Consider the following 115,343-nt stretch of genomic DNA (forward strand, 5'->3'; position numbering starts at 1 on the left):
CCCATTGAAGCGTAACCTGCTAGTACACCACCAGCTACAGATGCTAGACCACCACACATTACCGCAAATAGCTCAGATTGAGTCATTTTTGGAACGAAAGGACGAACAACAAGAGGTGCTTCAGTTTGACCTACGAAAATGTTAGCTGCTGCAGACATTGATTCCGCACGAGAAGTGCCAAGCGCTTTTTGTAGTGCACCACCAAGAATCTTGATAACCCACTGCATTACGCCAATGTAGTAAAGAACTGAAATCAGTGCTGAGAAGAAGATCAGTGTAGGAAGAACGCGGAATGCGAAGATGAAGCCGCCGCCGCCGAATACTTCGAACATCTTGTCAGAAACAAGACCACCGAATAGGAATGATGAACCGTTGTTACCGTAGTTGATAACGTTAGAAACACCAGTAGAGAAACCGTTTAGTAGATCACGGCCCCAAGGTACGTAAAGAACGAATGCACCTAGGATGAATTGGATAGCAAATGCGCCACCCACAGTTCTTAGATTGATAGCTTTACGGTTATTGGAAAATGCAAATGCGATAGCAAGAAGCACTACCATACCGACTAGGCTCATAAACAGGCTCATAGTTTATGACTTCCTTATAAGTTATTTGTTGGCGTGTTACAAAATGGAGCTATAAAGCGGGGGCAATTATACTCATGCAGAATCAATTAAAGTAATGCCACCCTCACACTTTCTTATAAGATTCATCATTGATTCACTCTCGTTTGTGAGTCAACTCACAATAAGCAGGAAAACGTTTTCGCTTTTAAACAGCTTCTTTAGATTTTATTCACATATAAAGAAAGCAGAATTGCTATTTTCCCACAGCTGAGAAGCAATCGATTGCTTGCTTTTGCTATGTAAAGAAGCCAATTCATTGAGAATATGAATAAGTTGTAAGGGATGATTCGGCTCACCCTGATAGCCAAGTATAGGCATATCTGGGGCATCCGTTTCTAAGACGAGATGTTCAAGGGGTAATCTTTGAATTGCGTCGCGAGTTTTGTTAGCTCTCGGATACGTAATGGTGCCTCCGACGCCAATCGAAAAGCCTAATCGAACCCATTCCATCGCCTGTTGGTAGCTGCCTGAGAACGCATGCAACACCCCACCTTTTGGTAAATGTGCCGCTTTGACCATTTGAATAAGTCGATTGTGCGCTTTGCGGCTGTGCAGGATCACCGGTAAATCAAACCGCTTTGCTAGCTCAAATTGCAACTCAAGCGCGCGCTCTTGTCGCTCAACTGGCACTTCGATGGCGAAATCCAAACCGCACTCTCCTATTGCAACGCATTGCTGGTTGGACGAAGAAAGCAATGATTCCAACTCTGGAGCAAATTGCTCAAACTCTTGTTGGAGAAAATAGGGATGAAAACCCAGTGCATAATAGAGATGAGAATATTGATTGGCGAGGTCTTGAATGCGAGTCCAATTACTTGGCCCGACAGACGGAATAAGGATGCGCTCTACTCCTTGCTCACGCGCAAGCTCAACTTGATATGCAAAGTCATCTTGGAAGACATCAAAGTCAAAGTGGCAATGAGTATCAAACAGTTTCATTACTTGGCTTCTCTTGCTCTTCTTTCTTTGTTGAAGATGGCTCATTAGCTGGGTCTTGTTTGTACGGCACGCAACTGCGCTTTTGATCGGGTGTTAGTCCCATCTCTTTGCACCAATCATCGTAGCATTTAAGTCCTTTTTTAAACCAGTTCATTGCCCACCCTTTTTAGCTCATAGAGTTCTTTGTAAACCAAATAAAAAAACCGCCGTTAACTAAGTGTATAGCTAACGGCGGCTTATAATCTAGTACGCGATGTAAAGCGAGCTAGATTCGATTAGTGCTCACGTGTCGCACGGAAATCGATATCAGGGAAACGCTCTTGCGCTAGGTTTAGGTTAACCATGGTCGGTGCAATGTAAGTTAGGTTATCGCCACCGTCCAATGCTAGGTTCGTTTGGTTCTTACGCTGGAACTCATCCAGTTTCTTCGCATCGCCACACTCAACCCAACGAGCAGTTGCCACGTTCACGCCTTCATAGATCGCTTCAACGTTGTATTCTGACTTCAAACGAGCCACAACCACGTCAAACTGAAGTACACCAACCGCACCTACGATAAGGTCGTTGTTTTGCAATGGACGGAATACCTGTACCGCACCTTCTTCAGACAGCTGAACCAGACCTTTTAGTAGCTGCTTCTGCTTCAATGGATCTTTTAGACGAATACGACGGAACAATTCCGGAGCAAAGTTTGGAATACCAGAGAACTTCAGCGCTTCACCTTGAGTGAAAGTATCACCAATTTGGATAGTGCCGTGGTTGTGTAGACCAATGATGTCACCCGCGTAAGCGTGCTCTGCACGAGAACGGTCACCCGCCATAAAGGTTACCGCATCTGAAATACTCACTTGCTTGCCAAGACGAACGTGGTTCATCTTCATGCCTTGCGTGTAAGTACCCGATACGATACGCATGAAGGCAATACGGTCACGGTGTTTTGGATCCATGTTTGCTTGGATCTTAAATACGAAACCAGAGAACTTGTCTTCTGTTGCTTCAACATCACGCTCAACTGCTTGACGCGTTTTCGGTGCAGGAGCCCACTCCGTCAGACCATCTAGCATGTGGTCAACACCAAAGTTACCCAGTGCCGTACCAAAGTAAACTGGCGTTAGTTCACCCGTTAGGAATAACTCTAAGTCAAACTCAGGGCATGCGCCCATGACAAGTTCAAGCTCTTCACGAACGCTTTCTGCTAGGCTTTCACCTACTTTTTCGTCTAGCTCTGGGTTGTCTAGACCTTTGATGATGCGAACTTCTTGGATCTCATGACCATGACCTGATTCGTACAGAATCGTTTCGTCACGGTGAATGTGGTAAACACCTTTAAACTCTTTACCACAGCCGATTGGCCATGTGATTGGCGCACACATCATGCCCAATTCGTTTTCTACTTCATCCAATACTTCCATTGGATCACGAACGTCGCGGTCAAGTTTGTTCATGAAGGTTACGATTGGCGTGTCACGTAGACGTGTAACTTCCATTAGTTTACGAGTACGGTCCTCAACACCTTTCGCTGCATCGATAACCATCAGACATGAGTCAACTGCCGTTAGAGTACGGTAAGTATCTTCCGAGAAGTCTTCGTGTCCAGGAGTATCAAGTAGGTTTACCAGACAATCGTTGTAAGGGAACTGCATTACAGAAGTAGTAACCGAGATACCACGTTCCTTTTCCATTTCCATCCAGTCTGATTTTGCGTGCTGTGCGTTACCACGACCTTTAACCGTACCTGCTTTTTGGATCGCGTTTCCGAATAACAGTACTTTTTCAGTAATGGTGGTTTTACCCGCATCCGGGTGAGAAATAATAGCGAACGTTCTACGCTTAGAAACTTCGCCTAGAAAAGGTGTATTTGACATGAAACTGGTCTTCTTTGATGTCTGATGACTTGCTCGAAATTCAAACAAGCTTTATTCGATTCAATATTGCGCGGTATTCTCGCTTATTATTGCTTTAGGGGCAACTTTCCTCGTGAGTTTGTCCTCGCGAGTTTATAGATAACTACGTTGCTGAGCTTCGTCCTGCCAGTCCAGCAATTCGACTTCAGCAGCAATGGTAGAAGCCACTACAATTTGGTCCCGCCCATTTTGCTTTGCATTGTACAAAGCAATGTCAGCACGCTTTAGCCAAAGATCTGGTGTGTCATCATCGAGCAAGCACTCAGAAATGCCCACACTCAAAGACACTTTTGCATGGCGAGGATAATGTTTGGCGCGCACCTTATCGCTGATGCTACTCATCATAAATTGCGCGGTTTGATCGGAAAGTCCTTCAAACAAGATCAAGAACTCATCTCCCCCCAATCGAAACAGCAAATCGTACTCTCTTGAATAGTCATTGAGCGTTGTAACGATCTGACTGATCACCTCATCCCCAACATCATGACCGTACAAATCATTTACCTGTTTAAAATGGTCAATATCAATGACTGCTATTGAAGAGGTGGTACCGCTTCTTTTTTCATCTAAGGCTCGTAGAAGAAAAGCTTCTAACTGCCCTCGATTAAGAGCACCTGTCATCGAGTCTCTAGTAGAAAGAAACTTCAACCTATCCTGCAACTCAACAATTTTATGCACTGCCACATGCGCAACTATGGCGCAGCAAATTACCGCAACAACAAAACGTAAAGTGATGCTCCATTCAAGTTGATACCAAGCAGAGAATGTACAGCCAGCTATGATCCACCCATTGGTAACCAACGCATCTTTACTCGGGATGATAAATACCAAAGCCACAATGACCGGAAATACCCAATACGTCGCGATGATGCCAAAGATATGCACACTTAAAACCACTGATAACCAAAGCAAAAACAGTGGAATACGATATCCAATTTTACTTTCACCAAGGATAAACAATGCAGCAAACTCAATAATGAAACTCAGTTGGAAAGCCAGTAAAACACACCCAAGGAATGTCTCCCCAATCAGGAGATTTTTAATACCAAGTGGCACAAATGTCGCCAAGGTCACCAACATTAAGACTGTTAGAACAGTTCCCCTACTCTGCTCATCAAACAACTGAGCAACAGGAGTATCGAATTTTTGCAGATACGGCATCGTAAATTCTTCCTCCCGACAAGATCTTGTTTCATATAATTTATAAACTTATAACCTACATGGTAATAAAGCGAACAAAAATAAGCTTGGCAAATCGGTCAAAAGGATGAAGTAAAATGCCAGAAAGTAAAAAGCCTCGGGAATTCCGAGGCTTATTAATGTGACGATGAACTTAAGGTGTGTGCAATTTATTTGCTATCCACAGACCTTACTCATTAAAAAACAGGTAGCTCATGATGATGGCGTCTTCCTTACCATTACCGGTTTTTGCTGGGTAATAGTTGTAACGACGATCCACTTCATTGAAACCCGCTTGTTCATAAATATGGATAGCGGGGTGGTTGCTTTCACGCACTTCCAACCAAGCACTCTCAGCTTTGGCTTGCTCGCAGTATTCGATAAACGCATCTAGTAATTTTTGCCCAAGCCCTTTGCCTTGATGAGATGGCGCAACAGCAATATTCAATAACGTCACTTCCCCAACAATATTCTGCCCATAGAAGTAACCCACCACCTGAGTACCTTCCAGCATCACATGATGGCAAGCACCGCGACTGGATAAATCACGAACCAAAGATTCTGCCCAAGGGTGAGAATGCGCTTGCTGTTCGATTTGCCAAACTTGGTCAAGGTGCTCCGCACCCATCGGCGTAATTTCAATTGTCACGCGTTAGCTCCGTTAAGAGTACGAACAGATTTGTTGCCACAATGCACGGCGTTGTTCGTTGTTGCCATCAATATCTTGTAATAGCGGTGAAGTCAGTTGCTTGGCATTGATGCTGGCATCTGCCTCACAGCCTGCGAACCACACCCACTCTAGTTGATGCTCACCCAGCATGGATAAGCGTTCAGGCTCTAGGTGCAGTGCGTCGTCAAGCGTGAGCTTAATGCTTTTTAAAACACGCTCAAACATCAAAGCTGTCTCGTTTTCTGGACACGTTGGCGATACCAATAGGAGTTTACAAGAACTTTGCAAATCCAATAATGGCGATTGATAGCCTTCCAGCCTTTCTGGGTGACTCAGCTCCCAAGTGCTGATCCCCATTTCATGTAAATATTGTTTCTCGTTAATTGACATCTTTTGTCACCTATTTGAACGAGGCAATCCTATCAAAATTTCGCATTTAAAGTCAGAGGTGTTATGAAGCTTTTCCAATCAATCGCTATTACGTTACTTATCGCCACCACCAGCTTTACCGCATTCGCTAAGGATAGCAACGATGGTTGGGAGCTGATCGCAGAGAAAACCGTGAACTTCCAAACAGAAACCGACACAGTAGAGCCAAACGGTCTGTTTCAAAACCGTAAATTCAGCAAGATCAAAATTAAGTGCACTCAAGGCACCATGAGTATTAAAAACATGAAAGTGACCATGACCGATGGCAGCGAGAAAAAACTCAAAACCATGGTTGGCACTCTGACCAAAGGCATGTCGACGCGCGCTTGGACACTGCCGGGTTCTGAAGATGCGAAATTCAAACGTTTAGAGATGGAATACAAAAGCTGGGGTAACATGACATTGAATGCTGCTGGCATGAGTAAAAAGGCAAAAATCGAAGTTTGGGGTAAAAAACGCGTCCAAGAACAGGATTAAACCACTTTTACTCTGTACGACTCACTAAGAGTTCAAAAACAAAGCCCGCTTTTTACAGCGGGCTTTGTCATTCAATGTTGGCAATTATAGCTCAGAGAATTCTGGAGAATAATCGATGCGACCAGAACGTCCGTCACACTGACCTTCGACCAATTCTGCTACACGGAACGCACCTTGCGGTACTTCCCACGCACAGTCGAAGCCCATCTCTTCGCTGGCTGTAAAGCCTTGGCGCGCATAGTAACCCGGCTCGCCCAATACCACACACACTGGGTAACCAAAATCACGCAGTGAATCAAAGCCTTCTTTGATTAACTCAGCGGCAATGCCTTGGCGGCGGTAATCTTCATGTACAGCCAAAGGCGCAAGACCTTGCCATGACAAATCTTCACCATTCAACGTCACAGGGCTAAACAACGCGTGACCAACCACTTCACCTTCATCGGTACATGCCACCAAAGACAGAGTGAGCTTACCGTTTTCACGTAAACGCATCACTAGGTTGGCTTCCGCATCCGTTGGGAAAGCGTGTTTTAATAAGCGGTCAATGGTGAGAATGTCCGCAGGGGCTTCAGTTCGAATAAGCATTCGCTACTCCGGTTTCTTGTGCAGGTGCTTGAACCCCTTTCTGAACAAAGTCAGCCAATTGGTTCAGTGCTACTTGCATCGCTTTTGGTAACTGCTCTAAGTCGACACTGTCCATCAGGTTTTTCACTTCTAAGCCAAGCTCAGTGTCGCCCTCGATAGAAAGACGACGTTGGAAGAACAGCGTATCAGGGTCTTCTTTGCGACCAGCAATAAGTACTAGGTCGTTAAGGTTACCACTAAAGCTTACATCTTCCTGAACCGGTTTCTCTGCTACCACTAATTTTTCATCTTGGTAGCTGATGTACCATGCTAAGTTCAAGTCTTTAATCGCAACTTTTAACCACTTGTCTTCAAGGAACTCAAAATCGCCATCTTCTAGGGCTTCTTTGAACACCATTTTCAAACCTTCCAATAAGGCTTTTTTCTGAACAGTTTGTGGCAATAACTGGACTGGAGATCGCAAAATTGATGCTGCGTTCTTTACTAGTTGACTGCGAATCTTGTTTAACACGCTAATTATCCGTTACTTTGTCATAAGGTTGTCTATCTTACGCAATAGAGTAATACCAGTACCTGTTATGTATCAATAAATCTGTTTGTTTTAGAAATAGGCAGTTTTACTCACCCAAGCGTCGTTTTTTTGACCTTACGTGTATTATTGACGCGAAGACGTGGATAAACGCTTTAATAACGGTATGTTCAAAGTTATAGTTATCAAAATAGCGTTTTTATTACACGGACGAATAATCAGGCTCATTGGAGATCGGTAACACCTTAATGCCTTCCCAGCAATTACAACATTGGTTTGCAACGCTTACCTCAAATAGCCCATTCTTTTTTGCCATTCTTGATAAGAAACACAATTATCGAATGGTAAGTGATCGCTATTGTGACATTGCAGGCTTAGGACACGACGACATCGTTGGTCTGAACGACAGCCAAGTACTGGGAGAGCAGTTCTATAAGAAGCTCGCGCCCTACTACCAACGCGCGTTCAAAGGCGATCATGTTGAAGCGGAAATCACGCTTGACGAAACGGACCTTGAAACCAGCCTCCACTTTAGCCTTTCTCCAGTTCATGAAGAAAATGAAATCCGCTTCGTGGTCTTCCACGCCATCGATACGTCTGAGAAACAAATTCTGGTTCGTTCTTTAGAAGAGTCAGAAAGTAAGTTCGCCAAATTAACCCAATTACTGCCTGACGGTTTGTTATTGGTAGAAGATGACATCATCATCTCTGCCAACCCAGCCTCCGCACGTTTACTCGGGTTGAACTCGCCTCATGAGCTACTTGGTGAAGAGCTGACTCGCTTGTTTATCGATGAAAACAGCAAAAAAGTCTTCACCCATCGCATCAGCACATTACTCTCTGAAAAACCTTTTGTGTGTCTGACCAGTGCTCGTTGTGGCTTCGAACGTAAAGTTCAATTGCATGCCGATACCACAGCCATTCTCGGCAGTGAATCTCAAATCATTTTGATCCAAGACGCCGACGATGCGCCCAAGCTGCTTTCTTCCAATTCCAATGAAGATGCGCACATTGATTCACTGACCAAGCTGTATAACCGCTTTGGCTTTACGAAACGATTAGAGCAACTTATTAAGAGCCAGACACCGTTGCTGGTTTTCTACCTCGACATCGATAACTTTAAGAACATTAACGACTCACTTGGTCACCACATCGGTGACAAAGTGATTCAAGAAGTCTCCGCCCGCTTAAAACGATCTTTACCTAATCAAGCCATCATTGGGCACTTGGGCGGCGATGAGTTTGGCATCATTCTGCCTGAGCCAGAAAACACTCGCATGGCGGAGATTCTCTCTGAGCGCATTATTTCTCTGATTAACCAACCTTTCGATCTTCATCACTTCAGTAAACGCCTTGCATGCTCTATCGGTAGTGTGCGTTACCCAGAAGATGGGCAAGATGCACGTATTCTGCTGCAAAATGCTGACACTGCAATGTATGAAGCGAAAGATCGCGGTCGGAACCGTCTGATTAAATTCAACGATCAGATGAACAAAGAAGCGCGCATGCGTTTATGGCTAGAAATTGAACTGCAGAAAGCCTTGCAGCAAAACGGGTTGGAAGTCTGGTACCAGCCGAAGGTTAACGCGCGCGACTTCAGCATTAACGGAGCCGAAGCGCTTGTACGTTGGAAGCACCCAGTCGAAGGCTACATCAGCCCGGGCGCATTTATCCCTGTCGCCGAGCGTGCAGGCTTAATTGAACACCTTGGTCGCGTGGTCATGCGCGATGTGTTTAACACAGTAAAACGCTGGAAACTGCAAGGCATTCTACCGGGACGCGTGGCGATCAACCTTTCTCCAGAGCAGTTCGGTAACCCGCAACTGATTGACTATATGGAGAAGTTACTGCGCACTACTGAACTTGACCCAAGCTGCATTACCTTTGAGCTCACCGAAAGTGCGGTAATGAGCGATAGCGAACACACTTTGCAAATGCTTAATGCGATCAAGAAGCTTGGTTTTGCGCTGTCTATCGATGATTTCGGTACTGGTTACTCTTCCCTTTCCTACTTAGCACGCTTCCCTATCGATGAATTAAAAATCGACCGTGCGTTTATCAACGACATCGATACACTACCGAAACAGGTGACGGTGATTGAGAACATCATCAATCTTGGTAAATCATTAGATTTGACCGTTGTTGCCGAAGGTGTAGAAACCCACCAGCAAGCAACACTGCTATCGAACCTGCAATGTAACTCGATTCAGGGCTTCCATTTCTACCGTCCTCAACCTAAACACGAAGTGGAAGAGTTGTTTGCGCAAAACCGCCGTCATAAGAACTGATCTCAACTGCAACAAAATCTGAGTGTTACCCCTTACTCTCAAGGGGTAAATCTCAACTTTATTGAGCTAAACCTAACTTAGGTCAATTTCGCTATTCATAATTCTTCATAAAATGCGGGCACCTTTTTATTCTCTATGATTGTGAGCATATGGAACTCTTGTGTCCTGCGGGTAACCTGCCTGCGTTAAAAACTGCGATTGATTGCGGTGCAGATGCCGTATACATCGGCTTTAAAGACGATACCAACGCTCGTCACTTTGCTGGTCTGAACTTCAACGGCAAGAAGCTTGAAAAAGCGGTGCAATACGTTCATGACCGCAACAAAAAGATCCACGTTGCACTCAACACCTTTGCCCATCCAAATGGTTTCGAACGTTGGACAAACGCTGTCGACAATGCAGCAGCACTGGGTGTCGATGCACTGATCGTGGCTGACATTGCGGTACTTGAGTACGCTGCTCGCAAATACCCAGAGCTCGAGCTGCACCTTTCTGTGCAAGCTTCAGCAACCAACGTTGCAGCCGTTGATTTCTACAAACAAAACTTCAATGTAAAACGCGTAGTACTGCCTCGCGTACTGTCTATCCATCAGGTAAAACAGCTTTCTCGCAATATCACCAGTGATGTCGAGCTAGAAGTCTTTGCTTTTGGTAGCCTGTGTATTATGTCAGAAGGTCGTTGCTACCTATCGTCATACATGACAGGTGAATCACCAAACACCGTTGGTGCATGTTCTCCAGCAAAATACGTCCGCTGGCAAGAGACTGAGAATGGTCTGGAGTCTCGTCTTAACGACATTCTGATCGATCGCTACAGCGCAGGTGAAAACGCGGGCTACCCAACCTTATGTAAAGGTCGTTTTGAAGCTGAAATTGAAGGCGAGAAAAAACGTTATCACGCACTGGAAGAACCAACCAGTTTGAACACCCTTTCTATGTTGCCTGAGCTGTTTGCGGCAAATGTGGCTTCCGTAAAAATTGAAGGTCGCCAACGTAGCCCTGCTTACGTAGAACAAGTAACGCGCACGTGGCGTGCAGCGATTGATCGCTACCAAGCAAACCCAGAAGCTTACCAAGTAGAAGCTGCTTGGGATGCAGCGTTGGCAAACGTGTCTGAAGGCACGCAAACCACTCTTGGTGCTTACCACCGTAAATGGCAGTAGAGGTTAAGATGGATAACTCAATGAAATACGCGCTTGGTCCACTGTTGTACTTCTGGCCAAAGCAAGATGTTGAAGCGTTTTATGAACAAGCAAAATCAAGCTCTGCGGACATCATCTACCTTGGTGAAACCGTATGTTCGAAACGTCGTGAAATGAAGCCTGCACATTGGTTCGATATCGCGAAAGAACTCTCTGCATCTGGCAAACAAGTCGTGCTATCAACGATGGCACTATTAGAAGCGCCAAGTGAAGTGAACATCATGAAGAAGTACATCGACAACGGTGACTTCGCGATTGAAGCCAACGACGTGTCCGCGGTTCAACTGGCTTCTGAGCATAAAGTGCCTTTCGTCGTTGGTCCTGCGGTTAATACTTACAACGCTCACACGCTTAACTTGTTCCTAAAACAAGGTATGATCCGCTGGTGCATGCCAGTAGAACTATCGCGCGAATGGCTCAGCAACACTCTGGTTCAATGTGATGAACTTGGTATTCGTAATAAGTTTGAAGTAGAAGTCTTCAGCCATGGTTATCTGCCTCTGGCTTACTCGGCGCGCTGCTTTACAGCTCGTGCAGAAAACAAAGCCAAAGATGACTGCGAAACCTGCTGTATTAAGTACCCAACGGGCATTAAAGTAAGCAGCCAAGAGGGTCAGGAAGTATTTAACCTAAACGGCATCCAAACTCAGTCTGGTTACTGCTACAACCTGATCAACGATCTGCCAAGCATGGAAGGTCTGGTTGACGTGGTACGTTTGAGCCCACTTGGTCTTAGCACCTTCTCCGAACTGGATCAGTTCCGTTCCAATGAGAAAGGTACTAACCCAGGCAAGATCCAAGACCGCCAATGTAACGGTTATTGGCATCAACTTGCGGGTCTGGAAGTGAAGAACATCTAACTCTTTCTCACGGGCTTCAAAGCAATAAAAAAGCGAGGTTATAACCTCGCTTTTTTATTTTTATTCGTCGTTAAGACGCTTGAATACTTGCCTCTACAGAGCTCTCGTTCATTAGCTTCTTAATATCGCGCCACAGCATTGTCATCACCACTAAGCTCAAAGCTATGTTAGACAATGGGAACGCAATCCAGATACCAGTAACACCGAATAGCTTTGGCATAATGAATAAGAACGGCAATTGAATCACCATATTACCAATGGTCACGAACATCGCTTTGCTGCCTTTGTTCACCGATTGGTAGTACGCTGCGGCAACCACCAAGAAGCCATCTAAGAACAGCGCAAACATATGGAGACGAATCCCCACTACCGTCGCATCAATAAGATGTTGGTCGGCGTTGTTAAACACGGACACAAACTCGTATGGGAAAATGTTCATCAGAATAACAAACGCAACCCCACCTAGCACCGAAGTCCCCATTGCAACCTTCAACAGCTTACGAATATTGTCTTGATTACGCGCACCATGGTTGTAGCTCACTAGAGGTTGCATACCATTGGCAATGCCTTCCGCAATCAAATAGTAAACCGTCACTATGTAGCCCAAGATAGCGTAAGCGCCAATAAGCAATGCACTGCCGTATTGGGCAAATAGCGCATTGTGCAGTGCCACCATCATTGAGCCATAGGCATACATAAAGAAGCTCGATGTGCCGATCATGACAATCTTAGGGATTACATCAAACTGCATTTTCAGATCGCCAGTCGACAGGCGCATCTTCGCTCTTGCAGTAAAGAAGTAACCAACACCAAGAATCGTCACCACCATCTGCGCTAACGCAGTTGCGATTGCCGCTCCTTTAAGCTCCCAGCCAAGCCAAGCGATAAAGATATAATCGAGCACAATATTGATGACAGCACCAATCACCATCAAAATGGTGGCTAAATTCGGGCTATCGTCATTGCGCAACAAGAACGGCACCGCAATTGACCCAAGCGAGAACACACACGCGACGCTTAAGATGTGCAGATACTGCAAACCAAGTTCATAAACACGACCTTCCGCGCCTTGCCAGCGAATAAAATCATCGGCGAAGAAGAACAATGTTGTTGCTACAACTGGCATCAAAGCGACTAAAAGCAATAAACCAGTAGAAAGGATGCGTTTTGCGCCCTCACGGTCTTTTTCACCCTGCTTGATAGAGGCTAGAGCGCCCGTACCCACGCCCACCATCATACCGATGCCGAGTATCGAGCCAATGATCGGCCACGCAACGTTGATCCCCGCTAATCCATCAGCCCCTACATAACGACCAATAAAGATACCATCAACGACTTGGTATAAACCGTTGACCAGCATGGCTGCGACGGTTGGAATTGTGTATTTCCAAAACTGTTTATAAATAGAGTTTTGCATGACTACCACCAATAGTTAGCAAGGCTAACTAAATAGATAAAAGAATAAAAAATAGGTTTAGTTTCCGAGCGCTTTATCTAATAGCGCTTTCAATTGCTGTGCTTCTTTCGCATCCAACTTACACATAAGCTGCTGTGAAATGTCTTTATATACCACCTGTTCCAATGACATTTCTTCGATCACTTCTTCTGTTAGCAGCACGCGCTTAGAACGAGCATCTTCATTACAAGCAATACGCTTCACCAAGCCCTTTCTCTCCAAACGAACCACCATGTTTGAAGCCGAAGGCTTGGTAACTTGAAGCTCTTCCGCCAAGTCAGTAATGCGTATACCTTCTGGATGAAGCTGGATCACTCGCAAGTAATCAAACTCATTAAAGCTCAGATGCGAAAGCGGATCTTCTTTGGCATACACTCGCCACGCCTTGGCACAAAAGCGTTCTAAATCGATCAGGCTTTTTTCTAATGCCATTACGTTCCGCCCCTTTAGTTAGCAAGGCTAACTATTTTAGAGAAGCTCACCAAATTCTTCAAGCACAAAAAAGCCGCTCTAGTTGAGCGGCTAATGGCTATTTTTCTTCTTGCTTCTGTTGCTCAGCTTTGAGCTTAGCAAGTTGTTCTTGCTGCAACTGATCGTAGATTTGCGCCAGTTCCAAGAAGGAGTAACGGTGCTCTACGTATTCATAAACGTTGAAAGAGATTGCTAGCTTGTACAGTGAAATCGCATCAGCAATATCACCTTCTAGTTGGTAACGCTTACCAAGGTAGAAGTAAGTTTCTGTTAGACGCTCAGCAAGACGGTAGTTTTCACGCGTACCATCCATGATGGCTTTTAACGCTGCGTCATCAGATACATCACGCAACATGATGGCAACTAGAACCCAGCCCCACTCTTCACTGCGATCGCGTTGGTAACGCTTTTCTAGGTTCGCTTTCGCTTGCTCTGGATTTTGTTCTGCTTCGATAATGTACAACCATAACGCGCGGAATGGGTCGCTCGGCATTTCTTGGTAATGCTTGGTCATGTCTTCTAAAGCCAGATCGATACGACCACCATAGTAAAGCGCAATCGCGCGGTTACGCTCTGCGTATGAATTCTCTGGTGCAAGCTCTAATGTCGAATCAAATGCTTCGTAAGCCGCATCAAACTCACCAACTTGAGTAAAATACACCCCTAGTAGGTTAAAGATATCTGGTTGAGCAGGGTTAAGTTGCAAAGACTGATTAAAATCCAAACGGGCAAGATCACGCAAACCAACGCTGTCGTAGTAGTTACCGCGCTCGTAATGCATCTTAGCGCGAACTTCGTCACTCAAATCTGGACGTTGTAATAACTGAGAAAGACGAGCAATCTGGACTTCTTGTTGCACGCTTGGTTGTAGCGGTACCGCCATCGGAGGATAGATCCACTTTTGTGCCGATTGTTGAGAGGTGTTAGCACAACCGGTCAGCGCGATAGCGACACATAAACTTGCGGTTTGAAACCATTTCACTAATTGGTACTCCTGTTTGGACCGCTCTGGGTCTGTTTCTCTTTATGCACTATAGGATATTTAACTTCGCTTGAGGCTAAACTTGACGAAACAGGCCAAAAAAAAGGGGAGCGAAAATGCTCCCCTTTTATAGCATGCTTTCAGGCTCTTAAGCTAATAAAAGACCAAAAGTCGAATCTTAGATTACTCGCCTTTAGCTTCAGATGCGTCAGACGCTTCTTCTGCTGGCTTCTCTACTGCTTCTTTCATGCTTAGACGTACGCGACCTTGACGGTCGATTTCAAGAACTTTAACTTGAACTTCTTGACCTTCAGTTAGGTAGTCAGACACTTTCTCAACGCGTTTTTCAGCGATTTGAGAGATGTGTACTAGACCATCTTTACCAGGAAGAACCGTTACGAATGCACCAAAGTCAGCTAGACGTGCAACTTTACCAGTGTAGATACGGCCTACTTCAACTTCAGCAGTGATCTCTTCGATGCGGCGGATAGCTTCTTTCGCTGCTGCACCTTCAGTTGCAGCAATCTTGATCGTACCGTCGTCTTCGATTTCGATAGTAGTACCAGTCTCTTCAGTTAGAGCACGGATAACTGCACCACCTTTACCGATAACGTCTTTGATCTTCTCTGCGCTGATCTTCATTGTGTGAATGCGAGGAGCGAATTCAGAGATGTCTTCACGAGCACCAGAGATAGCTTCATCCATTACAGATAGGATGTGCTTACGTGCGCCTTGAGCTTGGTTAAGCGCAATTTGCATGATCTCTTTAGTGATACCTTCGATCTTGATGTCCATTTGAAGTGCAGTGATACCAGTGTTAGTACCCGCTACTTTAAAGTCCATGTCACCTAGGTGGTCTTCGTCACCAAGGATGTCTGAAAGAACAACGAAGTCGTCGCCTTCTTTAACAAGACCCATTGCGATACCCGCAACAGAAGACTTGATTGGCACACCTGCATCCATAAGAGCAAGAGAAGTACCACATACAGAAGCCATTGATGATGAACCGTTAGATTCAGTGATTTCCGATACAACACGTACTGTGTATGGGAACTCATCAACAGAAGGCATTACTGCTGCGATACCGCGTTTAGCCAGTTTACCGTGACCGATTTCACGACGCTTAGGAGAACCTACAAAACCAGTTTCGCCTACACAGTACGGAGGGAAGTTGTAGTGTAGTAGGAAGTGATCTTTACGCTCCCCCGTTAGTTCGTCGATGATTTGAGCATCACGCTGCGTGCCTAGAGTCGCAGTTACTAGCGCCTGAGTTTCACCACGAGTAAATAGTGAAGAACCGTGTGTACGTGGAAGAACACCAGTACGTACGTCTAGCGCACGAACCATGTCTTTTTCACGACCATCAATACGTGGGTTACCAGCGATGATGCTACGACGTACAACTGTCTTCTCTAGATCGTGGAAGATAGTGTGGATTTCTTTTGTGTTTGCTTCTGGATCTTCAGCAAGAAGAACTTCGTTAACTTCACCAGCAATCTCGTGGATGCGGTCGTAACGAGCCATTTTCTCAGTGATTTGGTAAGCTTCAACCAGTTTAGCTTCAGCAAGTTCAGCAATCTTAGTTACAAGCGCTGTGTTTTCTTCTGGTGCAACCCAATCCCAAGCAGGAGTAGCGACTTCAGCTTTGAATTCGTTGATTGCTTTGATTACCGCTTGCTGTTGATCGTGACCGAATACAACAGCAGATAGCATTTCTTCTTCAGTTAGGTTGTCAGCTTCTGATTCAACCATTAGTACTGCAGATTCAGTACCCGCAACAACTAGGTCTAGCTTAGATGCTTCTAGCTCAGTGTTGCTTGGGTTAAGTACTAGCTGACCGTCGATGTGACCAACACGTGCAGCACCGATAGGACCGTTGAACGGGATACCAGAGATAGCTAGCGCAGCAGACGTACCAATCATCGTTGGGATGTCTGGTTGAACGTCTGGGTTCACAGATACTACTGTCGCGATAACTTGAACTTCGTTTTTGAATGCATCTGGGAATAGAGGGCGGATTGGACGGTCGATTAGACGAGCCGTTAGCGTTTCGCCTTCAGAAGGACGACCTTCACGCTTGAAGAAACCACCAGGGATTTTACCTGCTGCGTAAGTACGCTCTTGGTAGTTAACTGTTAGAGGGAAGAAGTCTTGACCTTCAACCGCTTCTTTTTTACCAACTACAGAAACGAATACTGCTGTATCGTCCATAGTAACCATTACTGCAGCCGTAGCTTGACGTGCGATAACGCCAGTTTCTAGAGTAACTGTGTGGTTACCGTACTGGAACGTTTTAACAACTGGTTTTTCGAACATTGTTATTCCTTGTTTCCAAGCGCATCGATTGATTTGCTTAGAGAGTATTGATTGATACCCAAGGCATTACGAATCGCGACTAGTAAAAACAAACTAACTTAGTATTCAGTTCACTTTTAATAGTCGCGACCTTTTGGTCGACGAGGTTGACTGTAATGCAATGAGCTTAGTGAAAATCTCTAAACGAGATTAAGCCGCGTGTAGTATAACGGCATAAGTCTGATTTGGCTAAGCTATAGCAGTCAAAATAAGTAACAGGCAACAAAAAAGGGGCATAAAGCCCCTTTTAGACAAACTGCTATGCAGTCGCTTATTAGCGACGTAGGCCTAGACGCTTGATTAGGTCTTGGTAGCGAGCTAGATCTTTACCTTTTAGGTAATCTAGAAGCTTACGACGACGAGAAACCATACGTAGAAGACCACGACGGCTGTGGTGATCGCCTTTGTGTGCTTTGAAGTGACCTTGTAGGTGGTTGATAGAAGCTGTAAGTAGAGCTACTTGAACTTCTGGTGAACCAGTGTCGCCTTCGCCTTGTGCGTATTCTGCAACGATTGCTGCTTTAGTTTCTGCATTCAGAGACATAATTCTCTCCTAATAAGAGTAGGTTAATATTTGTGCCAGCCAATCTCTGATTCAGCCGACACGAGGAGCGCGAATTATAAGGAAGTTTCCTCACTCGCGCAATATAAAAATACCGGCAATGATGCCGGTATTTTTTAAGCTTTGCGAAGTTACTCTTCGTCGCGGAAAACCACTAAACGTTTTGGTGCTACTTTTCCATCGTCGTTAACTTCTGCTACACCGATAAACAGCTTCTCTTCACCAGAAGTCATACGAATTGGCGTACCCTCTGGCGCACCAAACACCTGCACGGGCATACCGTGTTGTACTAGGTTAGTCAGCTCTGCGTTTAGGTTTACCTCGGGTAAATCTTCAACGGCAGTGTCCATTGGCAGTAGCAGTGGATCAAGCAACTCTTTTGGCGCCACTTCATCACGATGCGCTTGCTCAAGCAGCTCATTAAGTTGCTCTAGCGTCACCATTTTTTCGTACGGGTATTTAGCAACACCAGTACGACGAAGCATAGTCACGTGTGCGCCACAACCAAGCATCTCACCTAGGTCATCAACAATTGTACGGATGTAAGTACCTTTTGAGCAGTGCACTTCCATCTCAACTTCATCACCTTCAAAACGGTGAAGCACGATTTCATATACCGTGATCTTGCGAGATTCACGTGGTACTTCAATGCCTTTGCGAGCGTACTCGTACAACGGCTTGCCTTGGTATTTCAATGCTGAGAACATTGAAGGTACTTGGTCTGATTCACCACGGAACGTATCAATGCACGCTTCTAGCTTCTCCAGATTCACATCAATAGGACGTGTCTCTACCACTTCGCCATCAGAGTCAGACGTATCAGTGCGCTCACCCAGTTTTGCGATTACACGATAGCGCTTGTCTGAATCCAACAAGAACTGAGAAAACTTGGTTGCTTCGCCTAAGCAGATTGGCAACATGCCCGTCGCTAATGGGTCCAATGCACCCGTATGACCCGCTTTCTCAGCAAAGTAGATACGCTTTACTTTTTGCAGTGCATCATTTGAAGAAATACCTGTTGGTTTATCCAACAAGATAACGCCATTAATTGGACGACCTTTACGACGACGAGCCATTACTCTTCCCCTGCCTGATCTTCTTCGCGACCAGAATCTTGTTGTTTGCGTTTATCTTCGCTCACAACTTCAGAAACTAGGTTCGACATGCGCATACCTTCTACTAGCGTGTTATCGTAGTAGAAACGGATTTCAGGCGTTAGACGTAGGCGAATACGCTTACCTAGCATCATTCGGATGTGCACTTCGTGCTCACGTAGCGCAGCTAGGCATGATTCTGGCGTCTGCTCACCCACGCATAGGAAAGTAACGAATACTTTTGCGTAAGCAAGATCTCGTGATACTTCTACATCTGAAATCGTAACCATGCCTAGGCGAGAGTCACGAACTTCGCGTTGAAGGATCATCGCTAGTTCTTTTTGCAGCTGCTGTGATACGCGCTGCGTGCGGCTAAATTCTTTTGACATATTCATTCTCTTAGATAGAAAGAATGGGGGGATGGTCAAGCCAGCCCCCCATGGTGTATTCAACAACCAATTACTATTTGTCTTTCAGACGGTTAGTAATTTTAGTCAATTAGTCTAGAGTACGTTTTACTTCAACGATTTCGAATACTTCGATCTGGTCGCCCACGCGAACGTCGTTGTAGTTCTTAACGCCGATACCACACTCGTAGCCATTCTTAACTTCTTGAACGTCATCTTTAAAGCGACGAAGTGATTCTAGCTCACCTTCGTAGATAACAACGTTGTCGCGTAGAACGCGGATTGGGTTGTTACGCTTAATTAGACCTTCAGTAACCATACAACCAGCGATTGCGCCCAGTTTCGGTGACTTAAATACGTCACGTACTTCAGCAAGACCAATGATTTCTTGCTTGAATTCTGGAGCAAGCATACCGCCCATTGCTTGTTTAACTTCGTCAATCAATTGGTAAATGATTGAGTAGTAACGTAGATCAACGCTTGCTGCTTCAATCGCACGACGAGCAGATGCGTCAGCACGTACGTTAAAGCCAAGGATAATTGCGTTAGAAGCTTCTGCAAGAACTGCATCAGTTTCTGTAATACCACCAACACCAGAACCAACGATGTTTACTTTCACTTCGTCAGTAGACAGTTTCAGTAGTGAGTCAGCAATCGCTTCCACAGAACCTTGTACGTCTGCTTTAAGAACTACGTTTAGCTCAGCAACTTCACCAGCAGTCATGTTAGAGAACATGTTCTCTAGTTTAGATTTCTGCTGACGAGCAAGTTTCACTTCACGGAACTTACCAGCACGGTAGTTCGCTACTTCACGTGCTTTACGCTCGTCACGTACTACTGTTGCTTCGTCACCTGAAGATGGTACGCCTGAAAGACCTAGGATCTCTACAGGGATAGATGGACCAGCTTCTGTGATTTCTTTACCTAGTTCGTCACGCATTGCACGAACACGGCCGTATTCTTGACCACAAAGAACGATGTCGCCTTTGTTTAGCGTACCTGATTGAACAAGTACTGTTGCTACTGGACCACGACCTTTATCTAGACGAGATTCAACAACAACACCAGACGCCATGCCTTCTGCTACAGCTGTAAGCTCTAGAACTTCAGACTGAAGAAGGATTGCTTCTAGAAGACCGTCGATATTTGTACCCTGTTTAGCAGAGATGTGAACGAACATGTTCTCACCACCCCATTCCTCAGGGATTACGTCGTATTGAGCTAGCTCATTCTTAACGTTGTCTGGGTTCGCGTCTTCTTTATCGATCTTGTTCACAGCAACAATCAAAGGAACGCCTGCCGCTTTCGCGTGCTGGATCGCTTCAACTGTTTGTGGCATTACACCATCGTCTGCTGCTACTACAAGAACAACGATATCTGTCGCTTGAGCACCACGAGCACGCATAGCGGTAAACGCCGCGTGTCCAGGAGTATCAAGGAACGTGATCATGCCGTTATCAGTTTCAACGTGGTAAGCACCGATGTGCTGCGTGATACCGCCCGCTTCGCCTGAAGCAACGTGAGTACGACGGATGTAGTCAAGTGTTGACGTTTTACCGTGGTCAACGTGACCCATGATTGTTACAACTGGAGCACGAGGTACTGCTTCTGCGTTTGTATCACGATCAGATAGTACTGCTTCTTCCAGTTCGTTCTCTTTACGAAGAACTACCTTGTGACCCATTTCTTCAGCAACAAGTTGTGCTGTTTCTTGGTCGATCACTTGGTTGATAGTCGCCATAGCGCCCATCTTCATCATTACTTTGATAACTTCTGTCGCTTTAACCGACATCTTGTTAGCAAGTTCAGAAAGAACGATTGTCTCACCAATTACTACATCTTGTTTCGCTACAGTCGCAGACTTGTCGAAACCGTGTTGCATAGAAGTTGGTTTAGCAAGTTTGCCTTTGTTACGGCCCTTGCCACCACGTTGGTTACGACCACCGCGTGATTGTTCTTCTTTGCCAGCTGGTTTCTTCTTCTTACGACGTGCACCGCCTTCTTGTTGACGGTCAGCTGCATCTTCAGCTTCACGTGCGTAACGAGAAGTAGTTACGTGGTAGTCAGAGTTCTCTAGCTCTTTCTTCTTAGTCTCTTCTTCAGACCAACGAGCTTCGTTCTCTTCTGCAAGCTTACGAGCTTCTTCAACGAGTTTTGCAGCTTCTTGCTCTGCTTTACGTTGAGCTTCTTGTTCCTGACGTGCTTTTAGCTCATCAGCTTCTTTCTTAGCTTGCGCATTAGCATCCGCATTTTTTGCATTCATTTCTTTCTTAGCCTTATCAGCTTGTGCGCGTTTTGCCTTTTCTTCAGCTTCACGTTTTGCATCCGCTTCACGTTTCGCTTTCTCATCGGCTTCGCGCTGTGCTTTCTCTGCAGCTTCACGTTTGGCTTGTTCTTCAGCCTCACGCTTCGCAAGCTCTTCAGCTTCACGTTTTGCTGCTTCCTCAGCCTCACGTTTTGCGTCGTCTTCGATAGTGCTGCGCTTCACATATGTGCGCTTCTTACGCACTTCTACTTGAACATCCTTACTTTTGCCGCCACCTGCTGCAACACTTAGCGTGCTACGAGTCTTACGTTGAAGCGTCAGTCTAGTAGGTTCAGATTCGCCCGACTTATCGCCGTGCTCTTTCTTCAGGTGAGAGAGAAGCTTCTGCTTCTCCTCATCCGATACATGGTCAGAACTCGCTTTGTTCATGCCAGCGTCAGCAAGTTGTTCCATTAAGCGGTCGACTGGAGTACCAATCTCTTCACTCAGAGCTTTAACTGTTAATTGTGTCATGCCGCTTCCTCCTTGCTGATATTATGCTTCTTCGCCGAACCAACAGATGTTACGTGCAGCCATGATAAGCTCGCCTGCACGCTCTTCTGTCAGGCCTTCAATACCTTCTAAATCGTCGATACCTTGGTCAGCTAGGTCTTCTAGTGTTGCCACGCCTTTAGCTGCCAGTTTAAACGCCATTTCGCGCTCTAGACCTTCAAGACCTAGCAGATCTTCAGCAGGCTCTAGACCTTCGAATGACTCTTCTTGTGCTAAAGCGATTGTCGTTAGTGCGTCTTTCGCACGACTACGAAGCTCTTCTACAAGCTCTTCGTTCAGACCATCAACTTCTAGTAGTTCGTTAACAGGAACGTACGCAACTTCTTCTAGTGTTGAGAAACCTTCTTCAACAAGCAATTGAGCGAAGTCTTCTTCAATGTCTAGGTACTTCATGAAGTTTTCGATAGACGCTTGAGACTCTTCAGCGTGTTTCTTCTGAAGATCTGCCACAGTCATTACGTTCAGTTCCCAACCAGTTAGTTGAGACGCTAGACGTACGTTCTGACCGTTACGACCGATAGCTTGCGCTAGGTTGTCCGCTTCAACAGCGATGTCCATTGAGTGAGCATCTTCATCAACGATGATAGAAGCAACGTCAGCAGGAGCCATTGCGTTGATAACGAATTGAGCTGGGTTATCGTCCCAAAGAACGATATCAATACGCTCACCACCAAGTTCGCCAGATACTGCTTGAACACGAGCACCACGCATACCAACACACGCACCTACAGGGTCGATACGTTTGTCGTTTGTTTTAACAGCGATCTTAGCGCGAGAACCTGGATCACGTGCAGCGCCTTTCAGTTCGATGATTTCTTCAGCGATTTCTGGCACTTCTACGCGGAATAGCTCAGCCAACATTTCTGGCTTAGAGCGAGTGATGAACAGTTGGAAACCACGTGCTTCAGGAGCAACTTTGTACAGAAGACCACGAACACGGTCACCTGGACGGAAGTTTTCACGAGGAAGTTGGTCATCACGTAGGATTACCGCTTCAGCGTTGTTACCTAGATCAAGTACAACTGTATCGCGGTTCACTTTTTTAACAACACCAGTGATCAGATCACCTTCGTTGTCGATGAACTGTTCTACGATTTGTGCACGCTCTGCTTCACGTACTTTTTGTACGATAACTTGCTTAGCAGTTTGAGTCGTAATACGGTCGAATGTAACTGACGGGATATCGTCTTCTACGAAATCACCTAGTTGAATGTCTGCATCTTCGTATTGTGCAGCTTCTAGAGAGATTTCTTTTGTTGGGTTTTCAACGTCTTCTACAACCAACCAACGGCGGAATGTTTCAAACTCACCTGTTTTACGGTCGATAGCTACACGTACATCGATTTCGATTTCGTATTTTTTCTTTGTAGAAGTCGCTAGAGCAATCTCAAGAGCTTCAAAGATACGCTCACGAGGTACCGCTTTTTCGTTCGATACCGCTTCTGCTACCGCTAAAATTTCTTTACTCATTGTATTTAGCCTCTAAGCTTCAAATTTTTTAGGGAACTAAAATTTAGGGATCAGGTTAGCTTTTGAAATATTACTTAGAGCAAACTCTTCTTGTTGCCCTTCACAAGTAACTGCGATTGTCTCACCATCTACGCTGTGGATAGTACCTTTCCACTTACGACGGTTTGCAACAGCCATTTTCAATACGATGCTGACCTCGTGACCAATAAATTGCTCGTAATGTGCTGCTTTGAAAAGTGGTCTTTCTAAGCCTGGAGAAGAAACTTCTAGGCTGTAAGCAACAGAAATTGGATCTTCAACGTCTAGTACTGCGCTAACCTGATGGCTTACTTCTGCACAAGCATCTACGTTGATACCATTTTCATGGTCGATGTAGATGCGTAACGTTGAGTGCGCACCCGCACGAATAAATTCTAATCCAACCAACTCGTAGCCTGATGCCTCTACTGGAGCTTCAAGCATTTCAGTAAGTTGTCTTTCTAAACCAGTCATTTGAACCACTCCAGAAACAAAAAAAGGGCTCAGAGCCCAATCAAAAAACCAAGCAGTATCTGAGTTCATTTACAAAAACTCAGATAACAAAAAACCCCGAAAGTCGGGGTTTTATGCTGCTGGACCCTGATACGTTAAGAATAGCCAAGAAATGCTTTTCTTAACTCACAGTGTGGTTAGCACTGTGCAAACTTGCCAATCGAATCATCCTTTCCAACTGAAAGAAGAGATTGGTTGCGGGGGCCGGATTTGAACCGACGACCTTCGGGTTATGAGCCCGACGAGCTACCAAGCTGCTCCACCCCGCGTCCGACTTGATGAGCATTATACGCTCACACAAGTGATTTACAAGTTTGTAAATTCATGGTGCCGAGAGAGGGACTCGAACCCTCACACCTAAGGCACTAGCACCTCATGCTAGCGTGTCTACCAATTTCACCATCTCGGCTACATAAACCTTTACAGCTTATTGTGGAATCTCATCACCTGCTGGTGCTGGAACTTCACTTGCTGCATCTTTAACTTGTTCTACAACTGGTTGACCTAGTGTTGGGTCTACCCATTGTGACTCAGTCTTGTGCGTAGACATACGACCAAGTAGCAAGCTAACGATAAAAAATACGGTTGCTAAAATAGCAGTTGTTCGGGTTAAGAAATTACCTGAGCCGCTTGCACCAAACACTGTGTTTGAAGCACCTGCACCGAACGAGGCTCCCATATCTGCGCCTTTACCTTGTTGAATCAACACAAGGCCAATCACACCAAGCGCCGCCAACAGGTAAATCACAAGTAGAACTGAAAACATTTTTTTCCACCTATGTTCCAAATTGTTGAGCCAGCGCCGTTCAAAAACAATCGTGTTTATTTATGAACAAGGCTAGCGACCTCCTAACGGGAGGCGGAGCAATACTAGCGAAAGCCAGTAACGCTGACAAGGGAAAATTAGTAAAAAGTCACCACTAACGCATTAAGCGCTCAAAAAAAGGGCAAAAGATGCCCTTTTCTCTCGCAAAACAGGTTAAAGCAATGATTAACAACTTGCTTTTACAGCTTCTGCAATCTTAAGCGCAGAGCTTTGTACAAGTTCAGCATCTTCACCTTCTACCATGACTCGGATTAGAGGCTCTGTACCAGATTTACGTAGTAATACGCGACCTTTGTCACCAAGCTCAGCTTCCACTTCCGCTACTGAGTCTAGTACAACCTGCGCTTCAAGTGGGTTACTTTGACCTGCAAAACGCACGTTTTCTAGTACCTGAGGATAAAGCGTCATGCCTTGTGACAAGTCGTGTAGTGTCATATCACTGCCAACTACAGAAGCAAGAACTTGCAGTGCAGCAACAATTGCATCACCCGTAGTGACTTTGTCTAGTAAGATAACGTGACCTGAGTTTTCAGCGCCAATCTTCCAGCCTTTAGCAAGTAGTTGCTCCATCACGTAACGGTCACCAACTGCGGCACGAACAAATGGGATACCCAGTTGTTTTAGACCATTTTCCATACCTAGGTTGGTCATTAGCGTACCAACAACACCGCCTTTTAGTTCGCCACGACGCAGAGCATCACGAGCGATAATGTAGGCAATTTGGTCGCCGTCAATCTTGTTGCCCAAATGGTCAACCATCATGATGCGGTCGCCATCACCATCGAATGCAAGACCAAGGTGAGCTTGCTCTTCCACAACACGCTTTTGTAGGGCACGAACGTCTGTCGCACCGACTTCTGCATTGATGTTAGTGCCGTTTGGCTCAACACCCATAGCAATCACTTCTGCACCTAACTCTTTGAATACGTTAGGAGCGATGTGGTAAGTCGCACCATGTGCACAGTCAACAACGATCTTAAGGTTTGCTAGGCTAAGTTCTGACGGGAAGGTGCTCTTACAAAATTCAATATAACGACCCGCGGCGTCATTAAGGCGAGTTGCTTTACCAAGTTCAGCAGACTCTACACATTCGATATCTTTATCTAGCTCAGCTTCAATAGCCAGTTCGATGTCATCAGGAAGTTTAGTACCCTCAGATGAGAAGAACTTAATGCCATTATCGTAGTATGGGTTATGTGACGCTGAAATAACGATACCTGCTTCCGCTCGGAAAGTTTGTGTTAGGTATGCAACTGCTGGCGTTGGCATCGGACCAGTAAAGGTAGCCTTTAGACCTGCCGCAGCAAGACCAGCTTCAAGTGCAGACTCAAGCATGTAACCTGAAATACGGGTATCTTTACCGATGATAACTTTCTTAGTGCCTTGTTTTGCTAGTACACGACCAGCCGCCCAGCCAAGCTTTAGTACAAAGTCCGGAGTAATTGGGTATTGTCCTACTTTCCCGCGTACACCGTCAGTACCAAAATAACGTCTTTTATCAGACATAAAATTTCCTTAATTCTTTTAGATATTATTGTTCGTCATCTCAACAACTTTCATTGCCTCAATGGTTTCTTCAAAGTCATGTACTCGAATGATCTGCGCACCTTTCATCGCAGCAATTGCCGCGCAGACAACGCTAGCATTTGCGCATTCTGCTGCTGGTTTTTCCAACAATTTAAAGATCATTGATTTACGTGACATACCGGCCAAAATTGGCAGACCGAATTCATGAAACTTATCGAGGTGTGCCAGCATATGATAATTGTGTTCAATGGTTTTGCCAAAGCCAAAACCTGGATCAAGAATAAGTTGAGACTTATCGATGCCCACAGACTCACAGGCAGCAATGCGTTCTTGAAGAAATGCAGAGACATCATCCATCAGATCATCGTATTGAGGATTAGTCTGCATAGTGCGCGGTTGACCTTTCATATGCATCAGGCAAATAGGAAGGTTTGCTTTCGCGGCAACTTCTAACGCCCCCGGCTCTTGGAGAGCACGCACATCGTTAATCAAGTCTGCCCCAGCTTCAATAGCTTGACGCATGACTTCCGCTTTACTGGTATCAATAGAAATCCACACATCATGTTTTGCGCGAATCGCTTTGATTACAGGGACCACACGCTGCAACTCATCTTCTAATGCAACATCTGGAGCCCCTGGACGCGTAGACTCCCCGCCAACATCAATAATGCTAACGCCAGCAGCAATCATTTTTTCGACTTGAGCAAGTGCACGCTCTAACGAGTTGAATTTACCACCATCAGAAAACGAGTCTGGAGTGACATTGAGGATCGCCATAACATGCGAGTGGGAAAGGTCGAGAGATTTGTTGTTTGCTTTAATAATCATAGCTTTAATAATCACAACAGAAACAAAAACCCCGAGCCTAACTCGGGGTTTTTTATTAACGCTACTCTTTATTCAGAGTCTTTCTTTTCTGGAGCTTCACTTGAAGTCGCTTCTTGAGACGTTGGTTGTTCTACCGGTTTAGTCGGTTCAACTGGTTTCTCTTCCGCTTTCACTTCAGGTTTAGCCTGAGGCTTATCGTTATCTTCTGGTTTGTTTGCAGGCTTATCACCCCAACCAGCAGGTTCACGAATCTCAGTCTTACGCTCCATCAGGTCATCAATCTGGCCAGCATCAATGGTTTCATACTTCATTAGCGCATCTTTCATCGCATGCATGATGTCCATGTTGTCTTCCAGAATTTGCTTCGCACGGTCGTAGTTGCGGTCGATGATCTTACGAACTTCATCATCGATTAGCTTCGCTGTGTCATCAGACATATGTTTAGTCTGTGTCACGCTACGTCCTAGGAACACCTCACCTTCTTCTTCCGCATATAGAAGCGGACCAAGTTTTTCAGAGAAGCCCCATTGCGTCACCATCTTACGAGCAATATCAGTTGCACGCTCGATATCGTTCGATGCACCTGTCGATACTTTATCAGCACCGTAGATTAGCTCTTCAGCAAGACGACCACCGTACAAACTAGAAACCATAGATTCTAGGTGTTGGCGAGACATGCTCACACGGTCTTGCTCTGGTAGGTACATAGTCACACCAAGCGCACGACCACGTGGAATGATAGAGACTTTGTACACAGGGTCATGTTCAGGTACTAGGCGACCAACAATCGCGTGACCTGCTTCGTGGTAAGCAGTTGACTCTTTTACTTCTTCAGACATCACCATTGAACGGCGCTCTGCACCCATCATGATTTTGTCTTTCGCTAGTTCAAATTCAACCATAGAAACGTTGCGCTTGTTACCACGCGCAGCGAATAGGGCTGCTTCGTTTACTAGGTTTGCTAAGTCAGCACCAGAGAAGCCAGGTGTACCACGTGCGATTAGAGAAGGCTCTACGTCACCTGCTAGAGGTACTTTGCGCATGTGTACTTTAAGAATCTGTTCACGACCACGTACGTCTGGAAGACCAACAACAACTTGACGGTCAAAGCGACCAGGACGCAGTAGTGCTGGGTCCAACACGTCTGGACGGTTAGTCGCTGCGATAACAATGATACCTTCGTTACCTTCGAAACCATCCATTTCAACGAGCATTTGGTTTAGGGTTTGTTCACGTTCATCGTGACCACCACCTACACCAGCACCACGCTGACGACCTACTGCATCAATCTCATCGATAAAGATGATACAAGGTGCCGCTTTCTTCGCTTGTTCGAACATATCACGCACACGAGACGCACCAACACCAACAAACATTTCTACGAAGTCAGAACCAGAGATAGTAAAGAAAGGCACTTTTGCTTCACCAGCAATGGCTTTCGCTAGAAGCGTTTTACCAGTACCTGGAGGACCAACCATAAGTACACCTGTCGGGATCTTACCGCCCAATTTTTGGAATCGGCTTGGATCGCGTAGGTAGTCAACCAGTTCTTTAACGTCTTCTTTTGCTTCATCACAACCTGCGACATCCGCAAAAGTCGTCTTGATCTGCTCTTCGCTCATCATACGAGCTTTGCTCTTACCGAAAGACATGGCGCCTTTACCGCCGCCGCCTTGCATTTGACGCATGAAGAAAATCCACACACCAATCAGTAAGATCATAGGGAACCAAGAAATGAAGATTGTGCCAAGTAAGCTTTGCTCTTCAGGAGGCGTACCTTGCACTTTCACGTTTTGGTTAATTAGGTCATCTAGAAGCTTTTGATCGTACACAGGCATGTAAGTGACCATTTTGGCACCGCCGCCACGACGAACAAAACTAATTTCACCGTCTTTAAAAGTTGCTTCTTGAATCTGGCCTTGGCCAACTTCCTGTACAAACGTGGTGTAATCCACGGTTCTGCCATTGCTCTCTCCAGGGCCAAAGCTCTGGAATACCGACATCAACACGACAGCGATAACAAGCCACAGAATTAAATTTTTTGCCATGTCACTCAAGGTGTCAGCCTCTCGATAACTAATTGTAATTAAAGGTAGGGTACTACAGTTTATTAGCTGTAGCTATAGTGTTAACCATGCTCTAAACGAGCGAAATAGTTAACCTTTGTAACCAGTGGCTACAACAAAGACTTCTCGTGAGCGAGCTCGCGATGAGTCTGGTTTTCTGATTTTTACGACTTTAAACATGTCTCGGACTTCTTTCACAAATTGATCGAAGCCTTCACCCTGGAAAACCTTTACGACAAAGCTACCATTAGGTGCTAGAACTTGTCGACACATATCTAAAGCCAATTCAACTAAATACATAGCTCGTGGCTGATCTACGGAATTGTTACCAGCGATGTTTGGAGCCATATCAGACATTACTACGTCCACCATCGAAGGTTGGATTCTTTCCAATAGAGCGTCTAAAACCGCCTCGTCACGAAAGTCACCTTGCAAAAAGCTTACACCAGCGATTGGATCCATAGGTAATAAGTCACATGCGATGATTTGACCTTCTTCACCTATTATCTTAGCAGCATATTGAGACCATCCACCTGGAGCGGCGCCTAAATCGACGACTGTCATCCCAGATTTCAACAATTTATCTTTTGTTTGGATCTCTTCAATTTTGAAGTAAGCACGAGAACGATAGCCTTTTTTACGAGCTTCGTTCGCATATTTATCGTCAAAGTGTTCTTTCAACCAACGACCAGAACTAGCCGAATGTTTTTGTTTACTCATCTTAATCCCAACAAGGCGTAATTAGGAGCTATTGTTTTAATAGGCTCAACCTATTACTCAATAAATTATAGTCTTCAGCAATAGATGGCGTTAAAATAGCTTTTTTCAACCCTTATTTTAAAGAAAATTGGCCGCGTAATGAACCTAAGCACCAAACAAAAGCAGCACCTAAAAGGCCTGGCTCACAGTTTAAAACCTGTTGTGCTAATGGGCGCAAATGGACTTACAGAAGCCGTGCTAGCAGAAATTGAAATCGCTCTTGACCACCACGAACTGATCAAAATTAAAGTTGCATCAGAAGACCGTGAGACAAAACAGCTGATCATCGACGCTATCGTACGTGAGACGGGCGCTGAAAAAGTTCAGACAATCGGTAAGGTACTTGTGCTATACCGCCAGTCTGAAGAGCGTAAAATCGAAATCCCACGTAAGTAATACCTACTTGCGCAGCGGAAGAAGAAAAGGTCGCCATAGGCGACCTTTTTTGCATCTAGAGTTTATTTCAACTAACCGTTAGAACACGAAGTTAGATGTACTCAACGCTGTCGATTTCGAAGTCTTTCGCTCCGCCAGGAGTTTGAATAACAACTTCGTCACCTTCCATTTTACCGATCAAGCCACGAGCAATTGGCGAGCTAATCGAAATACGACCCGCTTTAATATCTGCTTCGTCATCACCCACGATTTGGTAGGTTTTCTCTTCTTCTGTATCACAGTCAATCAGAGTAACGGTTGAACCAAAAATCACCTTACCAGTGTTGTCCATCGTTGTTACGTCAATGACTTGAGCAACAGATAGCTTGTATTCAATGTCACGAATTTGTGCTTCACAGATCCCCTGCTCTTCACGAGCAGCGTGGTATTCTGCGTTTTCCTTCAAGTCGCCTAGTTCACGCGCTTCTGCGATTGCTTCTGAAATTTGCGGGCGAAGCTTTAGTAGACGATCGAGTTCTGTACGTAGCAACTGTTCGCCACGTAGTGTCATTGGAACTTTTTCCATTATATAACCTCAAGGCCAAAGGTGTCTTTGGACAAAAAAATCCCACCCAATCATAGGGACTGGGTAGTACGTTCAAAGATTCTGTTTTGGTTAGTTTAAACAAACTAGGGTGTGAAATCACCTTAATTCGATTTCGCGACTCAGTTGTGTGGTTAATACCACGCCATCAATCGTTTTTAGATTTACGCATCATCGCAATTTATTGAAAAACAACACTGTTTATTACGCTAAAAACATCAAAAAAGATAAAAACAAATCAATGTCAGACCAATGTTAGACAAGATATAATCATTTAAAAACAACACTTTAAGATGAAATAACAACCAATTGAACAGTGTTCATTAGTTGGATTTATATCATTTTACTAACTCATAAGGAAACTTTAGCAGTAAAACATGTCCGGCAAGTTATTTCGTTATGGCTTTTTCGAGTGTGGGCATTTGCCGCGAATGAAACTATACGAACAACAATAGCTTGTGAGAGATAACCTCTCCCCCATAAAACAATGATTATGGACAGCTAACTAGGACAAATAAGATGAAAAAGACTCTAATTGCTCTTTCTGTATCTGCAGCAGCTATGGCAACTGGCGTTAACGCAGCTGAACTTTACAACCAAGACGGCACTTCTCTAGAAATGGGCGGTCGTGCTGAAGCACGTCTATCTATGAAAGATGGCGACGTAGCGGACAACTCTCGTATCCGTCTAAACTTCCTTGGCACACAAGCAATCAACGACAACCTATACGGTGTTGGTTTCTGGGAAGGTGAATTTACTACTGCTGAAGAAGGCGGCGTAGACGGCAACAGCAACCTTGACACTCGTTACGCATACGCTGGTCTAGGCGGTGCATTCGGTGAAGTTACTTACGGTAAAAACGACGGTGCGCTAGGCGTTATCACTGACTTCACAGATATCATGGCGTACGCTGGTAACTCTGCTGCTGACAAACTAGCTGCAGCTGACCGTTCAGACAACATGCTGTCTTACAAAGGTCAATTCGAAAACCTAGCAGTTAAAGCTAGCTACCGTTTCGCTGACCGCGTAGAAAACGCAGCTGGTACTGAGTACACTGATAACGGCGAAGATGGCTACTCTCTATCTGCTATCTACACTCTAGGCGACACTGGTCTTGACCTAGGTGCTGGTTACGCAGACCAATCTGACGCTAACGAATACATGCTTGCTGCTTCTTACACAATGAACGACCTATACTTTGCAGGTCTATTCACTGACGGTGAAAAAGAAGCAACATTCAAGAAAACTGTAGATTACACTGGTTACGAACTAGCAGGTGCTTACACTCTAGGTCAAACAGTGTTCACAACGACGTACAACAACGCAGAAACTAACAACGAAACTTCTGCAAACAACTTCGCAGTTGACGCGTCTTACTACTTCAAGCCTAACTTCCGTGGTTACGTATCGTACAACTTCAACCTAATTGATGCTGGCGATGCTATGGGCTCAACGACTTCTGCTAACTACAAAGCAACGAAGATCGATTCTGAAGACGAGCTAGCTCTAGGTCTACGTTACGACTTCTAATTCAGTCTTACGACTTGAAGATAAAATGCTCGCTTATGCGGGCATTTTTTATATCCAGAATTCTGCGATTTTTCGGTATATACTCAATTGCATAACTAACCTTACGAACTATTACTATGCGCTTACGTTGGTCATTGTTACTACTCTCTAGCCTTACTCCACTTCTCTCTTTTGCTTATCCCCACCAAGAGGTGCTGCCAGACGGAGCACGTATCAGTTTGGTTGCTGAAAAACTTAATGGGCAAAGTGAGCTAAAAGGCATTCATCCCACTGAGCAGTATTTCCCCCCAGCAAGTACATTAAAAGTTGTGACAGCCTTGGCTGCAAAGCTTGAGCTGGGCAATGGCTTTACTTTTCGTACAACGTTAGAAAGCTCCAACTCTGACGCCGTCTTCACTTTTTCCGGCGATCCTACGCTTGTAACGCAAGATCTTAAAACCATGCTGACACGAGCGAAAAAAAACGGTCTAAACCGAATCAATGGGGATCTTTGGTTAGATAACAGCGCTTTTACTGGCTACAACCGTGCCGTTGGATGGCCATGGGATATTCTAGGCGTTTGCTATAGCGCTCCTGCATCTGCTGTGACACTGAATGAAAATTGCGTTCAAGCATCGATATACACACAAAAAAACGGTACAACTCGTGTTTATGTTCCTGAGCATCAACCAATTAATGTCGCCACCAGCGCTCAAACCGTGTCAAAAAGCGTCCAGAAGAGCCGTCATTGTGATTTAGAGCTCATCGCTAACCCAAACAACCAATATCAACTAACCGGCTGCTTAGTAGACCGTGGCGATAAACCACTCCCCCTCAAGTTTGCAGTGCAAGATCCTGAAGGCTACACAAGCCAAAAAGTAGAGAAATTGCTCAAGCAAGTCGGCATTTCATTAAAAGGAAAAATTCGAGTCGGCAAAGCACCTGAAAAGTCACGCAAGTTATTGGCAGTACACAAATCAAAACCATTACCACAGTTGCTTGATGAGATGTTAAAACGCTCAGATAACTTAATTGCCGATACTCTTACTAAAACACTTGGCGCTAAGTTCTTTGTGCAACCTGGCAGTTTTACTAACGGCACTGAAGCAATCAAACAAATCATTTTCTCCAATACGGGGATCGACATTCGCAATGCCCGATTAGAAGATGGGTCAGGTTTATCACGCAATAACCGCATTTCAGCGAAGTCGATGGCTGCTATCTTGCGCTACATTTGGCAACACGAACAAGAACTCAACTTGATAGCAATTATGCCAAAGTCCGGTGAATCAGGAACATTGCAGTACCGCCAGAGTATGCGTAAAGCTCCTATTAAAGGACAGTTGATTGCAAAAAGCGGGTCCTTGTACGGCACGTACAATATGGCGGGGTATGGGCTTGATAAAAACGGCAAACCAAACACGCTATTTGTTCAGTTTGTGTCGGACTATTTCCCAGAAAAAAGGGACGATAACAAGCCTGTCGTCGCCCCGATTACTCGTTTTGAGAAATTGTTCTACCAAGACATTGTGAGTTTTAGTCAGGCAATACCTAAGAAGTAGTTCACCACGGTAAAGTAGATCCACATACCTGAGATATCGACGATCGATGCTAATACTGGGCTCACCAATACGGCGGGGTCCAGTTTACATGCACGCGCTATGATAGGAAGTAATCCTCCAAGTGTGGTTGAGATAGTCACCTGAATAAATAACGCAACCGCAATGGCTAATGCGATATCTTCCAGTGCAAAGCCCCCTGTTGATTGCCCACCACTAAATAGCATGATTCGACCAATCATCACGATCGCAATCGCCAAGGCAATAAACAGCGCTACGCGACTTTCTTTCCACAAAACTTCTAACCATTGGCGTTTCTTTAACTCTCCAGTGGCGAGTGCGCGAATGACTAAGGTCGCAGCCTGAGTTCCGGTATTACCACCAGCAGCAGCGATTACGGGCATATACACGGCAAGCAATACAAGTTGACTTAAAGTGTCCTCATACTGAGCAATGATCAAACCCGACACTATCCCTAAAAGGGCAAGAGCAATGATCCAACCAATACGCTGCTTCACATGTTCCAACACACTAGTCGATAAGTAGCCATCTGGTGTATCGACTTCCGACATATGTAAACCTAATTGGTGAGCATAGTGACGAGCACGTTTATCATATCCAGCTTGTTCAAGTTGAGCGATAAGGCTATTCACATAGCCAACCGAGCAGTGCTGCAAAATACCAACCGCCTCATCAATAGGCATGATCGTTAGTAGGTGCAATTGTTGCTCTTGTTCGTATTGCAAAAAGGCATTACGAGCGGCACCAATCTCCACTTCTGAGAAGTTTGGTGTTGTTTCAATAAAAGTGTTGTTCATTACCGTCATGGCGAATCTCCCGATTGGCATTGGTAACGACCATCGACAACGCACGCAAAAAGCTTTCTGCACACCCGACTTGTATAAATACAAATGCAGGACGCGCGAAAACATCAATGCCAAAGCACTGTCTATTCAGAATTTATGAAAGGAAATAATAAAAGGAAAACTAGAAGAAAAGATGCCTCACCACTAAGGTAAGGCGGAGATCGCCAATACCGAAGCGGGTTATTTCGCTCCCTTAATCTTACTCACCCAACAACTGGGAGGATGGTCGGTATTGTTCATGTAAATCTCCGATAAAGCTGCTCACGTAGCAGCGCGCGTATAGTAACAAAGTTCGACCATTTTTACAGTCAATCTCGCGTGTATTCACCAAATTTTAATACAAAAAAAGCGCCTATAAGGCGCTTTCATTTTGAACAGTTATTGATTACTTAATAGTAATACGTGCGAATTTACGTTTACCTACTTGGAATACGTAAGTGCCTGCTTCAGGAACAAACTTCGCATCAGCAACTTTCTCGCCTTCGATCTTAGCTGCGCCTTGCTTAACCATGCGCATAGCTTCAGAAGTTGAAGCACATAGACCCGCTTCTTTCAATAGGTTTGCTACTGGCGTGCCAGTCTCAAAATCAAACTCTGGCATTTCGTCAGGAATTTGGTTTTTCGCGAAACGGTTAACGAACTCTTGCTCTGCCGCATCTGCATCTGCTTCACTATGGAAGCGTGCAATGATTTCTTTTGCTAGCAGTACTTTGATATCACGAGGGTTCTTGCCTGCTTCTACATCCGCTTTAAATTGTGCAATTTCTTCTAGAGGACGGAAAGACAACAGCTCGTAGTAGCTCCACATTAGATCATCAGAGATTGACATGATCTTACCAAACATTTCGCTTGGTGCTTCGCTGATACCAATGTAGTTACCAGAAGATTTAGACATCTTCTTCTCACCATCTAGACCGACTAGAAGTGGCATCATAAGAACAACTTGTGGTTTTTGACCGTGAGATTTTTGCAACTCGCGACCCATCAATAGGTTGAACTTCTGGTCAGTACCACCCAGTTCAACGTCAGTTTCCATTGCTACTGAGTCCCAACCTTGAAGTAGTGGGTACATGAACTCATGGATAGCAATTGGCTGACCACCAGCGTAACGCTTTTTAAAATCATCACGCTCTAGCATACGAGCAACAGTTTGGTTTGCAGCAAGACGGATCATGCCTTCTGCACCAAGCTCAGATAGCCACTCAGAGTTGAACTGAATTTTTGTCTTAGCTGGGTCTAGGATTTTGAACACCTGTTCTTTGTACGTTTCTGCGTTACGTAGCACGTCTTCACGGCTTAGCGGTGGACGAGTTGTGTTCTTACCTGTTGGGTCACCAACCATTGCAGTGAAATCACCGATAAGGAATGTCACTTCATGACCTAGTTCTTGGAACAAGCGAAGCTTATTGAAAATAACCGTATGGCCTAGGTGAATGTCAGGTGCTGTTGGATCGGCGCCCAATTTAATACGTAGAGGACGACCTTCTTTAAGTTTTGCGATCAGCTCTTCTTCTGGAATCAGCTCTTCAACACCGCGCTTAATCTCGGCTAGTGCAGCTTCAATGCTCGCCATTCTTGTTCACTCCCACAGATTTGGCAAAAATATAATAGCTGAACATCTTACTTGAATAGCGATGCATTTTGAAACACGTTAGACTAGGTAGTTGTCAATTTTTACGTTTAATTTAGTAATCAAGTACCTCATGCATTCGATTTTTGTCCGACTCCCACTCTTGCACAAAGTACTGATCGGCTTTTTTAGTGCGCTTATCATCGTCGCGCTATTTTTCTTACCCGATCCGCAAGACCTCGATCCGCAGCAAAGCCGCCTTAAAGTTGGCGAGCATTATCCAGTGTCGATATCTGTCGAATCACCAGAGCGCAGCGCTTCTTCTAATCTTCCTTCTGTCTTGCGTTGGGAAACATATAAGGTCAAAAATGGGGAAAGTGCAGCGGTACTTTTTAACCGCGTCGGCTTATCCCCTCGTCTTTTGCATGAACTGATCACTTCAGATAAAGAAATCAAACAGCAGCTCTCTCGTCTTCGTCCAGGAGATAAGCTGAAATTTGGGTTTGATGAAAACAACGACTTTGTTCAACTTCAACGCACGCTGAATGCGTTTGAAACTTTCCGCATTAAGCTGCAAGGCAACAAATACGTCTCAGAGATCGATAAAAAAGAAGTCGATTATCAGTACAACTACGCTGAAGCGACGATTAAATCTAACTTCTGGAATGCCGGTATTTCATCTGGGTTGAATGCAAACCAAATTATGGAGCTGGCAGGCATTTTTGGTTGGGACATCGACTTTGCATTGGATATTCGTAAAAACGATACTTTCCGTGTGCTTTACCAAGAAGAAGTCGTCGAAGGTGAAGTCATTGGGCGAGGAAAAATTATTGCTGCAGTGTTTAAGAACCAAGGTGATACCTTTACTGCAATTTTGGATGAAAAGAGCGGCAAGTATTACGATGAAAATGGTCGAGCCATGAAGAAAGCCTTTTTGCGTGCGCCATTGGACTTCCGTCGCGTAACGTCTAATTTCAACCCTCGTCGTTTACACCCTGTCACTGGTAAGGTTCGTCCTCACCGAGGCACCGACTACGCTGCGCCTGTTGGCACACCGATCTGGGCTGCTGGTGATGGTGTGGTACAAAAGTCTGCCTACAATAAGTTCAACGGCAACTATGTGTTCATCAAACACAGCAACACTTACATTACCAAATACCTGCATTTAACTAAACGCATGGTTAAGACAGGACAGAGAGTGAAACAAGGACAAACCATTGGTACGCTCGGCGGCACTGGGCGGGTTACGGGACCTCACTTGCACTACGAATTCTTGGTAAACGGCGTACACAAGAACGCTAGAACAGTTAAGCTTCCGCAGTCAAAATCTTTAACGGGTAAAGCAAAACAAACCTTCATGGCGAACGCAAAAGTGAGCATGGCAAAACTAGAACGCTACAGTAAGTTGCTCGCAATGAAATAAATAAGTCGTGATTCACGACAATACCTAAGAGGCAGCTTACGCTGCCTCTTTTGTTTCAGGTTCAGGTTCATCAATATTGTGCTCTCTACCTAGCATCAATAAACATGGAGTAAGCACTAGAGTTAACACGGTTGCAAATGCGAGCCCACCTGCAACTGCAGTTGCTAATTGAGACCACCACTGCGTACTCGGTGCACCAAATTCAATCTTCTGGTTAACTAAGTCGATGTTCATCTCTAGCACCATTGGCAGCAAGCCAAGTATCGTCGTTACTGTGGTCAACAATACAGGTCGCAGACGCTGTACTCCGGTACGCAAAATTGCCTCTGACTTTTCTAGCCCTCGTTTACGCATCTGATTGTAAGTATCTATCAATACAATATTGTTGTTCACAACAATCCCGGCCAGTGCGATCACCCCAATGCCCGACATAATAATGCCGAATGGCTTTTGGAAAATCAGCAATCCAGCAAACACACCGACCGTAGAGAAAAGCACTGCACTTAGGATCAAAAAGGCTTGATAGAAGCTATTAAACTGAGTAATCAAAATAAGCGCCATCACACCAAGAGCAACCATAAAAGCATTTTGCAAGAAAGCGGAAGAGTTCTCTTGCTCTTCGTTTTGCCCACGAATTTTAAACTCAATCCCAGCAGGTAAACCCAATTGCGCCACTTCCGCCGTTATCTTTGGTAGCTCCAGTGCGAGGTTATACCCCTCAACCATATCCGCTTTGATATTTACCACTCGGCGCCCATCAACTCGGCGAATCGTATCCTGCTTATGATCCGGTTTAATTTGAGCAAAGTTAGTAATCGGTACTAAGCCCGCAGCCGTTTTCACTCTCAGCTGATCAAAACGCCCAATATCACGCTTATCTTGCGGATAACGTACTAAGATATCGACTTCTTCATCGGCATCATCCGGAAGATAATCACCAATCTTCAAACCGTTGGTAACAAACTGAACGGTGTTTCCAACCAAAGTTGCATCGGCCGCAAAGCGAGAAGCATCGTCTCTGCGGATATCAATCTGCCAATCAATTCCTTCTTTATTCGTTGTATCACTTAAGTTAGTTAACGCAGGGTTACGATCAGCCCAGTAACGAACCATTTTGGCGGCACTGTCCAATTGATCGATACTTGAGTTTTGCGCCGACATTTCAATCACGAGATCATGCTCAACTGGTGGTCCTGCATCGGGGAATTTGTATTCCAACTCAACACCGGAGAATTGATTGGTGGTTTGCTTAAGTTCCTCAATAATATCTTTGACTTTACGGCGATATTGCCAATCCACCGGCGTGATCTGAATTTGACCAATCTCATCACCATCATTTGAATCGGAACCAGTACGTGTGTAGACGCTTTCAAACTCATCATGCCCTAGCATTACTTTCTCAATTTCTTTCATTACGATGTCTTTCTCATTGATCGACAAATCACCATAAGAACGAACTTTGACCGTAAAGAAGGCGGGATCCACTTCAGGAAAGAACTCCGCACCTAAGCCGGCTTTGTTGTAAGTAAAACCAACACCACCCGCGAGCAAAATTGCGCTGAGTAACACTTTCAATGGATGTCGGATCGCGATAGACAGGGTTTGGTAATAAAGCTTGGTAATGCCTGTCGCTTTATCAAATTCACCATTATGCAGGTCAACCATCTCTTGCTGACGCTGTGCATCGACGACTTGAGGCTTACCAATGATTCCACCAATCACAGGGACGAAAAGTAATGCCATCATTAGCGAAGCACTGAGGGTTGCAATGAGAGTTAATGGTAAGTATTTCATGAACTCACCAGTAATATCCGGCCAAAATAGCAGTGGTGCAAACGCTGCCAAAGTGGTTGCTGTAGAAGCAGTAATCGGCCATGCCATACGTTTTGCTGCATCCCTATATGCTTCTTTACGTGGTGTGCCCTCTTGCATCCGCCTATCAGCAAATTCCGTAACAACAATGGCACCATCGACTAACATGCCTACAGCCATAATCAGTGCGAATAGCACCACGATGTTGACGGTCAAACCAAAAACCGACAACACCAATAAGCCAGTTAAGAAAGAGCCCGGAATAGAAATACCAACTAACAGTGCCGTTCGAACACCCAGAATGGCAATGATGACAATAACGACCAGAATAATTGCAGACAGAATGTTGTTTTGCAGATCGCTAAGCATCAGCTTAACGTCATCAGACTGATCCCAAGTGTATTTAACTTGCAGGTTATTCGGCCAACCAGTCTGCTTTTGCGCTTCAATCAGAACTTGTTTAACGAGCTCAACCGTTTCTATGATGTTTTCACCGGCACGCTTTTTCACATTGAGCACCACCGCTGGTTCACCATCTAAACGAGCAAAACTTTCAGGGTCACGGAAGGCTCGGCGCACTGTCGCGACATCACCAAAAGTGATCACCTCTTTGCCATTTACCTTGATCGGTAGTTCTAATACATCTTTTAACGAATCAAATACGGAAGGGACTTTAACCGAGAAGCGACCATAACCAGTATCGACAAAGCCAGCAGCAACCACTCGGTTGTTTAAAGCAATCAAATTGTAGATATCGGCTTGATCCAAACCGTAACTTTCCATCAATAACGGATCGACCACGATCTCAACGATATCTTCGCGATCCCCCGCAATATCGACTTCCAATACCTGACGATAGCTTTCTAACTTATCACGTAAAGCTCGTGCGATTTGTACTGTTGTACGCTCAGGGACTGTGCCATACAGAACCAGAGTGAGGACAGGCTCTTCAGATGCGAATGTTACTTCGTTAACTGTTGGCTCATCACTGTCTTCAGGCAATTTAGGTTTAGCAAGATCCACCGCATCACGAACATCAGCCATAGCTTCAGCTAAGTCAACGCCGACACTGAACTCTAGAGTAACCGACGCATGTCCCTCTGAAGCAATCGCGGTCATCTCCTTAACGCCTTCTATTGAACGAAGTTCTTGCTCTATCGGACGAACCAATAAGCGCTCCGCATCGGTCGGGGAAATACCTTGGTGACTAACCGAAACATAGATAATAGGGATGGTAATGTCGGGGCTCGACTCTTTCGGAATCGTAATGTAGGTGATCACTCCGGCAATCAAAATCATCACCAACAATGTAAGCATGGTACGTGCACGCGATAACGCAGCATCAATCAAAGCAAACATATTGCCTCCTTATTGCTGGTTCGCAGCTTCAATGGCATCGTCGACTTTTGTCGCCATCACTAAGTCGCCATCACGTGCAAAGCCTTGTCCAAGCACAATGATGTCAACTTGGTCTCCTAAGCCGGATAACCAGACACCGTCTTTCTCAGCTTTGACCAGTTGGATAGGCACAAAGTGAACATGCTGATCACGAAGCGTTTTGATACCAAGATTGCCTTCTTCATCTAACGCCAACATGGCTGCGGTCACTTTCACTGCCAGAACTTCACTTAGCGACAGTACCACTTCAGCACTGACACCCGCAGGCATCGCACTCTCTCGATTATCAATCTCGATTTCTATAGGGAATGTGTTGGTCGAAGTTGAAGATACGCGCCCAATATAACGAATGGTGCCTTGATGATGGATGTTATCAATGGTTCTAACATCGGCTTGCTGACCTTGTTTTAAATACTGAATATGACGTTCACTCACATCCGCTTCAATGACTAACTTCTCTAAGTCAATTACAGTGGCTATTGGGTCGCCGACGCCAACGAAATCTCCCACTTCAACGAATCGATGGTCCAGAATGCCGTCAAAAGGGGCTCTTACTTTGGTATTTTTAAGTGCAGTTTCAACATTGCTTAAGTTTGCTCGGGCATCGACAAGTGCCGCTTGAGCAGTGGCAAAAGCAACTTCACCTTGCAACCCTCTATTCTTCAAAGATTCCGCGGCTTTAAATTCTTTTTCTTTTACACGCAGCATTGCTTTGGCGCGTTTAAGTTGAATATCTAGATCGCGCTCATCAATGTTGGCAATCACCTGCCCTTGTTTAACACTTTGTCCTTTTTGCACGTTCAAGCTCACAATCTTACCTGCGACTTCTGCCCCTAAACGAGCTTGCCGATTCGGCGCAGTTCGACCGTAAAGTTCAATCGTTTTACTGGTTGGTTGTGCTTCAAAAGAGTTGAACATCACCTTTGCGACAGGCGTATCATCTGATTGAGAGGATGGAGAAGAGACCGATTCGTCTTGTGCATTGAATTGACCCATTGCGAGCCAAGCAGCCAAAGCGATAACAAGCGTTAGAGAGACTAGCCATGGACGTTCGACAAAACGACGTCCGAAAGAAGTTCCAGACATATAAAGTCCTTTTTATTTTTACCCCCACTTCATCATGAAAGCGAGGGGGCGTTTACGTGACTTCCTGCTACGTAAAACTCAGGCAGCCGATTGGCTGCCTGTTGTCGTATTAATTACACACTGAATGATGCACCACAACCACAGGTTGTCGTCGCATTTGGGTTATTAACGAAGAAGCGAGCTCCTTCTAAACCTTCTGTGTAATCAACCACGCCACCGATTAAGTATTGCAGGCTCATTGGGTCTACAACCAGTGTTACGCCACTGTTTTCGATCGTAGTATCACCTTCATTTACGCTCTCATCAAATGTGAAGCCATATTGGAAACCGCTACAGCCGCCGCCAGTAATGTATACGCGTAACTTCAGTGCTGGGTTTTCTTCTTCCGCAATCAGCGCTTTAACGCGTGATGCTGCTGCATCAGAAAAAGACAATGGTACGTTTACTTCGCTCACGAAGACCTCTCTCACTCGTGTAATGCGTCAAGCCTGTAGCGAGACGTCAAATTTGTGCTAATTAGAGCGATTATCCAATACCTGACCAACTCGTTCAAGTATTCACCGACGATTCTTTAGATCAGATGCTGATATGTAAGATTACACCGCCAGACAACACATAAATTACCCAAAACGTTTCTAACTTGAGATTAGCTAGGTACAATGCGCTCCACTTGGTCCGAGCAATCAAAAGAGGATAACCCCATGACCAAATCATCAGAGCTATATCAAAAGGCTCAGCAAACCATTCCTGGCGGTGTGAACTCACCAGTTCGTGCATTCAACGGCGTTGGCGGTTCTCCGCTATTTATCGAACGAGCAGACGGTGCCCTGATTTTTGATGCCGATGGTAAAGCGTACATTGATTACGTTGGCTCTTGGGGTCCTATGATTTTAGGTCACAACCACGCAGTTATCCGTGAAGCAGTTATCGATGCTGCACAACGCGGTCTAAGTTTCGGTGCGCCAACTGAAATGGAAATTGCCATGGCCGAGCTTGTATCTGAGCTAGTGCCATCTATGGAACAAATCCGCATGGTAAGTTCTGGTACGGAAGCAACAATGAGTGCTATCCGTCTTGCTCGTGGCTTTACTGGTCGTGACAAGATCATGAAGTTCGAAGGCTGTTACCATGGTCACGCAGACAGCTTGCTAGTAAAAGCAGGTTCAGGTGCACTAACTCTAGGTCAACCAAGTTCTCCTGGCGTTCCTGCCGATTTTGCGAAGCACACACTAACGGCAACATTCAACGACTTAGATTCAGTACGTGAACTATTCGCCGCAAACAAAGGCGAAATCGCATGTATCATCGTTGAGCCAGTAGCGGGCAACATGAACTGTATCCCTCCAGTAGAAGGCTTCCACGAAGGTCTACGCGAAATCTGTGACCAAGAAGGTGCTCTACTGATTTTTGATGAAGTAATGACAGGCTTCCGTGTAGCTCTAGGTGGCGCGCAAGCACACTACAACATCAAACCAGATCTAACGACACTAGGTAAAGTGATCGGTGGCGGTATGCCTGTGGGTGCTTTTGGTGGTCGTAAAGAAGTCATGCAATATGTTGCGCCAACAGGTCCTGTATACCAAGCGGGCACACTTTCCGGTAACCCAGTAGCAATGGCGGCAGGCTTTGCATGTTTGAACCTGCTAAAAGAAGAAGGTAACGAGAAACGTCTTGCTGCAAAAACCAAACAACTTGCTGAAGGCTTCAAAGCTCTTGCTGAAAAACACGGCATCCCAATGGTAGTAAACCAAGTGGGTGGCATGTTTGGTTTCTTCTTCACTGACCAAGAAACCGTAACGTGCTACGAAGACGTGACTAAGTGCGATGTCGAGCGCTTTAAGCGTTTCTTCCACCTAATGCTAAAACACGGTGTATACCTTGCACCATCAGCATTCGAAGCAAGCTTTACTTCTCTTGCTCACGGTTCAAAAGAAATCGACGCAACACTAGAAGCTGCGGATCGTTGTTTCGCAATTCTGGCAGAAGAATCAAAATAAGCGTTCCTTACCAGAACATAAATTCCAAAAAAAGGACCTTCGAGGTCCTTTTTTATTATTTGAATTATGCTTGCCAATTAAAGATGACTAAGATGGCAAGAATCCCAAGAACAATCCCAAACCAAGGAATGCGTCTGGCCTTCTTTTCGCTCTGGCATTTCTTATCGCTGTTACAACAACCCATTTTTCCATCTCTTGATTGATAACCACCTGATTTGTGGTCATTATAACAAGGTCAACTGCACCTTCCCAATTCAGCTATGTCATAAGCTTGAAAGAATCGTCGGTGCAAAGTAATAAAGATTTTGCGCTGTGGTATAAGGCGTAAACGTAAATATTCCGTAATTTGGATTAATCACATGCCGAATAATGTAAAAATCACGTCGAGTCATCGAGTGCTAGTTGTTGCGCTGCTCGCCGCTGCTTTTGCCTGCTATTTGTTGGTCGAACCTTACATCAACTCGATCGTCATGGCGTTTATCATTTCACTGCTCATGTTCCCAATACATGAATGGTTTGAACGAAAACTACCTAATCACAAAAACTTGGTCTCACTGCTCTCTTGTGTGGTTTTAACCTTTATTATCGTGATTCCATTACTATTTGTTTTTGCCGCTATCGTGCAGCAAGGTTCGGTATTTTCGCAAAATACCTACAAGTGGGTAACCAATGGTGGCATCCAAGATATTTTCCAACATCCTTGGGTAGTCAAAGGTTTAGCGTTGGTTAATGAGTACTTACCTTTCGACAAAATCGAACCACAAGCCATCGCAGAAAAGATCGGGCAATTCGCAACATCATTTGGTTCAAACCTTGTAGCTATAAGCGCAAAAATCCTGGGTGATGCAACGAACTTCCTAATGGATTTTTTCCTAATGTTGTTCGTTTTGTTCTTCCTGTTACGTGACCACGACAAGATCATTTCAGCAATGCGTCATATTCTGCCCCTCTCACGCAGCCAAGAAGACAAAATTCTGACCGAGATTGAACAAGTCTCGAAATCCGCTGTAATGGGGTCATTCTTAACCGCGATTGCTCAAGGCTTTGCTGGTGGTATCGGTATGTGGCTTGCAGGCTTCCCTGGTTTATTCTGGGGAACCATGATGGGCTTTGCATCATTTATCCCTGTAGTTGGCACAGCACTAATTTGGATTCCAGCCGCAGCGTACTTGTTCTTAACCGGTGACACCACTTGGGCAATCTTCTTGACGGTATGGAGTGTCGTGGTAGTCGGCTCTATCGACAACCTATTACGCCCTCTGCTAATGCAAGGCAGCGCAGGTATGAACACGCTAATGATATTTTTCTCTCTATTGGGTGGTTTGCATCTATTTGGTTTGATCGGTCTTATCTACGGTCCACTGATTTTTGCCGTCACCATGGTGTTGTTTAACATCTACGAAGAAGAGTTTAAGGATTTCCTCAACCAACAAGACAACAGTTAGTCGCTGCTTAATCACTTCAAGCTTGGGGCAGATTGTGCGAAAATCTGCCCCTAATTATTTCTGATGAACCAAATTTATGTCTGCTTATATTGCTCCTAGCCAAATAGCTCAGCGCCAACTTGAGTACTTTAACGGAAAACACGTTTTAGTCGCTGGTGAAGTTGAAGATCTATTTCCTCTCGAGTTAGTGGCTCATTGTGAGTCAGTGGAGGTTTTTACTTCTAACTACAGCTACTACCGTCAAATTCGCACATCGAACAAGGTGAAGAGCCACTTTGGCTCAGAGTTTGATATTGAGACACAAGCAGACATGGTGCTTCTGTACTGGCCAAAAGCTAAATCTGAGGCAGAATACTTGCTGGCAATGTTGATGGCGAAACTTGGCATCAATACAGAAATCGTCGTCGTTGGTGAGAACCGTTCAGGTATCAAGAGCATTGAGAAAATGTTCAAAGAGTACGGTCCAGTGAACAAGTACGACTCAGCTCGCCGTTGCTCATTCTACTGGGGTACTTGCCTTAACCAGCCAAAGCCTTTCAATCAAGCAGATTGGTTTAAATCCTACACCGTCACTTTGGGTGAGCAATCACTTACGGTTAAGAGCCTTCCTGGTGTATTTAGCCATGGTGAGTTTGATTTAGGCAGTCGATTACTGCTTGAGACTTTACCTAAACTATCTGGCAAGGTGCTCGATTTTGGCTGTGGTGCAGGAGTGCTGGGTGCATTCATGGCAAAAGCCAACCCAGATATCGCGATTGAGATGTGTGATATTAACGCTTATGCCATCACATCAAGCCAAGCAACATTAGAAGCGAATGGCATAACTGGACGTGTGTTTGCTTCAGACATCTATTCCGATACGGCAAAAGATTATCGCTTTATCGTCAGTAATCCGCCATTTCACAGTGGTCTAGATACAAACTACAACGCGGCGGAAACACTCTTGGGTCAAGCACCACAATACATGACTAAACAGGGTGAAATGGTGATTGTGGCAAACAGCTTCTTAAAATACCCACCAATTATTGAGCAAGCATTCAATAATTGCGAGACGCTAAATAAGACCAATAAATTCTCGATATACTACGCGAAAAAATCCTAATCTCTCTTTGCGCAGGTGAAATCCTGCGCAAACCTTTGCCAAAATTCATTCAACTCAACGAAAAACTGCGTCTCTCCCCACGCTTTCCAATCAACTTTCTTGTCAAAGAAAAAAAACTCGTTAATTTTGTTAATTCTATCGAATTTAACTTCTTGTCCGTTTTTAACGAGAACCTTGGCAAGCCCCAGTAAATTGGTCGCTGCCCTTTTATGAGTTGTAATCTTATCCATGTTTAAATTCTACAAAAAGCAGAAATTTAAGCGCCTGCAAAGCACGCTAATGACCGCGTTTTTGGTTCTTAGTATCACGCCACTGACGATAACTGCGATTTTCTTCCTGCAATCACACAGTAAAGATCTTCAAGAACAAAGCACATCGCACCTTCTTTCAGTTCGTGATACCAAACAACAACAAATCATCGACTACTTTGCAGCTCAAGAGACTGAAGTCATGGGCTTCGTACGCTCCGAACTTGCTTACGCCAGCGGCGGACGATTCTACGGTTTGGTCAATGCGTTTAGTCGCTTGGGTCACGATATTGATGAAGCCAGAGAAAACGCACAGCAGCGCTATATCAAAGGCAGTGGCGATCAAATCAAAACCTCGATTTTACCAGAATCATCTAACTACGTTGGCAGCGAACGTTACCGCCTATTGCACAAACGTTACCACTGGGCATACCTAGAGCTGTTAAAGCGATCTGATTTTAATGACATTTTATTGGTTGATATCGATGGTAATGTCACTTACTCAATCAATAAAGACGACAACTATGGCACTAACCTACTGACAGGACGCTACAAAGATACGGCGCTAGGGCGCACCTTTAAACGTTTGTCTGAAGATGTGAGTGCACGTCGTAAGGTTAATGAAGATTACACGCCAGTTGTCGTGTCTGACTTTGATATCGAAAACGGTAAACAAGTCGCTTGGCTCGGCGCACCGATTGTCCAACAAGGCTACCTGCACAGCTATGCGATGTTCCGCTTACCAAACAACGGCATAACTAAGCTTATTGCTGAAATCAACCGCGATTCCTCGATTGAAACCTTACTAGTGGGCAGCGATCATAAACCTCGAACCATTAACACCAAACAGGAAGAAATCCAAAACAGCTTAGAGATTGTCGATAAAGCACTCGCAGGCGACACAGAAGTAGGTACTTACAGCAACCGCTTGGGCGAAGAGATGATTGCGGCATTTGCGCCAATTGAAACTCGCGGTCTAACTTGGGCGATTGTCGTACAACTTCCAGAAAAAGAAGCCTTTGCTCGAGTCCACCAGCTCGAGAAGCTGTTTGTTATTGCGATGCTGATTGCGATCATCTTGGTTGTGATCGCCTCACACTACTTATCTAATTTCATCACCTCCCCGCTTCTTAAGCTGACTTGGGCAGCAGAGAAAGTATCTGCTGGTGATCTGGACGAAACGACCTTTAATACAGAGCGTAAAGATGAAATCGGTCGACTCGCGATCAGCTTTGAGCGCATGCAACGCTCAATTCGAGAAAAGATCCAAACCATTAAGCAGCAAAACGAAGAGCTAGAAAGCAACATCAAATTGATCCAAAAGCAAAACGAAGAATTGCAGTTGGCAGATAAGCTGAAAGATGAATTCCTAGCGACAACCTCTCACGAGTTACGTACACCATTACACGGTATGGTCGGCATTGCAGAGACTTTAGTATCTGGTGCTAATGGTGCAATTCCTGCGAGTCAAAAATACCAATTGGATATCATCATCAAAAGTGGTCAACGTTTGGCAAATCTTGTTGACGATTTATTGGATTACCACAAGATGCGCTATGGCAGCATGGATATCCAAAAATCGGCAGTGAGCCTAGCAAGTGCGACTCGCTTAGTGCTTGAGCTTTCAAGTCATCTACTAGGTAACAAGACGATTCGTATCATTAATCAGGTCCCTGCCGATCTAAAAGCGGTGTCTGCCGATCCACAACGCTTGGAACAAGTACTGTACAACCTAATTGGTAATGCAATTAAATATACTTCTGAAGGTAAGATCGTAATTTCTGCCACCGTCGTGGACGATCAAGTCCGCGTACAAGTGGTTGATACTGGTCAGGGGATCCCGGCTGAACATCTTGAACATATCTTTGAACCTTTAATTCAAGCCGGCCAAGACGCTAGTCGCTACCGTCAAGGCGCTGGTTTGGGTTTATCAATCAGCCGTCAACTAATCGAATTGATGGGTGGATCGTTATATGTAAGTAGTCAACCAATGGTCGGCACTACATTTAGCTTTACTCTGCCACTTGCTAATGAAGAAGAGATTCAAGCAACACAGAGCCTTGCGGCGCGTGGACACTTCCAAATTCCAGAAGCGAACTTTGAAAACAACGACGACTTATCATTACCAGAGAACCCTGATGGTCCGCTGTTGTATGTTGCTGATGACGAACCGGTTAACTTACGCGTTCTTGAAAGCTTCCTAAGGCTTGAAGGCTACCGCGTACGCACTATTTCTGATGGTCCTGAAACACTTGCTTTAATCGAGCAAGAAAAACCAGAGTTGCTTCTACTCGATATCATGATGCCAGGCATGAGCGGCTATCAAGTATGTAGTGAGCTTCGAGAGACCTATGATCACGCAGAGCTTCCGATCATTATGTTGACGGCCTTAAGTCAGACAGAAGATCGAGTAAGAGGCTTCGAAGCAGGTGCGAATGACTACTTAACCAAGCCATTCAATAAGCAGGAACTCGCCGCACGTATTCAAGCGCACTTGACTGCAAGTAAAGCAGAAATGCGCCACATCGAGAACAAGTTACTGGAATCGGAGCTGCGCCAGCGTGCTGAAGTAGAAGCTAGCTTGCTTGAGACTCAAGGTCGATTATTAGAACAGCTAGAATCAGCACCTGAAGCCATTATTTGCCTTCGCGAGGATCAACGTATTCGCTTTGCAAATGAAGCGGCATGTAAGCTATTTAAACGCAGCTTAGAGCAGTTAAAACGCTCTTCGGCAGATGAACTTATTGCACCTAAATTCCTGACAGTTAAACAACCACATTACTGTGGCAAGATTGATATTTACATCGAAGATATTCGTCAAAACATTGAAGCAGACATTCTCAAATTACCTGAAGGCTCTGGTCTAGATGTTATGTACATCTTTAACGTAGGCGGTGGTGCAAACGCAGCTCGTATCCATAATCTAGAAACCGCGGTTGAAGTTCTATCAAGTTATGCGTTTGATGGTGATAAAGACCAATTGCAGAAGCTGAAAGAACTTGGCGGTGAGTTTACTCGCCTTGCAGATAAAGCATTGGGGAACAAGAAAGATAAACAAGAGCTGATGCGCGAAGTGTTGGTCGATACGATGACTCATGCATTGGAATACTGGGAATCAGTGACTGGAGAAACTAAGTTTGCTTTTGCGGAGCAAAGTGGTTTATGGCGTGTCTACCTCGACCGCAGTACGTTGCAAACTCGGACACTCGATAAATACATGCGCATTGAGACATTACCAAAAACACCGCGCTGGAGAACGGTTCTAAGCTCAATCGAGTTCATTCTTGAGCACTGTAAAGAACAAAGCCCTGAACGAGCTTACATTGAAGCGCAACGCGATAAAATGCAAAGGCTCCTTACAAGTTAATACCAAACAGCAAATACTAGCCCAGCCACTTAGGCGGGGCTTTTTTATCCCTGCCATTATCCATTGCGCAGTAATGCTTCTCCATACTCACCGTAAGAAGCAAGCAATGGAGCTTACAGAGCAGCGATGGGACTGAGCAATTAACGTATAAGAAGCTGGAAGCAAGCTATCAAAACCAAAAGCAACGGCATTTGTAGAAACAATTCAAGTCATGTTATTCCTTGCTCATTCCTTACCGTAAATTTTCTTAAAAAGTACCTTTAAAACACTTCCTTTCCTGAATAAAAAAAGCATAATCAGCAGCCCATTTTTGCTGTTAAAACGCACTTATTTTTCCTCAACAAGGGAAAATTGAGCAACATTTGATACAGATTGCGAAGTCAATCACAACAGAACGGCAGATTAAATTTCACCTAGTTAATTAACAAAAATTTCAGGTGTGAGCCAGATCCCCAATGCAATACAACCGCAGAAAAGCCTCTACATGACTACACAATTAAGTAAGTGAACACTAACACACAATATTAAAGCGGATATAAACTGCGACGCATATCAACGTTTATTTTTTAGCCTTGGATGACTTAAAAACGAGCAAAATGACGTTTATGACGGAGTTGGTATGGTTTTTAACGTTTTTAACGGGAATCGAGTTTGATTATTTTGTGGATAAGGTGTTTTCTTACTCCTGCCTAAGGCCTACAGGCCACTCTTAGAGCGACGCAAATTACAGTGAAGCGAAGAGGTGGGCCTTGGAGAGTGTTTATCAATTGATGACATTCAATTCCATTAGTGAAATGAAAGCAAATAGTAAGGAACAGCTATGCTTGCCAATATTAAAAAAACAGCACTAGCAACAGCAATTATTGCAACGGCTACTACAGGTTTCGCATCAGTAGCTACAGCCGCTGAGCGCAGTGAACTGACTATCCACCCTAAAGAGTTTACAACTTTTGTTCGTAACTTTAACCCTTTCTTGGGTGCAACAAACCTGCACACAACTACTGACTTTATCTACGAGCCACTAGTTGTTTTCAACGAAATGCACGGCAACACGCCAGTATTCCGTCTAGCAGAAAACTTCCAAATGTCTGACGACCTAATGAGCGTAACTTTCGACATTCGTAAAGGCGTGAAATGGTCTGACGGTCAAGCGTTTACCGCTGATGACGTTGTTTACTCTTTCAACCTAGTAAAAGAGAAGCCAGAACTAGACCAATCTGGTATCAACTCTTGGGTTACTGGCGTAGAGAAAGTTAACGATTACAAAGTTAAGTTCCGTCTAAGCGAAGCAAACTCAAACGTTCCTTACGAAATTGCTAAAGTACCAGTCGTACCTAAGCACGTATGGAGCAAAGTAAAAGATCCTTCAACGTTCACGAACGAGAACCCAGTAGGTACTGGTCCGTTTACAGAGATCGACACTTTCACTCCGCAACTATACATCCAGTGTGAAAACCCGAACTACTGGGATGCAGCTAACCTAGACGTTGACTGTTTGCGTGTTCCTCAAATCGCGAACAACGACCAGTTCCTAGGTAAGATTGTTAACGGCGAAATGGACTGGACTTCTTCATTCGTTCCAGACATCGACCGCACTTACGCAGCAGCAAGTCCTAAACACCACTACTGGTACCCGCCAGCAGGTACTCAAGCGTTCGTAGTTAACTTCAAGAACCCAGATGCAGCGAAGCACGAAGCACTAACTAACGTTGACTTCCGTCGCGCATTCTCTATGGCTCTTGATCGTCAAACTATCATTGATATCGCATTCTACGGCGGCGGTACAGTGAACGACTTCGCATCAGGTCTTGGCTATGCATTCGAAGCTTGGTCTGACGAGAAGACTCACGACAAGTACAAAGGTTACAACTCGTACAACGCTGAAGGTGCTAAGAAGCTTCTAGCGAAAGCTGGCTTTAAAGATGTAAACAAAGACGGTTTCGTTGATACGCCATCTGGTAAGTCTTTCGAGCTACTGATCCAATCTCCAAACGGTTGGACTGACTTCAACAACACTGTACAGCTTGCTGTTGAGCAACTTGCAGAAGTAGGCATCAAAGCACGTGCTCGTACACCAGACTTCTCTGTGTACAACCAAGCAATGCTTGAAGGTACTTACGACGTTGCGTACACCAACTACTTCCACGGTGCAGACCCATACACTTACTGGAACAGTGCTTACAACTCAGCACTACAATCTGGTGACGGTATGCCTCGCTTCGCGATGCACTTCTACAAGAACGACAAGCTAGATGGTCTTCTAAACAGCTTCTACAAGACAGCTGACAAGCAAGAGCAGCTAGAAATCGCTCACGGTATTCAGCAAATCATCGCTCAAGACCAAGTTACTATCCCTGTGATGTCTGGTGCTTACATGTACCAATACAACACAACTCGCTTCACTGGTTGGTGGAACGAAGAAAATCCTAAGGGCCGTCCAAACATTTGGGCTGGTATCCCAGAGCGTCTACTTCACGTACTGGACCTAAAACCAGTTAAATAAGTAGAAGTTCATTTCTAGCGGCACACATCCCGTGTGCCGCCTATAAAAATCCCTTTGTGACCAAACCAACATATGGCGCTCGTCGTCAGGGGATTTTTCGCTCTAAATTTAGCTAGGAGCGACCTGAAACCAGAAACAGGGAAAAAATCTGGGTGAGTAAGGTGTGAGTTATGGGTTATTTTTTAAGACGTTTGTCGTTCTATCTTGTCGCGCTCTTGGTTGCAGCGACGTTAAACTTCATTATTCCGCGAGCAATGCCTGGTGACCCAGTTACCATGATGTTTGCTAACGCATCAGTACAGGTAACGCCAGAGCGAATCGCAGCAATGAAAGAGCTGCTAGGTTTCGTAGATGGTCCAATTTACATTCAGTACCTGTCATACATCAAAAACATTCTAAGCTGGGAGCTAGGTACTTCTATCCAGTTCTACCCGCTTTCAGTTAACTCTCTACTAGGTGGTGCATTCGGTTGGTCATTGTTCCTAGCAGGTACTGCAGTAGTGCTATCGTTCTCGATTGCTTCTGTACTAGGTATCTTCGCAGCTTGGAAACGTGGTAGCCGATACGACGCATTCGTAACACCGGGCACACTTATTGTTCAGGCGATTCCACAAATGGTAATCGCGATGCTAGCACTGTTCATCTTTGCCATCGGTCTTAAGTGGTTCCCATCAGGCTACGCATACACCCCGGGTACTGTGCCAGATTGGACAAGCTGGGAGTTCCTAAAAGACGTTGGTTACCACGCTATTCTTCCATTGTTCTGTGCGACGATTGTTCAGATCGGTGGCTTCCTAGTAAACATGCGTAACAACATGATCAACCTTCTTGCTGAAGACTACATCACGATGGCAAAAGGTAAGGGTCTGAGTGAAAACCGTGTGGTATTCAACTACGCAGCTCGTAACGCACTACTACCAAGTGTAACCGCACTTTCAATGTCTCTAGGTATGGCAATCGGTGGTCAGCTAATCATCGAAATGATCTTCAACTACCCAGGTCTAGGTACGGTTCTTCTTAACGCAATTCACGCACGTGACTACCAAGTACTTCAAGGTCAGCTAATCATCATGACGATGTTCATGCTTTGCTTCAACCTAATGGCTGACATGCTGTACATGATTCTAGACCCTCGCCTACGTAAGGGAGGCAAATAATCATGAAAGAACTATTTAAACTGATTTTAGGTAACGCGTTCGCACGTGTTGGTTTGGCAATTATCTCGGTATTCATCTTTGTAGCAGTAGCTGCACCTTTGATTACTCAACATGCGCCAGATAAGCGCACTGGTAACCCACATGAATACCCTGGTTTTGTTGTAAAACAAGCACAAAATAACCCTGATGGCTGGGTTGCAAAAAACCTAGCAGATGATCGTCGCACGCTGCTGATGTCGAAAAAAGCAGACCACGTTCTAGGTACATCTCGTATGGGGCGTGATATCTGGTCTCAAGTTGCTTACGGCGCTCGAGTATCGCTGGGTGTTGGTTTCGGCGCGGGTATTATCGTGTGTTTCTTAGCAACAGTTATTGGTATCTCAGCGGGTTACTTCGGCGGTCGTGTCGATGACGTATTGAGTGCTGCAATGAACATTATGCTGGTAATCCCACAATTACCATTGCTCTTTGTACTCGCAGCCTTCATCGGAGAGGCTGGACCGCTCACCATTGCATTGATTATCGCCGGTACCTCCTGGGCTTGGGGTGCACGTGTTGTGCGAGCTCAAACCATGGCACTACGCGAGAAAGAGTTCGTTAAAGCAGCAGAGGTTCTTGGTGAATCATCCATTCGCATCATCTTCGTTGAGATTTTGCCAAACCTTATCCCAATCGTAGGCGCAAGCTTCATCGGTTCGGTAATGCTAGCAATCAACACAGAAGCCGTCATCTCGTTCCTAGGTCTAGGCGATGCCAATACCATCAGTTGGGGCATCATGCTGTACAACGTACAAACTTCATCAGCAATGCTTATCGGAGCATGGTGGGAAGTGCTAGCTCCTTGTATTGCACTGACTCTATTGGTTACTGGTCTTGCTCTACTGAACTTTGCAGTAGATGAAATTGCTAACCCACAACTTCGTTCTCACAAAGGCATGAAGCGCTGGAAGAAAATGGCAGCACAAGACAAGAAAGAGCGTGAGCCAGAATTGGCACCACAAAATGCACTATGGAGCGGAGATAAATAATCATGACTGCACCACTAATTTCTATCCGTAACCTATGCGTAGACTACATTACAGACGCGGGCGATGTCCGCGCATGTAACAACGTTAGCTTCGACATTGCACCAGGCGAAGTATTCGGTCTGGCTGGTGAATCTGGCTGTGGTAAATCCACTGTTGCTTTCTCGCTAATGCGCCTTCATAAGCCGCCAGCGTTTATCACAGGTGGTGAGGTTATTTTCAATGGTGAAGATATCCTCAAATACAGCGATGAACGCATGCAAGCGTTCCGCTGGAGCGAAATGTCGATGGTATTCCAAAGTGCGATGAACGCTTTGAACCCAGTACTAACGATGGAAGAGCAGTTCTGTGACGTCATTATGCGCCACACCAACATGACTCGCGCTCAAGCAAAAGTACGTGCAGAAGGTCTGTTGGAAATCGTAGATATCCACCCTAGTCGTCTGAGCGATTACCCGCACCAGTTCTCTGGTGGTATGCGTCAGCGTCTGGTTATCGCTATCGCTTTGGCTCTGAATCCAAAAATGATCATCATGGATGAACCAACAACAGCGCTAGACGTTGTGGTTCAACGCGAAATCCTGCAAAAGATTTACGCACTTAAAGAAGAATTTGGCTTCTCGATTCTGTTCATCACCCATGACTTGTCATTGATGGTCGAGTTCTCTGACCGCATCGGCATCATGTACTCGGGCGAGTTGATTGAAGTCGCGCCTTCTAAGCAAATTTTGGAAAGTCCTTACCACCCTTACACCAAAGGTTTGGGTAGCTCTTTCCCTCCACTAACTGGTCCTAAGACCAAATTAACTGGTATTCCGGGCAACCCTCTGAACTTATTAGAAGTTCCACAAGGCTGCCGTTTCCAAGCTCGCTGTGACCGCGTCCATGAAGCTTGTACAAGAGTACCAACTCAGCTACGTCAAATAGAACCTGGTCGTCTCTCAAACTGCCACTTGTACGGCGACACCATTGCTCAAGCTAAGGTTTAACAACAAAAAATAACGCTAGCTAAGAAGAAAATTACACTGGAGAGAATTATGAGCAAACAATTCGGCGAACTGCTGATTGAAGGTAAAAATGTCGTTAAAGACTTCCCTTTAAACAGTAACTCAATCAAACAATCTAAGATGCGTGCAATCAACGACGTATCTTTCAAAATGTACAAAAGCCGCGGTTTGTCAGTAGTAGGTGAATCTGGTTCAGGTAAATCTACTACCGCAAAAATGATTGCGAAAATGTATGCACCAACGGATGGCATCATCGAATACAAAGGGCGTGACATCCAAGACATCACCTCTCGACACGATTTGATGACCTACCGTGAAGGCGTACAAATGGTATGGCAAGACCCATTTGGCTCGCTAAACCCAACACACAACATCTTCCACCATATTGCTCGCCCACTGCTGATCCACAAAAAGATCGCACCGGGCAACAAGAAAGAGTTGGAAGAGCGCGTGTATGATTTGTTGGAACAAGTTGGTCTGATTCCACCAAAAGAGACGGCACAAAAGTTCCCGCACCAGCTTTCTGGTGGTCAGCGTCAACGCGTGAACTTGGCTCGCAACATTGCGGTTGGTGCAGAAGTGGTATTGGCTGACGAACCAACATCAATGCTTGATGTATCGATCCGTGCTGGTGTTCTCAACCTAATGGAAGAGATGAAGTTTGAGAAGCAAATGTCTCTGCTTTATATCACTCACGATATCGCGACAGCACGTTACATTGCTGAAGATCTTGCAGTTATGTACGTGGGTCACATGGTTGAATGGGGAGACACTGAAGAAATCATCCACGATCCGCAACACCCATACACACAACTACTGGTTTCAGCGGTGCCCGATCCATCGAAGTCAATTCACGAGAAGTTGAAAGGTAACAAAGGTGAAATCCCACTGTGGACACCAGAATCAGTCGGTTGCCCATTTGCAGGACGCTGCGTTCATGCCACAGAAAAATGTCGTGAGCGACTGCCAGGTGTGACTCAATTGTCCGATAACCATTTTGTTCGTTGTTACTTATTCGAAGATTAATCATAACGAGGGTCAGGTATCAATCTGACCCCTTTTTCCCTTTGTATTTTATTGTTTCCCGGAGAAATTGAATGCTGCTACTGACTAACCATATTGGTTACGAGCGTCTGGGTCCTAAGAAAGCGATCATCCAGACGAGTCAACCACGTCTGTCTTCTTATACTGCTTTATTGGTTTGTGCCGACAGCCACCAAACTGTTGCGACACTGACAGTAGAAAAGCAAGGCAAAGTGGCAAACTGGCATCAAGGTCATTTTTACCTTGTCGACTTTTCTTCATTTAACACTCCCGGTAACTACTACCTTCGCTTCGATCATTTGCGCTCATCTCACTTTGAGATTGGAGAGCATGTTCTTCTCGATCGTACGCTGTCTGATGTGATCCATTATTTTAAATCTCAACGCTGCGGCGGCATTTTCGATCAACAAGATCGCCAAGCACCGCTACTTAACTCTAGCGAAACCGCAGATGTTCACGGCGGTTGGTATGACGCATCAGGCGACGTCAGTAAATATCTAAGCCATTTGTCATACGCAAACTACCTAAATCCACAACAGACACCGATGGTAGTTTGGAACATGTTGAAAGGATTATCTCTGCTCGAAGGTAACGACAAACTGGCTAAGTTCACGGCCACTCGTCTTGTTGAAGAAGCGTTATTTGGCGCAGACTTCCTTGTTCGTATGCAAAATGAAAAAGGCTTCTTCTACATGACCGTGTTCGACAAGTGGAGTAAAGATACAGCGCAACGCGAGATTTGCGCGTACGAAACTCAACTTGGTCATAAGTTCGATGACTATCAAGCAGGCTATCGACAAGGTGCAGGCATCAGCATTGCAGCATTAGCTTCAGCAGCACGACTAGATGTTCATGGCGAATTCGACCAACAAAAATACCGTAATGCGGCAGAAAACGGTTACTGGCACCTAAAAGAACACAACACCCAATACTTGAACGATGGTGAAGAGAACATCATCGATGAATACTGTGCGCTTCTTGCCGCTGTAGAGCTATTTAAGACCACCAAAGAGGTACGCTACCTAGAAGAAAGCCGCGTATGGGCAAAACGTCTTTCAACTCGCCAAACAAGTGATGAGTACATTCAACACTTTTGGAGTGCTAATCAAGATGGCAGTCGACCTTACTTCCATGCAGCAGAAGCAGGACTTCCAGTGATCGCACTATGTGAATACTTAACCATCGAAGACGACTCTGAGCGCGCATCGGTAGCAAAGCAAATCATCACTCAAGCGTGTGAATTTGAAGTCTCTATCACCAACAAAGTTAAGAACCCATTTGGGTACCCACGCCAGTACGTTAAAGGCGTAGATGAAGCGAAACGTGATGCGTTCTTTGTCGCACACAACAACGAATCAGGTTACTGGTGGCAAGGTGAAAATGCTCGCTTAGGTTCACTGGCAACCATGGCTTATGGGGCACTCCCTTTCATTGAGTCAAAAGCACTAAAACAGCAGCTTTCTAAACTCGCACAAGATTCTATTAACTGGATTGTGGGGCTGAACCCATACGACATGTGTATGTTGGATGGTCATGGTCGTAACAATCCGGACTATCTTCCTCAATACGGTTTCTTCAATGCAAAAGGTGGCGTGTGTAATGGCATTACCGGCGGTTTCGAAGATGAGGAAGACATTGCATTTAATCCACCAGCGCAGAAAGACGACATGCTTCAGAACTGGCGCTGGGGTGAACAATGGATCCCACATGGTGCTTGGTTCCTACTCGCGGTGATGAGTCAGGCTCAGCACATCTCGACTTTAGCCAACTCTCAAGCCTTCAAGGAGCAATAAACATGGGGATGTATTTTGTAGGTATTGATGGAGGCGGTACGTCATGCCGCGCTCGAATCAAAGATGCACAAGGCAACTTCATTGGTGAAGCCAAAAGCGGCAGTGCAAACATCATGCTGGGCGCAGACATCGCGATGGCGTCGATTCTTGAATCTATTGCTTCAGCGGCAGCACAAGGCGGGCTAACTCAACAAGATTTCGCTTCTATGCACGTAGGTCTGGCTCTAGCAGGTGCGGAACATAAAACCTCTTGGCAAGCATTCATGGCTTTGGAACACCCATTTGCCAGTATGACACTCAATACCGATGCTTACGGAGCATGTATTGGTGCGCATAACGGTGAAGATGGCGCAATCATGATCGCAGGAACAGGTTCATGCGGCATTTTCCTCAAAGGTCTCGAGCAACATGTCGTTGGCGGTCGTGAGTTCCCAATCTCCGATCAAGGTGGCGGCGCAGTCATGGGGTTGCGTCTGATCCAACAAGTCTTGCTGGCAGAAGACGGCATTCGCGAAAAAACACCTCTAGCAGCACACGTAATGGCACATTTTGAAAATGATATCGACAACGTAGTGGCATGGTCTAAGCAGGCTCTACCTCGCGATTACGGTCAATTCTCTCCAGCAATTTTCCAACATGCTGAACAAGGTGATGCACTGGCGATTGAAATGCTAAAGCAAACCGCAGCCGATATAGAAATGTTCTTAGTCGCGCTGAATAAGCGTGGGGCTACTCGTATCTGCCTAATGGGCAGTATCGCAGAGCGAATCCTGAACTGGTTATCTCCACCAGTTCAACAGTGGGTGGTTGAACCTCAGTTTGATGCGATTGAAGGGGCCATTATGTTTGCTGGTAAGCCAGAACATAACCTTTACTCGGTGAGTGTTGAGTAGGAGTGAACATGGAATATCGTGTTGATTTAGTGGTCCTTTCTGAACAAAAACAAAACTGTCGCTTTGGACTCACCTTTCATAATTTGAGCGACCAAGACCTAAACAGCTGGGGCTTAACTTTTGCTTTCGATCGTTACATTCTTCCAGATAGCGTTTCAAATGGTCAACTTACTCAGATTGGTAGTTTTTGCACACTCAAACCAGAAGGTATAGTGCTGGCTGCCAACCACCACTATTACTGTGAATTCAGCATTGGCTCTAACCCATTCCGTTATTATTCGGATGGCTTTAATGAAGCAATGATCGACTTTGTCGTTGATGGTCAACCTCAACGTGCTCAGGTCGACGTCACCCCTATTGTTTTGGCTTCACCATATCGGGAACGCAGCGATATTCCAGCAAGCTTAACGCACGCTCAACCGTTACTGCCAAAACCAAACCATATTGAAGTCAGCGACCACTCGTTCACTTTTGACGAACAAGCTGGCGTTGCAATTTATACCGACTTAGCTAACTCAGCCAAAGCGTGGTTACTAGAAGAGCTCCAGCGTATTCACCAATTTACACTTTCTTCTTCTAACAGCGGCAAAATCATTTTCAAAAGCAACCCAACACTGGATGAAGGGGCATATAAGCTCAAAGTATCAGAAGAGTCGATCAAGATTGAAGCAGGCTCTTCATCTGGCTTTACCCATGCTTGTGCAACTTTATTGCAGCTACTAAAACGAGATGAAGCAACCAAAACCATGGAAGCAGTGTGCTGTTCGATTATAGATAGCCCACGCTTTCGTTATCGCGGCATGATGTTGGACTGTGCTCGCCATTTCCATTCCGTAGAGCAAGTAAAACGCCTGATCAACTTGTTGGCGCATTACAAGTTCAACACGTTCCATTGGCATCTCACTGACGATGAAGGCTGGCGTGTCGAGATCAAATCACTGCCTCAGCTTACGGAAATTGGCGCATGGCGTGGTATCGATGAAACCATCGAGCCACAATACACCCATTTATCTCAACGCTACGGCGGCTTCTACACGCAAGAAGAAATCCGAGACGTTATCGCATTTGCAGAGCAACGTGGTATCACCATCATTCCTGAAATTGATGTACCTGGTCATTGCCGCGCCGCAATTAAGTCTCTGCCTCACCTCTTAATTGAAGCAGAAGACACCACTGAGTACCGCAGCATTCAGCATTACAACGATAACGTCATTAACCCAGCTCTTCCGGGCAGTTACGAGTTTATCGACAAAGTACTTGAAGAGATCGCTGCTCTATTCCCTGCTCCTTATGTTCACATTGGCGCGGACGAAGTGCCTAACGGCGTGTGGTCGAAAAGTCCTGCTTGCCAAGCCCTAATGGAGCAATTGGGTTACACCGATTACAAAGAGCTGCAAGGTCACTTCCTGCGTCATGCAGAAGACAAACTGCGCAAACTGGGTAAACGCATGCTGGGTTGGGAAGAAGCTCAACACGGCAACAAGGTCAGCAAAGATACCGTGATTTACTCATGGTTGAGCGAAGAAGCAGCATTGAACTGTGCTCGCCAAGGCTTTGATGTGGTGCTGCAACCTGCACAAACTACTTATTTGGATATGACCCAAGACTACGCACCAGAAGAGCCTGGAGTAGACTGGGCTAACCCGCTGCCATTAGAGAAAGCTTACAACTACGAGCCGTTAGCAGAAGTGCCTGCTGACGATCCAATCAGAAAACGCATTTGGGGCATTCAAACCGCTCTATGGTGCGAAATCATCAACAACCCATCGCGCATGGACTACATGATTTTCCCTCGCCTGACTGCCATGGCAGAAGCATGTTGGACAGAAAAACAACACCGCGATTGGACCGACTATTTATCACGGTTGAAAGGACACCTACCTCTGCTTGACTTGCAGGGAGTGAATTACCGTAAACCGTGGAAGTAATACCAAGCCAGATGCCAACGCATCACGCTTAAAGAGTTTTTAAATTTTTGGCTGCAGGCGCAGCTTAGTAAAAAGGAAATACACAAATGAAATACGGCTATTTCGATAACGAGAATCGCGAATACGTCATCACTCGCCCTGACGTACCAGCACCATGGACAAACTACCTAGGTACTGAGAAGTTCTGTACAGTTATCTCGCACAACGCGGGTGGCTACTCGTTCTACAACTCTCCAGAATACAACCGTGTTACTAAATTCCGTCCAAACGCGACATTCGATCGCCCAGGACACTACGTTTACCTGCGTGATGATGAGACAGGTGATTACTGGTCAATCTCTTGGCAACCTGTTGCGAAAAGCCTAGATGAAGCAAACTACGAAGTTCGTCACGGCTTGTCTTACTCTAAGTTCAAATGTGAATACAGCGGTATTACCGCGACGAAAACATTGTTCGTTCCAAAAGGTGAAGACGCTGAAATCTGGGATGTAGTGATTAAAAACACCTCTGACAAACCACGCACGATCAGCGCATTCTCATTTGTTGAGTTCTCATTCAGCCACATTCAATCTGATAACCAAAACCATCAGATGTCTCTTTACTCAGCAGGTACGGCTTACAACGAAGGCGTGATTGAGTACGACCTGTACTACAACACGAACGATTTCGAAGGTTTCTACTACCTAGCTTCAACATTTGACCCAGATTCATACGACGGTCAACGTGACAGCTTCCTTGGTCTATACCGTGACGAAGCAAATCCGTTAGCAGTGGAACAAGGTAAGTGTTTCAACACCGCACAAACTTGTTACAACCACTGTGGCTCTCTGCACAAGCAATTTACCATCCAACCAGGTGAGGAAGTTCGCTTTGCTTACATTCTAGGTATCGGTAAAGGCAACGGTGAGCGTCTGCGTGCTAAGTACCAAGATCTTGCAGAAGTTGACAACGCATTTGCTGGTATCAAAGCACACTGGGATGAGCGTTGTGGCAAGTTCCAAGTGAAATCACCAAACGAAGGTCTAGACACCATGATCAACGCTTGGACGCTATACCAAGCGGAAACTTGTGTCGTTTGGTCTCGCTTTGCTTCATTCATCGAAGTGGGTGGTCGTACTGGTCTGGGTTACCGCGATACAGCGCAAGATGCGATCTCAGTTCCTCATGCTAACCCTGCAATGACGCGTAAACGTATCGTTGACCTGCTACGCGGTCAGGTGAAAGCGGGTTATGGTCTACACCTATTTGATCCAGATTGGTTCGATCCAGAAAAAACTGACGTTAAACCATCGAAATCACCGACAGTTGTTCCTACTCCGTCTGATGAAGACAAGATTCACGGTATCGAAGACACATGTTCGGATGACCATCTATGGTTAGTCCCAACCATCTGTAAGTACGTGATGGAAACGGGTGAACATAGCTTCTTCGACGAAGTGATCCCTTATGCTGACGGTGGTGATGCCACGGTTTATGACCACATGAAGGCAGCACTAGACTTCTCGGCTGAATACGTAGGTCAAACCGGTATCTGTAAAGGTCTGCGTGCAGACTGGAACGACTGTCTAAACCTCGGTGGTGGTGAATCTTCAATGGTGTCGTTCTTACACTTCTGGGCACTGCAAGAGTTCATCGACCTAGCGAAATACTTAGGTAAACAAGCTGACGTTGAAAAATACACGGAAATGGCAGCAAACGTTCGTGAAGCATGTGAAACACACCTTTGGGATGACGAAGGTGGTTGGTACATCCGTGGTCTAACGAAAAATGGTGACAAGATCGGTACAGCGCAACAAGCGGAAGGTCGAGTACACCTTGAGTCAAACACGCTTGCGGTACTTTCAGGTGCGGTATCTCAAGAGCGCGGTGAAAAAGCGATGGACGCAGTCGATGAGAACCTGTTCTCTGAATATGGCTTACACCTAAATTCACCATCATTCGCAACACCAAACGATGACATCGGCTTTGTTACTCGCGTTTATCAAGGCGTAAAAGAAAACGGGGCAATCTTCTCACATCCAAACCCATGGGCTTGGGTAGCTGAGGCTAAATTAGGTCGTGGTGACCGTGCAATGAAGTTCTACGATGCACTAAACCCATACAACCAGAACGACATCATCGAAAAACGTATTGCAGAACCTTACTCGTACGTACAGTTCATCATGGGTCGTGACCACCAAGACCACGGTCGTGCAAACCACCCATGGTTAACAGGTACATCTGGTTGGGCTTACTTCGCCGTAACCAACTTTATCCTCGGTGTGCGTACAGGCTTCGATGGCCTGACCATCGATCCTTGTATCCCAACGAACTGGCCAGGTTTCGAAGTGACTCGTCAATGGTTAGGTGCAACGTACAACATCAAAGTCGTTAACCCTGATTCAGTGAGCAAAGGCGTTAAGTCGATTACCGTAAACGGTGAAGCGGTAAGTGGCGCATCAGTGCCAGTTCAAGCACAAGGTTCAGTAAACGAAGTTATCGTTACTCTAGGTTAATCATCTTTTAGGGGAGTCCTTCTCCCCTTTTGGGTTATCCGGTGCACTTGAGTTTGATAAGCGCATCGGTTCGCTAGCAAAGATTTAAGAAGCGGTGGGATGCCGCTCTTATCGAGGATCGAATTATGATCAAATTTGGTACAGGTGGTTGGCGTGCATTTATCGGTGAGGAGTTCACCAAAGATAATGTACGTTTGGTTGCTCAGGCAGTCGCAAACATTACGAATAACGAATCCGTGGCTGATCGTGGTTTTGTCATTGGTTATGACCGCCGCTTTCTTTCTGATAAAGCTGGTCGTTGGTTCGCTGAAGTATTAGCGGCAAACGGCATTGTGGTTAGCTTTATCGACAAGTTTGTTCCAACGCCTATCGTGATGTTCAAAGCGAAGGAAATGGGTTGTGCTTACTCAGCATGTATTACCGCATCACACAACCCTGCCGATTACAACGGCATCAAAGTCTTCATTGAAGGCGGTCGCGACGCTGATGAAATCATCACACAAAAAATCGAATCACAAATATCAACGCTAACGACACAAGATGTAAAAAGCGTCGACTTTGAACAAGCGGTTGAAGATAAGCTGATTCAAATCATCAACCCGATGAACGAGTTTGTTGACTCAATCATTGACTTTATCGACATCGAGGCGATCAAAAAGGCAAATCTACGCGTATTGATCGACCCTATGTTTGGTGTTGCAAAAAACGCACTTCAAACGGTACTGATTAATGGTCGCTGTGAAGTCGACGTGATCAACGATGGCAAGAACCCAGACTTTGGCGGATTGATGCCATCGCCAAGTGCAGCAACGCTTTATCGCTTGATGCACCTTGTTGAGCAGGAAGGCTATGACATTGGTATCGGTACCGATGGCGATGCAGACCGTCTTGGCATTATCGACGAGAAAGGTAATTTCATTCATCCAAATGAAGTGTTACTACTGCTTTACTACTACTTGCTTGAATACAAAGGCTGGACAGGCTCAGTGGTGCGTAATATTGCAACTACACACTTACTCGACAAAGTCGCGGAAGACCATGGAGAAAAGTGCTTTGAGGTTCCTGTAGGCTTTAAGCATATCAGCTCTCAAATGGAAGCTGACGATTCACTGATTGGCGGTGAAAGTTCTGGCGGTCTAACTATTCGCGGTCACATCAAAGGTAAGGATGGCGTATTCGCATCAAGCCTATTGGTGGAAATGATTTCAGTAACCGGTAAAAAACTGTCTGAGTTACTCGATGAAATCTACGGTAAGTACGGCTATGCGTATATGGCTGAAGGCGATTGCAAATTCAAACCTGCGCAAAAAGACGCGTTGTTCAACAAGATTTATATTGAGAAGCAGTTACCTGAGTTTGAGTTTGAGATCGAAAAAGTCAGCTACGAAGATGGTGCGAAAGTTTACTTCAAAAACGGTGGTTGGATTATCGCTCGTTTCTCTGGTACCGAACCGTTGCTACGTATTTTTGCAGAGATGCAAGATAAGGACACTGCGGAACGTGTTCTTCAACAGTTTAAAGACTTCTTGTCTTTATAACTGACACCTTGTGCCCGCTTCGAGCACATAACCTATAGGTGAAGAACACTTGCCCGGCTTTAGCGCCGGGCTTTTTTATGGTGCTGAATTTGGGCTTAACTGATTACGCAAAAGCCAACACGCCTTGTGTTTCCACTTTCACTGCGACGCTATCACCGACATTCAACGCTTGCGTTGACGTCGCTAATAAACGGTCGCCGTTAACATCAATCACATAACGGCAGTGATCACCCATAAAGTGTTGCTCAAGCACTTTGACCGCACTTTCTTCATCAGCGGCAATCTGTACATGCTGAGGACGAAGTAACAGCGCACAGTCTCCATCCATCTTAATGTCTTGCTGAGCGTTCGCTTCCACCACGCCAAGGTGTGTATCAAATTCGCTCTCAGAGATTCGCTTTGCAGCAAGGTAGCTACCACCACCTAGGAAGTCAGCAACAAACTTACTCGACGGTTGGTAGTAAAGTTCAGAGGCAGTACCGTACTGTTCAATCACACCATGGTTCATCACAGCCATCTTATCGGCAAAAGCAAAAGCTTCTTCACGACTGTGAGTTACAAAGATCGCAGTAACTCCCTGCTCCTTAAAAATCTTGCGAATTTCACGGATCAGCTCGTGACGCACCTGAGTATCGATGTTAGAAAATGGTTCATCAAGCAACAGAAGATCCGGCTTATAAGCCAGTGAACGAGCAATCGCAACACGCTGTTGCTGACCACCTGACAGCTGATGCGGGTAACGATCACCAAAGCCTTTAAGATGAACTAAGCCCAACATTTCCTCTACTTTCAGCAGCTTTTGTTGCGCTGTTTCATTCTTTAAACCAAACGCAATGTTCTCGGCAACCGTCAGGTGCGGAAACAAGGCGTAATCTTGAAAGATCATGCCAATATTACGCTGCTCTGGTGGTAACCAATTTTTACCGTCATCAATAGTGAGGCAGTTCAGGCTCATTTGACCTGAACTTAGCGGAAGGAGACCTGCAATGGCTTTCAGAAGCGTTGTCTTACCACAACCACTTGCGCCTAATAGACAAACAATTTGCCCCTGTTCCACTTCTAAGGACAAAGACTCAAGAACAGTTTGTGACTCATACTGGCAAGTAAGATTTTGAATGGATAATGCACAGCTCATTAATGACTTTGCTCCAGTGAACGGTTAACAACAACAAGCGGGATTAACCCAACAAGAACCAGTAATACTGCGGGTAATGCAGCAAGTTCTAAATGCTCATCCGAGGCAAAGTTATACACGTACGTCGCCAAGGTTTCGAAGTTAAATGGGCGCAGCAATAACGCGGCATTGAGTTCTTTCATCGACTCAATGAACACCAACAGACCAGCAATTAAGGCACCACGCTTAACCAATGGAAAATGCACACGCCACAACATAGTGTTTGGTGTACAACCCATCGTACGCGAAGCCATATCCAACGATGGCGAAATCTTATTTAGGTTACTCTCAACGCTACCGATCGCGACAGCAGAGAAACGAACAACCATCGCGAAAATCAGAGCAAACATAGATCCTGAGAAGATCAGTCCCGGTCTACCCCACTCCATCGCTTTAGCAATATCGTTCACGCGATGATCCATAAACAGCACCGCCACCATCACACCTATGGCGAGCACAGTACCAGGTACCGCATATCCCATTGAAGATAGGCGCATAAAGGCTAAACTTGAACGTCCACCATTGACTCGCTGACTAAAGTTTACCGTTAAAGCAATCGCAACACCGATGATTGCAGCCACGACTGACACCACCAAACTATTCCATGCATATTCACGAAACTCCGGTGTCCAGCTTTGCGCAAAGTAAGTAATAGCGTAATCAATCAACTGTAGCAGAGGGAAAATAAATGCGATCGCAACCAAGCCCCAACACCAAACTAATGCGCCCCACTTTTGCCAACCTTGAAGTTCATAGCGAAAATCTTCATGACTATTAAACTGGCTTTGGAACAGCTTCTGCTTGCGGCGACTGTAGCGCTCAGCACTTAACAGCAACACAACTATCACCAACATCATGGCTGAAATTTTCGCTGCGGCATTCAGGTTCGAATACCCAAGCCAAGTATCATAAACCGCAGTGGTAAGTGTGTTCACTGCAAAATAGCTGACGGTGCCGAAGTCACCAATGGTTTCCATCGCGACCAGAGACAAACCAACGGCGATAGAAGGTCTAACAAGCGGTAAAGAGATACGCCAAAAGCTCTCCCAAGGAGAACACTTCAGTAAGCGTGCACTTTGTAACAAAGAGACGTTCTGTTCCATAAATGCCGCTCGGCAGAGTAAGTAAACATATGGATAAAGAACCAGAGAAAGAACAAAGGTCGCACCACTCAAGGTACGAATATCAGGAAACCAGTACTCACCAGGTCCCCATCCGGTTATATCACGTAAGAAGATCTGGATCGGTCCGGCAAAATCAAACCAATCCGTAAAAATGTAACCAATGATATAACCCGGCATAGCAAGAGGCAGAACCAATGCCCATTGTAACCATTTCTCGGTTGGCAGTTTGCACATAGCCATAAACCAAGCGCTTGGGATACCGAGAATCAAAGAAAGAATCATCACACCAGAGGTCAGAGCAACGGTGTTATAGATGTAGGTTGGCATGACCGTCGACATCAAATGCGTAAACAAGTCATCCGTCTCACCAATGGCGGTATAGAAGATCGCTAAGATCGGCAAAACCAGTAACAGGGTGATCACCCCACTACTGGTTTTCCATAGAGAATGTTTATTCTTCATTGCCTAAATACTGCAAGGCTTTATGAAATACAAATGCAGTTGCAAATACATCTCATATCCTTTAATCAAATGGAGGTATAGTTATACCCCCACATGGAATTAAAGGTCAAATTTCACTTCATCTAGTAGCTTAATTGCAGCTTCGTGGTGAGAAGCAATGTCATCTAGAGAGATAGTATCTGCTTTGAAGTCACCCCAAGATTCCACAAGTTCAGAACGCTTAACGCCTTCTTTTACTGGGTACTCGTAGTTTACTTCTGCATACATTTGCTGCGCTTTGTCACCCGTTAGGAATTCCATTAGCTTCACAGCGTTGTCTTTGTTTGGAGAGAACTTCGCCATTGCCATACCAGAGATATTTACGTGAGTACCTGTTGTCTCTTGGTTAGGGAAGTTGATGTATACCGCGTCAGCCCAAGCTTTTTGCTCTTTGTCGTTAACCATCTTACCTAGGTAGTAGCTGTTACCTAGAGAAACGTCACATAGACCTTCTTTGATTGCTTTAACTTGAGCACGGTCGTTACCTTGAGGCTTACGAGCTAGGTTCGCTTTAACGCCTTCTAGCCACTCTTTTGTTTCAGCTTCACCGTGGTGCGCGATCATAGAAGACACTAGAGATACGTTGTAAGGGTGCTTACCGCTGCGTGTACAGATTTTGCCTTTGAATTCAGGCTTTGCTAGGTCTGCATAGTTGAAATCGTTACCTAGCTTACCAACACGGTCACGTGAAGAGTAAACGTTACGAGTACGTAGAGTTAGAGCAAACCACTCGTTTTCTTTATCTTGGTACTGTGCAGGTACGTTTTCTTCGATGATTTTGCTGTCTACCTTTTGAACCAGACCTTTGTTTGTCAGTTCAGCTAGACGGCTGATATCTGTAGTAAGGATTACGTCAGCAGGGCTGTATTCGCCTTCCTGAGCCAACTTCTCTGCTAGACCTTTTTTCGCAAACTTAACGTTTACTTTGATACCAGTTTCTTTAGTGAACTCGTTGAACATAGGTTCAACTAGGAAAGGTTGACGGTAAGAGTAGACGTTCACTTCTTCAGCAGCCATTGCTGTTGGAGCTAGAGTTGCGCAAGTAATCGCTGAAAGAGTTAGCAGTTTTTTCATTGTTTAATCCTTTACCATGCTAATGATAACGTTTATCAGTTGCGTTATTATATGCATGTTCAATAAGAAAACAATTAATCCATAAAAAAAACCTACTCGTCAGAGCAGGTTTTTGATGATTAACTTTGTAACGAATTGTGTCGTTATGACTGTTATTTCACAGTCACGAATTCTGGGTAAGCGCCAACACCACAGTCGTGCATATCCATACCTTCCAACTCTTCGTCTTCCGACACTCGGATACCAATTGTTGCCTTCAGAATTGCCCATACCACAAGGCTTGCACCGAATACCCAAGCGAAGATAACAGCAGCACCTAGAAGCTGTGCACCAAATGTGGCATCACCATTACTTAGCGGCACAACCATAAGACCAAAGAAGCCACACACACCATGAACTGAGATAGCACCTACAGGATCATCAATCTTCACTTTATCCAGACCAATGATACTGAACACAACTAGCGCACCAGATACCGCACCGATAGCCACAGCATAAAGTGGTGATGGTGATAGAGGATCGGCAGTGATTGCTACAAGACCTGCCAAGGCACCGTTCAGAATCATCGTTAGGTCAGCTTTACCCCAAGTGGTTTTACACACTAGTAGAGCTGCAATTGCGCCTGCCGCTGCCGCTGCGTTAGTGTTCAAGAAAATTTGACCTACCGCTGTCGCGTTCTCAAAGTCAGAAACCATTAGTTGAGAACCGCCGTTGAAACCGAACCAACCAAACCAAAGGATGAATGTACCTAATGTCGCTAGAGGCATGTTTGAACCTGGAATTGGGTAGATTTCACCATTTTTGCCATATTTACCTTTACGAGCACCCAGTAGTAATACGCCAGCTAACGCTGCTGCTGCACCCGCCATGTGTACAATGCCTGAACCAGCAAAGTCACTAAAGCCAGCTTCTGATAAGAAACCACCGCCCCAAGTCCAGTAACCTTCCATAGGGTAGATAAATGCCGTCAGTACCGCAGAGAAGATAAGGAAAGACCAAAGCTTCATGCGCTCAGCAACTGCACCAGATACGACTGACATTGCTGTAGCTACGAATACAACTTGGAAGAAGAAGTCCGACTCTAGAGAATGATCTGCCCCTTCACCTTGTGTGCCAATTAGCGCACCAAATGATGGTAGCCAGCCGCCTTCGCCATTATCAACATACATAATGTTGTAGCCGACCAATAAGAACATGGTACAGGCAATCGCATATAGACAGATATTTTTGGTTAGAATTTCGGTGGTGTTTTTAGAGCGAACTAAGCCCGCTTCCAGCATGGCAAAGCCTGCTGCCATCCACATTACCAACGCACCGGAAATGAGGAAGAAAAAGGTGTCGAGTGCGTAACGTAATTCCGTTACCGTTGTTGTTAATTCCATGATAGTTCTCCAATCCCTTGAATTCTTAAAGTGCTTCTGCGTCCATTTCACCAGTACGAATACGCACGGCTTGGTTTAGGTCGTAGACAAAAATCTTGCCGTCACCAATTTTTCCGGTTTGAGCCGCTTTAGTGATGGCTTCTACCACGCGTTCCACATTGTCTGCATGGGTCGCGATTTCTAGTTTTACTTTTGGTAGAAAGTCGACTTGGTATTCAGCACCACGATATAGTTCCGTGTGCCCTTTTTGGCGACCAAAACCTTTAACCTCTGATACTGTCATCCCTTCAATACCGACATCAGCCAATGCTTCGCGCACATCGTCTAATTTAAAAGGCTTTATAATGGCATTAATGATTTTCATTGAATCTTCTCCGCAGCTTTCATCCTGAAACACTTGTATTAATCCAAGCTGCGTGCCAACTTTTTATCTACTTGATTTATATGAACTTATTAAAAATAACAATCTTATAAACAAAAAGGGCGCACCACATCGGTGCGCCCTTTTCACAAATATAAGGCAACTCTAATTAGACTACCCAAAATTGTGCATTAAATGTTCAAAAAGTCTTTCCACTGCTCTATCAAGGCACAAAAGTCCTCAATACCACAACTCGCAGTACTCTCAGCATCATAGAAATCGAACTCACTTTCCATCTCGACTTCATAGTCGTGACCCAGTACGTTTTCTTGAACCAGAACTTCATCGCCGACGATCATTAAACTTATCTCAGATCCAGTTAATCTATGCTCTTGAGATGGCGAAGAAAATGCCTGTTCAACCAAGCTTTCAACTTGCGCAATCTTAGCCGGATCTTTGCCAATTTCTTCTTGTAGCCAGCGACCTACAATCTCATGCCCCATACTGCATTTGACATAATATTCGCCCATCAATGTATTGCGGATGAATTCAAACTCCATCGAGATCGCCTTTTCGTATCAATTTGGTGCGGAGTATACAGGGAGATATGGGATGGGAGAAGCGCGAGACGCGGAGCTCTCTCAATCGCTTGTTTAAAAGAGATTCCCGACAGCACTCCTTTGTCGTTTTCGGGAATGACATCGTTTTTACTCTTGGCTATTTAATCGTCATCCTCAAGAGCGAGGTACGAGCGAGCTGGGGATCTCTCGCAATGCGTTATCTAAAAAAACGCCCACCAAATGGTGGGCGCTTATCAAGTATTAGCAAAGCTCACTAAGAATTATGCAGGCTCTTGGAAAATCACTTCTGCCGCTTTCTTGGTGTACTGATCCATCTTGTGGAAGTTCAAGTAGCGGTATGTGTCTGCTGCTGTCGCATCAATTTGCTTCGCGTATTCTAAGTACTCTTCTTTGGTTGGAATCTTACCTAGAATTGCACCTACCGCTGCTAGCTCCGCAGACGCAAGGTAAACATTAGCACCCGTACCAAGACGGTTCGGGAAGTTACGCGTTGAAGTCGACATTACCGTCGCTTTATCTGCTACGCGTGCTTGGTTACCCATACATAGAGAACACCCTGGCGTTTCAATACGTACACCAGCACGACCATAGATACCGTAGTAACCTTCCTCTGTCAGTTGGTCACGGTCCATCTTGGTTGGCGGTGCCACCCATAGACGAGTATCTAATTGACCACCGTATTGCTCTAGCAATTTACCTGCTGCACGGAAGTGACCAATGTTAGTCATACAAGAACCGATAAACACTTCATCAATCTGTGTACCTTGAACTTCAGATAGAAGACGAGCGTCATCTGGATCGTTCGGTGCACATAGGATTGGCTCGTGAATATCTGCTAGGTCGATTTCAATGATGTGCGCATATTCCGCATCCGCATCTGCTTCCATCAACTCTGGGTTTGCTAACCACTCTTCCATCGCTGTGATACGACGCTCGATAGTACGACGATCGCCGTAACCTTCCGAGATCATCCACTTAAGCATAGTGATGTTTGAGTTTAGGTATTCCTCGATAGACTCTTGAGATAGCTTAACTGTACAACCTGCCGCAGAACGCTCTGCTGATGCATCAGACAGCTCGAATGCCTGCTCTACAGTTAGGTGCTCAACGCCTTCAATTTCTAGTACACGACCAGAGAATTCGTTGATCTTACCTGCTTTCTCAACCGTCAGTAAACCTTGTTGGATTGCGTAGTAAGGAATGGCATGTACCAAGTCACGTAGCGTGATACCTGGCTGCATTTCACCTTTAAAGCGTACCAAGATTGACTCTGGCATATCCAGTGGCATGACACCTGTCGCAGCTGCGAATGCTACGAGACCTGAACCTGCTGGGAATGAAATACCAAGAGGGAAACGTGTATGTGAATCACCACCCGTACCAACGGTATCAGGTAGAAGCATACGGTTTAACCATGAGTGAATTACACCATCACCAGGACGAAGCGATACACCGCCACGGTTCATAATGAAGTCAGGTAGTGTATGGTGCGTATTTACATCGACTGGTTTTGGATAAGCAGACGTGTGACAAAATGACTGCATCACGAGATCAGCAGAGAAGCCTAGACACGCAAGGTCTTTTAGTTCGTCACGTGTCATTGGACCGGTAGTATCCTGAGAACCTACCGTTGTCATCTTCGGTTCACAGTATTGACCTGCACGTACACCTTCTACGCCACATGCTTTACCCACCATCTTCTGAGCTAGGGTGTAACCTTTATCAGAAGCTGAAGGGTCAACAGGCTTAGCAAAAAGATCGGTTTCTTCTAGACCAAGTGATGCACGAGCACGGCTTGTTAAGCCACGACCGATAATCAGTGGAATACGACCACCAGCACGAACTTCATCAAGCAACACTTTGCTCAGTTCAAAGCTAGAGATCTCTTCACCGTTTTTACGCACAACACCTTCGTATGGGAAGATATCAATCACATCACCCATGTTCATGTTTTGCACGTCTAGTTCAATTGGTAGTGCACCAGAATCTTCCATCGTGTTGTAGAAAATTGGGGCGATCTTACCACCTAGACAGATACCACCCGTGCGCTTATTTGGTACAAATGGGATATCTTCACCCATAAACCAAAGCACTGAGTTAGTTGCTGATTTACGCGAAGAACCGGTACCAACAACATCACCTACGTATGCTAGTGGAATGCCGTCTTTTTGCAGTTCTTCAATTTGATTGATAGGACCAACGCTGCCTGGTTGATCCGGTACAATGCCATCACGTTCCATTTTCAGCATCGCTTTTGCGTGTACTGGAATATCTGGACGAGACCAAGCATCTGGAGCTGGAGACAAGTCATCGGTGTTGGTTTCACCGGTTACTTTAAATACTTTAACAGTAATCTGATCCGCGACTTTCTTCTTCGATGTGAACCATTCAGCATCAGCCCACGATTGTAGAACTTGTTTCGCGAATGCATTACCTGCTTTAGCCTTCTCTTCAACATCATAGAAAGCGTCAAACATCAGTAGAGTATGAGACAGCGCTTTTACAGCAATAGGCGCTAGTAGGTCATCTTCTAGGAATTCAACTAGAGGAGCGATGTTGTAACCGCCTTGCATTGTACCTAGTAGCTCAGCTGCCTTTTCACGGCTCACAAGTGGTGATTCCACTTCACCTTTTGCTACCGCCGTCAGGAAACCCGCTTTTACATAAGCAGCTTCATCTACACCTGGTGGGATACGGTTCTCTAGTAGGTCAAGAATAAAAGCTTCTTCACCTTGCGGGGGATTTTTCAGAAGTTCAACAAGTCCAGCAACTTGTTCAGCGTCTAGCGGTTTAGGAACAACTCCTTCGGCAGCACGCTCTTCGACGTGTTTACGGTAGGCTTCAAGCACGACTTTTTTCCTCTCATTGCGGTTCCTCCTTTTTAATTACTATTTTTCAAAGTAAAGGAGTGAACATCCTTGGAAACTTGGCTCTCCATTGCCCTTGTTTTCATTCAATTCTGATTGAGAAACAGCGCCGTAGAGGCCAAACTGTGGGCGAAAGGATAGCAAATTTAACGTTAAATTAAAATCTCATCATTTTGACCAACATAGCAACTTACGACTAAAGTCCTGTGAATTTCGGCTAAATATGCGGAGATTTTGCTGTCCTATTCCCGGTTATTTAAATGATGTTCCAACGATCAAGTACACAGCATCTAAATTCTGCTCTGTACGACCGTATGCCAACATAACGGGTCCTATTGGCGAATCAACACCAAAGAAAATTGATGCGGCATTGTACAGCGGTGCCTCATTCAGCTTGAGATCGTTATCCGACCAAACACCACCATGTTCAAGGGATGCACCAAGGTAAACTGGCGCTTCAAACAGCCCAAAATCGTTATCCATCCATTTATAACGATACACCAAACTGGTATAGAATAAGTTTTGTCCAATCAGACTGTTACGAGGGATACCAGACAAATTTAAGAAACCACCTAGCTCTCTAGGGTCCAAAGGTACAAAAGAGTTTTTACTCTCAACAAAGCTGTATTCCGCTTGACCGACTAAAGTATGACGGCTGTGAGTCACCGCCCCCTTAAAACGAGCGGTAATTTCATAAACCGTATCTTCAATACTGTTTTTTGCGTTTTCACCTCGGAGACCTTCTGGGGTTTTGTCATGAGAAACAAGGTAGTCCAAGTCAATCAGCATGCCACGAGTCGGAAATGCAAAATCATCCAGTGTATCTAAGCGATAGTTGGCAAATAACCCCAGTCGCTCGTAATCTAAATTGCCCGCAGACTGAATGGTGGAGGCTTCTATCGTCCCTTTGGTATAACGACCACCAACTCGGAACTCTTGCCACAAGGTTGGTTGCACACCCGCTGCTAGCTCAGTAATAAACTCGGTGTAAGAAAATGGTAGGTAATCGTAAACTGAGCCGATATCCGGATTTTCAAACTCGTCATCGAGAGGTAAGTTCCGGTTTTCAGTGTTGTAATTGAGTTTTCCAGAAACAAACAATTCCTGACTCGAAAGCACTGGAGAGTACAACTCCGCTTCAATCAGTTTATCAGTGCCCATATCAACATTTAGAGTCAGTTCCGCACCGTGAGAGTTCAGATTGGTGAAGTTTGCTGACACGCCGATTCCGTACTGGCTGTCAGTGTTAAAGTCATCTTCTAGGAAGAAGCGAAAATTGAGGTAGTTCGGTCCCCATGACTTTTCGTTTACCTCAAAGACCAATAGATTAACGTCATCGATCTCTTCGAAGTGGTAAGTGATCAATTCAAAGCGATCCAGCGCATAAAGGTTTTCGACCGCTTTTTCGATTTCGTCTGTTTTTAATGGTCGCCCAGTATCAAGCTCTAGACGGTTAGTCAGCAACACATCGCTATAGTGCGTATTGTTCACCAATACAATCTGATCAACCACGCGCTGATCACCATATTCCAGATTTTTACGCGCATCTTGCTTGTGCTCAATGTACTTTTGGTACTCGGCATTCGACACACTCAAGCCTTTCAATTTGGACTCAAGACTCTTGGTGATCTCATAACCAGCCTGAAACGCATCGGGCATTTTATTGAACTCAACCGTCTCCATTTGCCCTACATTAGGACGAATATAAACATCATCTCCGCTTAGTGTTTCGGCTTGCTCTTGGGTACTACGACGAACAAGATAGTTAGAAAGCTGATCAGCAACGGTAAACAAACCGGTAAAGTCTTCTTTGCTTTTGTAGTCAGTACTGATATCCACCGCAATAACGATGTCGGCCCCCATAGCACGAGCGACATCTACGGGCATGTTATTGACCACACCGCCATCCACCAGCATATGACCATTTAGTTCATAAGGAGGGAGTGCGCCTGGAACAGACATACTTGCCATCATTGCATCAACAAGATAGCCGTTATCAAGCACCACTTCTTCCAATTCAACAATGTCAGTGGCGACTGAGCGGTATGGGATAGCAAGGTCATCGAAAGAGTCAAAACGACCAAGGTTACCTGTCGTTTCACGCAAAATACGAAGCATATTCTGCCCTTGAACGACACCAGTCGGTGAACGAACTTCACCAAACCTTAAGCCTAGATCTGTCGTGATTTGATAACGGTCTTCATATTCTTTGTCGCGGACGCGACGTTGGCTGCGGTCAACACGGTCTCGATAGCCGCTGTTCCAATCCACACTGTAGATAAAGCTTTCAATTTCATCCGCGCTCATGCCAGTTGCATATAAACCACCGACATAAGCGCCCATGCTAGTGCCGGTAATGATATCAACCGGAATATGCATCTCTTCAAGCGCCTTTAAAACCCCGATATGGGCGGCACCTTTTGCACCACCACCAGCAAGCACGACGGCAATTTTAGGGCGAGGATGATCATCACTGATGTGTTTGGCAAAGGAAGGAGTGGCAATCAAAAAGGAGCAGACCCACAGTGCAATAAAACGCAACCATGAGCTTGAGATCGACTTTTTGAACATTCACTTCTTCCTTTATTGAATATTTAACACCTACTTGTACTAAGAATTGAACAACTGCACAAGTCAGTGATGGTGTTTTTGATGGTCTTACCAATCAAATAAATTATTCAACCAGTTCGACTTTTTCTCGCATTGTTGTTTGATTTGCCCAGTTTTGTCCCACACTGGCAATTTGTACTCACTACGACAATTGATTTCTAACGCGCCGTTCGCTGCTTTTTGGAAGCCAAGTGTCGTCACCTCTTTTGGCCAAGGTAGCTCCAACCTTTCAGGAATACGCTGTTTCAAGTATTCCGCGTAAACACGCAATGCACCGCTTGAACCTGTCAACTTGGTAGACATATTGTCATCGCGCCCAAGCCAAATCGTGGTAACTTCACGCCCATCAATACCCACAAACCAACTGTCACGACTGTCGTTACTCGTACCCGTTTTTCCTGCTAGTGCTGCCCAAGCAAACTGACTTTGTAGGAATCGTCCTGTCCCTTGTGCGACACCTTGCTTCATAGCATAGGTCGTTAACCAAGCCGCTTGTTCATCTACTGCTGGGGCTGACCGAGGGAGAGATTGATAAAGCACATTGCCGTCCATATCGACAACCGAACGCAGCGCCGACAGCTTGGCACGCTTACCAGAGTTAGTCAGCGTTTGATACATTTGCGCTACTTCAAACGGTGTTAATGAAAATGAGCCCAAGAACATGGATGGCACAGGGCGAATTTCATTCTTATCAACACCAAGGCGTTCTAAGGTATTAGACACCTCTGGGATACCAAGCTGCATCCCCAAACGAACGGTTGGTACATTCAATGATTTTGCCAAGGCTAAATACAACGGAACATCACCACGAAACTTACGGTCAAAGTTGCGTGGCGACCAAACGGAGCCTTTGCTCCCTTTCAAACTCAGAGGCGTATCATGAAGCGTTGTCCCAAGGTTGTATTTTTCAGGTTGCTCCAATGCCGTCAGATAGATAGCAGGTTTAACCAATGACCCAATTGGACGACTGGCATTCAGTGCACGGTTAAAGCCTTCATACCCGACACGTTTACCGCCAACCATTGCGCGAATTTCACCGCTATGACGATCCACGGCAACAGCAGCCGCTTCAAGCTCCTTACCCGCACGTTTTGCCAGTTCAGGGACTTTCTTCGCAATGGCTTTTTCGAGTTTACTTTGCGATACAGGATCAAGAGAGGTAAATAAGCGTAATCCGGTTTCTGCTTTGAAGTTGTCACCCACCTTCTCTTTCAGTTCGATATTCAGTTGTTGGAAATACGCAGGCTGTCGACTAGCGATACGTGGCTTGCTTTGTGTATCAAGTGGACGACTCACCGCTTGTTCGTATTGCTGCGCAGTCAGCATGTCTTGTTGCATCAGTAGACGCAGTACTAAGTCACGACGCGTCTTAGTACGTTCTGGGTAGCGAATAGGGTTGTAGTAAGATGGTCCTTTTACCATTCCCACTAGCATTGCAAGCTGATCGATACGTAGCTCTTGGATAGGCTGACCGAAGTAATAGCGTGATGCCAAAGCGAAACCATGAATCGCATCACCGCCGCTCTGACCCAAATATACCTCGTTGAGGTAAGCTTCCAGAATACGGTCTTTGCTGTAACGATAATCGAGAATTAATGCGATATACGCTTCACGTACCTTACGCCACAAGGTTTTATCACGAGTCAGGAACAAGTTTTTCGCCAACTGTTGAGTTAGCGTACTGCCGCCTTGTACGGTACGACCCGCTTTGATGTTCGCCACTAAAGCACGTGCAATGGCAAGTGGTGATACACCATCGTGTTGATAAAAGTCGCGATCTTCCGTCGCTAATAATGCATCAACTAAGATCTCCGGGAATTGATCGCGGCGTAAGAACAAACGTTGCTCATTTTGGTCTTTTTCCAGCATTCCCAACATCTTAGGTTCAATGCGTAAGTAGCCAAGATCACCTTTCGACTCTAAAGATTGAATACGTTGTAAGCCGCTGCTTGAGAAATGCAACATCACATGACGATCAGGCTCTGGCCCGTCAGCAAATTCAAACGGACGACGAATCAGTTCAATACGCGTTGAAGAAGATGAATACTCACCTGGGTAACGAGGCTGGCTGACTTTACGGTAGTTCAGCACATCGAGTTCATTACGCATCTCTTTAATCGTAATGTTCTGTCCTGGGCTTAAATTGAGAATGCGGGCATAAACCACCGTAGGCAGATCAAACAACTGACCATCAAAGCGATCTTTAACCACACTATCTAGGTAAATACCGACAAACAATAACACCGCAGCCAAGGCAACGCCGGCTTTCCAACTGAACGACCAAATGACTTTAAGCCAAGAACGTTTACCATTGTTTGTTTTTTTCGCTGGTGATTTTCTTGGGCGTTTTGCGCCACTTTTCTTAGTCGTCGTTTTACTTGACGCGGTCTTCTTGGCTGGCGCTCGCTTTGCACCGGGCTTTTTAGTATCAGTCATTGTTCAATTGTCTTTTTGTTTTGGTTGTCGCTACATGCGTCGCTGGATCGTCAGGCCAAACATGCTTAGGGTAACGACCTTTCATTTCTTTCTGTACTTCTTTGTAGCTTCCCACCCAGAATGCGGCGAGATCTGTCGTCACCTGAAGAGGGCGTTGTGCTGGAGAGAGTAATTCAAGCACCAGGCGCTTACGTCCCTGTGCCACAGTTGGTGAAGTACTTTCACCAAACACCTCTTGCATACGGACAGAAAGCACAGGCTCATGACCACACTGATAACGAATTCGCTTTTTCGAACCAGTTGGCAGGCGGTACTCTTCAGGCAACCACTCATCAATATGCTGATTCAACGGCCATCCCAATCGAGCATTTAGTGCTTCCACTAAATTTACCTTTGCCAAGTCTTTCACTGAGGCAACCGTACTCATGTATGGCTCTAACCACTCTTCTAAGCTCGCCAGCAAATCAACGTCATCAAAACTTGGCCAAGCCTGCTCTGGTAACCATTCCACTGCGCAGCGAATACGTTCTAGTAAATTCTCCGCTGCTGGTGTCCAGTTTAGACTTTGTAAGCCCTGACGGCGGACATAGGTGAGTAAAGCTTGTGTCATTTTTTCTTTGCCTGGGCTTGGCAAGGCATCCCGCTTGATAATCAAACGCCCGAGCTTAACTTGACGCTCAGCCATCAATCGACCTTTTTTCTCATCCCAATCAACCACATCACCTGTTGTAAAGAGATGCTCAAACACTTCTTCTAACTCATTGATATCTAGTTCACAAGCCAGATTAATTTGACTAGAGTTGGAATGCGATCGCATTAAATCAATCGCGATTAAGTAGTCACAATCGCCTAAAGTTTCTTCTGGTCGGCACTCAGCACCATGTCCGTTGGACAATGTAAAACGCCCATGTTGATTCGAACGTTGCTGCGCGACACGATCAGGAAATGCAAGGCTTAATACTAGCGGCAGTGCTCGCTCATCAACCTCTGATAGACTGAACATCGTATCCAGTTTAAGGGCGACGGTTTGAGATCGCTTATGCAATATCGATTTTTTCGGATGTGTACCACTCACCCAACGATGTAAGCTGTGTGCGATATTCGTGATATTACGCTCTGGCTCTTCAATAAGAGCGACCGCAGCCAGTGCAGTGTTTAGCATTTTTACGTCATGTTGCTGTGCTTGAATTAGCATAGCTGCCGAGCGAGGTTCTACGCCAAGCTCATGAGCAATTTTGCCCTCAGGAGTCAGTTGACCTTGCTCAGAAAGCAGCCCTAACACAATTAACAACTGCTTAGCTTGAGCAAGAGATGCCGCCGAAGGAGTGTTGAGCCATTTGAGCTCGGAAATATCTCCCGCTCCCCAAAAGGCTAACTCCATCACTAGGCTCGCTAAGTCTGAGTGCAGTATTTCTGGCTGTGGCACTTGTGGTTGCTGCTTAAATTGGCTTTCAGAGTAAAGGCGAACGCAAATCCCCTCTTCAATACGCCCTGCACGACCAGAACGTTGAATCGCAGACGATTGTGCCACTCGTACTTGCTCTAATCGCGTAAGCCCATTCTTCAAATCAAAACGCGCCACACGCTCTAATCCAGAATCAACAACTAGTCGAATACCTTCAATGGTCAAAGAAGTTTCGGCAATGTTAGTCGCGAGCACGACTTTGCGTTTATCTCCAGAAGCAGGAGCGATGGCTTTTTGCTGCTCGGCAAAGCTAAGTTGACCGTATAACGGACACACTTCTACGTTATCAGGTAGGTGTACTAAACGCTCTTGCACTTGCTTGATGGCACCAACACCCGGAAGAAAAGCAAGCAAAGAACCAGACTCTTTCTGAATTAAACTTTCTATTGTTTTTGCCATTGATGTCGGTAGGTGATCGTTGACTCCTAGCGGCAAGTAACGAGTCTCTACCTCAAAACTGCGACCTTGAGACTCTATATATGCCGCCTCTGGCAGCAAGGTTTGCAACGCACCTTGATCGAGCGTTGCCGACATCACAACAAGCTTTAAATCATCTCGTAATGCCTCTTGAACCTCCAAACTGAAAGCCAACGCGGTGTCTGCGTGAATGCTGCGCTCATGAAATTCATCAAAGATCAGTAAATCGATGCCGTTTAATTCAGGGTCACTTTGGATCATACGGGTCATGATCCCTTCAGTCACAATTTCAAGTTGCGTGTTTTTACTCACCTTCGTTTCACCGCGAACTCGGTACCCAACACGTTCTCCGACTTGTTCACCTAACTGCTGCGCGAGATAACGAGCGATATTACGCGCCGCCAGACGTCTAGGCTCCAGCATCACGATTTTGCCTGTCACAGATTGTTTTTGTAGAAGTTGCAGTGGGAAGTACGTGGATTTACCAGCACCTGGTGCGGCTTTGAGGATCACTTGATGTTGATTTTTGACCGCCGTAAGTAATTGTGGCATCACGGCTTCAATCGGCAATTGTGACAAAGGAAATACCCTGTGGTGTAATGTTGGCAACATTGTACATAAAAACACTCTTGGCTAAATAAGCAAATGCAATTCGAACCCGCTCTAGAGTCAGCGACTCTGCTCAAACGCTACAAACGCTTTCTTGCCGATATCGAACTGGATAACGGTGAGATTCGAACAATTCACTGTGCGAACACTGGCGCAATGACCGGCTGTGCCACTCCGGGCAACAAAGTTTGGTACTCCACTTCCGATAACCCAAAGCGCAAATATCCGAACAGCTGGGAACTCAGTGAAACCGCACAAGGGCATCGGATCTGCATTAATACCGCTCGCGCAAACCAATTAGCCGTAGAAGCAATTGAAAATAATGTCATTTCAGAATTGTTGGGATATGACCAACTTCAAACTGAGGTGAAATATGGCAATGAAAATAGCCGAATTGATATCTTGCTCAGCGCAAGTGACAAATCAAAGTGTTATATAGAAGTGAAGAGCGTCACCCTACTTGATGAAGAAAGCTCATCAGGACAAGGTTATTTCCCTGATGCCGTGACTACCAGAGGGCAAAAGCACCTGAGAGAGCTCACAGAAATGGCACAAAATGGAAGTAGAGCCATACTTTTATTCACTGTTTTACATTCAGGTATTGAAAAAGTATCCGCGGCGCACCATATAGACGCGAAATATTCAACGTTACTAAAACAAGCACAAGACGCTGGAGTGGAAGTTCTCTGCTATAAAGCTGAGTTAAGCAACACTGAAATCAAACTAATCTCGGCGATTGAATTTATCAATTAAGAGAAAAAATGATGTCATCTTCACAATGATGATAAGTTTGCAATTCAGTAATTGCCTGCACCGCCTCTTTTTGCTATAGATACCCGCCTTAAATTGACTGCAAAGCAGTTGACTAGGTGTAAGTAGGAGATGCTGTATGCCAGAATCAAAGAAGAAAACGATAGGCATCCTAGCCATTGCCGGTGTGGAGCCATATCAGGAAAAGCCTGGTGAAGAATACATGTCACCAGAGCAGGTTGAACACTTTACAAAGATCTTAACAGCTTGGCGTAATCAGCTCAGGGAAGAAGTCGATCGCACTGTACACCACATGCAGGACGAAGCAGCAAACTTCCCAGATCCAGTTGACCGTGCTTCTCAAGAGGAAGAGTTCAGCTTAGAACTGCGTAACCGTGACCGTGAGCGTCGTCTGATCAAGAAGATCGAAAAGACTCTAGATAAAATCACTGAAGACGACTTTGGCTTCTGTGAATCTTGTGGCGTAGAGATCGGCGTTCGTCGCCTAGAAGCGCGTCCAACTGCAGACCTTTGTATTGACTGTAAAACACTTGCAGAGATCAAAGAGAAACAGATGCAAGGTTAATCAATCTGGCATTATGATTATTGAAAGGGAGCTCAGGCTCCCTTTTTGTTTTAGCTAACTTCGCAACGTCGAGTTTGTCGCTTTTTATACCCGTATAATTTCGAGATATACGCATGACACGCTATGTAGGTCGATTCGCCCCATCCCCTTCTGGTCCATTACATTTTGGTTCCCTCGTTGCTGCATTGGGCAGCTATTTCCAAGCGAAAGCTAACCAGGGTACTTGGCTCGTTCGTATTGAAGACCTTGATCCACCAAGAGAGATGCCAGGAGCGGCTGAGGCTATATTAAATGCGCTAAAAGCATATCAACTGCATTGGGATGGCGAAGTGGTCTATCAAAGTGACCGTCACGACCTTTATCAGACGCAAATTGATACTTGGTTAGAGAATGGTGACGCTTACTATTGCCAATGCACGCGCAAGCAAATCAAAGAGCATGGTGGTTATTATCCCGGCACTTGTCGCGACAAAGGCTTGAAAGAAGGCGCGATTCGCCTAAAAATGACCAAGCCCATCGCTAATTTTCTCGATCAGAAGCATGGCTTGATGACCATGCCTCCTGCGTTAGTAAATGAAGATTTCATTATTAAACGTCGAGATGGATTATTTGCCTATAATCTTGCGGTAGTATTAGATGACATTGACCAAGGGGTGACTGAAGTCGTCCGTGGAGCCGATTTAATTGAACCTACAGGTCGTCAAATCAGCTTGTACCAAATCCTTGGAAAACCAGAAGTTAGCTACTTACATTTGCCATTAGCGATGGATACTAATGGCAACAAGCTGTCGAAACAAAATCATGCGACAGCGATTGATGTCGATAATCCGAAGCCTGCTCTGCTGCACGCCATGACGTTTTTAGGCTTCCATATTCCAGAAGCCATTCAAGCCGCTAATGTAGATGAAATACTGCGTTGGGGATGTAAAAATTGGTGTTTAGAGCAGCTTCCAGCAGAGATCGAGATCACACCGAGATTCTCAAACGGCACTGCGTAGGCTATTATTAGCCGCAAAATTGGCCCTAGAGGCGTAAAAAACTAACCAAAGCAAGATTGGATTAAACCCAGTTATTGCCAGATGCACATGAATACAAACGACTATACAACAAGCGAATCTGCCATGATCCCAGAACTCGCTCTCAATGTAATTACTCGTGAAGAGCACAACATTTCGCGTAAGCAGATCAGTGACAATGCACTGAAGGTGCTATACCGACTAAACGGTGCCGGTTTCGATGCTTTTCTTGTGGGTGGCGGGGTTCGAGACTTACTGCTTGGACAGAAACCAAAAGACTTTGATATCGCAACCAACGCGACTCCAGAACAAATCAAGCAACTGTTTAGAAACTGCCGTTTGATTGGTCGTCGCTTCCGTCTCGCCCACATTATGTTTGGACGTGACATCATCGAAGTTGCGACTTTCCGCGGTCACCACCAAGAGCAAAAAAACAAGAACGTTTCACAGCAGTCTAAAGAGGGCATGCTGCTTCGTGACAATGTTTACGGCACGATTGATGAAGATGCAGAGCGCCGTGACTTCACGATTAACTCGATGTACTACAACATCGCAGACTACTCAATTCACGACTACGCGCGTGGTATTGAAGACCTAGAAGACTGCCTTGTTCGCCTGATCGGTGATCCAGAAACCCGCTATCGCGAAGACCCTGTGCGTATGCTGCGTGCAATTCGCTTTGCCGTGAAACTCGACTTCGACATCGAAGAAGACACCGCCGCACCAATTGAAGAGATGTCAACGCTACTACGCGACATCCCATCTGCGCGCCTGTTCGAAGAATCGTTAAAGCTGCTTCAATCAGGTCATGGTCTAGAAACCTATCACCTCCTGCGTGAGTACAACCTATTCCAACAGTTGTTCCCAGCAATTGCTGAGCACTTCACGGAAGAATACGAATCTCACACCGAGCAAATGCTCGATTTAGTGCTTGATTCAACCGACATGCGTATTGAAGAAGGCAAGCGCATTAACCCAGCATTCATGTTTGCTGCAATGCTGTGGTACCCGCTATGTGCGATGGCAGATAAGTTAATGGAACAGCGTAATCTGTGCCATTACGATGCCATCATGGAAGCGAGCAATATCATTCTTGATGACCAAGTTCGTACGATTGCTATTCCACGCCGTCATACCGCCACTATCCGTGAAATTTGGCAACTGCAATTACGTCTTCCTCGACGTAATGGTAAGCGTGCATTCCGCCTAATGGAGCTCAACAAATTTAGAGCTGGCTTTGATTTTCTTGAAATGCGCGGTGAAATTGAGGGTGGCGAGACTCAGAAGCTTGCCAAGTGGTGGGAAACTTTCCAAAATGCAGGCCGAGAAATGCGCCAAGCAATGGCAGGTGACCTTGATAGCCAAGCACCTAAAACCGGTCAACGCCGCCGCAAAACCTATCGCAAGAAAAAGAGTAAGCCAAAATCATGATCACAGCATACATTGCGGTAGGCAGTAACTTGGCTGATCCCGTCAGCCAAGCGAAACAAGCGATTGAGGCTCTAAAATCAATCCCAAACTCTGAGTTTGTGCAAGCCTCTTCGCTCTACAGCAGTACGCCGATGGGACCACAAAACCAACCGGATTACATCAATGCGGTTGTGGCGATAAAAACCAATTTGACGCCTCTTGAGCTACTCGATTGCACCCAAGCGATTGAGCAAGAACAAGGGCGTGTCCGTAAAGATGAACGTTGGGGACCAAGAACCTTGGATCTCGATATAATTCTTTACGGCAATGAGGTGATTGATTCCGAAAGACTGACAGTTCCACACTATGGAATGAGAGAGCGCGAGTTCGTACTCTACCCTCTTGCGGAAATTGCACCAAGTTTACAACTCCCAGACGGGACCGAGGTATCGTCACTACTTGAGCAAGTAGATCGTAACGGCCTCAGCATTTGGCAGTCATAGCCAACTCCTAGTGAGGAAAAAACAATGAAAAAAATGACCATTAACGACCTGATTAAGTGGAAGCAAGAAGGTCGTAAATTTGCTACTTCAACTGCATACGATGCGAGCTTTGCCCAACTTTTTGAAAGCCAAGACATGCCTGTTTTATTGGTAGGTGACTCTCTAGGTATGGTTCTGCAAGGTAAATCAGACACGTTACCAGTTACTGTTGAAGATATCGCTTATCACACCCGCTGTGTACGCGCAGGCAGCCCAAACTGTCTATTGATGGCTGATATGCCATTCATGAGCTACGCAACGCCAGAGCAAGCGTGTGAGAACGCAGCAACGCTAATGCGTGCTGGTGCAAATATGGTAAAAATCGAGGGCGGCGACTGGTTAGTTGATACCGTTAAGATGCTAACTGAACGTGCTGTACCAGTATGTGCTCACCTTGGTCTAACCCCTCAATCAGTCAATATCTTTGGTGGTTACAAGGTGCAAGGCCGCGATCAAGAAAAAGCCGATCGTATGGTAAAAGACGCACTGGCACTGCAAGAAGCTGGTGCTCAAATTGTTTTACTAGAGTGTGTTCCTGCTGAATTAGCGGCTCGTATTACGCAAGTTCTTGATGTTCCAGTAATTGGTATTGGTGCAGGTAATGTGACAGATGGTCAAATTCTTGTAATGCACGATATGTTTGGAATTTCGGCGAACTACATGCCAAAATTCTCGAAAAACTTCCTTGCTGAAACAGGCGATATGCGCAAAGCCGTGGCTCAATATATGGCTGATGTTGAAAGCGGTGCATTCCCAGACGAAGCTCATACCATTGCCTAGAGGATAAATGCATGCAAACTTTTGCGGAAATCTCAGCGATTCGTGAACAAGTAAAAACCTTTAAGCGTGAAGGTCGTAAAGTGGCGTTTGTTCCAACTATGGGCAACCTCCATGAAGGTCACTTAACACTTGTTCGTAAAGCTCGCGAATACGCGGATGTCGTTGTTGTAAGCATCTTTGTAAACCCGATGCAGTTTGACCGTGCAGATGATTTAAACAACTACCCTCGAACTCTAGAAGAAGATTTGAGCAAGCTAGGTGGTGAAGGCGTAGAAATCGTGTTCACACCAACACCTGAAATCATCTACCCAGAAGGCTTGGATAAACAAACGTTTGTTGATGTTCCTGGTCTGTCTACCATTCTTGAAGGTGCTTCTCGCCCAGGTCATTTCCGTGGCGTTACTACCATCGTAAACAAGCTTTTCAACATCGTTCAACCTGATGTTGCGTGCTTTGGTGAAAAAGACTTCCAACAACTTGCCGTGATTCGCAAGATGGTTGAAGACTTGGCAATGGACATCGAGATTATTGGCGTACCAACAGTACGTGAGATGGACGGTCTTGCAATGAGCTCACGCAATGGTCTTTTGACGATTGATGAGCGTCAACGTGCACCAGTGCTAGCTCGTACAATGCGTTGGATTAGCAGCGCAATGCGTGGCGGTCGTGATGATTACGCATCAGTGATTGAAGACGCAAGCGATCAGCTTCGTGCCGCAGGTCTTCAACCAGATGAAATCTTCATCCGTGATGCTCGTACACTTCAAGCAATCACTGCAGAGACAACCCAAGCGGTAATCTTGATGTCAGCATTCTTAGGTAAAGCCCGCCTAATCGACAACCAAACGGTTGATATGGCAGTAGAAACCAAAGAAGATGAATCAAGCGAAGAAAGCTCAGCAAGCGCAGAGTAAATCTAAATCTTAAATAAAAAAGGTCGGCACTAAGCCGACCTTTTTTGTATCTAGTAATGAGATTTATGAATAGACGCATTGAAGTCCTTCAGGGCGAGTCTTAAATCGCTTGTGCAACCACATCCACGCGGGAATATCTCGTTTTATCATCCCTTCAATCTCTTGATTCAAAATACTCGCGGCTTTAACTGGATTTCGTCGTTCAAACTGCCCACTCAGATCCTCACCAATGTAAAGCGTATATCGGTTATCGTTCATGACCGTCACTCCGGACATCACCGCACACTTGGTTGCATCAATTAATACACTCGATCCCGCCGTACTTGCCGCCTGTTCAACAGCAAAGAAAGGAGCAAATACCGAATTGTTCACCCCATAATCGTGATCTGGTAGGTACCACAGCCGCTGACCATTTTTCAGAACTTTAAGCATCGACTTTACGTCTTTTCGGTCTATCATTTGATGCCCACAGCGCGTTCGACCACGATGCTGAATAAACTCATAAGCAGGGTTTGAGTTCGGGCGATACACACCGTACCCTTTCGCAAATTGGCTAAAAATACGCGCCGTCATCTCTAAGTTAAGATGGTGGCTGCATATCACCAGCACACCACGTCCATTTCTTTCTTGTTCAAGAATGCGCTCTTTACCAACCACCGTCACCAAACGTTTTACCCGCCAATCGGGCCAAAACCAAGCCATGCCCGTTTCAATCAGTGCCATGCCGGTGTATTTAAAGTTTGCCTTCACCAACTCCTCACACTGTTGTTCATTATATTCAGGGAAACAGAGCTTGAGATTACGCTTAGCAATTTTCCGGCGGCGCTTCATTGGCAGCATTGCAAGGGAGCCAATACCTCTTCCCAGTACTCGCAGCAGCGGATACGGTAGCGCATTAACAACAAACGCGAGCAAGCCAAATGCAAACCAGACAGACCAGTATTTAGGGAGAAGCAATTTCAAGGTGAAAGGTGGGGACGGAACGGTATTCATGGCTTGACTCATTTACAACAAATGCATTTACAGAAATGAGTAAAACCTAGCATGTAAAAAGTCGAAAAATTGTATGGGAATGTATAGAAATGCATAAAGAAAGAGCAGCTCTCATTGCTGCTCTTTCAACATCTGTTTATGTTAGCTTCTCAAGCCAATTCCTTTGGTCACGAGGTAATGTGCCACGGCATAAAGCGCAACAACGAATACCGTCAGCACGCTAAATGACGTTACAATGCCAACATCAGAAACCCCGAGAAAACCGTAACGGAATGCGTTCACCATGTAGACGATAGGGTTCAGCTTCGACACACCTTGCCAGAACTCAGGCAACAGGCTGATAGAGTAGAACACGCCACCTAAGTAGGTCAGAGGCGTCAATACAAACGTCGGGATTATAGAGATATCGTCGAACGTTCTTGCATAAACTGCGTTGATTAAGCCACCTAGTGAGAACACAACTGATGTCATAAATACCGTCGCGATAATGATGCCCCAGTGGTCTACTTGCAGATCCACAAAAAACAGAGACACAAACGTCACAATAGTTCCCACCAATAAACCACGCACAACGCCTCCCATGACAAAACCGAGGATGATCACGTAGTTTGGTACCGGTGCAACCAGAAGCTCTTCAATATTGCGCTGAAATTTCGAGCTAAAGAACGATGAGGCCACATTGGAATACGAGTTGGTGATCACCGACATCATGATCAAACCAGGCACAATGTACTCCATGTAACTAAAACCGTTCATGTCGCCAATACGAGAGCCAATCAAACTACCAAAAATGATGAAGTACAGCGTCATTGTAATCGCTGGCGGAACTAGCGTTTGTACCCAAATACGAGTAAAGCGATTGATTTCTTTGGTGAGCAGGCTGCAAAAAGCCGTCCAATATAACTTGTACATTATTGGTTACCTCCGCGAACGATGCTGACAAACAACTCTTCCAAGCGGTTCGCTTTGTTACGCATAGACAGCACTTTTACGCCATGTTCGGAAAGCTGACTGAATACTGAGTTCAACCCCTGGCTCTTATCCAGTTCAATTTCTAGCGAGCCATTTATCATAACCTGACTATTCACCCCTTTAAGCTCTGGCATCTCACCGTCAAACTCAACATCGAGAATGAAGGTTTCAACACGAAGCTTACCAAGCAGCGCTTTCATCGTCGTATTCTCAATAAGCTCACCTTTGTTGATGATACCGATATTGCGACACAACATTTCTGCTTCTTCAAGGTAGTGAGTCGTTAGAATGATAGTAATACCCTGCTCTTGGTTAATCTCTTTTAAGAAATCCCACATCGAGCGACGCAATTCGATATCGACACCAGCGGTTGGTTCATCAAGGATCAACAACTGTGGCTCATGCATTAAAGCGCGAGCAATCATAAGACGGCGCTTCATACCACCAGATAGATTACGCGCACGTTCTTTGCGTTTTTCCCACAAATCGAGCTTTGTCAGATACTTCTCGGCACGTTCTTTCGCCTGAATCTTTGACACGCCATAGTAGCCTGCTTGCTGCATCACAATCTGTTCAACCGTCTCAAATTGGTTGAAGTTGAATTCTTGTGGCACCAAACCTAGGTTTTGCTTTGCTAATTCAAGATGCGTATCAATGTCGTAACCAAAGACCTTGGTCGTGCCTGAAGTTTTGTTTACCAAAGAAGAGATAATGCCAATCGTAGTGGATTTACCTGCACCATTTGGTCCTAGAAGCGCGTAGAAGTCACCTTTTTCTACTGTTAGACTAATACCCTTCAACGCTTCAAATCCGCCCGCATAGGTCTTGCGAAGCTGTTCAATTTCTAATGCGTACATTGCGTAATAATTGCCATCTGTTGATGAATCGTGAATGCCAATACCGATAGAGAGTTGATATGACTCAGCGGTCAAAGCGGTATTGCACTGAAGTTGAATTAGTTTATCGTTGAATAACGATGAATACAAATAAACCTTTCTATAAAATTAGAAATAACTATAAATCCCCGACTCCGTATACTAAAAAGCGCCGCCAAACAACTTTGGCAGCGCTTTTAAAAAACAAAACAAGATTACATTGTTAGCATTTGATGCTCATCTGTTTCTACATGCTTTATCGCAGCATTCAATGCCTCATAACGGAACTTGTAAGTGTTCTCATCAGGGACTAAATCAATCACGTGGAACTTCTCTAATTGCTCACGTGTGCGTTGGTTTGGACACAGCAAGTAAACTTCACACTCCGCATCCAACGCATCTTTGATCGCATTCTCAAGCGCTAAGCCTACCGTAACATCAATCATCGGCACATCAGTCAGATCGAGGATCATCACTTCGTAATCCGAAATACTGGAGTGTTGACGAGAAATGGCTTTCGAAACACTGAAGATCATTGGTCCAGACAAGTAGAAGAACAAGACTTTACCATTGGCTCGATCAAGCAGTCCTCGTTCACTGTCCGTAAGCGGAACATCATCTTCATCGGCATCACTGATGGCCTTAACTTGGCGTGCTTGCTCACGACTCAAACGCTCAATGATGATGATATTAGAAATAAATACCCCTAACCCCACAGCAACAATCAAATCAACAAAGACCGTCAGCAGCATGACGCCATACATAACCGCCATACCTGGGAAGCTCACCTTATGAGCACGTTGGATAAAACTCCAATCAAGAATATTGAAGCCAACATACACTGCAATACCCGCCAGCACAGCCATCGGGATAGGTTCGGTCAAGCCACTTGCAACCAAAACCACCAGCGCGAGAATCAGCGCACGAATAACACCAGACAAAGGGGAACGAGCCCCTACTTGGATATTGGTTACTGTACCCATTGTGGCACCAGCACCTGGTAAAGCACCAAACAAACCAGAAATCATGTTTGCCAAGCCTTGACCACGTAGCTCCTTGTCTGAATCATGCTCTTTACGTGTTAATGAATCACCGATTACCGCGGTTAATAGCGTATCAATACAACCCAACGTACCCAGAACTAATGCATCAATGACCATCTCGGTGAACATCGCAGGATCGATATGTGGCACGACCAAAGAAGGTAAGCCTGCGGGGATTTCACCAATTCGACGAATGTCTTCTGCATCAAACAATATCACCGATAACAACGTAACCGCTACTAGCGCAACAAGTTGGGCGGGTACGTACTTACGATACTGCTTCGGAAAGAAGAATAAGATGCCTAACGTCAGCAAGCCCAAAAACAACTCGCTAAACTTCAGGTTAGAAATGGTATCAGGCAATGCCGATAACGTGCCTATAACCCCACCAGAAGGTGCAGCATGACCGAGTAAAGGCGACAACTGCAAGATAATCAGAATCACGCCAATCCCTGACATGAATCCCGAGATGACACTATAAGGCATGAGTGTCACGTATTTACCGAGTTTCAATGTACCAAGCACAATTTGAAACGCCCCGGCCATCATCACAACGGTGAATGTCATTGCCATCCCCGTCTCTGGGTACTTCGCCATCATGCTAGTCAACACGGCGGTCATGATCACTGTCATAGGACCGGTAGGCTCAGAAATCAGAGTATTGGAACCACCAAATAGTGACGCGAAAAGCCCCACCATGATCGCCCCCCATAAACCTGCTTCTGCGCCAGCGCCAGATGCGACACCAAAGGCTAACGCAAGAGGAAGTGAAATAATGGCAGTGGTGACGCCACCAAACAGATCCCCTTTCAAGTTGATATCCTTAAAGCGACTACCGAACATTGAATTTGCTCCCTGCATTAAAAAGACAAAATGCCATCAATCTAACAAATATTTCGTCAAAGAAAAAAACACAATAAAACCACGAATTCGCTAGGCTTATTCGCATACTGAATGATGTCTGCATATTTTATGATTTTCACAGCGAGAACTAGTCAGATGAGTCATCTTGAATGAATATTTAACGGGATCGAAATTGTAACATTGTGTATAGTTACAGCGCTGATCGCTTTATAAGCACTGGTGAGTGGTTGGTTTTTTTAATTTTTAGGGAAGTAGATGTCAGATGCCGGAAATTAAACAATTATTCGAAAATAACTCTAAGTGGTCAGAAGAAATTAAATCTGATCGTCCAGAATACTTTGCAAAGCTTGCAGAAGGTCAGAAACCAGACTTTCTTTGGATTGGATGCTCAGACAGTCGCGTTCCTGCAGAGCGATTGACCGGTCTTTTCTCTGGCGAGTTATTTGTTCACCGAAACGTTGCGAACCAGGTCATCCACACTGACCTAAACTGCCTCTCTGTGGTGCAATACGCCGTGGACGTATTGAAAGTAAAACACATCATCGTATGTGGTCACTATGGCTGTGGTGGCGTTAACGCCGCTATTGATAATCCTCAACTAGGTCTTATCAATAACTGGTTACTTCATATCCGTGACCTTTACTTTAAACATCGCCCCTACCTAGACCAGATGCCTCTTGAAGACCGCGCTGACAAACTGGGTGAAATCAACGTAGCTGAGCAAGTCTATAACTTAGGCAACTCCACCATCATGCAAAATGCGTGGGAGCGTGGTCAGGACGTTGAGATCCATGGCGTAGTTTACGGGATTGAAGATGGTCGCCTTGAATACTTGGGCATTCGTTCAAACTCAAAAGAGACCGTGGAAGCCTCTTACCAAAAAGCGCTCTCAACCATTCTTAACTCAGACAACAAATTGCTTTGTCGCTGAGTTAAAAACATAAGCCGAACCAAATAAAAGAAAACGCCCGTTAATTGCTTAACGGGCGTTTTTTGTATTCTTCTATCAAGACTAATGACTACTCTTGAGGCACCACTTTACCAATGAACGGTAGATGACGGTATTTTTGAGCGTAGTCGATACCCACACCAACTACGAATTCATCAGGAATAGCAAAACCAACATAATCAACTGGCACTTCAACTTCACGACGTGATGGCTTGTCTAGCAGCGTACAAATCGCAATAGACTTCGGCTCACGTAGAGACAGGATTTCACGGATCTTGTTCAGTGTGTTACCTGTATCAATGATGTCTTCCACGATCAGTACGTCTTTGCCTTTGATGTCGTCATCAAGGTCTTTCAGGATACGTACGTCACGAGAGCTTTCCATCGTGTTACCGTAGCTAGAAGCGGTCATAAAGTCGACTTGGTGAGTCAGTTCGATTGCACGAGCCAAATCGGCCATAAATACAAATGAACCGCGTAGCAAACCAACCAGAACCAGATCTTCGCTACCTTGGTAACGTTCTGTAATTTGCTTGCCTAATTCACGAATACGTTCCTGAACTTCTTGCTCAGAAATCATGACTTCTACTGTATGTTTCATACTGTGCTCAATTTTCTTTGTGGGTTGAGGTAGGTCGTACGCAAACGATCACCTTATCTTGCGGCGTGTAGTGTAACACCCCACTCAATAGGTGGAAAGTCGCATCCCATTTCGTTGAATTCTTGGATGAAAGTCTTAATTTTAGAACTTATATCATTGAATGAAACATCAATAATGACATTACTGTCTATAAATTACGCATCAGATGTTGACCTTGCACATATGCACCATTACACTCATCAATGCTTTAAGCAACTATTAAAATAATCAATTAGGGGACTATCCCCAAAATATCAACTCAAATGGCAAGGAAAATGGATTATGGACTCAATTGCAAAGAGACCTCGTACTAGGCTTTCCCCTCTAAAACGTAAACAGCAACTAATGGAAATCGCTCTTGAAGTGTTTGCTCGTCGCGGCATTGGTCGTGGTGGTCACGCTGATATTGCAGAAATTGCTCAAGTTTCTGTTGCGACAGTATTTAACTACTTCCCAACTCGCGAAGACTTGGTGGATGAAGTTCTGAATCACGTGGTTCGTCAATTCTCGAACTTCTTATCAGATAACATCGACTTAGACATTCATGCACGCGAGAACATCGCTAACATCACTAACGCAATGATTGAACTAGTAAGCCAAGATTGCCATTGGTTGAAAGTTTGGTTCGAGTGGAGTGCATCAACACGTGATGAAGTGTGGCCACTATTCGTAACGACAAACCGCACCAACCAACTGCTGGTGCAAAACATGTTCATCAAAGCTATCGAACGTGGGGAAGTTTGTGACCAACATGAACCGGAACACTTGGCGAATCTGTTCCATGGTATTTGTTACTCTATCTTCGTACAAGCAAATCGCTCTAAGAGCGAAGCCGAGCTATCAACACTCGTTAGTGCTTACCTAGATATGTTGTGCATCTACAACCGCGATCACTAAGCTAAAACGCGAGTTTAACTAAATGAAAGGCTGACACTGGAGTGTTGGCCTTTTTCGTTTTAGACAGCTGCGAAGCTGGATTTTATTTTGCCTTTCTAGGAACAAGTTCAGCCAACCCCTTCTTAATCGAAACTCCTTTCATGATTATCCAAATACATACCTCTCGATTCCTTGGTGTTAAACCAAGAGATTTCCAACTATCAAGCACAATCGCCTAAAAGGAGACCTCATTCCCTCTTCAAGTTCCGCGCATAAAAAAACCGCTGACGAATCAGCGGTTTTTATCATTCAAGTTTTAAGACTCTCGGTCTTCAAAAGAAATTATTTTTTCTTTTTAACTGCTTTTTTGTTTGGAAGGTCAGTGATTGAACCTTCAAATACTTCAGCAGCTAGACCCACTGACTCGTGTAGAGTTGGGTGAGCATGGATAGTTAATGCGATATCTTCAGCATCACAACCCATCTCAATAGCTAGACCGATTTCACCAAGCAGTTCGCCACCGTTAGTACCAACGATTGCACCACCAATAACACGGTGAGTCTCTTTATCGAAGATTAGCTTAGTCATACCGTCTGCACAGTCAGATGCGATTGCACGACCTGATGCAGCCCATGGGAATGTTGCCACTTCGTAGTTGATGCCTTCAGCTTTCGCTTCTTTCTCAGTCTTACCAACCCATGCCACTTCTGGCTCAGTGTAAGCAATTGAAGGAATAACTTTAGGGTCGAAGTAGTGCTTCTTGCCAGAGATAACTTCTGCAGCAACGTGACCTTCATGCACACCTTTGTGAGCAAGCATTGGTTGACCAACTACGTCACCGATCGCGTGGATGTGAGGAACGTTAGTGCGCATTTGCTTATCAACGTTGATAAAGCCACGCTCGTCCACTTCAATGCCCGCTTTTTCAGCGTCGATAAGCGCACCGTTTGGTACACGACCGATAGCAACAAGAACCGCATCGTAGCGCTCAGCTTCTGCTGGTGCTTTTTTGCCTTCCATTGAAACGTAGATACCATCTTCTTTCGCTTCAACTGCTGTTACTTTCGTCTCAAGCATTAGCTTGAACTTATCTTTAATACGCTTAGTGAAGACTTTAACGATGTCTTTGTCCGCAGCAGGGATAACTTGGTCAAACATCTCAACTACGTCTACTTTAGAACCTAGTGAGTGGTAAACCGTACCCATTTCTAGACCGATGATACCACCGCCCATAATAAGCAGCTTTTCAGGTACTTCTTTCAGTTCTAGAGCATCCGTTGAATCCCAAATACGTGGGTCTTCATGCGGGATGAATGGCAGTTTGATTGGGCGAGAACCCGCAGCAATGATAGCGTTGTCGAAGTTAACCGTTGTTGACTCGCCTTCGCCTTCTACAAGGATAGAGTTAGGACTTGTGAACTTACCGTAGCCGTTTACTACAGTAACATTACGCATCTTAGCCATACCGCTAAGACCGCCAGTCAGTTGATTTACAACTTTCTCTTTCCAGATACGGATTTTGCTGATGTCTGTTTGCGGTTCGCCAAACACAACACCGTGCTCAGCCATCGCTTTCGCTTCTTCGATAACTTTTGAAACGTGAAGAAGTGCTTTAGATGGAATACAACCAACGTTTAGACATACACCACCAAGAGTGCTGTAACGTTCAACTAGTACTGTTTCTAGACCTAAGTCCGCACAACGGAATGCAGCTGAGTAACCAGCAGGACCAGAACCAAGTACAACAACTTGGGCTTTAATTTCTTTGCTCATTGTGACCTCTTGTAGTCATTATCCCTAACAGGCTGAGTAGATGTTCTTAAATTATTAGGCTTTCAAACGATCAATATTTTACAGAGATGTTAACAGTGTGAAAGCAGCTTTAAGTTAGCCTGTGAGCTAGACAACAATTCATCTTTCAGATTCTGAACGATGTGAGAAATTGTCGTCTAAAAATAGTCTTTTATATAAAGAAGTAAGGTGACCCGAAAGCCACCTTAACTATTACTTTCTATATTACAGTACTAGGCGACGAATGTCTGATAGTGCACCGTTTAGGAAAGTAATGAAGCGTGCACCTTCTGCACCATCAATCACACGGTGGTCGTATGATAGAGACAGTGGAAGCTGTAGACGTGGTTCGAACTCTTTGCCGTTCCACACTGGCTTCATTTCAGATTTAGATACACCTAGGATACCTACTTCTGGCGCATTTACGATTGGCGTAAACGCTGTACCGCCGATACCGCCAAGGCTAGAGATTGTGAAACAACCGCCTTGCATGTCAGCTGCCGTTAGCTTACCTGCACGTGCTTTCTTAGAAACTGCCATTAGCTCTTCAGATAGCTCGTAAATGCCTTTCTTGTTCACGTCTTTAAATACAGGAACAACAAGACCGTTTGGCGTATCTACTGCGATACCTACGTTCACGTACTTCTTAAGAATGATGCTTTCGCCATCTTCAGAAAGTGAAGAGTTAAACGCTGGGAACGCTTCTAGTGCTTTCGCTACTGCTTTCATGATGAACACAAGAGGAGTGATCTTCATGCCAGTGTCTTTCTTCGCTTCGATTGCATTCTGCTCTTTACGGAACGCTTCTAGCTCAGTGATGTCAGCATTGTCCCACTGTGTAACGTGAGGGATCATTACCCAGTTACGGTGTAGGTTTGCACCAGAAATCTTCTTGATCTTAGAAAGCTTCTGAACTTCCGTCTCACCGAATTTGCTGAAGTCAACTTTTGGCCAAGGTAGTAGACCAAGCGCTGCGCCGTCGCCCTTACCAGATGCTGCCGCACCAGCGCCAGACTCAAGACGCTTAAGCGCATCTTTAACGTAAGCTTGAACGTCTTCTTTTAGGATACGGCTCTTACGACCAGTACCTTTAACCTTAGATAGGTTAACACCGAATTCGCGAGCAAGACGACGGACAACTGGAGACGCGTGTGCGTAGTCGTTGTTCTCTTGGAAATCGTTCGCTGCAGGTGCCGCTTCAACTTTTGCTGCTGGAGCAGGAGCCGCTGCAGGTGCTGGAGCTGCTGCTTGTGCAGGTGCTGCAACAGGAGCTGGAGCTGCGCCAGCTACTTCGAATACCATGATTAGAGAGCCAGTCGTTACTTTATCGCCAGCTGCAATCTTGATTTCTTTTACCGTACCAGCGAATGGAGCTGGAACTTCCATTGAAGCTTTGTCACCTTCAACAGTGATTAGAGATTGCTCTTCTTCTACTGTGTCGCCAACTTTAACCATGATCTCAGTAACTTCAACTTCGTCACCGCCGATATCTGGAACATTCACTTCTTTGTCAGCTGCTGCCGCTGGAGCTGCTGGAGCTTCTACTCGGTCCGACGCCTCGGCTGCTGGAGCCGCTGCTGCGCCTGAACCGGCAGTTTCGAATACCATGATTAGAGAACCAGTTGTTACTTTATCACCAGCAGCAACTTTGATCTCTTTTAGAGTACCAGCGAATGGTGCTGGAACTTCCATTGATGCTTTGTCGCCTTCTACCGTTAGAAGAGATTGCTCTTCTTCGATGCTGTCGCCAACTGCAACCATGATTTCAGTAACTTCTACTTCGTCGCCACCGATATCTGGAACGTGAACTTCTTTTAGTTCTGCCGCTGCTGCTGGAGCTGGAGCCGCTGCTGGAGCCGCTTCTGCTGCAGGAGCAGGTGCAGCAGCTGCTGCACCCTCGGCTTCGAAAATCATGATTAGAGAACCAGTCGTAACAGAATCACCTTCCGCTACTTTGATTTCTTTAACGATACCTGCTTGAGACGCTGGAACTTCCATAGAAGCTTTGTCGCCTTCAACAGTGATAAGAGACTGCTCTTCTTCAACCTTGTCGCCAACGCTTACAAGAATCTCAGTAACTTCAACCTCATCCGCACCGATGTCAGGTACATTAATTTCGATTGCCATTGCTTATTTACCTTCTAGTTAAGCGCTGTATTAAGCGTAAAGTGGGTTTGTTTTTTCAGTGTCGATGTTGAACTTAGCAATCGCTTCAACGACGACTGACTTCTCAACATCACCACGTTTCGCTAGTTCAGTAAGAGCTGCAACAACTACGTAGCCTGCGTTAACTTCGAAGTGACGACGTAGGTTCTCACGGCTGTCAGAACGACCGTAACCATCAGTACCAAGTACTTTGTAAGACTCAGAAGGCATGAACGCACGAACTTGCTCAGAGTAGTTCTTCATGTAGTCAGTCGCTGCGATTGCTGGCTCAGTACCCATTACTTGTGCAATGTAAGGTACTTTTGCTTCTGCTTCTGGGTGAAGCATGTTGTAACGCTCTGCGTCTTGACCGTCACGAGTTAGCTCGTTGAACGATGTTACAGAGAACACGTCAGATGCGATGCCGTATTCTTCGCTTAGGATAGTCGCTGCTTTACGTACTTCGTTCATGATAGTACCAGAGCCCATTAGCTGAACTTTAGACTTGTCACCTGCGTAAGACTCAAGCTTGTAGATACCCTTACGGATACCTTCTTCAGCGCCTTCTGGCATTGCTGGCATTGCGTAGTTTTCGTTCATTACCGTTAGGTAGTAGAACACGTTCTCTTGGTTCTCACCGTACATGCGACGGATACCGTCTTGCATGATTACTGCAACTTCGTAAGCGAATGTTGGGTCGTAAGAGATACAGTTAGGAACTGTATTCGCCATGATGTGCGAGTGACCATCTTCGTGCTGTAGACCTTCACCGTTTAGCGTTGTACGACCAGCAGTAGCACCTAGTAGGAAACCACGAGCTTGTTGGTCACCAGCCATCCACGCCATATCACCTACACGTTGGAAACCAAACATTGAGTAGTAGATGTAGAACGGGATCATTGGTAGATCGTTCGTGCTGTATGACGTTGCTGCTGCAACCCATGAAGCCATTGAACCTAGTTCGTTGATACCTTCTTGTAGAACCTGACCTGAAGTTGCTTCTTTGTAGTAAGAAACGATGTCGCGATCTTGAGGTGTGTAGTTCTGACCGTGCGGGTTGTAAATACCGATCTGACGGAATAAACCTTCCATACCGAACGTACGAGCTTCGTCACAGATGATAGGAACGATGTTCTTACCAATGTTCTTGTTCTTAAGCAGGATATTAAGAGTACGAACGTAAGCCATTGTTGTAGAGATATCACGCTTCTGCTCACTTAGTAGCGGAGCGAACTCTTCTAGCTCAGGTGTTTTGAATTCTTGAGTGAACTTAGGTAGACGCTGTGGCGTGTAACCTTTTAGTTCTTTACGACGAGCGTGTAGGTATTCGTACTCCGCTGTACCTTCTTCAAGTTTCAGGTATGGAAGTTCTTTCACTGCTTCGTCAGTTAGGATGTCTTGAAGACCTAGACGATCACGTAGGTGTAGTACGTGAGTCATATCCATCTTCTTAACTTGGTGCGCGATGTTCTTACCTTCAGCCGCTTCACCCATACCGTAACCTTTAACAGTCTTCGCTAGGATTACTGTTGGACGACCTTTAGTTTCTGCCGCGTTTTTGTAAGCTGCGTACAGTTTAGAAGACTCGTGACCACCGCGCTTAAGTGCGAAGATTTCGTCATCAGTCATGTCTGCAACTAGTGCTGCAGTCTCTGGGTACTTACCAAAGAAGTGTTCACGTACGTAAGCACCGTCTTTAGATTTAAATGTTTGGTAGTCACCATCTACAGTTTCGTTCATCAACTGTAGAAGCTTGCCTGTTGTATCTTTAGCAAGTAGAGCATCCCAGTTGCTACCCCAGATAACTTTAACAACGTTCCAGCCAGCGCCTTTGAATAGACCTTCTAGCTCTTGGATGATGCTACCGTTACCCATTACAGGACCGTCTAGACGCTGTAGGTTACAGTTGATTAGGAATGTTAGGTTGTCTAGTTTCTCACGCGCAGCGAAAGAAAGTGAACCACGTGATTCTGGCTCATCCATTTCACCGTCACCTAGGAACGCGTATACACGCTGTGCAGACGTGTCTTTCAGACCACGACCGTCTAGGTACTTAAGGAAACGCGCTTGGTAGATCGCAGAAATTGGACCAAGACCCATAGATACTGTTGGGAACTGCCAGAACTCAGGCATCAATTTAGGGTGCGGGTATGATGGGATACCTTTACCGTCTACTTCTTGACGGAAGTTGTCTAGCTGCTCTTCAGTTAGACGACCTTCAACGAATGCACGAGCGTAGATGCCCGGAGAGATGTGACCTTGGTAGTAAACTAGATCGCCACCGTCCGTCTCGTTTGGAGCACGGAAGAAGTGGTTGAAACAAACTTCGTAGAACGCCGCTGCTGACTGGTAAGAAGCCATGTGACCACCTAGGTCTAGGTCTTTCTTAGAAGCACGCAATACGATCATGATTGCGTTCCAGCGAATAATCGAACGAATACGACGCTCAAGAGTTACGTCACCAGGGTAAGCTGGTTCTTGTGCTGCTGGAATAGTGTTGATGTAGTTTGTGTTGATGCCAGTTGGCATATCAACGCCGTCTAGACGTGCTTTTTCTAGAACGGTTTCTAGTAGAAACTGTGCACGTTCTACACCTTCTTCACGAACAACTGATTCAAGGGCTTGTAGCCAATCTTGAGTTTCCAGTGCATCTACGTCATGCTTCATGTCAGACATGGCGATCTATCCTTCTGTTGGTTGGATCTACTTATTTAAGTAAGCGGTTCTTGTATTAAGAATCGTTACCTTGCTGAATTCGACGCAGAGAACGCTCTCGTCGAGACTCTTCTCGAGTCAAATCCAACAATGTTTCTTCAATATAAGCTAAATGTGAGTGAGACATTTCACGTGCCTTTTCAGGCTGACCAGAAACAATCGCATCCACGATATTAGCTCTGTGTTTACTTACTTTATCGACCACTTCATCGCGGCGATGTAAGAGCTTTAGATTCTGTAGAACATTTTGCTCAAGCAAAGGCGCAAGACTGCGAACAATATGAAGCAGGACGACATTGTGTGCCGCTTCGGTCAAAGCAATCAGAAACTGCATCACTGCAGCGGCTTCTGCCTCAACGTTATCGCCTTTTTGCTCTTCGCTAATTTGATTCAAACAAGCTTGAATGCGTGCAAAATCTTCATCGGTACCACGCAAAGCTGCAAAGTACGCTGAAATCCCCTCCATCGCATGGCGCGATTCAAGTAGGTCTAACTGCGTTTCTGAGTGAGTCGACAACAAGTTCAACAACGGATCTGAAAAGCTTTTCCAGATGTTTTCACTAACGAATGTGCCACCGCCTTGACGACGAGTAAGCAAACGCTTTGCTTCTAAGCGTTGAATGGCTTCACGGACAGATGGACGAGACACATCGAACTGCTTAGCGAGTTCGCGCTCTGGTGGCAACTGCTGCCCCGGAGACAATGTTCCTTCCACAATCAACCTTTCTAGCTCTTGTTCAATAACATCAGAGAGCTTTGGCTGACGAATCCTTTGATAAGCCATAATTTATTGTTCTTCTACTCTTGCAGGTAATTGGTAATACCAATTTTAAGATGGTGCAGAAATTAACATAATTAAAACGCCACTGTCCAGCCAAAAATTGACCTAAATCATAGAATGGACTTACAACCAACACTCTGATAACAATCGACTATTAAAACAGCAATAAAATTGGTCTTACCAATTACATAAACAAAACAGATGGGAGCTCTGCGTGCTAGTAATTTTGATCAACAAAAACAAAAAATGACAAAATTATCCGTACATTTTTTCACCAACCGCTGTTTTGAGCGTTCAAAATGTAGTTAACTTTTAACAAGCATTCATATTTCTCGTATCAAAAAAAGGCATACTTGAGTGTATGCCTTATTTATTTCTGTTTTTTGAATTTACACTTTCGCTACAAGTTAGCGTTGTATTTGTTGCCTGAACTTGACCCAGTCAAAGCTTAGACCAGGATCGGCTTTTCTCAAGGGAGCGATATACTGATGCCCCGTGATTCGGGGTAAGGTGATTTTGGGGTAAGAATGCATGACCGCATGAGCCAAAGCTGTAAGTGATTGATATTGCTCTTCTGTATAAGCCACAAACTCAGTGCCTTCTAACTCAATACCAATCGAATAGTCATTGCAACGTTCACGACCAGCAAAGCTAGATTGCCCTGCATGCCAAGCTCTATCTAAAAACGAAACAAACTGAACAATTTCACCATTACGCTTTATTAAGCAATGTGCCGAAACGCCCATTTTGTGAATTACTTCAAAAAATGGATGTGCTTTAGGATCGAGATTGCCAGTAAAAAAGTCCTCTATATATGAACCACCAAACTGCCCTGGCGGCAAACTGATGTTGTGAACCACCAGCAGAGAGATGTCATCTTTGTCTGAACGAGCATCAAAGAATGGCGATGGAACATGCTTTGCTTGCGTCAACCAACCATTCTCGATTTTTAGGCACATATCAACCTCTCTACTTTGCAAATTAACTGCTGAAATTATTGACACCGGAGAGTATCATTCGTTGCCATCTCCCTTTCAAGACAAGATTTGCGATGAAGAACACACACAACAGCCAAGAACGCCTAGAATACCTTAAGCAACAGCTTCCATTAGAAATCACTCGTGCCGTAGCCGATACCCTAAAAGAAGACCTAGGTGGCACATTGGATGCAGACAGAGACATCACCGCATCGCTTATCCCAGCAGACGCTATTAACACAGCAACCATCATTACTCGTGAACACGGTGTATTTTGTGGTCAAGCATGGGCAGATGAAGTATTTAAACAACTGGGTGGCAAAGTCGCGATCGAATGGCATGTAAAAGATGGTGACAAGGTTGAACCAAACCAAACACTTTGCACACTGACTGGTCCTGCTCGTGATTTGCTCACTGGCGAGCGCAACGCGATGAACTTTATTCAAACCCTTTCAGGTTGCGCGACCATTACCGCTGAGTACGCAGAGAAAATTGCTCACACAGAGTGCCGCCTATTAGATACTCGTAAAACCATTCCGGGCTTACGCAGTGCGCTAAAATACGCAGTAGCCTGTGGCGGTGGTTTCAATCATCGTATCGGTGTATTCGATGCCTACCTTATTAAAGAAAACCACATCATTGCATGTGGCGGGATCACTCAAGCGATTACCACAGCAAAATCGTTGAACCCAGGTAAACCAGTTGAAGTGGAAACGGAAAGCTTGGACGAGCTAAAAGAAGCGATTGAAGCAGGTGCAGATATCATCATGCTCGATAACTTCACTACAGATATGATGCGTGAAGCCGTCGCTATCAATGCAGGACGCGCTGCGTTAGAAAACTCTGGCAATGTGACTCTAGAAACCATCGCTGAATACGCAGAAACAGGCGTAGATTACATCTCGGTGGGCGCTTTAACTAAGCACCTAAAAGCGATGGATCTTTCGATGCGCTTCAAGTAATCCAAACTAAATAAGCAAAAGTAATTCTCGTTAACTCATAGAGTTACTGCCATTAAACACCAATAAAGAGCCGCACGGCTCTTTATTTTTATCCGCATAAAAAATAACACCACTCGCAAAACCTTGCATGCAATATGCAACTTGAGTGTAAAGATTTTTATCTCAGTCGAGAGCTTCTCCCTTCCCAGTTTTCTCTTTCCTCTACTCTTTTTAATCTTCTGCCCCATGCATAAGCATTAACTAAATTTATCTTAAGGAAACAAGATGAAAACGAATAAACAGAAGAAGCAGCAGGGTTTTACTCTAATTGAATTGATGATCGTGGTAGCAGTTATTGGTGTTTTAGCAGCGATTGCAATGCCACAATACCAAAAGTATGTAGCTAAAAGTGAAGTTGCATCTGTTTTAGCAACATTGACAGGAGCTAAAACTAATGTAGAAGCTTACACGGTAGAGAACGGTTTATTTCCAGATGGCTCAGCTTCTGATGCAACACCAACGGCCCTAGGGGTTCCATCAATGCATTTAGGAACTGTAGCTTTTACAGACCAAAGTACTGATGGAGGCAAAATTTCTTTTACATTTGCAACAACAGCTAGTGCGGGTGTTAGTGCTTTAGTTTCAGGGAAAAAACTGACTCTTACGCGAACGGCAACATATGGAGGATGGGATTGCTCATCATCTGATTTGGATAGCGAATTGCTTCCTAAAACTTGTAAATAATGCTAACCAACCTTTCAACGGTTCTTCGCCAAGCTGGAATACTGACCTTTTCCCAAGAAGAATCGTTACTTGAGCAAGCAAAAGCTTCTGGCATTTCGATGCCGGAGGCTTTACTCAGTTCTGGCTTTTTCCAATCACATGAATTGACTGAGCACCTTAGCTCCATCTTTGGGCTTTCCTGCACATCACTCAGTCAGTATGAGTACTCGTCGCTGTGCCAAAAGCTTGGCTTACGCGATCTGATCACTCGACATAATGCCTTGCCACTCAATCGCACATCTTCCACATTAATACTCGCAGTTGCAGACCCAACTAACTTACAAGCGGAAGATGACTTTCGTTTTGCTACCGGTTTACAAGTCGAGCTTGTTCTGGCGGATTTTAAAGAACTCACCGCAGCCATTCGTCGTTTATATGGTCGTGCACTCGGTCAAGAAAAGTCCGGTCTTAAAGAAATCAACCAAGATGAACTGGCAGGTCTCGTTGATATTGGTGAGGACGAAATTGAGAACATTGAAGATCTCAGCCAAGATGAATCGCCTGTTAGTCGTTATATTAACCAAATTCTGCTCGATGCCGTTCGTAAAGGGGCTTCTGATATTCACTTCGAGCCCTATGAAAACATGTATCGAGTGCGTTTGCGTTGCGATGGCATCTTGATCGAAATTCAACAGCCTCCGAGCCATTTAAGCCGTCGCCTCTCAGCCCGAATAAAGATCCTATCTAAGCTTGATATCGCTGAGCGCCGTTTACCACAGGATGGTCGCATCAAGCTCAAATTAAACCAAGACACCGCGATTGATATGCGCGTTTCTACACTACCAACTCTGTTTGGGGAGAAAATCGTACTGCGTTTGCTCGACAGCAGTTCTGCAGCATTAGATATCAATAAACTCGGATACAGCGATCATCAAAAGCAATTGTATTTAGAAGCACTGCGCCGCCCACAAGGCATGATCCTAATGACAGGACCAACGGGCAGCGGCAAAACGGTTTCTCTTTACACTGGTTTGAGCATTCTCAATAAAACCGAGATCAATATTTCCACCGCTGAAGACCCCGTTGAGATCAACTTACCTGGCATTAACCAAGTTCAAGTTCAACCTAAGATCGGCTTTGGCTTTGCAGAAGCGCTTCGCTCTTTCTTACGTCAAGATCCCGATGTAGTCATGGTGGGTGAGATCCGAGATCTCGACACGGCAGAAATCGCGATCAAAGCGTCACAAACCGGGCACTTAGTCCTTTCTACCCTGCATACCAACTCCGCCGCCGAGACGGTTATTCGCTTATCAAATATGGGGGTAGAAAGCTTTAACCTCGCATCCTCTCTTAGTTTGATCATCGCTCAGCGTTTAGCTCGAAAACTTTGTCCACATTGCAGACTACCTCAAGAACCAAACAGCCAACTTCAACATATTGGAATTACCAGCACTGAAGATATCTTCCAAGCGAACCCTAACGGCTGTAACGAATGCACCCAAGGATACTCTGGTCGTACAGGCATTTACGAAGTGATGAAGTTTGATGAATCCCTATCAAATGCGCTCATCAAAGGCGCTTCAGTACATGAATTAGAAAAGCTAGCGATTGCCAATGGTATGCAGACTCTACAAATATCCGGCATTGAAAAGCTCAAACAAGGTGTCACCAGCTTTAGTGAGCTGCAACGTGTTCTCTATTTTTAACTTCTCAGATTTTATTAGGCAGTTACTTACACTATGAAAACCATCGCTCCACAACTTAAGAACTACCGTTGGAAAGGCATTAATAGCTCGGGTAAAAAAACCTCTGGTAATGTGCTCGCAATGACAGAAGTCGAGGTAAGAGAGCGCCTTGATGCTCAGCACATCAAGATAAAAAAACTCAAAAAAGGCAGTATTTCTTTTATCACCAAGATAAGTCATCGAGTAAAAGGCAAAGACATTACGGTGTTTACTCGTCAAATCGCCACCATGTTGATGACTGGCGTCCCTATTGTTCAGGCACTCAAGTTAGTTTCAGAGAACCATAAAAAAGCTGAAATGAAATCGATCCTAATGAGTGTGACGCGAGCGGTAGAAGCAGGGACACCGATGTCGAAAGCCATGCGTACCGCTAGCACGCACTTTGATCCACTTTACACCGACTTAATAGCAACAGGTGAGCAGTCCGGTAACTTATCCCAAGTCTTTGAGCGTCTGGCAACCTACCGAGAAAAAAGCGAGCAGTTGCGTGCAAAGGTTATTAAAGCGCTCATTTACCCGGCGATGGTGGTATTAGTAGCACTTGGGGTTTCTTATTTAATGCTGACAAAGGTTATTCCTGAGTTTGAAAAAATGTTTACAGGTTTTGGTGCCGAATTGCCCGCCTTCACCCAGATGGTACTCAACCTTTCTGCTTGGACCCAAAATTGGGGTCCCTTCATTGGGCTGAGCTTTGTGAGCTTACTCATTTCTGGCAAAATCATGTCACAACGCTCCGACTCATTTCGTCTTTTGACTGCACGGTCGAGTTTAAGAGTACCTATTTTAGGTCCAGTTTTATCCAAAGCTGCCATTGCGAAGTTTAGCCGTACTTTGGCGACCAGTTTTAGCGCAGGTATTCCTATCCTAACCGCCTTGAAAACTACCTCAAAAACCTCTGGTAACATGCATTATCAATTGGCAATCGAAGAGGTATATCGAGATACTGCCGCTGGTATGCCAATGTACATTGCCATGCGTAACTGTAACGTCTTCCCAGAATTGGTATTGCAAATGGTCATGATTGGTGAAGAGTCAGGTCGCTTAGATGACATGCTCAACAAGATAGCCGCTATTTATGAGTTCGAAGTCGATAACACCGTCGACAACCTAAGTAAGATTTTGGAACCGTTGATCATTGTTTTTCTGGGTGTCGTTGTCGGTGGTTTGGTGACAGCAATGTACTTACCAATCTTTAACTTGATGAGCGTATTGGGATAGAATGATCCTTTAGCAAATTAATTCTATCAAAACAGCACCTTGCTCGTTTGATTTACCGCTCAAGAGACTGATATGGAAGTATTCCAGTACTACCCATGGCTATTCGTTGTATTTACCGCTATTTTTGGTTTGATCGTGGGTAGTTTCCTCAACGTAGTTATTTACCGTTTACCTAAGATCATGGAACTAGAATGGCGACGCGAGTGCGCTGAATCATTCCCTGAATACAAGATCGAGCCACCAAAAGAGACATTAACCTTAAGCGTGCCACGTTCATCTTGTCAGCAATGCGGTACACATATCCGCATTAGAGACAATATCCCTGTGATTAGTTGGCTATTACTAAAAGGTAAATGCCACAACTGCCAATCACCTATCAGTGCCCGTTACCCTCTTATCGAACTGCTTACCGCTTTTTGTTCGGGTTTTATCGCTTTTCATTTCGGTTTTAGCTACTTCACTGTGGCGCTGGTTTTCTTTACCTTTGTATTGATTGCTGCCACATTTATCGACCTTGATACCATGTTGCTGCCAGACCAACTCACACTGCCATTGATGTGGGCGGGTATTGCTCTTGCTCTTGCCGGTATCAGCCCTGTGAGTCTTCAAGATTCTATTATTGGAGCAATGGCAGGCTACTTATGTCTTTGGAGTGTTTATTGGTTATTCAAACTCCTCACAGGCAAAGAGGGAATGGGCTATGGCGACTTTAAACTCCTTGCTGCATTAGGAGCTTGGCTGGGCTGGCAATCTCTGCCGATGATCATTTTACTTTCTTCGGTAGTAGGCGTCATTTTTGGTCTTATCCAGCTGCGCTTGCAAAAGCAAGGTATCGAAAAAGCCTTTCCTTTTGGTCCTTACCTTGCAATTGCAGGATGGGTGAGCCTAATTTGGGGCAATCAAATCCTCAACTGGTACTTTACGTCGATTCTAGGAGTGTAAATGGCTTTTGTTATTGGCCTAACCGGCGGTATTGCGAGCGGCAAAACCACCGTGGCAAACCTATTCAAACAGCAGTTCAAAATAGACATCGTTGACGCTGATATTGTGGCTCGTGAAGTCGTAGAGCCAGGCACACCTGGACTTAATGCCATCATTGAGCACTTTGGCACTGATATTGTCCGAGATGATCAAACACTTGATAGAGCCAAATTGAGAGAAAAAATCTTCTCTAACCCAGAGGAGAAAGCATGGGTGAATGGGTTATTGCACCCAATGATTCGCGAAAAGATGATCGAAGACTTGGAGCAAGTCACATCAGACTACGCTCTTTTAGTTGTACCTTTATTGGTAGAAAACAAGCTCGATAGTTTGTGCGATCGTGTACTTGTTGTTGATGTCGAGCCACAAACCCAGATCTCAAGAACGGTGAAACGCGATAACGTCAGCGAAGAACAGGCAAAAGCTATCTTGGCATCTCAAGCATCTCGTGAACAACGACTTGCTCTGGCTGATAATGTGGTTAAGAATAATCCAGATGACCCGGATCTTTTGCTTCAAATCACAGATTTACACGAAAAGTACCTAGCCATGTGTAAGAAAAATCTGCGAAAATAGGAATGAAAATCACCAAGGCTACTGTCGATGACCACGCACAAATTTGAACATCCGCTAAATGAAAAAACTCGTATTTATTTAAGAGTTGAGTCTTTGTTGCGTCAGGCTCATCTAGCCTCTGGTTTTGCTGACAATCATCAGTATCAACTGTTCTTCCGTGCACTCTTCGATATGGTCGAGATCTTTGAGCAAATTCAATTAAAAAGCGAACTGGCAAAAGATCTTGAAAAGCAACGTTTAGCTTATCGCAATTGGCTTAATGTCGATGGTGTCGATCAGCAAGCCCTTAGCGAACTCTTAAAAGAGATCGACGTGGTCCATAGCCAACTGATGACTGCTGAGCGTTTTGGTCAGGCACTTAAAGAAGATCGCTTCTTAAGTTCAATTCGCCAACGCTTTAACTTACCTGGAGGGTCATGTTGTTTTGATCTTCCTGCGTTGCACTACTGGCTTCATTTACCTATTGAGCGTAAAAAACACGATGCAGAACAGTGGCAAGCGAGTTTAAAACCTTTGTCTGATGCCTTAGCACTCTGGCTCAAGCTGACTCGCGAAACAGGACATTTCAAAGCACAAATCGCTCGCACTGGATTCTTCCAAAGCGACGCGGACGAAGCCAACATCCTGCGTTTACACATTCCAATGGAATACGGTGTCTACCCGATGATCTCGGGTCATAAAAACCGTTTTGCCATCAAATTCATGGCTTTTGACAGCGGTCAAGCTTGTACTCAAGACGTTGAGTTTGAACTCGCTGTTTGTAGCTAAGCGCAACTCGCACTACTATTGCCATAACACCTTTGAACACCGAATAAATAGGACGAATGACGATGTCTAAAATTACAGTCGTTCCATGCCCACAATGTGGTGCCGACGTAGAGTGGGGAGAGCAAAGTCCTCACCGCCCTTTCTGTAGCAAACAGTGCCAAATGATTGATTTTGGCGAATGGGCTGACGAAGAAAATACCATTCCTGGCGCACCAGATATGTCGGACAGTGATGGTTGGTCTGAAGACCAATACTAAGAAGCTAGAACTCAGAAACGAGAGCACCACGCTTCGAGAATAAAAAGAAGGGTTGATGTGAGAACATCGGCCCTTTTTGTATTACGCCGAAAGAGAGATTCCGACAATGCGCATTCGTCGCTTTCGGGAATGACACCGTTTGGGTTCATTTGTTTTTTATTCATCATCCTCAAGGGCGAGGAACGAGCGAGTTGGGGATCCCTTTTTCACTCTCTCGTAGGACAAATGCCGCTCACTAACCGAAGCGCTCTACTATATCAGAGCAAGTATTCCTGACTCTCGAAGCATAACGTCCTTTTTCGTGCATAAAAAAACGGAGCCCAAATGGGCTCCGTTTACTATGAGAACGCTAGTTATAGCATTACTTCTTAGCAAGTTTCTCTTTGATACGAGCAGACTTACCAGAACGCTCACGTAGGTAGTACAACTTGGCACGACGTACTGCACCACGGCGTTTAACTTCGATGCTATCAACGATTGGAGAGTGTGTTTGGAACGTACGCTCAACACCTTCACCGTTAGAGATCTTACGTACAGTGAAAGCAGAGTGAAGACCACGGTTACGGATTGCGATTACAACGCCTTCGAAAGCCTGTAGACGCTCACGGTCACCTTCTTTAACTTTAACCTGAACTACAACAGTGTCACCTGGTGCAAATTTAGGTAGGTCTGATTTCATTTGCTCTTCTTCAAGAGCCTTGATGATGTTACTCATTTTTTAAATTCCTAGAATAAACTGATACTAAATAAATTAGGTTACTTTGCACTATGTTCACTAATGAACTCAGCAAGTAATTGTTCCTGTTCGTCAGTCAGAGCTAGGTTTTCCAGGAGCTCTGGTCTTCTAAGCCAAGTTCGGCCCAGCGACTGTTTTAGTCGCCATTGACGAATGTCCTTGTGATTGCCTGACATCAGTACCGCTGGTACTTCTTTGTCATCCAATACTTCTGGACGCGTATAGTGAGGGCAATCTAACAAACCATTTGCAAAAGAATCTTCCTCTGCTGACGCGAAATCCCCTAGTACACCCGGAACAAACCGAGAGACAGAATCGATTAACGTCATGGCAGGTATCTCACCACCCGTCATCACAAAATCTCCAATCGACCATTCTTCGTCGACTTCAGATTGAATGATGCGCTCATCTACCCCTTCGTAACGACCACAAATCAGAAGTAAATTCTCATTCGTTGCCAGTTCTTCAACGCCTTTCTGATCGAGCTTACGACCTTGAGGAGAAAGGTAAATGACTTTCGTCTTACCCGGTGAGGCTGCTTTCGCGGTATGAATGGCATCGCGCAAAGGCTGAACCATCATTAACATACCAGGACCACCACCGTAAGGTCGGTCATCGACAGTGCGATGTTTGTCATGAGTGAAATCACGAGGATTCCAAGTCTCAATCGACAAAAGACCTTTTTTAACCGCTTGACCTGTTACCCCAAAATCAGTAACAGAACGGAACATTTCAGGAAAAAGGCTAATAACGCCAACCCACATGTTTATCTCGCTCTGTAATTTTGGAGATTAGAATCCAGGATCCCAGTCAACTTCGATCCGTTGAGCTTCGCGATCAACTTTGATGATCACTTGCTCTTCAAGGAACGGGATTAATCGTTCCTTTTGCCCGAAAGCATCTTTTAGATTTGCTTTAACAACCAGAACATCGTTTGAGCCAGTTTCTAGAATGTCAGATACGACACCGAGATCGTAACCTTTAGTGGTTACTACTTGCATCCCAAACAATTCACGCCAGTAGAACTCATCTTCTGACAATTCAGGTAGTACCGCAGGGTCAATAGCAATCTCAAAGTTCGTCAGTAAGTGTGCGTCTTCACGAACTTCCAGACCTTCAAGCTTAGCCACCATACCTTTGTTATGGCGCTTCCAGCTTTCTACTTTGAACTCAACCCACGTACCCTTTTGGTTAATAAACCAAGGGCTGTAATCGAAAATGCTTTCAGCATTGTCTGTGTAGGAAAAAACTTTAAGCCAACCACGAATGCCGTAAGTAGCACCAAACTTGCCTACAACAATCTTTTCGTTGCTCATTGTTTCTTTACCTTTCATCGACATAAACTAGTTTCTACTTCTAAAGTAAAAATTAAGCCGCTTTTTGAGCGTCTTTAACTAGCTTAGCAACGCGGTCAGATAGAGACGCGCCTTGACCAACCCAGTGGTTAACGCGGTCTAGGTCTAGACGTAGACCTTCTTCTTGACCTTGTGCAGTTGGGTTAAAGAAACCAACTTTCTCGATGAAACGGCCAGTTGCAGCGTTGCGGCTGTCCGCTACTACGATTTGATAAAATGGACGCTTCTTAGCGCCGTGACGTGCCAAACGAATGGTTACCATGTCGTCCTCTTTGCTTTCTCAAAAATAAAATTAACCCCAACAATCATCCAAAAAACTGAATAATCTGGGGTCTCGTGCCAAAATAAAGCTCCGGAATTTTACTCTTATCCCGGAGCAATGCAAGGGGTTTAGTTACTTTTTCACCAACATAAATTGAAATCCAAGTTTGTGACGTAGCTAACACCCTGAAACTAAAGTCTAGGCAATCGTTTAACGACCAAATGGGTTGAAGCCACCGCCTCCGCCCATGCCACCCATCATGCCTTGCATGTTACGCATCATGCCTTTCATGCCGCCCTTCTGCATTTTCTTCATCATCTTCTGCATTTGGGTGAACTGTTTCAGCAGACGGTTAACGTCTTGAACCTGAACACCAGAACCCGCAGCGATACGTTTCTTGCGCGACCCTTTGATGATTTCTGGGCGTTGACGTTCTTTCATTGTCATTGAGCTGATGATCGCTTCCATTTGCTTGAACATCTTGTCATCAACTTTGTCTTTCACGTCTGATGGTAACTGAGACATGCCTGGAAGCTTGTCTAGCATGCCCATCATGCCACCCATGTTTTGCATTTGACCGAGCTGTTCACGGAAGTCTTCAAGGTCGAAGCCTTTCTTCTCTTTGAACTTCTTCGCTAGCTTCTCTGCTTTGTCTTGGTCAACATTGCGTTGTAGGTCTTCAATCAGTGACAGTACATCACCCATGCCTAGAATACGCGATGCAACACGATCAGGGTGGAATGGTTCTAGTGCGTCGGTTTTCTCACCCACACCGAGGAATTTGATTGGCTTACCCGTAATGTGACGAACTGATAGCGCCGCACCACCACGTGCATCACCATCCACTTTAGTCAGAATCACACCAGTTAGTGGTAGTGCATCACCGAATGCTTTTGCTGTGTTCGCCGCATCTTGACCTGTCATTGCATCAACAACGAACAGTGTTTCAACCGGGTTAATCGCTGAGTGAAGATCTTTAATCTCACCCATCATTTCTTCATCGATAGCCAAACGACCAGCGGTATCGACAATTAATACGTCGTAGAATTTCTTCTTTGCGTAGTCAATTGCTGCATTAGCAATATCAAGTGGCTTTTGATCTGGTGAAGATGGGAAGAAATCGACACCGATGTCTGATGCTAGGGTTTCTAGCTGCTTGATCGCTGCAGGACGGTAAACGTCGGCAGACACAACCAAAACTTTCTTCTTATCACGCTCTTTTAGAAGCTTAGATAGCTTACCTACCGATGTAGTTTTACCCGCACCTTGTAGACCCGCCATCAAAAGCACTGCTGGCGGCTGCGCTGCTAGGTTCAGTGCTTCATTAGATTCACCCATTACCGCTTCAAGCTCAGCTTGAACGATCTTGATGAACTCTTGACCCGGCGTTAGGGATTTAGAAACTTCTACACCTACCGCTTTTTCTTTAACGCGGTTTACAAATTCACGTACAACAGGAAGCGCAACGTCCGCTTCCAATAGTGCCATGCGTACTTCACGTAGGGTTTCTTTAATGTTGTCTTCGGTCAGACGACCTTTACCACTGATATTCTTCAGCGTTTTGGATAATCGATCCGTTAAATTCTCAAACATCTTTGTCTCTTCGCTAAAATGGCGATTAATTAGTGTGAGTATACCTTAGCCAACGTCACAGTCATACCCGAACACGGCTCTTATCCTTAACTTGAGGGCTAACTCGTTAATTTCAATATCTCATCTCTCGTGATTGATGAGGCATAGCCCATAGCCCCAAAGAGTAATGCAAGGTATAATTTTCACCATTGTGCACAATAACTCTTAAGATTCATGGATAGCTTAATTGCCATCGCAGCCGCCATTCTTTACGTTCTGGCAATTGCGACCATCATTCCCGGACTCTCTCAACAGTCAGGAATTAAAGCGAAAACCGTATTTGCCAGCGCGGCATGTGCGTTGGTTTTTCACGCTTGGATTCTGAGTGATCTGATTTTCGAC

At 45.2% G+C, this 115,343-nt stretch carries 96 protein-coding genes and 2 tRNA genes (2 of these 98 running past the window's edge); 40 read left to right on the forward strand and 58 right to left on the reverse strand.

The window, feature by feature from the left end; genetic code table 11:
- The 7 genes from NL647_RS21440 to NL647_RS21470 form a co-directional block, all read right to left on the reverse strand.
- Nucleotides 1-587, reverse strand: the start of a protein-coding gene (locus tag NL647_RS21440) for a NupC/NupG family nucleoside CNT transporter (protein WP_005449124.1). The gene continues 697 nt to the left of window position 1, outside the view; the window shows 587 of its 1,284 coding nt (coding positions 1-587); the start codon lies at nucleotides 585-587; its stop codon lies beyond the left edge, outside the window.
- A 204-nt stretch (nucleotides 588-791) separates the two neighbouring features.
- Nucleotides 792-1,565, reverse strand: coding sequence for a TatD family hydrolase (locus tag NL647_RS21445; protein ID WP_253650666.1), 774 nt, complete (start codon nucleotides 1,563-1,565; stop codon nucleotides 792-794).
- Nucleotides 1,552-1,719: a DUF5363 family protein gene (locus NL647_RS21450; RefSeq protein ID WP_239923243.1), complete on the reverse strand. Its 168-nt coding sequence runs from the start codon at nucleotides 1,717-1,719 to the stop codon at nucleotides 1,552-1,554. The genes NL647_RS21445 and NL647_RS21450 overlap by 14 nt, the downstream gene beginning before the upstream one ends.
- A 121-nt stretch (nucleotides 1,720-1,840) precedes the next feature.
- Complete coding sequence (gene prfC / locus NL647_RS21455) at nucleotides 1,841-3,430, reverse strand: peptide chain release factor 3 (RefSeq protein ID WP_005449129.1); 1,590 nt, start codon at nucleotides 3,428-3,430, stop codon at nucleotides 1,841-1,843.
- A gap of 132 nt (nucleotides 3,431-3,562) precedes the next feature.
- Nucleotides 3,563-4,630: a GGDEF domain-containing protein gene (locus tag NL647_RS21460; RefSeq protein ID WP_253650667.1), complete on the reverse strand. Its 1,068-nt coding sequence runs from the start codon at nucleotides 4,628-4,630 to the stop codon at nucleotides 3,563-3,565.
- Between the two features lie 208 nt (nucleotides 4,631-4,838).
- Complete coding sequence (gene rimI / locus NL647_RS21465) at nucleotides 4,839-5,297, reverse strand: ribosomal protein S18-alanine N-acetyltransferase (protein ID WP_017189163.1); 459 nt, start codon at nucleotides 5,295-5,297, stop codon at nucleotides 4,839-4,841.
- 12 nt (nucleotides 5,298-5,309) lie between these two features.
- Entirely contained in the window at nucleotides 5,310-5,708 is a 399-nt protein-coding gene (locus tag NL647_RS21470; protein ID WP_005449132.1) for a DNA polymerase III subunit psi, read from the reverse strand.
- A gap of 63 nt (nucleotides 5,709-5,771) precedes the next feature.
- Between NL647_RS21470 and NL647_RS21475 the strand changes: the two genes are divergently transcribed.
- Entirely contained in the window at nucleotides 5,772-6,224 is a 453-nt protein-coding gene (locus NL647_RS21475) for a hypothetical protein (protein WP_005449133.1), read from the forward strand.
- 84 nt (nucleotides 6,225-6,308) lie between these two features.
- Here NL647_RS21475 and NL647_RS21480 read toward each other — a convergent pair whose 3' ends face one another.
- Complete coding sequence (locus tag NL647_RS21480; protein WP_009702025.1) at nucleotides 6,309-6,812, reverse strand: GNAT family N-acetyltransferase; 504 nt, start codon at nucleotides 6,810-6,812, stop codon at nucleotides 6,309-6,311.
- Nucleotides 6,796-7,323 (reverse strand): SCP2 domain-containing protein, encoded by a 528-nt coding sequence (locus NL647_RS21485; RefSeq protein WP_005431915.1) that lies wholly within the window; start codon nucleotides 7,321-7,323, stop codon nucleotides 6,796-6,798. The genes NL647_RS21480 and NL647_RS21485 overlap by 17 nt, the downstream gene beginning before the upstream one ends.
- Nucleotides 7,324-7,589: 266 nt before the next feature.
- Here NL647_RS21485 and NL647_RS21490 point away from each other — a divergent pair, with 266 nt between their 5' ends.
- From NL647_RS21490 to NL647_RS21500, 3 genes are all read left to right on the forward strand, one after another.
- Nucleotides 7,590-9,629 (forward strand): EAL domain-containing protein, encoded by a 2,040-nt coding sequence (locus NL647_RS21490; protein WP_005449136.1) that lies wholly within the window; start codon nucleotides 7,590-7,592, stop codon nucleotides 9,627-9,629.
- Nucleotides 9,630-9,778: 149 nt separating this feature from the next.
- Nucleotides 9,779-10,792, forward strand: a complete 1,014-nt coding sequence (locus tag NL647_RS21495) for a peptidase U32 family protein (RefSeq protein WP_005431919.1) — start codon at nucleotides 9,779-9,781, stop codon at nucleotides 10,790-10,792.
- Between the two features lie 20 nt (nucleotides 10,793-10,812).
- Nucleotides 10,813-11,691, forward strand: a complete 879-nt coding sequence (locus NL647_RS21500) for a U32 family peptidase (protein WP_005449138.1) — start codon at nucleotides 10,813-10,815, stop codon at nucleotides 11,689-11,691.
- A gap of 70 nt (nucleotides 11,692-11,761) precedes the next feature.
- On the opposite strand, the gene vmrA is transcribed toward NL647_RS21500, so the two are convergent.
- The 17 genes from vmrA to rlmE form a co-directional block, all read right to left on the reverse strand.
- The gene (vmrA, locus tag NL647_RS21505; protein WP_005449139.1) at nucleotides 11,762-13,108 is read right to left on the reverse strand and encodes a sodium-coupled multidrug efflux MATE transporter VmrA; all 1,347 of its coding nucleotides are present in this window, start codon (nucleotides 13,106-13,108) and stop codon (nucleotides 11,762-11,764) included.
- A 57-nt stretch (nucleotides 13,109-13,165) separates the two neighbouring features.
- On the reverse strand, nucleotides 13,166-13,579 hold the full coding sequence (locus tag NL647_RS21510; protein ID WP_017817698.1) for a MarR family winged helix-turn-helix transcriptional regulator: 414 nt from the start codon (nucleotides 13,577-13,579) through the stop codon (nucleotides 13,166-13,168).
- Nucleotides 13,580-13,676: 97 nt separating this feature from the next.
- Entirely contained in the window at nucleotides 13,677-14,600 is a 924-nt protein-coding gene (nlpI, locus tag NL647_RS21515; protein WP_005449143.1) for a lipoprotein NlpI, read from the reverse strand.
- Between the two features lie 183 nt (nucleotides 14,601-14,783).
- On the reverse strand, nucleotides 14,784-16,916 hold the full coding sequence (gene pnp / locus NL647_RS21520; protein ID WP_005449145.1) for a polyribonucleotide nucleotidyltransferase: 2,133 nt from the start codon (nucleotides 16,914-16,916) through the stop codon (nucleotides 14,784-14,786).
- Between the two features lie 313 nt (nucleotides 16,917-17,229).
- The gene (gene rpsO, locus NL647_RS21525; protein WP_005449146.1) at nucleotides 17,230-17,499 is read right to left on the reverse strand and encodes a 30S ribosomal protein S15; all 270 of its coding nucleotides are present in this window, start codon (nucleotides 17,497-17,499) and stop codon (nucleotides 17,230-17,232) included.
- 149 nt (nucleotides 17,500-17,648) lie between these two features.
- Nucleotides 17,649-18,593, reverse strand: a complete 945-nt coding sequence (gene truB / locus NL647_RS21530; RefSeq protein ID WP_038898000.1) for a tRNA pseudouridine(55) synthase TruB — start codon at nucleotides 18,591-18,593, stop codon at nucleotides 17,649-17,651.
- Nucleotides 18,593-19,000, reverse strand: a complete 408-nt coding sequence (gene rbfA, locus NL647_RS21535) for a 30S ribosome-binding factor RbfA (RefSeq protein WP_005449148.1) — start codon at nucleotides 18,998-19,000, stop codon at nucleotides 18,593-18,595. The genes truB and rbfA overlap by 1 nt, the downstream gene beginning before the upstream one ends.
- A 109-nt stretch (nucleotides 19,001-19,109) precedes the next feature.
- Complete coding sequence (infB, locus tag NL647_RS21540; RefSeq protein WP_005449149.1) at nucleotides 19,110-21,797, reverse strand: translation initiation factor IF-2; 2,688 nt, start codon at nucleotides 21,795-21,797, stop codon at nucleotides 19,110-19,112.
- Nucleotides 21,798-21,818: 21 nt separating this feature from the next.
- On the reverse strand, nucleotides 21,819-23,306 hold the full coding sequence (nusA, locus tag NL647_RS21545) for a transcription termination factor NusA (RefSeq protein ID WP_005449151.1): 1,488 nt from the start codon (nucleotides 23,304-23,306) through the stop codon (nucleotides 21,819-21,821).
- A gap of 36 nt (nucleotides 23,307-23,342) precedes the next feature.
- Entirely contained in the window at nucleotides 23,343-23,798 is a 456-nt protein-coding gene (gene rimP / locus NL647_RS21550; RefSeq protein ID WP_029790374.1) for a ribosome maturation factor RimP, read from the reverse strand.
- Between the two features lie 231 nt (nucleotides 23,799-24,029).
- A tRNA-Met gene (locus NL647_RS21555) sits at nucleotides 24,030-24,106 on the reverse strand.
- A gap of 56 nt (nucleotides 24,107-24,162) precedes the next feature.
- Nucleotides 24,163-24,246 (reverse strand) — tRNA-Leu (locus tag NL647_RS21560).
- Between the two features lie 18 nt (nucleotides 24,247-24,264).
- A complete protein-coding gene (gene secG / locus NL647_RS21565) occupies nucleotides 24,265-24,603 on the reverse strand; it encodes a preprotein translocase subunit SecG (RefSeq protein ID WP_005449155.1) in 339 nt (112 codons plus the stop codon).
- A 225-nt stretch (nucleotides 24,604-24,828) separates the two neighbouring features.
- Nucleotides 24,829-26,169: a phosphoglucosamine mutase gene (gene glmM, locus NL647_RS21570; protein ID WP_005449157.1), complete on the reverse strand. Its 1,341-nt coding sequence runs from the start codon at nucleotides 26,167-26,169 to the stop codon at nucleotides 24,829-24,831.
- Nucleotides 26,170-26,187: 18 nt separating this feature from the next.
- Nucleotides 26,188-27,018, reverse strand: coding sequence for a dihydropteroate synthase (folP, locus tag NL647_RS21575; RefSeq protein ID WP_253650668.1), 831 nt, complete (start codon nucleotides 27,016-27,018; stop codon nucleotides 26,188-26,190).
- A 68-nt stretch (nucleotides 27,019-27,086) separates the two neighbouring features.
- The gene (gene ftsH, locus NL647_RS21580) at nucleotides 27,087-29,066 is read right to left on the reverse strand and encodes an ATP-dependent zinc metalloprotease FtsH (protein ID WP_009698724.1); all 1,980 of its coding nucleotides are present in this window, start codon (nucleotides 29,064-29,066) and stop codon (nucleotides 27,087-27,089) included.
- A 108-nt stretch (nucleotides 29,067-29,174) separates the two neighbouring features.
- Nucleotides 29,175-29,804: a 23S rRNA (uridine(2552)-2'-O)-methyltransferase RlmE gene (rlmE, locus tag NL647_RS21585; protein ID WP_005439450.1), complete on the reverse strand. Its 630-nt coding sequence runs from the start codon at nucleotides 29,802-29,804 to the stop codon at nucleotides 29,175-29,177.
- 138 nt (nucleotides 29,805-29,942) lie between these two features.
- Between rlmE and yhbY the strand changes: the two genes are divergently transcribed.
- Nucleotides 29,943-30,239: a ribosome assembly RNA-binding protein YhbY gene (gene yhbY / locus NL647_RS21590; RefSeq protein WP_005425257.1), complete on the forward strand. Its 297-nt coding sequence runs from the start codon at nucleotides 29,943-29,945 to the stop codon at nucleotides 30,237-30,239.
- A gap of 91 nt (nucleotides 30,240-30,330) precedes the next feature.
- Here yhbY and greA read toward each other — a convergent pair whose 3' ends face one another.
- Complete coding sequence (gene greA / locus NL647_RS21595; protein ID WP_005439449.1) at nucleotides 30,331-30,804, reverse strand: transcription elongation factor GreA; 474 nt, start codon at nucleotides 30,802-30,804, stop codon at nucleotides 30,331-30,333.
- Nucleotides 30,805-31,341: 537 nt separating this feature from the next.
- On the opposite strand from greA, the gene NL647_RS21600 reads away from it, so the two are divergent.
- Nucleotides 31,342-32,352 carry a porin gene (locus tag NL647_RS21600; protein WP_017817695.1) on the forward strand — a complete coding sequence of 337 codons (1,011 nt, stop codon included), beginning with the start codon at nucleotides 31,342-31,344 and terminating at the stop codon, nucleotides 32,350-32,352.
- A gap of 116 nt (nucleotides 32,353-32,468) precedes the next feature.
- Nucleotides 32,469-33,893 (forward strand): serine-type D-Ala-D-Ala carboxypeptidase, encoded by a 1,425-nt coding sequence (gene dacB / locus NL647_RS21605; RefSeq protein ID WP_253650669.1) that lies wholly within the window; start codon nucleotides 32,469-32,471, stop codon nucleotides 33,891-33,893.
- Here the strand turns inward: dacB and NL647_RS21610 are convergent.
- Nucleotides 33,872-34,717 (reverse strand): magnesium transporter, encoded by an 846-nt coding sequence (locus NL647_RS21610; RefSeq protein WP_005449167.1) that lies wholly within the window; start codon nucleotides 34,715-34,717, stop codon nucleotides 33,872-33,874. The genes dacB and NL647_RS21610 overlap by 22 nt on opposite strands.
- A 424-nt stretch (nucleotides 34,718-35,141) precedes the next feature.
- Nucleotides 35,142-36,329: a tyrosine--tRNA ligase gene (gene tyrS / locus NL647_RS21615; RefSeq protein WP_005449169.1), complete on the reverse strand. Its 1,188-nt coding sequence runs from the start codon at nucleotides 36,327-36,329 to the stop codon at nucleotides 35,142-35,144.
- Nucleotides 36,330-36,459: 130 nt separating this feature from the next.
- Between tyrS and NL647_RS21620 the strand changes: the two genes are divergently transcribed.
- Nucleotides 36,460-37,749, forward strand: coding sequence for a peptidoglycan DD-metalloendopeptidase family protein (locus NL647_RS21620; RefSeq protein WP_005449171.1), 1,290 nt, complete (start codon nucleotides 36,460-36,462; stop codon nucleotides 37,747-37,749).
- 36 nt (nucleotides 37,750-37,785) lie between these two features.
- Here the strand turns inward: NL647_RS21620 and NL647_RS21625 are convergent, their stop codons facing one another.
- The 3 genes from NL647_RS21625 to erpA form a co-directional block, all read right to left on the reverse strand.
- The gene (locus NL647_RS21625) at nucleotides 37,786-40,920 is read right to left on the reverse strand and encodes an efflux RND transporter permease subunit (RefSeq protein WP_047512869.1); all 3,135 of its coding nucleotides are present in this window, start codon (nucleotides 40,918-40,920) and stop codon (nucleotides 37,786-37,788) included.
- Between the two features lie 9 nt (nucleotides 40,921-40,929).
- Nucleotides 40,930-42,045: an efflux RND transporter periplasmic adaptor subunit gene (locus tag NL647_RS21630; protein ID WP_050924926.1), complete on the reverse strand. Its 1,116-nt coding sequence runs from the start codon at nucleotides 42,043-42,045 to the stop codon at nucleotides 40,930-40,932.
- Between the two features lie 113 nt (nucleotides 42,046-42,158).
- A complete protein-coding gene (erpA, locus tag NL647_RS21635; protein WP_005449174.1) occupies nucleotides 42,159-42,500 on the reverse strand; it encodes an iron-sulfur cluster insertion protein ErpA in 342 nt (113 codons plus the stop codon).
- Nucleotides 42,501-42,746: 246 nt separating this feature from the next.
- On the opposite strand from erpA, the gene hemL reads away from it, so the two are divergent.
- The 3 genes from hemL to rsmC all read left to right on the forward strand — a co-directional run bounded on the left by hemL (nucleotide 42,747) and on the right by rsmC (nucleotide 46,589).
- Entirely contained in the window at nucleotides 42,747-44,042 is a 1,296-nt protein-coding gene (gene hemL, locus NL647_RS21640) for a glutamate-1-semialdehyde 2,1-aminomutase (RefSeq protein WP_005449175.1), read from the forward strand.
- Between the two features lie 359 nt (nucleotides 44,043-44,401).
- Nucleotides 44,402-45,487, forward strand: coding sequence for an AI-2E family transporter (locus tag NL647_RS21645; protein ID WP_005449176.1), 1,086 nt, complete (start codon nucleotides 44,402-44,404; stop codon nucleotides 45,485-45,487).
- Between the two features lie 76 nt (nucleotides 45,488-45,563).
- Nucleotides 45,564-46,589: a 16S rRNA (guanine(1207)-N(2))-methyltransferase RsmC gene (gene rsmC / locus NL647_RS21650; protein ID WP_050924925.1), complete on the forward strand. Its 1,026-nt coding sequence runs from the start codon at nucleotides 45,564-45,566 to the stop codon at nucleotides 46,587-46,589.
- Here rsmC and NL647_RS21655 read toward each other — a convergent pair.
- On the reverse strand, nucleotides 46,586-46,819 hold the full coding sequence (locus NL647_RS21655) for a hypothetical protein (protein WP_029790366.1): 234 nt from the start codon (nucleotides 46,817-46,819) through the stop codon (nucleotides 46,586-46,588). The two genes, rsmC and NL647_RS21655, sit on opposite strands and share 4 nt — an antisense overlap.
- On the opposite strand from NL647_RS21655, the gene NL647_RS21660 reads away from it, so the two are divergent.
- From NL647_RS21660 to NL647_RS21710, 11 genes are all read left to right on the forward strand, one after another.
- Nucleotides 46,818-50,204 (forward strand): response regulator, encoded by a 3,387-nt coding sequence (locus tag NL647_RS21660; protein WP_009698734.1) that lies wholly within the window; start codon nucleotides 46,818-46,820, stop codon nucleotides 50,202-50,204. The genes NL647_RS21655 and NL647_RS21660 overlap by 2 nt on opposite strands.
- Before the next feature lie 820 nt (nucleotides 50,205-51,024).
- A complete protein-coding gene (locus tag NL647_RS21665; RefSeq protein ID WP_005446317.1) occupies nucleotides 51,025-52,707 on the forward strand; it encodes an ABC transporter substrate-binding protein in 1,683 nt (560 codons plus the stop codon).
- Between the two features lie 170 nt (nucleotides 52,708-52,877).
- The gene (locus tag NL647_RS21670; RefSeq protein WP_005446316.1) at nucleotides 52,878-53,864 is read left to right on the forward strand and encodes an ABC transporter permease; all 987 of its coding nucleotides are present in this window, start codon (nucleotides 52,878-52,880) and stop codon (nucleotides 53,862-53,864) included.
- A gap of 2 nt (nucleotides 53,865-53,866) precedes the next feature.
- The gene (locus NL647_RS21675) at nucleotides 53,867-54,892 is read left to right on the forward strand and encodes an ABC transporter permease (protein WP_005446315.1); all 1,026 of its coding nucleotides are present in this window, start codon (nucleotides 53,867-53,869) and stop codon (nucleotides 54,890-54,892) included.
- 2 nt (nucleotides 54,893-54,894) lie between these two features.
- Complete coding sequence (locus tag NL647_RS21680) at nucleotides 54,895-55,878, forward strand: ABC transporter ATP-binding protein (protein WP_005446313.1); 984 nt, start codon at nucleotides 54,895-54,897, stop codon at nucleotides 55,876-55,878.
- Nucleotides 55,879-55,926: 48 nt separating this feature from the next.
- Nucleotides 55,927-56,922 carry an ABC transporter ATP-binding protein gene (locus NL647_RS21685; protein WP_005446311.1) on the forward strand — a complete coding sequence of 332 codons (996 nt, stop codon included), beginning with the start codon at nucleotides 55,927-55,929 and terminating at the stop codon, nucleotides 56,920-56,922.
- 71 nt (nucleotides 56,923-56,993) lie between these two features.
- Nucleotides 56,994-58,733, forward strand: coding sequence for a glycoside hydrolase family 9 protein (locus NL647_RS21690; RefSeq protein ID WP_050936984.1), 1,740 nt, complete (start codon nucleotides 56,994-56,996; stop codon nucleotides 58,731-58,733).
- 2 nt (nucleotides 58,734-58,735) lie between these two features.
- Nucleotides 58,736-59,626, forward strand: a complete 891-nt coding sequence (locus NL647_RS21695; protein WP_009698737.1) for an N-acetylglucosamine kinase — start codon at nucleotides 58,736-58,738, stop codon at nucleotides 59,624-59,626.
- Nucleotides 59,627-59,634: 8 nt separating this feature from the next.
- Nucleotides 59,635-61,554 (forward strand): beta-N-acetylhexosaminidase, encoded by a 1,920-nt coding sequence (locus NL647_RS21700; RefSeq protein ID WP_009703765.1) that lies wholly within the window; start codon nucleotides 59,635-59,637, stop codon nucleotides 61,552-61,554.
- Between the two features lie 86 nt (nucleotides 61,555-61,640).
- Nucleotides 61,641-64,049, forward strand: coding sequence for a N,N'-diacetylchitobiose phosphorylase (locus tag NL647_RS21705; RefSeq protein ID WP_253650670.1), 2,409 nt, complete (start codon nucleotides 61,641-61,643; stop codon nucleotides 64,047-64,049).
- A 125-nt stretch (nucleotides 64,050-64,174) separates the two neighbouring features.
- Nucleotides 64,175-65,587, forward strand: a complete 1,413-nt coding sequence (locus NL647_RS21710; protein WP_009698740.1) for a phosphoglucomutase/phosphomannomutase family protein — start codon at nucleotides 64,175-64,177, stop codon at nucleotides 65,585-65,587.
- Between the two features lie 103 nt (nucleotides 65,588-65,690).
- Here NL647_RS21710 and NL647_RS21715 read toward each other — a convergent pair whose 3' ends face one another.
- From NL647_RS21715 to hrpB, 10 genes are all read right to left on the reverse strand, one after another.
- Nucleotides 65,691-66,722 carry an ABC transporter ATP-binding protein gene (locus NL647_RS21715; protein ID WP_009698741.1) on the reverse strand — a complete coding sequence of 344 codons (1,032 nt, stop codon included), beginning with the start codon at nucleotides 66,720-66,722 and terminating at the stop codon, nucleotides 65,691-65,693.
- Complete coding sequence (locus NL647_RS21720) at nucleotides 66,722-68,347, reverse strand: iron ABC transporter permease (RefSeq protein WP_017189149.1); 1,626 nt, start codon at nucleotides 68,345-68,347, stop codon at nucleotides 66,722-66,724. Before NL647_RS21720 ends, NL647_RS21715 begins: the two co-directional genes overlap by 1 nt.
- A 99-nt stretch (nucleotides 68,348-68,446) precedes the next feature.
- Entirely contained in the window at nucleotides 68,447-69,460 is a 1,014-nt protein-coding gene (locus tag NL647_RS21725; RefSeq protein WP_005446300.1) for a Fe(3+) ABC transporter substrate-binding protein, read from the reverse strand.
- A gap of 152 nt (nucleotides 69,461-69,612) precedes the next feature.
- Nucleotides 69,613-70,842, reverse strand: a complete 1,230-nt coding sequence (locus NL647_RS21730; protein ID WP_005446299.1) for an ammonium transporter — start codon at nucleotides 70,840-70,842, stop codon at nucleotides 69,613-69,615.
- A 25-nt stretch (nucleotides 70,843-70,867) separates the two neighbouring features.
- Nucleotides 70,868-71,206 (reverse strand): P-II family nitrogen regulator, encoded by a 339-nt coding sequence (locus NL647_RS21735; RefSeq protein ID WP_005439398.1) that lies wholly within the window; start codon nucleotides 71,204-71,206, stop codon nucleotides 70,868-70,870.
- A 188-nt stretch (nucleotides 71,207-71,394) separates the two neighbouring features.
- Nucleotides 71,395-71,763: a YacL family protein gene (locus NL647_RS21740; RefSeq protein ID WP_009698742.1), complete on the reverse strand. Its 369-nt coding sequence runs from the start codon at nucleotides 71,761-71,763 to the stop codon at nucleotides 71,395-71,397.
- Nucleotides 71,764-72,044: 281 nt separating this feature from the next.
- Nucleotides 72,045-74,633, reverse strand: a complete 2,589-nt coding sequence (gene acnB, locus NL647_RS21745; protein WP_009698743.1) for a bifunctional aconitate hydratase 2/2-methylisocitrate dehydratase — start codon at nucleotides 74,631-74,633, stop codon at nucleotides 72,045-72,047.
- Between the two features lie 270 nt (nucleotides 74,634-74,903).
- Nucleotides 74,904-77,222 carry a patatin-like phospholipase family protein gene (locus tag NL647_RS21750; RefSeq protein WP_038897991.1) on the reverse strand — a complete coding sequence of 773 codons (2,319 nt, stop codon included), beginning with the start codon at nucleotides 77,220-77,222 and terminating at the stop codon, nucleotides 74,904-74,906.
- A gap of 87 nt (nucleotides 77,223-77,309) precedes the next feature.
- Nucleotides 77,310-79,697, reverse strand: coding sequence for a penicillin-binding protein 1B (mrcB, locus tag NL647_RS21755; RefSeq protein WP_187992709.1), 2,388 nt, complete (start codon nucleotides 79,695-79,697; stop codon nucleotides 77,310-77,312).
- Nucleotides 79,690-82,158, reverse strand: coding sequence for an ATP-dependent helicase HrpB (hrpB, locus tag NL647_RS21760; RefSeq protein WP_253650671.1), 2,469 nt, complete (start codon nucleotides 82,156-82,158; stop codon nucleotides 79,690-79,692). The genes mrcB and hrpB overlap by 8 nt, the downstream gene beginning before the upstream one ends.
- A 66-nt stretch (nucleotides 82,159-82,224) precedes the next feature.
- Between hrpB and sfsA the strand changes: the two genes are divergently transcribed.
- The 7 genes from sfsA (at nucleotide 82,225) to panC (ending at nucleotide 88,186) form a co-directional block, all read left to right on the forward strand.
- The gene (gene sfsA / locus NL647_RS21765) at nucleotides 82,225-82,941 is read left to right on the forward strand and encodes a DNA/RNA nuclease SfsA (RefSeq protein ID WP_005446293.1); all 717 of its coding nucleotides are present in this window, start codon (nucleotides 82,225-82,227) and stop codon (nucleotides 82,939-82,941) included.
- Between the two features lie 136 nt (nucleotides 82,942-83,077).
- Nucleotides 83,078-83,524: an RNA polymerase-binding protein DksA gene (gene dksA, locus NL647_RS21770; protein ID WP_005439389.1), complete on the forward strand. Its 447-nt coding sequence runs from the start codon at nucleotides 83,078-83,080 to the stop codon at nucleotides 83,522-83,524.
- Between the two features lie 113 nt (nucleotides 83,525-83,637).
- Nucleotides 83,638-84,522, forward strand: coding sequence for a tRNA glutamyl-Q(34) synthetase GluQRS (gene gluQRS, locus NL647_RS21775; protein WP_005446291.1), 885 nt, complete (start codon nucleotides 83,638-83,640; stop codon nucleotides 84,520-84,522).
- Between the two features lie 81 nt (nucleotides 84,523-84,603).
- Nucleotides 84,604-85,971, forward strand: a complete 1,368-nt coding sequence (pcnB, locus tag NL647_RS21780) for a polynucleotide adenylyltransferase PcnB (RefSeq protein ID WP_253650672.1) — start codon at nucleotides 84,604-84,606, stop codon at nucleotides 85,969-85,971.
- Complete coding sequence (gene folK, locus NL647_RS21785; protein ID WP_029790349.1) at nucleotides 85,968-86,453, forward strand: 2-amino-4-hydroxy-6-hydroxymethyldihydropteridine diphosphokinase; 486 nt, start codon at nucleotides 85,968-85,970, stop codon at nucleotides 86,451-86,453. Before pcnB ends, folK begins: the two co-directional genes overlap by 4 nt.
- A gap of 24 nt (nucleotides 86,454-86,477) precedes the next feature.
- Complete coding sequence (gene panB / locus NL647_RS21790) at nucleotides 86,478-87,272, forward strand: 3-methyl-2-oxobutanoate hydroxymethyltransferase (RefSeq protein ID WP_017189142.1); 795 nt, start codon at nucleotides 86,478-86,480, stop codon at nucleotides 87,270-87,272.
- A gap of 11 nt (nucleotides 87,273-87,283) precedes the next feature.
- Entirely contained in the window at nucleotides 87,284-88,186 is a 903-nt protein-coding gene (panC, locus tag NL647_RS21795; RefSeq protein WP_009698749.1) for a pantoate--beta-alanine ligase, read from the forward strand.
- A gap of 63 nt (nucleotides 88,187-88,249) precedes the next feature.
- On the opposite strand, the gene NL647_RS21800 is transcribed toward panC, so the two are convergent.
- The 4 genes from NL647_RS21800 to NL647_RS21815 form a co-directional block, all read right to left on the reverse strand.
- On the reverse strand, nucleotides 88,250-89,179 hold the full coding sequence (locus NL647_RS21800; RefSeq protein ID WP_009702125.1) for a Kdo(2)-lipid IV(A) acyltransferase: 930 nt from the start codon (nucleotides 89,177-89,179) through the stop codon (nucleotides 88,250-88,252).
- 141 nt (nucleotides 89,180-89,320) lie between these two features.
- Entirely contained in the window at nucleotides 89,321-90,091 is a 771-nt protein-coding gene (locus NL647_RS21805) for an ABC transporter permease (RefSeq protein WP_005446280.1), read from the reverse strand.
- A complete protein-coding gene (locus NL647_RS21810; protein ID WP_005446278.1) occupies nucleotides 90,091-91,008 on the reverse strand; it encodes an ABC transporter ATP-binding protein in 918 nt (305 codons plus the stop codon). The genes NL647_RS21805 and NL647_RS21810 overlap by 1 nt, the downstream gene beginning before the upstream one ends.
- Before the next feature lie 233 nt (nucleotides 91,009-91,241).
- The gene (locus tag NL647_RS21815) at nucleotides 91,242-92,912 is read right to left on the reverse strand and encodes a SulP family inorganic anion transporter (RefSeq protein ID WP_009698752.1); all 1,671 of its coding nucleotides are present in this window, start codon (nucleotides 92,910-92,912) and stop codon (nucleotides 91,242-91,244) included.
- A gap of 283 nt (nucleotides 92,913-93,195) precedes the next feature.
- On the opposite strand from NL647_RS21815, the gene can reads away from it, so the two are divergent.
- Entirely contained in the window at nucleotides 93,196-93,864 is a 669-nt protein-coding gene (gene can, locus NL647_RS21820; RefSeq protein WP_005446273.1) for a carbonate dehydratase, read from the forward strand.
- 88 nt (nucleotides 93,865-93,952) lie between these two features.
- Here the strand turns inward: can and hpt are convergent, their stop codons facing one another.
- On the reverse strand, nucleotides 93,953-94,483 hold the full coding sequence (gene hpt, locus NL647_RS21825) for a hypoxanthine phosphoribosyltransferase (protein ID WP_005446271.1): 531 nt from the start codon (nucleotides 94,481-94,483) through the stop codon (nucleotides 93,953-93,955).
- A gap of 321 nt (nucleotides 94,484-94,804) precedes the next feature.
- On the opposite strand from hpt, the gene opaR reads away from it, so the two are divergent.
- On the forward strand, nucleotides 94,805-95,419 hold the full coding sequence (gene opaR, locus NL647_RS21830; RefSeq protein ID WP_005446268.1) for a transcriptional regulator OpaR: 615 nt from the start codon (nucleotides 94,805-94,807) through the stop codon (nucleotides 95,417-95,419).
- A 321-nt stretch (nucleotides 95,420-95,740) separates the two neighbouring features.
- On the opposite strand, the gene lpdA is transcribed toward opaR, so the two are convergent.
- From lpdA to ampD, 5 genes are all read right to left on the reverse strand, one after another.
- Nucleotides 95,741-97,171: a dihydrolipoyl dehydrogenase gene (gene lpdA / locus NL647_RS21835; RefSeq protein WP_005446266.1), complete on the reverse strand. Its 1,431-nt coding sequence runs from the start codon at nucleotides 97,169-97,171 to the stop codon at nucleotides 95,741-95,743.
- A gap of 243 nt (nucleotides 97,172-97,414) precedes the next feature.
- Nucleotides 97,415-99,316: a pyruvate dehydrogenase complex dihydrolipoyllysine-residue acetyltransferase gene (gene aceF / locus NL647_RS21840; RefSeq protein ID WP_050921460.1), complete on the reverse strand. Its 1,902-nt coding sequence runs from the start codon at nucleotides 99,314-99,316 to the stop codon at nucleotides 97,415-97,417.
- A gap of 30 nt (nucleotides 99,317-99,346) precedes the next feature.
- Nucleotides 99,347-102,010 carry a pyruvate dehydrogenase (acetyl-transferring), homodimeric type gene (gene aceE, locus NL647_RS21845; RefSeq protein ID WP_005446262.1) on the reverse strand — a complete coding sequence of 888 codons (2,664 nt, stop codon included), beginning with the start codon at nucleotides 102,008-102,010 and terminating at the stop codon, nucleotides 99,347-99,349.
- 55 nt (nucleotides 102,011-102,065) lie between these two features.
- Complete coding sequence (gene pdhR, locus NL647_RS21850; RefSeq protein WP_005446261.1) at nucleotides 102,066-102,833, reverse strand: pyruvate dehydrogenase complex transcriptional repressor PdhR; 768 nt, start codon at nucleotides 102,831-102,833, stop codon at nucleotides 102,066-102,068.
- Nucleotides 102,834-103,237: 404 nt separating this feature from the next.
- The gene (ampD, locus tag NL647_RS21855) at nucleotides 103,238-103,789 is read right to left on the reverse strand and encodes a 1,6-anhydro-N-acetylmuramyl-L-alanine amidase AmpD (protein ID WP_017189135.1); all 552 of its coding nucleotides are present in this window, start codon (nucleotides 103,787-103,789) and stop codon (nucleotides 103,238-103,240) included.
- Nucleotides 103,790-103,881: 92 nt separating this feature from the next.
- Here ampD and nadC point away from each other — a divergent pair, with 92 nt between their 5' ends.
- The 8 genes from nadC to yacG all read left to right on the forward strand — a co-directional run bounded on the left by nadC (nucleotide 103,882) and on the right by yacG (nucleotide 111,016).
- Nucleotides 103,882-104,769: a carboxylating nicotinate-nucleotide diphosphorylase gene (gene nadC, locus NL647_RS21860; protein ID WP_074050812.1), complete on the forward strand. Its 888-nt coding sequence runs from the start codon at nucleotides 103,882-103,884 to the stop codon at nucleotides 104,767-104,769.
- Between the two features lie 264 nt (nucleotides 104,770-105,033).
- Nucleotides 105,034-105,492 (forward strand): pilin, encoded by a 459-nt coding sequence (locus NL647_RS21865; RefSeq protein ID WP_239210719.1) that lies wholly within the window; start codon nucleotides 105,034-105,036, stop codon nucleotides 105,490-105,492.
- Nucleotides 105,492-107,177, forward strand: a complete 1,686-nt coding sequence (gene pilB, locus NL647_RS21870) for a type IV-A pilus assembly ATPase PilB (protein WP_253650673.1) — start codon at nucleotides 105,492-105,494, stop codon at nucleotides 107,175-107,177. The genes NL647_RS21865 and pilB overlap by 1 nt, the downstream gene beginning before the upstream one ends.
- 33 nt (nucleotides 107,178-107,210) lie before the next feature.
- The gene (locus tag NL647_RS21875) at nucleotides 107,211-108,434 is read left to right on the forward strand and encodes a type II secretion system F family protein (protein WP_005446256.1); all 1,224 of its coding nucleotides are present in this window, start codon (nucleotides 107,211-107,213) and stop codon (nucleotides 108,432-108,434) included.
- Nucleotides 108,435-108,506: 72 nt separating this feature from the next.
- Entirely contained in the window at nucleotides 108,507-109,376 is an 870-nt protein-coding gene (locus NL647_RS21880) for an A24 family peptidase (protein WP_005446255.1), read from the forward strand.
- Nucleotides 109,377-109,991 (forward strand): dephospho-CoA kinase, encoded by a 615-nt coding sequence (gene coaE, locus NL647_RS21885; RefSeq protein ID WP_050922069.1) that lies wholly within the window; start codon nucleotides 109,377-109,379, stop codon nucleotides 109,989-109,991.
- A gap of 27 nt (nucleotides 109,992-110,018) precedes the next feature.
- Nucleotides 110,019-110,759: a cell division protein ZapD gene (gene zapD / locus NL647_RS21890; protein WP_253650674.1), complete on the forward strand. Its 741-nt coding sequence runs from the start codon at nucleotides 110,019-110,021 to the stop codon at nucleotides 110,757-110,759.
- Between the two features lie 56 nt (nucleotides 110,760-110,815).
- Nucleotides 110,816-111,016: a DNA gyrase inhibitor YacG gene (gene yacG, locus NL647_RS21895; RefSeq protein WP_026000212.1), complete on the forward strand. Its 201-nt coding sequence runs from the start codon at nucleotides 110,816-110,818 to the stop codon at nucleotides 111,014-111,016.
- 361 nt (nucleotides 111,017-111,377) lie between these two features.
- Here yacG and rplS read toward each other — a convergent pair whose 3' ends face one another.
- The 5 genes from rplS to ffh form a co-directional block, all read right to left on the reverse strand.
- Nucleotides 111,378-111,731, reverse strand: coding sequence for a 50S ribosomal protein L19 (gene rplS, locus NL647_RS21900; RefSeq protein ID WP_005379971.1), 354 nt, complete (start codon nucleotides 111,729-111,731; stop codon nucleotides 111,378-111,380).
- A gap of 41 nt (nucleotides 111,732-111,772) precedes the next feature.
- Nucleotides 111,773-112,516 carry a tRNA (guanosine(37)-N1)-methyltransferase TrmD gene (gene trmD, locus NL647_RS21905; protein WP_005446247.1) on the reverse strand — a complete coding sequence of 248 codons (744 nt, stop codon included), beginning with the start codon at nucleotides 112,514-112,516 and terminating at the stop codon, nucleotides 111,773-111,775.
- A gap of 27 nt (nucleotides 112,517-112,543) precedes the next feature.
- Nucleotides 112,544-113,092, reverse strand: coding sequence for a ribosome maturation factor RimM (gene rimM / locus NL647_RS21910; RefSeq protein WP_005446245.1), 549 nt, complete (start codon nucleotides 113,090-113,092; stop codon nucleotides 112,544-112,546).
- 28 nt (nucleotides 113,093-113,120) lie between these two features.
- The gene (gene rpsP / locus NL647_RS21915) at nucleotides 113,121-113,369 is read right to left on the reverse strand and encodes a 30S ribosomal protein S16 (protein ID WP_004410028.1); all 249 of its coding nucleotides are present in this window, start codon (nucleotides 113,367-113,369) and stop codon (nucleotides 113,121-113,123) included.
- A 210-nt stretch (nucleotides 113,370-113,579) separates the two neighbouring features.
- Entirely contained in the window at nucleotides 113,580-114,962 is a 1,383-nt protein-coding gene (gene ffh / locus NL647_RS21920; RefSeq protein ID WP_187992703.1) for a signal recognition particle protein, read from the reverse strand.
- Nucleotides 114,963-115,175: 213 nt separating this feature from the next.
- Between ffh and NL647_RS21925 the strand changes: the two genes are divergently transcribed.
- Nucleotides 115,176-115,343: the beginning of an inner membrane protein YpjD gene (locus tag NL647_RS21925; protein WP_005446240.1), read on the forward strand. It continues 627 nt past the right edge of the window; only the first 168 of its 795 coding nucleotides appear in the window; the start codon lies at nucleotides 115,176-115,178; its stop codon lies off the right edge, out of view.

Origin of the sequence: Vibrio sp. Y29_XK_CS5, from assembly GCF_024181835.1 — a bacterium.
In the GTDB taxonomy this organism is placed as follows: Bacteria; Pseudomonadota; Gammaproteobacteria; order Enterobacterales; family Vibrionaceae; genus Vibrio; species Vibrio harveyi.

Excerpts from the sequence above, each read along its gene's own strand:
- NL647_RS21875 (WP_005446256.1), top strand. The coding sequence starts at position 107,211 with ATGAAAACCATCGCTCCACAACTTAAGAACTACCGTTGGAAAGGCATT.
- opaR (WP_005446268.1), top strand. The coding sequence starts at position 94,805 with ATGGACTCAATTGCAAAGAGACCTCGTACTAGGCTTTCCCCTCTAAAA.
- NL647_RS21815 (WP_009698752.1), bottom strand. The coding sequence starts at position 92,912 with ATGTTCGGTAGTCGCTTTAAGGATATCAACTTGAAAGGGGATCTGTTT.
- NL647_RS21600 (WP_017817695.1), top strand. The coding sequence starts at position 31,342 with ATGAAAAAGACTCTAATTGCTCTTTCTGTATCTGCAGCAGCTATGGCA.
- NL647_RS21725 (WP_005446300.1), bottom strand. The coding sequence starts at position 69,460 with ATGAAAAAACTGCTAACTCTTTCAGCGATTACTTGCGCAACTCTAGCT.
- NL647_RS21630 (WP_050924926.1), bottom strand. The coding sequence starts at position 42,045 with ATGTCTGGAACTTCTTTCGGACGTCGTTTTGTCGAACGTCCATGGCTA.
- nadC (WP_074050812.1), top strand. The coding sequence starts at position 103,882 with ATGAAGAACACACACAACAGCCAAGAACGCCTAGAATACCTTAAGCAA.
- rimP (WP_029790374.1), bottom strand. The coding sequence starts at position 23,798 with ATGACTGGTTTAGAAAGACAACTTACTGAAATGCTTGAAGCTCCAGTA.
- vmrA (WP_005449139.1), bottom strand. The coding sequence starts at position 13,108 with ATGCAAAACTCTATTTATAAACAGTTTTGGAAATACACAATTCCAACC.
- pilB (WP_253650673.1), top strand. The coding sequence starts at position 105,492 with ATGCTAACCAACCTTTCAACGGTTCTTCGCCAAGCTGGAATACTGACC.
- tyrS (WP_005449169.1), bottom strand. The coding sequence starts at position 36,329 with ATGGCGAGCATTGAAGCTGCACTAGCCGAGATTAAGCGCGGTGTTGAA.
- nusA (WP_005449151.1), bottom strand. The coding sequence starts at position 23,306 with ATGAGTAAAGAAATTTTAGCGGTAGCAGAAGCGGTATCGAACGAAAAA.
- NL647_RS21645 (WP_005449176.1), top strand. The coding sequence starts at position 44,402 with ATGCCGAATAATGTAAAAATCACGTCGAGTCATCGAGTGCTAGTTGTT.
- NL647_RS21510 (WP_017817698.1), bottom strand. The coding sequence starts at position 13,579 with ATGGCATTAGAAAAAAGCCTGATCGATTTAGAACGCTTTTGTGCCAAG.
- NL647_RS21700 (WP_009703765.1), top strand. The coding sequence starts at position 59,635 with ATGGAATATCGTGTTGATTTAGTGGTCCTTTCTGAACAAAAACAAAAC.
- NL647_RS21865 (WP_239210719.1), top strand. The coding sequence starts at position 105,034 with ATGAAAACGAATAAACAGAAGAAGCAGCAGGGTTTTACTCTAATTGAA.
- NL647_RS21480 (WP_009702025.1), bottom strand. The coding sequence starts at position 6,812 with ATGCTTATTCGAACTGAAGCCCCTGCGGACATTCTCACCATTGACCGC.
- rpsO (WP_005449146.1), bottom strand. The coding sequence starts at position 17,499 with ATGTCTCTGAATGCAGAAACTAAAGCAGCAATCGTTGCAGAATACGCA.
- NL647_RS21695 (WP_009698737.1), top strand. The coding sequence starts at position 58,736 with ATGGGGATGTATTTTGTAGGTATTGATGGAGGCGGTACGTCATGCCGC.
- NL647_RS21735 (WP_005439398.1), bottom strand. The coding sequence starts at position 71,206 with ATGAAAATCATTAATGCCATTATAAAGCCTTTTAAATTAGACGATGTG.
- folP (WP_253650668.1), bottom strand. The coding sequence starts at position 27,018 with ATGATTATTAAAGCAAACAACAAATCTCTCGACCTTTCCCACTCGCAT.
- rplS (WP_005379971.1), bottom strand. The coding sequence starts at position 111,731 with ATGAGTAACATCATCAAGGCTCTTGAAGAAGAGCAAATGAAATCAGAC.
- NL647_RS21705 (WP_253650670.1), top strand. The coding sequence starts at position 61,641 with ATGAAATACGGCTATTTCGATAACGAGAATCGCGAATACGTCATCACT.
- NL647_RS21625 (WP_047512869.1), bottom strand. The coding sequence starts at position 40,920 with ATGTTTGCTTTGATTGATGCTGCGTTATCGCGTGCACGTACCATGCTT.
- pdhR (WP_005446261.1), bottom strand. The coding sequence starts at position 102,833 with ATGGCTTATCAAAGGATTCGTCAGCCAAAGCTCTCTGATGTTATTGAA.
- panB (WP_017189142.1), top strand. The coding sequence starts at position 86,478 with ATGAAAAAAATGACCATTAACGACCTGATTAAGTGGAAGCAAGAAGGT.
- NL647_RS21880 (WP_005446255.1), top strand. The coding sequence starts at position 108,507 with ATGGAAGTATTCCAGTACTACCCATGGCTATTCGTTGTATTTACCGCT.
- NL647_RS21680 (WP_005446313.1), top strand. The coding sequence starts at position 54,895 with ATGACTGCACCACTAATTTCTATCCGTAACCTATGCGTAGACTACATT.
- aceF (WP_050921460.1), bottom strand. The coding sequence starts at position 99,316 with ATGGCAATCGAAATTAATGTACCTGACATCGGTGCGGATGAGGTTGAA.
- NL647_RS21490 (WP_005449136.1), top strand. The coding sequence starts at position 7,590 with ATGCCTTCCCAGCAATTACAACATTGGTTTGCAACGCTTACCTCAAAT.
- gluQRS (WP_005446291.1), top strand. The coding sequence starts at position 83,638 with ATGACACGCTATGTAGGTCGATTCGCCCCATCCCCTTCTGGTCCATTA.
- infB (WP_005449149.1), bottom strand. The coding sequence starts at position 21,797 with ATGACACAATTAACAGTTAAAGCTCTGAGTGAAGAGATTGGTACTCCA.
- dacB (WP_253650669.1), top strand. The coding sequence starts at position 32,469 with ATGCGCTTACGTTGGTCATTGTTACTACTCTCTAGCCTTACTCCACTT.
- NL647_RS21690 (WP_050936984.1), top strand. The coding sequence starts at position 56,994 with ATGCTGCTACTGACTAACCATATTGGTTACGAGCGTCTGGGTCCTAAG.
- NL647_RS21800 (WP_009702125.1), bottom strand. The coding sequence starts at position 89,179 with ATGAATACCGTTCCGTCCCCACCTTTCACCTTGAAATTGCTTCTCCCT.
- sfsA (WP_005446293.1), top strand. The coding sequence starts at position 82,225 with ATGCAATTCGAACCCGCTCTAGAGTCAGCGACTCTGCTCAAACGCTAC.
- NL647_RS21665 (WP_005446317.1), top strand. The coding sequence starts at position 51,025 with ATGCTTGCCAATATTAAAAAAACAGCACTAGCAACAGCAATTATTGCA.
- NL647_RS21620 (WP_005449171.1), top strand. The coding sequence starts at position 36,460 with ATGCATTCGATTTTTGTCCGACTCCCACTCTTGCACAAAGTACTGATC.
- pnp (WP_005449145.1), bottom strand. The coding sequence starts at position 16,916 with ATGTTCGAAAAACCAGTTGTTAAAACGTTCCAGTACGGTAACCACACA.
- hpt (WP_005446271.1), bottom strand. The coding sequence starts at position 94,483 with ATGAAACATACAGTAGAAGTCATGATTTCTGAGCAAGAAGTTCAGGAA.
- yacG (WP_026000212.1), top strand. The coding sequence starts at position 110,816 with ATGACGATGTCTAAAATTACAGTCGTTCCATGCCCACAATGTGGTGCC.
- pcnB (WP_253650672.1), top strand. The coding sequence starts at position 84,604 with ATGCACATGAATACAAACGACTATACAACAAGCGAATCTGCCATGATC.
- NL647_RS21720 (WP_017189149.1), bottom strand. The coding sequence starts at position 68,347 with ATGAAGAATAAACATTCTCTATGGAAAACCAGTAGTGGGGTGATCACC.
- yhbY (WP_005425257.1), top strand. The coding sequence starts at position 29,943 with ATGAACCTAAGCACCAAACAAAAGCAGCACCTAAAAGGCCTGGCTCAC.
- NL647_RS21445 (WP_253650666.1), bottom strand. The coding sequence starts at position 1,565 with ATGAAACTGTTTGATACTCATTGCCACTTTGACTTTGATGTCTTCCAA.
- trmD (WP_005446247.1), bottom strand. The coding sequence starts at position 112,516 with ATGTGGGTTGGCGTTATTAGCCTTTTTCCTGAAATGTTCCGTTCTGTT.
- hemL (WP_005449175.1), top strand. The coding sequence starts at position 42,747 with ATGACCAAATCATCAGAGCTATATCAAAAGGCTCAGCAAACCATTCCT.
- rsmC (WP_050924925.1), top strand. The coding sequence starts at position 45,564 with ATGTCTGCTTATATTGCTCCTAGCCAAATAGCTCAGCGCCAACTTGAG.
- dksA (WP_005439389.1), top strand. The coding sequence starts at position 83,078 with ATGCCAGAATCAAAGAAGAAAACGATAGGCATCCTAGCCATTGCCGGT.
- panC (WP_009698749.1), top strand. The coding sequence starts at position 87,284 with ATGCAAACTTTTGCGGAAATCTCAGCGATTCGTGAACAAGTAAAAACC.
- ampD (WP_017189135.1), bottom strand. The coding sequence starts at position 103,789 with ATGTGCCTAAAAATCGAGAATGGTTGGTTGACGCAAGCAAAGCATGTT.
- NL647_RS21675 (WP_005446315.1), top strand. The coding sequence starts at position 53,867 with ATGAAAGAACTATTTAAACTGATTTTAGGTAACGCGTTCGCACGTGTT.
- folK (WP_029790349.1), top strand. The coding sequence starts at position 85,968 with ATGATCACAGCATACATTGCGGTAGGCAGTAACTTGGCTGATCCCGTC.
- rpsP (WP_004410028.1), bottom strand. The coding sequence starts at position 113,369 with ATGGTAACCATTCGTTTGGCACGTCACGGCGCTAAGAAGCGTCCATTT.
- rbfA (WP_005449148.1), bottom strand. The coding sequence starts at position 19,000 with ATGTCAAAAGAATTTAGCCGCACGCAGCGCGTATCACAGCAGCTGCAA.
- NL647_RS21710 (WP_009698740.1), top strand. The coding sequence starts at position 64,175 with ATGATCAAATTTGGTACAGGTGGTTGGCGTGCATTTATCGGTGAGGAG.
- NL647_RS21460 (WP_253650667.1), bottom strand. The coding sequence starts at position 4,630 with ATGCCGTATCTGCAAAAATTCGATACTCCTGTTGCTCAGTTGTTTGAT.
- NL647_RS21660 (WP_009698734.1), top strand. The coding sequence starts at position 46,818 with ATGTTTAAATTCTACAAAAAGCAGAAATTTAAGCGCCTGCAAAGCACG.
- aceE (WP_005446262.1), bottom strand. The coding sequence starts at position 102,010 with ATGTCTGACATGAAGCATGACGTAGATGCACTGGAAACTCAAGATTGG.
- lpdA (WP_005446266.1), bottom strand. The coding sequence starts at position 97,171 with ATGAGCAAAGAAATTAAAGCCCAAGTTGTTGTACTTGGTTCTGGTCCT.
- NL647_RS21715 (WP_009698741.1), bottom strand. The coding sequence starts at position 66,722 with ATGAGCTGTGCATTATCCATTCAAAATCTTACTTGCCAGTATGAGTCA.
- ffh (WP_187992703.1), bottom strand. The coding sequence starts at position 114,962 with ATGTTTGAGAATTTAACGGATCGATTATCCAAAACGCTGAAGAATATC.
- truB (WP_038898000.1), bottom strand. The coding sequence starts at position 18,593 with ATGGCTCGTCGTCGTAAAGGTCGTCCAATTAATGGCGTTATCTTGTTG.
- NL647_RS21805 (WP_005446280.1), bottom strand. The coding sequence starts at position 90,091 with ATGTACAAGTTATATTGGACGGCTTTTTGCAGCCTGCTCACCAAAGAA.
- secG (WP_005449155.1), bottom strand. The coding sequence starts at position 24,603 with ATGTTTTCAGTTCTACTTGTGATTTACCTGTTGGCGGCGCTTGGTGTG.
- greA (WP_005439449.1), bottom strand. The coding sequence starts at position 30,804 with ATGGAAAAAGTTCCAATGACACTACGTGGCGAACAGTTGCTACGTACA.
- NL647_RS21610 (WP_005449167.1), bottom strand. The coding sequence starts at position 34,717 with ATGACGGTAATGAACAACACTTTTATTGAAACAACACCAAACTTCTCA.
- rlmE (WP_005439450.1), bottom strand. The coding sequence starts at position 29,804 with ATGAGTAAACAAAAACATTCGGCTAGTTCTGGTCGTTGGTTGAAAGAA.
- NL647_RS21730 (WP_005446299.1), bottom strand. The coding sequence starts at position 70,842 with ATGGAATTAACAACAACGGTAACGGAATTACGTTACGCACTCGACACC.
- zapD (WP_253650674.1), top strand. The coding sequence starts at position 110,019 with ATGACCACGCACAAATTTGAACATCCGCTAAATGAAAAAACTCGTATT.
- NL647_RS21750 (WP_038897991.1), bottom strand. The coding sequence starts at position 77,222 with ATGTTCAAAAAGTCGATCTCAAGCTCATGGTTGCGTTTTATTGCACTG.
- NL647_RS21740 (WP_009698742.1), bottom strand. The coding sequence starts at position 71,763 with ATGGAGTTTGAATTCATCCGCAATACATTGATGGGCGAATATTATGTC.
- can (WP_005446273.1), top strand. The coding sequence starts at position 93,196 with ATGCCGGAAATTAAACAATTATTCGAAAATAACTCTAAGTGGTCAGAA.
- NL647_RS21470 (WP_005449132.1), bottom strand. The coding sequence starts at position 5,708 with ATGTCAATTAACGAGAAACAATATTTACATGAAATGGGGATCAGCACT.
- NL647_RS21670 (WP_005446316.1), top strand. The coding sequence starts at position 52,878 with ATGGGTTATTTTTTAAGACGTTTGTCGTTCTATCTTGTCGCGCTCTTG.
- NL647_RS21810 (WP_005446278.1), bottom strand. The coding sequence starts at position 91,008 with ATGTACGCATTAGAAATTGAACAGCTTCGCAAGACCTATGCGGGCGGA.
- NL647_RS21685 (WP_005446311.1), top strand. The coding sequence starts at position 55,927 with ATGAGCAAACAATTCGGCGAACTGCTGATTGAAGGTAAAAATGTCGTT.
- NL647_RS21450 (WP_239923243.1), bottom strand. The coding sequence starts at position 1,719 with ATGAACTGGTTTAAAAAAGGACTTAAATGCTACGATGATTGGTGCAAA.
- rimM (WP_005446245.1), bottom strand. The coding sequence starts at position 113,092 with ATGTCGATGAAAGGTAAAGAAACAATGAGCAACGAAAAGATTGTTGTA.
- NL647_RS21475 (WP_005449133.1), top strand. The coding sequence starts at position 5,772 with ATGAAGCTTTTCCAATCAATCGCTATTACGTTACTTATCGCCACCACC.
- NL647_RS21500 (WP_005449138.1), top strand. The coding sequence starts at position 10,813 with ATGAAATACGCGCTTGGTCCACTGTTGTACTTCTGGCCAAAGCAAGAT.
- glmM (WP_005449157.1), bottom strand. The coding sequence starts at position 26,169 with ATGTCTGATAAAAGACGTTATTTTGGTACTGACGGTGTACGCGGGAAA.
- ftsH (WP_009698724.1), bottom strand. The coding sequence starts at position 29,066 with ATGGCAAAAAATTTAATTCTGTGGCTTGTTATCGCTGTCGTGTTGATG.
- NL647_RS21655 (WP_029790366.1), bottom strand. The coding sequence starts at position 46,819 with ATGGATAAGATTACAACTCATAAAAGGGCAGCGACCAATTTACTGGGG.
- coaE (WP_050922069.1), top strand. The coding sequence starts at position 109,377 with ATGGCTTTTGTTATTGGCCTAACCGGCGGTATTGCGAGCGGCAAAACC.
- NL647_RS21495 (WP_005431919.1), top strand. The coding sequence starts at position 9,779 with ATGGAACTCTTGTGTCCTGCGGGTAACCTGCCTGCGTTAAAAACTGCG.
- prfC (WP_005449129.1), bottom strand. The coding sequence starts at position 3,430 with ATGTCAAATACACCTTTTCTAGGCGAAGTTTCTAAGCGTAGAACGTTC.
- mrcB (WP_187992709.1), bottom strand. The coding sequence starts at position 79,697 with ATGACTGATACTAAAAAGCCCGGTGCAAAGCGAGCGCCAGCCAAGAAG.